The 109,768-nt window shown below is 56.9% G+C and carries 94 protein-coding genes and 1 pseudogene (1 of these 95 cut by a window edge); 44 read left to right on the top strand and 51 right to left on the bottom strand.

Going from position 1 to position 109,768, the window contains the following annotated elements:
- The 6 genes from GJR98_RS15820 to GJR98_RS15795 all read right to left on the bottom strand — a co-directional run.
- Positions 1 to 359: cation:proton antiporter subunit C (locus tag GJR98_RS15820; RefSeq protein WP_151139693.1), on the bottom strand; the 359-nt coding region annotated here is incomplete at its 3' end.
- Complete coding sequence (locus GJR98_RS15815) at positions 352 to 795, bottom strand: MnhB domain-containing protein (RefSeq protein WP_151139692.1); 444 nt, start codon at positions 793 to 795, stop codon at positions 352 to 354. The genes GJR98_RS15820 and GJR98_RS15815, both read right to left, overlap by 8 nt.
- Positions 792 to 1,484, bottom strand: coding sequence for a hydrogen gas-evolving membrane-bound hydrogenase subunit E (mbhE, locus tag GJR98_RS17735; protein ID WP_225316444.1), 693 nt, complete (start codon positions 1,482 to 1,484; stop codon positions 792 to 794). The genes GJR98_RS15815 and mbhE overlap by 4 nt, the downstream gene beginning before the upstream one ends.
- A 1-nt stretch (position 1,485) precedes the next feature.
- Complete coding sequence (gene mnhG, locus GJR98_RS15805) at positions 1,486 to 1,845, bottom strand: monovalent cation/H(+) antiporter subunit G (RefSeq protein ID WP_151139691.1); 360 nt, start codon at positions 1,843 to 1,845, stop codon at positions 1,486 to 1,488.
- Positions 1,842 to 2,123, bottom strand: coding sequence for a monovalent cation/H+ antiporter complex subunit F (locus tag GJR98_RS15800; RefSeq protein WP_151139690.1), 282 nt, complete (start codon positions 2,121 to 2,123; stop codon positions 1,842 to 1,844). Before GJR98_RS15800 ends, mnhG begins: the two co-directional genes overlap by 4 nt.
- The gene (locus GJR98_RS15795; RefSeq protein WP_191965511.1) at positions 2,120 to 2,710 is read right to left on the bottom strand and encodes a Na+/H+ antiporter subunit E; all 591 of its coding nucleotides are present in this window, start codon (positions 2,708 to 2,710) and stop codon (positions 2,120 to 2,122) included. Before GJR98_RS15795 ends, GJR98_RS15800 begins: the two co-directional genes overlap by 4 nt.
- Before the next feature lie 215 nt (positions 2,711 to 2,925).
- On the opposite strand from GJR98_RS15795, the gene GJR98_RS15790 reads away from it, so the two are divergent.
- From GJR98_RS15790 to GJR98_RS15780, 3 genes are all read left to right on the top strand, one after another.
- Positions 2,926 to 3,249, top strand: a complete 324-nt coding sequence (locus GJR98_RS15790; RefSeq protein ID WP_151139688.1) for a hypothetical protein — start codon at positions 2,926 to 2,928, stop codon at positions 3,247 to 3,249.
- Entirely contained in the window at positions 3,246 to 4,175 is a 930-nt protein-coding gene (locus GJR98_RS15785) for a formate/nitrite transporter family protein (RefSeq protein ID WP_151139687.1), read from the top strand. The genes GJR98_RS15790 and GJR98_RS15785 overlap by 4 nt, the downstream gene beginning before the upstream one ends.
- Before the next feature lie 105 nt (positions 4,176 to 4,280).
- Positions 4,281 to 4,652: a hypothetical protein gene (locus tag GJR98_RS15780; protein ID WP_151139686.1), complete on the top strand. Its 372-nt coding sequence runs from the start codon at positions 4,281 to 4,283 to the stop codon at positions 4,650 to 4,652.
- 9 nt (positions 4,653 to 4,661) lie between these two features.
- On the opposite strand, the gene GJR98_RS15775 is transcribed toward GJR98_RS15780, so the two are convergent.
- Positions 4,662 to 5,639 (bottom strand): AIR synthase family protein, encoded by a 978-nt coding sequence (locus GJR98_RS15775; RefSeq protein WP_151139685.1) that lies wholly within the window; start codon positions 5,637 to 5,639, stop codon positions 4,662 to 4,664.
- A 98-nt stretch (positions 5,640 to 5,737) separates the two neighbouring features.
- Here GJR98_RS15775 and GJR98_RS15770 point away from each other — a divergent pair, with 98 nt between their 5' ends.
- A complete protein-coding gene (locus tag GJR98_RS15770) occupies positions 5,738 to 6,790 on the top strand; it encodes a pyridoxal-phosphate-dependent aminotransferase family protein (protein ID WP_151139684.1) in 1,053 nt (350 codons plus the stop codon).
- A 131-nt stretch (positions 6,791 to 6,921) separates the two neighbouring features.
- Here the strand turns inward: GJR98_RS15770 and GJR98_RS15765 are convergent, their stop codons facing one another.
- Positions 6,922 to 7,998 (bottom strand): 2,3-butanediol dehydrogenase, encoded by a 1,077-nt coding sequence (locus GJR98_RS15765; protein ID WP_151139683.1) that lies wholly within the window; start codon positions 7,996 to 7,998, stop codon positions 6,922 to 6,924.
- A gap of 802 nt (positions 7,999 to 8,800) precedes the next feature.
- On the opposite strand from GJR98_RS15765, the gene GJR98_RS15760 reads away from it, so the two are divergent.
- On the top strand, positions 8,801 to 10,093 hold the full coding sequence (locus tag GJR98_RS15760; RefSeq protein WP_151139682.1) for an amidase: 1,293 nt from the start codon (positions 8,801 to 8,803) through the stop codon (positions 10,091 to 10,093).
- Between the two features lie 97 nt (positions 10,094 to 10,190).
- Here the strand turns inward: GJR98_RS15760 and GJR98_RS15755 are convergent, their stop codons facing one another.
- Positions 10,191 to 11,066 carry an NAD-dependent epimerase/dehydratase family protein gene (locus GJR98_RS15755; RefSeq protein ID WP_151139681.1) on the bottom strand — a complete coding sequence of 292 codons (876 nt, stop codon included), beginning with the start codon at positions 11,064 to 11,066 and terminating at the stop codon, positions 10,191 to 10,193.
- A 272-nt stretch (positions 11,067 to 11,338) separates the two neighbouring features.
- On the opposite strand from GJR98_RS15755, the gene GJR98_RS15750 reads away from it, so the two are divergent.
- The 10 genes from GJR98_RS15750 to GJR98_RS15705 all read left to right on the top strand — a co-directional run bounded on the left by GJR98_RS15750 (position 11,339) and on the right by GJR98_RS15705 (position 22,406).
- Entirely contained in the window at positions 11,339 to 11,995 is a 657-nt protein-coding gene (locus tag GJR98_RS15750) for a helix-turn-helix domain-containing protein (protein WP_151139680.1), read from the top strand.
- Between the two features lie 68 nt (positions 11,996 to 12,063).
- Positions 12,064 to 12,426: a DUF7344 domain-containing protein gene (locus GJR98_RS15745; protein WP_449271771.1), complete on the top strand. Its 363-nt coding sequence runs from the start codon at positions 12,064 to 12,066 to the stop codon at positions 12,424 to 12,426.
- A 263-nt stretch (positions 12,427 to 12,689) separates the two neighbouring features.
- Positions 12,690 to 13,151: a hypothetical protein gene (locus GJR98_RS15740; RefSeq protein WP_151139678.1), complete on the top strand. Its 462-nt coding sequence runs from the start codon at positions 12,690 to 12,692 to the stop codon at positions 13,149 to 13,151.
- 1,858 nt (positions 13,152 to 15,009) lie between these two features.
- Positions 15,010 to 15,642, top strand: a complete 633-nt coding sequence (locus GJR98_RS15735) for a helix-turn-helix domain-containing protein (RefSeq protein WP_151139677.1) — start codon at positions 15,010 to 15,012, stop codon at positions 15,640 to 15,642.
- A gap of 157 nt (positions 15,643 to 15,799) precedes the next feature.
- Positions 15,800 to 17,134: an ABC transporter substrate-binding protein gene (locus GJR98_RS15730; protein WP_151139676.1), complete on the top strand. Its 1,335-nt coding sequence runs from the start codon at positions 15,800 to 15,802 to the stop codon at positions 17,132 to 17,134.
- The gene (locus tag GJR98_RS15725) at positions 17,131 to 18,060 is read left to right on the top strand and encodes a carbohydrate ABC transporter permease (RefSeq protein WP_151139675.1); all 930 of its coding nucleotides are present in this window, start codon (positions 17,131 to 17,133) and stop codon (positions 18,058 to 18,060) included. The genes GJR98_RS15730 and GJR98_RS15725 overlap by 4 nt, the downstream gene beginning before the upstream one ends.
- 1 nt (position 18,061) lies before the next feature.
- Entirely contained in the window at positions 18,062 to 18,934 is an 873-nt protein-coding gene (locus tag GJR98_RS15720) for a carbohydrate ABC transporter permease (protein ID WP_151139674.1), read from the top strand.
- The gene (locus GJR98_RS15715) at positions 18,934 to 20,079 is read left to right on the top strand and encodes an ABC transporter ATP-binding protein (RefSeq protein ID WP_151139673.1); all 1,146 of its coding nucleotides are present in this window, start codon (positions 18,934 to 18,936) and stop codon (positions 20,077 to 20,079) included. Before GJR98_RS15720 ends, GJR98_RS15715 begins: the two co-directional genes overlap by 1 nt.
- Complete coding sequence (locus GJR98_RS15710; RefSeq protein ID WP_151139672.1) at positions 20,079 to 21,317, top strand: CaiB/BaiF CoA transferase family protein; 1,239 nt, start codon at positions 20,079 to 20,081, stop codon at positions 21,315 to 21,317. The genes GJR98_RS15715 and GJR98_RS15710 overlap by 1 nt, the downstream gene beginning before the upstream one ends.
- Positions 21,318 to 22,406 carry a LeuA family protein gene (locus tag GJR98_RS15705; protein WP_151139671.1) on the top strand — a complete coding sequence of 363 codons (1,089 nt, stop codon included), beginning with the start codon at positions 21,318 to 21,320 and terminating at the stop codon, positions 22,404 to 22,406.
- Positions 22,407 to 22,431: 25 nt separating this feature from the next.
- Here the strand turns inward: GJR98_RS15705 and GJR98_RS15700 are convergent, their stop codons facing one another.
- From GJR98_RS15700 to GJR98_RS15690, 3 genes are all read right to left on the bottom strand, one after another.
- Positions 22,432 to 23,082: a ribonuclease HI family protein gene (locus GJR98_RS15700; RefSeq protein ID WP_151139670.1), complete on the bottom strand. Its 651-nt coding sequence runs from the start codon at positions 23,080 to 23,082 to the stop codon at positions 22,432 to 22,434.
- Positions 23,083 to 23,136: 54 nt separating this feature from the next.
- Positions 23,137 to 23,457: an ASCH domain-containing protein gene (locus tag GJR98_RS15695; RefSeq protein WP_151139669.1), complete on the bottom strand. Its 321-nt coding sequence runs from the start codon at positions 23,455 to 23,457 to the stop codon at positions 23,137 to 23,139.
- A 138-nt stretch (positions 23,458 to 23,595) separates the two neighbouring features.
- Positions 23,596 to 24,324: an MBL fold metallo-hydrolase gene (locus GJR98_RS15690; RefSeq protein ID WP_151139668.1), complete on the bottom strand. Its 729-nt coding sequence runs from the start codon at positions 24,322 to 24,324 to the stop codon at positions 23,596 to 23,598.
- A 378-nt stretch (positions 24,325 to 24,702) separates the two neighbouring features.
- Here GJR98_RS15690 and GJR98_RS15685 point away from each other — a divergent pair, with 378 nt between their 5' ends.
- The 4 genes from GJR98_RS15685 to GJR98_RS18145 all read left to right on the top strand — a co-directional run bounded on the left by GJR98_RS15685 (position 24,703) and on the right by GJR98_RS18145 (position 29,255).
- Entirely contained in the window at positions 24,703 to 26,064 is a 1,362-nt protein-coding gene (locus GJR98_RS15685) for a glycosyltransferase (RefSeq protein WP_151139667.1), read from the top strand.
- Positions 26,065 to 26,162: 98 nt separating this feature from the next.
- A complete protein-coding gene (locus tag GJR98_RS15680; protein ID WP_151139666.1) occupies positions 26,163 to 26,573 on the top strand; it encodes a GlcG/HbpS family heme-binding protein in 411 nt (136 codons plus the stop codon).
- Between the two features lie 1,853 nt (positions 26,574 to 28,426).
- Positions 28,427 to 29,062 carry a rhomboid family intramembrane serine protease gene (locus GJR98_RS15675; RefSeq protein WP_151139665.1) on the top strand — a complete coding sequence of 212 codons (636 nt, stop codon included), beginning with the start codon at positions 28,427 to 28,429 and terminating at the stop codon, positions 29,060 to 29,062.
- Positions 29,022 to 29,255, top strand: a complete 234-nt coding sequence (locus GJR98_RS18145; protein WP_151139664.1) for a type II toxin-antitoxin system HicB family antitoxin — start codon at positions 29,022 to 29,024, stop codon at positions 29,253 to 29,255. Before GJR98_RS15675 ends, GJR98_RS18145 begins: the two co-directional genes overlap by 41 nt.
- A gap of 222 nt (positions 29,256 to 29,477) precedes the next feature.
- Here the strand turns inward: GJR98_RS18145 and GJR98_RS15665 are convergent, their stop codons facing one another.
- Positions 29,478 to 30,155, bottom strand: a complete 678-nt coding sequence (locus tag GJR98_RS15665) for a peptidylprolyl isomerase (RefSeq protein WP_151139663.1) — start codon at positions 30,153 to 30,155, stop codon at positions 29,478 to 29,480.
- A 561-nt stretch (positions 30,156 to 30,716) separates the two neighbouring features.
- On the opposite strand from GJR98_RS15665, the gene GJR98_RS15660 reads away from it, so the two are divergent.
- Positions 30,717 to 32,894: an amino acid permease gene (locus tag GJR98_RS15660; protein ID WP_151139662.1), complete on the top strand. Its 2,178-nt coding sequence runs from the start codon at positions 30,717 to 30,719 to the stop codon at positions 32,892 to 32,894.
- Between the two features lie 208 nt (positions 32,895 to 33,102).
- Here the strand turns inward: GJR98_RS15660 and GJR98_RS15650 are convergent, their stop codons facing one another.
- Positions 33,103 to 33,294, bottom strand: coding sequence for a hypothetical protein (locus tag GJR98_RS15650; RefSeq protein WP_394349876.1), 192 nt, complete (start codon positions 33,292 to 33,294; stop codon positions 33,103 to 33,105).
- 96 nt (positions 33,295 to 33,390) lie between these two features.
- On the opposite strand from GJR98_RS15650, the gene GJR98_RS15645 reads away from it, so the two are divergent.
- From GJR98_RS15645 to GJR98_RS15635, 3 genes are all read left to right on the top strand, one after another.
- Positions 33,391 to 34,914, top strand: a complete 1,524-nt coding sequence (locus GJR98_RS15645; RefSeq protein WP_151139661.1) for an SLC13 family permease — start codon at positions 33,391 to 33,393, stop codon at positions 34,912 to 34,914.
- 681 nt (positions 34,915 to 35,595) lie between these two features.
- Positions 35,596 to 35,928 carry a DUF5789 family protein gene (locus tag GJR98_RS15640; protein WP_151139660.1) on the top strand — a complete coding sequence of 111 codons (333 nt, stop codon included), beginning with the start codon at positions 35,596 to 35,598 and terminating at the stop codon, positions 35,926 to 35,928.
- 152 nt (positions 35,929 to 36,080) lie between these two features.
- Positions 36,081 to 36,338: a DUF5789 family protein gene (locus tag GJR98_RS15635; RefSeq protein ID WP_151139659.1), complete on the top strand. Its 258-nt coding sequence runs from the start codon at positions 36,081 to 36,083 to the stop codon at positions 36,336 to 36,338.
- A gap of 259 nt (positions 36,339 to 36,597) precedes the next feature.
- Here the strand turns inward: GJR98_RS15635 and GJR98_RS15630 are convergent, their stop codons facing one another.
- The 4 genes from GJR98_RS15630 to GJR98_RS15615 all read right to left on the bottom strand — a co-directional run bounded on the left by GJR98_RS15630 (position 36,598) and on the right by GJR98_RS15615 (position 41,644).
- On the bottom strand, positions 36,598 to 37,074 hold the full coding sequence (locus GJR98_RS15630) for a hypothetical protein (protein ID WP_151139658.1): 477 nt from the start codon (positions 37,072 to 37,074) through the stop codon (positions 36,598 to 36,600).
- 206 nt (positions 37,075 to 37,280) lie between these two features.
- Positions 37,281 to 38,858 (bottom strand): acetolactate synthase large subunit, encoded by a 1,578-nt coding sequence (locus tag GJR98_RS15625; RefSeq protein ID WP_151139657.1) that lies wholly within the window; start codon positions 38,856 to 38,858, stop codon positions 37,281 to 37,283.
- Entirely contained in the window at positions 38,858 to 40,219 is a 1,362-nt protein-coding gene (locus GJR98_RS15620) for an NAD-dependent succinate-semialdehyde dehydrogenase (protein ID WP_151139656.1), read from the bottom strand. Before GJR98_RS15620 ends, GJR98_RS15625 begins: the two co-directional genes overlap by 1 nt.
- A 216-nt stretch (positions 40,220 to 40,435) precedes the next feature.
- On the bottom strand, positions 40,436 to 41,644 hold the full coding sequence (locus tag GJR98_RS15615) for a CBS domain-containing protein (RefSeq protein ID WP_151139655.1): 1,209 nt from the start codon (positions 41,642 to 41,644) through the stop codon (positions 40,436 to 40,438).
- Positions 41,645 to 42,035: 391 nt separating this feature from the next.
- On the opposite strand from GJR98_RS15615, the gene GJR98_RS15610 reads away from it, so the two are divergent.
- Both GJR98_RS15610 and GJR98_RS15605 read left to right on the top strand, forming a co-directional pair.
- Complete coding sequence (locus GJR98_RS15610; RefSeq protein ID WP_151139654.1) at positions 42,036 to 44,009, top strand: SLC13 family permease; 1,974 nt, start codon at positions 42,036 to 42,038, stop codon at positions 44,007 to 44,009.
- A 143-nt stretch (positions 44,010 to 44,152) separates the two neighbouring features.
- Positions 44,153 to 44,471, top strand: a pseudogene (locus GJR98_RS15605) (IS5/IS1182 family transposase); the annotation flags it as partial.
- A gap of 358 nt (positions 44,472 to 44,829) precedes the next feature.
- Here GJR98_RS15605 and mobA read toward each other — a convergent pair.
- Positions 44,830 to 45,114 carry a molybdenum cofactor guanylyltransferase gene (mobA, locus tag GJR98_RS15600; protein WP_151139653.1) on the bottom strand — a complete coding sequence of 95 codons (285 nt, stop codon included), beginning with the start codon at positions 45,112 to 45,114 and terminating at the stop codon, positions 44,830 to 44,832.
- Positions 45,111 to 45,542 carry a molybdopterin-dependent oxidoreductase gene (locus tag GJR98_RS15595; RefSeq protein ID WP_151139652.1) on the bottom strand — a complete coding sequence of 144 codons (432 nt, stop codon included), beginning with the start codon at positions 45,540 to 45,542 and terminating at the stop codon, positions 45,111 to 45,113. Before GJR98_RS15595 ends, mobA begins: the two co-directional genes overlap by 4 nt.
- A gap of 713 nt (positions 45,543 to 46,255) precedes the next feature.
- Here GJR98_RS15595 and GJR98_RS15590 point away from each other — a divergent pair.
- Positions 46,256 to 48,499 carry a glycoside hydrolase family 16 protein gene (locus GJR98_RS15590; protein WP_151139651.1) on the top strand — a complete coding sequence of 748 codons (2,244 nt, stop codon included), beginning with the start codon at positions 46,256 to 46,258 and terminating at the stop codon, positions 48,497 to 48,499.
- 74 nt (positions 48,500 to 48,573) lie between these two features.
- Here the strand turns inward: GJR98_RS15590 and GJR98_RS15585 are convergent, their stop codons facing one another.
- The 5 genes from GJR98_RS15585 to GJR98_RS15565 all read right to left on the bottom strand — a co-directional run bounded on the left by GJR98_RS15585 (position 48,574) and on the right by GJR98_RS15565 (position 54,168).
- On the bottom strand, positions 48,574 to 49,278 hold the full coding sequence (locus GJR98_RS15585) for a glycoside hydrolase family 16 protein (protein ID WP_191965510.1): 705 nt from the start codon (positions 49,276 to 49,278) through the stop codon (positions 48,574 to 48,576).
- Between the two features lie 195 nt (positions 49,279 to 49,473).
- A complete protein-coding gene (locus tag GJR98_RS15580) occupies positions 49,474 to 50,664 on the bottom strand; it encodes a glycosyltransferase family 4 protein (protein WP_151139649.1) in 1,191 nt (396 codons plus the stop codon).
- A gap of 2 nt (positions 50,665 to 50,666) precedes the next feature.
- A complete protein-coding gene (locus tag GJR98_RS15575) occupies positions 50,667 to 51,734 on the bottom strand; it encodes a GNAT family N-acetyltransferase (RefSeq protein ID WP_151139648.1) in 1,068 nt (355 codons plus the stop codon).
- Between the two features lie 13 nt (positions 51,735 to 51,747).
- The gene (locus tag GJR98_RS15570) at positions 51,748 to 52,674 is read right to left on the bottom strand and encodes a polysaccharide deacetylase family protein (RefSeq protein ID WP_225316441.1); all 927 of its coding nucleotides are present in this window, start codon (positions 52,672 to 52,674) and stop codon (positions 51,748 to 51,750) included.
- 174 nt (positions 52,675 to 52,848) lie between these two features.
- Entirely contained in the window at positions 52,849 to 54,168 is a 1,320-nt protein-coding gene (locus GJR98_RS15565) for a glycosyltransferase family 2 protein (RefSeq protein ID WP_151139646.1), read from the bottom strand.
- A 582-nt stretch (positions 54,169 to 54,750) separates the two neighbouring features.
- Between GJR98_RS15565 and GJR98_RS15560 the strand changes: the two genes are divergently transcribed.
- Positions 54,751 to 56,187: an oligosaccharide flippase family protein gene (locus GJR98_RS15560; protein ID WP_151139645.1), complete on the top strand. Its 1,437-nt coding sequence runs from the start codon at positions 54,751 to 54,753 to the stop codon at positions 56,185 to 56,187.
- Between the two features lie 96 nt (positions 56,188 to 56,283).
- Here GJR98_RS15560 and GJR98_RS15555 read toward each other — a convergent pair whose 3' ends face one another.
- The 4 genes from GJR98_RS15555 to GJR98_RS15540 all read right to left on the bottom strand — a co-directional run bounded on the left by GJR98_RS15555 (position 56,284) and on the right by GJR98_RS15540 (position 63,560).
- On the bottom strand, positions 56,284 to 57,294 hold the full coding sequence (locus tag GJR98_RS15555; RefSeq protein ID WP_151139644.1) for a glycosyltransferase family 2 protein: 1,011 nt from the start codon (positions 57,292 to 57,294) through the stop codon (positions 56,284 to 56,286).
- Positions 57,295 to 57,374: 80 nt separating this feature from the next.
- Positions 57,375 to 59,141: a DUF2206 domain-containing protein gene (locus GJR98_RS15550; protein ID WP_191965509.1), complete on the bottom strand. Its 1,767-nt coding sequence runs from the start codon at positions 59,139 to 59,141 to the stop codon at positions 57,375 to 57,377.
- A 2,072-nt stretch (positions 59,142 to 61,213) separates the two neighbouring features.
- Positions 61,214 to 61,987: an IclR family transcriptional regulator gene (locus GJR98_RS15545; RefSeq protein WP_151139642.1), complete on the bottom strand. Its 774-nt coding sequence runs from the start codon at positions 61,985 to 61,987 to the stop codon at positions 61,214 to 61,216.
- A gap of 367 nt (positions 61,988 to 62,354) precedes the next feature.
- Positions 62,355 to 63,560, bottom strand: coding sequence for an acyl-CoA dehydrogenase family protein (locus tag GJR98_RS15540; RefSeq protein ID WP_151139641.1), 1,206 nt, complete (start codon positions 63,558 to 63,560; stop codon positions 62,355 to 62,357).
- A gap of 232 nt (positions 63,561 to 63,792) precedes the next feature.
- Between GJR98_RS15540 and GJR98_RS15535 the strand changes: the two genes are divergently transcribed.
- From GJR98_RS15535 to capA, 5 genes are all read left to right on the top strand, one after another.
- On the top strand, positions 63,793 to 65,259 hold the full coding sequence (locus tag GJR98_RS15535) for an acetyl-CoA hydrolase/transferase C-terminal domain-containing protein (RefSeq protein ID WP_151139640.1): 1,467 nt from the start codon (positions 63,793 to 63,795) through the stop codon (positions 65,257 to 65,259).
- 85 nt (positions 65,260 to 65,344) lie between these two features.
- Positions 65,345 to 65,902 (top strand): MaoC family dehydratase, encoded by a 558-nt coding sequence (locus GJR98_RS15530; RefSeq protein WP_151139639.1) that lies wholly within the window; start codon positions 65,345 to 65,347, stop codon positions 65,900 to 65,902.
- Between the two features lie 177 nt (positions 65,903 to 66,079).
- Positions 66,080 to 66,835, top strand: coding sequence for an aspartate/glutamate racemase family protein (locus GJR98_RS15525; RefSeq protein WP_151139638.1), 756 nt, complete (start codon positions 66,080 to 66,082; stop codon positions 66,833 to 66,835).
- A gap of 62 nt (positions 66,836 to 66,897) precedes the next feature.
- Entirely contained in the window at positions 66,898 to 68,685 is a 1,788-nt protein-coding gene (gene capB / locus GJR98_RS15520; protein WP_225316440.1) for a caprolactamase subunit beta, read from the top strand.
- Positions 68,685 to 70,748 (top strand): caprolactamase subunit alpha, encoded by a 2,064-nt coding sequence (capA, locus tag GJR98_RS15515; RefSeq protein WP_151139637.1) that lies wholly within the window; start codon positions 68,685 to 68,687, stop codon positions 70,746 to 70,748. The genes capB and capA overlap by 1 nt, the downstream gene beginning before the upstream one ends.
- A 55-nt stretch (positions 70,749 to 70,803) precedes the next feature.
- Here capA and GJR98_RS15510 read toward each other — a convergent pair whose 3' ends face one another.
- The gene (locus GJR98_RS15510; RefSeq protein ID WP_225316439.1) at positions 70,804 to 71,739 is read right to left on the bottom strand and encodes an ABC transporter permease; all 936 of its coding nucleotides are present in this window, start codon (positions 71,737 to 71,739) and stop codon (positions 70,804 to 70,806) included.
- Between the two features lie 39 nt (positions 71,740 to 71,778).
- Complete coding sequence (locus tag GJR98_RS15505; protein WP_191965508.1) at positions 71,779 to 73,206, bottom strand: substrate-binding domain-containing protein; 1,428 nt, start codon at positions 73,204 to 73,206, stop codon at positions 71,779 to 71,781.
- 167 nt (positions 73,207 to 73,373) lie between these two features.
- Between GJR98_RS15505 and GJR98_RS15500 the strand changes: the two genes are divergently transcribed.
- Genes GJR98_RS15500 through GJR98_RS15490 form a run of 3 tightly spaced genes read left to right on the top strand, consistent with a single transcriptional unit; the run spans position 73,374 to position 75,592 of the window.
- Positions 73,374 to 74,348 carry an asparaginase gene (locus tag GJR98_RS15500; RefSeq protein ID WP_151139636.1) on the top strand — a complete coding sequence of 325 codons (975 nt, stop codon included), beginning with the start codon at positions 73,374 to 73,376 and terminating at the stop codon, positions 74,346 to 74,348.
- 60 nt (positions 74,349 to 74,408) lie between these two features.
- On the top strand, positions 74,409 to 75,176 hold the full coding sequence (locus GJR98_RS15495; RefSeq protein WP_151139635.1) for an SDR family NAD(P)-dependent oxidoreductase: 768 nt from the start codon (positions 74,409 to 74,411) through the stop codon (positions 75,174 to 75,176).
- Between the two features lie 5 nt (positions 75,177 to 75,181).
- Positions 75,182 to 75,592, top strand: coding sequence for a DUF3830 family protein (locus tag GJR98_RS15490; protein ID WP_151139634.1), 411 nt, complete (start codon positions 75,182 to 75,184; stop codon positions 75,590 to 75,592).
- Positions 75,593 to 75,630: 38 nt separating this feature from the next.
- Here GJR98_RS15490 and GJR98_RS15485 read toward each other — a convergent pair whose 3' ends face one another.
- The gene (locus GJR98_RS15485) at positions 75,631 to 76,476 is read right to left on the bottom strand and encodes an ABC transporter permease (protein ID WP_151139633.1); all 846 of its coding nucleotides are present in this window, start codon (positions 76,474 to 76,476) and stop codon (positions 75,631 to 75,633) included.
- 67 nt (positions 76,477 to 76,543) lie between these two features.
- Positions 76,544 to 77,299, bottom strand: a complete 756-nt coding sequence (locus tag GJR98_RS15480; protein ID WP_151139632.1) for an SDR family NAD(P)-dependent oxidoreductase — start codon at positions 77,297 to 77,299, stop codon at positions 76,544 to 76,546.
- A gap of 110 nt (positions 77,300 to 77,409) precedes the next feature.
- On the opposite strand from GJR98_RS15480, the gene GJR98_RS15475 reads away from it, so the two are divergent.
- Positions 77,410 to 78,039 carry an isochorismatase family protein gene (locus tag GJR98_RS15475; RefSeq protein ID WP_151139631.1) on the top strand — a complete coding sequence of 210 codons (630 nt, stop codon included), beginning with the start codon at positions 77,410 to 77,412 and terminating at the stop codon, positions 78,037 to 78,039.
- 24 nt (positions 78,040 to 78,063) lie between these two features.
- On the opposite strand, the gene GJR98_RS15470 is transcribed toward GJR98_RS15475, so the two are convergent.
- The 7 genes from GJR98_RS15470 to GJR98_RS15440 form a co-directional block, all read right to left on the bottom strand.
- The gene (locus tag GJR98_RS15470) at positions 78,064 to 79,104 is read right to left on the bottom strand and encodes an LLM class flavin-dependent oxidoreductase (RefSeq protein WP_151139630.1); all 1,041 of its coding nucleotides are present in this window, start codon (positions 79,102 to 79,104) and stop codon (positions 78,064 to 78,066) included.
- Positions 79,101 to 80,342 carry a Zn-dependent hydrolase gene (locus GJR98_RS15465; protein ID WP_151139629.1) on the bottom strand — a complete coding sequence of 414 codons (1,242 nt, stop codon included), beginning with the start codon at positions 80,340 to 80,342 and terminating at the stop codon, positions 79,101 to 79,103. The genes GJR98_RS15470 and GJR98_RS15465 overlap by 4 nt, the downstream gene beginning before the upstream one ends.
- 122 nt (positions 80,343 to 80,464) lie before the next feature.
- Entirely contained in the window at positions 80,465 to 81,661 is a 1,197-nt protein-coding gene (locus GJR98_RS15460) for an ABC transporter ATP-binding protein (protein WP_151139628.1), read from the bottom strand.
- A 2-nt stretch (positions 81,662 to 81,663) separates the two neighbouring features.
- Complete coding sequence (locus GJR98_RS15455; protein WP_228717200.1) at positions 81,664 to 82,812, bottom strand: ABC transporter ATP-binding protein; 1,149 nt, start codon at positions 82,810 to 82,812, stop codon at positions 81,664 to 81,666.
- 143 nt (positions 82,813 to 82,955) lie between these two features.
- On the bottom strand, positions 82,956 to 83,390 hold the full coding sequence (locus tag GJR98_RS15450; RefSeq protein ID WP_151139626.1) for a universal stress protein: 435 nt from the start codon (positions 83,388 to 83,390) through the stop codon (positions 82,956 to 82,958).
- A 99-nt stretch (positions 83,391 to 83,489) separates the two neighbouring features.
- Positions 83,490 to 83,921 (bottom strand): GNAT family N-acetyltransferase, encoded by a 432-nt coding sequence (locus GJR98_RS15445; RefSeq protein ID WP_151139625.1) that lies wholly within the window; start codon positions 83,919 to 83,921, stop codon positions 83,490 to 83,492.
- An 87-nt stretch (positions 83,922 to 84,008) separates the two neighbouring features.
- On the bottom strand, positions 84,009 to 84,632 hold the full coding sequence (locus tag GJR98_RS15440) for an SHOCT domain-containing protein (RefSeq protein ID WP_225316438.1): 624 nt from the start codon (positions 84,630 to 84,632) through the stop codon (positions 84,009 to 84,011).
- Positions 84,633 to 84,766: 134 nt separating this feature from the next.
- Between GJR98_RS15440 and GJR98_RS15435 the strand changes: the two genes are divergently transcribed.
- From GJR98_RS15435 to GJR98_RS15425, 3 genes are all read left to right on the top strand, one after another.
- Positions 84,767 to 86,863 carry a hydantoinase/oxoprolinase family protein gene (locus tag GJR98_RS15435; protein WP_151139623.1) on the top strand — a complete coding sequence of 699 codons (2,097 nt, stop codon included), beginning with the start codon at positions 84,767 to 84,769 and terminating at the stop codon, positions 86,861 to 86,863.
- A 1-nt stretch (position 86,864) separates the two neighbouring features.
- Positions 86,865 to 88,682, top strand: coding sequence for a hydantoinase B/oxoprolinase family protein (locus GJR98_RS15430; RefSeq protein ID WP_151139622.1), 1,818 nt, complete (start codon positions 86,865 to 86,867; stop codon positions 88,680 to 88,682).
- A 231-nt stretch (positions 88,683 to 88,913) separates the two neighbouring features.
- A complete protein-coding gene (locus tag GJR98_RS15425) occupies positions 88,914 to 90,278 on the top strand; it encodes an MmgE/PrpD family protein (protein WP_151139621.1) in 1,365 nt (454 codons plus the stop codon).
- A gap of 59 nt (positions 90,279 to 90,337) precedes the next feature.
- Here the strand turns inward: GJR98_RS15425 and GJR98_RS15420 are convergent, their stop codons facing one another.
- The 6 genes from GJR98_RS15420 to GJR98_RS15395 all read right to left on the bottom strand — a co-directional run bounded on the left by GJR98_RS15420 (position 90,338) and on the right by GJR98_RS15395 (position 98,159).
- On the bottom strand, positions 90,338 to 91,099 hold the full coding sequence (locus GJR98_RS15420; protein ID WP_151139620.1) for a polysaccharide deacetylase family protein: 762 nt from the start codon (positions 91,097 to 91,099) through the stop codon (positions 90,338 to 90,340).
- A 192-nt stretch (positions 91,100 to 91,291) separates the two neighbouring features.
- Positions 91,292 to 93,079, bottom strand: coding sequence for a TCP-1/cpn60 chaperonin family protein (locus GJR98_RS15415; RefSeq protein WP_151139619.1), 1,788 nt, complete (start codon positions 93,077 to 93,079; stop codon positions 91,292 to 91,294).
- 87 nt (positions 93,080 to 93,166) lie between these two features.
- Positions 93,167 to 94,546, bottom strand: a complete 1,380-nt coding sequence (locus GJR98_RS15410; protein ID WP_151139618.1) for a dihydroorotase — start codon at positions 94,544 to 94,546, stop codon at positions 93,167 to 93,169.
- Between the two features lie 55 nt (positions 94,547 to 94,601).
- Positions 94,602 to 96,038: an amidase gene (locus GJR98_RS15405; protein WP_151139617.1), complete on the bottom strand. Its 1,437-nt coding sequence runs from the start codon at positions 96,036 to 96,038 to the stop codon at positions 94,602 to 94,604.
- Positions 96,039 to 96,227: 189 nt separating this feature from the next.
- Entirely contained in the window at positions 96,228 to 96,743 is a 516-nt protein-coding gene (locus GJR98_RS15400) for an Lrp/AsnC family transcriptional regulator (protein WP_151139616.1), read from the bottom strand.
- A gap of 66 nt (positions 96,744 to 96,809) precedes the next feature.
- Entirely contained in the window at positions 96,810 to 98,159 is a 1,350-nt protein-coding gene (locus GJR98_RS15395) for an aminotransferase family protein (protein ID WP_151139615.1), read from the bottom strand.
- A gap of 170 nt (positions 98,160 to 98,329) precedes the next feature.
- On the opposite strand from GJR98_RS15395, the gene GJR98_RS15390 reads away from it, so the two are divergent.
- Positions 98,330 to 99,817: a CoA-acylating methylmalonate-semialdehyde dehydrogenase gene (locus tag GJR98_RS15390; RefSeq protein WP_151139614.1), complete on the top strand. Its 1,488-nt coding sequence runs from the start codon at positions 98,330 to 98,332 to the stop codon at positions 99,815 to 99,817.
- A gap of 32 nt (positions 99,818 to 99,849) precedes the next feature.
- Here GJR98_RS15390 and GJR98_RS15385 read toward each other — a convergent pair whose 3' ends face one another.
- From GJR98_RS15385 to GJR98_RS15375, 3 genes are all read right to left on the bottom strand, one after another.
- Complete coding sequence (locus GJR98_RS15385; RefSeq protein ID WP_151139613.1) at positions 99,850 to 100,095, bottom strand: acetyl-CoA carboxylase; 246 nt, start codon at positions 100,093 to 100,095, stop codon at positions 99,850 to 99,852.
- 149 nt (positions 100,096 to 100,244) lie between these two features.
- Positions 100,245 to 101,216: a 5-oxoprolinase subunit C family protein gene (locus tag GJR98_RS15380; RefSeq protein WP_151139612.1), complete on the bottom strand. Its 972-nt coding sequence runs from the start codon at positions 101,214 to 101,216 to the stop codon at positions 100,245 to 100,247.
- Positions 101,216 to 102,115, bottom strand: a complete 900-nt coding sequence (locus tag GJR98_RS15375) for a 5-oxoprolinase subunit B family protein (RefSeq protein WP_151139611.1) — start codon at positions 102,113 to 102,115, stop codon at positions 101,216 to 101,218. The genes GJR98_RS15380 and GJR98_RS15375 overlap by 1 nt, the downstream gene beginning before the upstream one ends.
- A gap of 546 nt (positions 102,116 to 102,661) precedes the next feature.
- Here GJR98_RS15375 and GJR98_RS15370 point away from each other — a divergent pair.
- Positions 102,662 to 104,020 (top strand): acetyl-CoA carboxylase biotin carboxylase subunit, encoded by a 1,359-nt coding sequence (locus tag GJR98_RS15370; RefSeq protein ID WP_151139610.1) that lies wholly within the window; start codon positions 102,662 to 102,664, stop codon positions 104,018 to 104,020.
- A 27-nt stretch (positions 104,021 to 104,047) separates the two neighbouring features.
- On the opposite strand, the gene GJR98_RS15365 is transcribed toward GJR98_RS15370, so the two are convergent.
- Together GJR98_RS15365 and GJR98_RS15360 are read right to left on the bottom strand one after the other, a co-directional pair.
- Positions 104,048 to 104,539 carry an Lrp/AsnC family transcriptional regulator gene (locus GJR98_RS15365; protein WP_151139609.1) on the bottom strand — a complete coding sequence of 164 codons (492 nt, stop codon included), beginning with the start codon at positions 104,537 to 104,539 and terminating at the stop codon, positions 104,048 to 104,050.
- 119 nt (positions 104,540 to 104,658) lie between these two features.
- The gene (locus tag GJR98_RS15360) at positions 104,659 to 105,420 is read right to left on the bottom strand and encodes a LamB/YcsF family protein (RefSeq protein WP_151139608.1); all 762 of its coding nucleotides are present in this window, start codon (positions 105,418 to 105,420) and stop codon (positions 104,659 to 104,661) included.
- A gap of 172 nt (positions 105,421 to 105,592) precedes the next feature.
- On the opposite strand from GJR98_RS15360, the gene GJR98_RS15355 reads away from it, so the two are divergent.
- The 3 genes from GJR98_RS15355 to GJR98_RS15345 all read left to right on the top strand — a co-directional run.
- Positions 105,593 to 106,960: an aspartate aminotransferase family protein gene (locus GJR98_RS15355; protein ID WP_151139607.1), complete on the top strand. Its 1,368-nt coding sequence runs from the start codon at positions 105,593 to 105,595 to the stop codon at positions 106,958 to 106,960.
- Positions 106,961 to 107,661: 701 nt separating this feature from the next.
- Complete coding sequence (rdfA, locus tag GJR98_RS15350) at positions 107,662 to 108,288, top strand: rod-determining factor RdfA (protein WP_151139606.1); 627 nt, start codon at positions 107,662 to 107,664, stop codon at positions 108,286 to 108,288.
- Positions 108,289 to 108,369: 81 nt separating this feature from the next.
- Positions 108,370 to 109,768, top strand: the 5' portion of a protein-coding gene (locus tag GJR98_RS15345; protein WP_151139605.1) for an archaea-specific SMC-related protein. The gene runs 554 nt beyond the window's last position; the window shows 1,399 of its 1,953 coding nt (coding positions 1-1,399); it begins with the start codon at positions 108,370 to 108,372; its stop codon lies beyond the right edge, outside the window.

Here is a 109,768-nt window from a genome sequence, read left to right as displayed (position 1 = left end):
GACTGGTGAGCCTCCTCGAGAACGCTCTCGTCGAGGGTTTCGTACTCGTTGTACACCCGGACGAGGAGCGCCAGCGCGACCGCCGTGACACTCACACCGACGACGATGGCCGTCAGGATGAGGACGTGTGGGAGGGGGTTGACTACCGGACCAGTTCCCGAAAGGAGTGGCGCACTCCCATCGCTACGGTACGCACTCGTGATGAAAAACAAGAACACGCCCGTCTGGAAGAGATTCAGCCCGACGACCTTCTTCAGGAGGTTGTCGGAGTCGACGAGGACGAACACACCGACGCCGACCAGTAGAACGAACGCGACGTATGCGACCCGAGAGCTAAATATCATGACGAGGTCAGTCATTGTCGACACCCCCGGATAGGCGGACGAACAGGCTGATGACGACACCAGCGACAGTCGCTCCGATCCCGAGTTCGATGAACTCCGTCGCGTAGACTGAAGGTTTGGGGATGGGAAGCACGTCGAACTGGAGGAACGACCCGCCCGCGAGGATGCCACTAAACGCGACCAGTACGAACGCGAGGGGGCCCGCAGCGACGAGTATGAGAAGCCAGCGCGGTGAGAGCCACGCGGTGGTCTTCTCAATCCCGACTCCGAAGGCGAGGATGATGACGGCGGCCGCAGCGATGACTCCGCCCTGGAATCCGCCACCGACAGACGACGTGCCGTGAAACAGGGTAAACAGAGCGAACGTTAGAACGAACGTCGCGATGAATCGGACAGTCACCGTCACGACTGGACTGTCCGTCGTCATCGTCGTCGCCGTCCGGTTCGTCATTCCGCTCCTCCCTGTCGCAGGACCGCGACAACAGCGACGACTGCGGTGAACACCACCGCGATTTCACCGAACGTGTCGAACCCACGGTAGACGACGAGAATCGCGGTAACGACGTTGTCGATGTCACGTGCGGCAGAGTCGGCAAGATAGTACTCAGTCACCGCCCCGAAACCGGGAGTGTCCGCTGCTCCGACGACGGGGAGGGCGGGAACCGTCAGGAGTAACCCACCGGTTACGATGCCCGCCACCACAACCGATAGACGTCCGACATTCCTGACTCGAGACACCACTGTCGCTCCACGGGTCAGGTTTCGTGGACCACTCGAATCACGTGCGCCAGTTGCAGTCTCCGAAGTATCGACCGCAACTCGGGAATCTACGTCGTTTGCATCACTGTAATTATCTGAATAATTCTCCCCGCCTATGGGTTGCGAAGGAGATAGGGTTGGACCAAACCCAACGGTTCGAGCGACGACGACGAGGAACAGCGCAGTCGTCACACCCGCGCCGACGGCAGCTTCGGTGAGTGCAACGTCGGGGGCACGGAAGACGAGCCACACGACGGACAGGCCGAGGCTGTAGGCTCCGAACGCCGCGAGAGTCGTGAGAATACCCCGTGCGAGTGCAGCAACGACTGCGGCAACGACGACGAGCGAGAGGAGTACGGTGGCGATTAACTCAGTGGTCATCTCACTTCTCACCTCCCGTTGCGGTGTGGGTGGATGCTCTCGTCTTTTCGCTGGATGAATCAGTCCGAGACCACGGTTTCTCACCCGAACGCACCGCAGCGCGAACGATTGCGTGGGCGGCAGTCGGCCCTGTCACGAGGACGAACAGTGCGAGAACACCCACCTTGAGGGTCGCCTGTCCATCGTCGAGCGCGAGTGCTGCAGCGCCAAGCCCCAACAATGCACCCAACGTCTCTGCCTTCGATGCGGCGTGTGCTCGGGCGAACACATCCGGAAGTCGGACGAACCCGACGAGCGTGATGAGAGAGAACGCGACGCTCCCTGCGACGAGTGTGAGGACGAACACGTCGAAGGGCGTCACCGCGTCTCACCGCCATCGAGAGAGAGCCGTGCGAGGCCAAGCGAGAGGAGGAAGTTCAACAGTCCGTAGACGAGTGCGACGTCGAGGAACCCGACCTCTCCAAGGGCCACACCGAGCAGTGCGATGATAACGACGACGCTCGTCCCGATGACGTTCACGGCGATGACGCGGTCCGCAGTCGTCGGACCAACGACGACACGCCAGAGGAGGGCGATACTCACGAGCCCGAGGGCTGCTGCGCCGACGAGCAACCCGTTCGAAAGAAGGACAGACGTCATCGCGCCCGCTCCTGCGTCTGTGAGGGAGAGACGTCGAGGGCTGCGTTCTCTGCCTCTACAGTGCCGTGGCCGACGACGAAGTTGACAGCACGTACGAGTTCGCCTGTGAGGAGTTCCTCACGAGTCTCGTGAGTAAGTGTGTGGACGACGAGGGAGTCACCGTCGATGTCGACGGTGAGCGTTCCCGGTGTCAGTGTGATGCTGTTCGCCAAGAGGGCCGTCGCGAGCCGTCCCTCCGGTGCGGGAAGACGGACGACGGTCGGGTCGATTGGGAGCCGTGGGTCCAAAAGCACGGCAGCGAGTGAGAGATTTGCCCGCACGACTGCGAACAGCAAGTAGGGAAGGAACACCAGTGCGCGAGCAATCGTTCCTAGCGTTTGGACTGTCGGTGGTCGCTCGAAGACGACGCGTCCCATGACGATGGCGACGACAACAGCACTGATGGCACCGGTCACTATATCGAACCAATCTGTTGGGTCGCCGAGAAAGATGTAGAAGGCGAATGCGACGAGTGCTGTCGCGATTCGGGAGCCGATAGCTGCGTTCCCGAGTCCACTCGGTGCAGTGGGCTGGAAGAGCGAACTCACGGCCTGCCACCCTTCCTGCAGTTTTCGACCAGATACCGAACGTACACCTCCATTTCAATCACATATTGGTACTATCTCGGCAGTATATTACCATACCGGTAAAAAATAGTACTAGTTTATGCTCACTCGGGAACAGAGTACGGCTATGGATACGACCGACCGTCTACCCATCAACGCCACGAAACGCCACCTACCCGGTCCGGTGGGGTGAACTCATGGTAGGAAAACGAATCGAAGACGACCGGGTCTGGGCACTCGCCTTCGGTCTCACTCTCGTGACGATGCCCGCGGTGACACTGATACTCGCCTTCGCCGTCCTGAGTGCGACCCAAAGTGCTATCGTCGAACAACTCACCCCGCTCGAACTCGTGGAGTTGTACGTCGTCGAACTCGTCGCGTTCGCGCTGTTCAGCTACATCCTCTACCGACTCGCGCAGTACGCGTGGGCGCGACACGATGAACTGACGACCGAGCGTGAGGCAGTCGAATCGGAGACGGTGACGAGCGCAGAATCGGTCAACCGGGAGGGCAGTGGATGAGTCTTCCTCCGCAGCAGTCGGCGAACGGCACCGACGGTGGGACACGACCCGACCGAGCACGGAGTGGCGCGCCTGCTGCCGGTGAGGCAGTCGGTGACCGGTTTTCGACAGACGAAATCTTCCAGCGCGTCGTCGCGACGGCGGACGAAGAAGTCGAGTCTGAAACGCTCAAGCTGTATCTGAGTGGTCTCGCTGCGGGGTTCGCGATTACGCTCACGTTCTTCCTGTACGCGACCGGGAGAGCAGCGTTCCCGAACGATGCGACCGGACTCCTCGCACCCCTTCTCTACCCGCTCGGATTCGTCTACATCATCATGGGTCGCTACCAGCTCTACACAGAAAACACGCTGACCCCGGTGACGCTCGTGTTGACTCGCGTCGCGAGCATTCCGTCGTTGCTCCGAGTGTGGGTGAGTGTGCTCGCTGGGAACCTCACTGGTGCGCTCATCGGGACGTTCGTCCTCGCCTCGACGGGCGTGTTCTCACCCGCCGCTGCCGACGCAGCTGTTGGAATCGGAATTCAGGGTATCGAGACGCCGTGGTGGGACCTCGTGTTCAAAGCGATGTTCGCGGGGTGGCTCGTCGCTGGTCTCGTCTGGCTCGAACACGCCGTTCGGGACTCCATCTCTCGGGTGGTGCTCATCTATCTCGTCATCTACGCGATTCCAGCATCCGGGCTCTACCACATCGTCGTGAGCTCTGCCGACGTGTTCTACCTCGTGTTTACGGGAAACGTCGCGCTCACGACCGGGCTATGGGAGTTTGCCGTTCCGGTTCTGCTCGGAAACACGATTGGTGGCGTGTTCCTCGTCACCCTCATCAACTACGGTCAAACCGAGAATCGCTTCCCAGACGGGGAAGGCCCACGTCGCCGCCTCGACCTCTCCGACTGGCTGTTCAGACAGCGCATCAGTAAGCCACGGTAACATACGGTCCGTGGGTCAGACTTCGGACGAGAGCCCAGCAATCCACACAACTACGCTGATATATCTCTTCTCAGTCCCACAGACACGGTAGGAGAACACACCACCATGCAATGCGACCTCGTCGAACAGTTCACTGGCCTCGTCGTCGAGAGCCTCTACGTCACGCAAGATTTTGGGACAGCAACGGTTGGGTGTCGCCAGTGTCCTGATACCACGCTGGTGTCAGGTGATCGCGTGACGGTTGCACTGTCGTGTTACGAGGACTTTAGCTGGGAGATAGAGGGCGTCTACTGTGCGTCCCACGGCATCGACTCGGTCGAATCGGTGATGGATATCCGTGCCGAGCAACAGGCTGTCGTCAGTGCAGTGTTGGAAGCGTCGGGCTACTACCCGCCACGAGGGCGCTTCCAACCAGACGCGTTGACCCTCGGTGAGGTCGGTCTTCTCGATTTTAGTCCAACTGAAGCGGGGTACTGAACGGCAGAATCACTCCCAGAGGTCGTACATGTCGTCGCGAACGCCGCCCGTGTAGAACTGTCCATCGTAGACGACACCTGCGTCGTCTTCGTCTGCCACTTCGTCGACTGTCGCGACGACCGTCGCGTCGATATCCTCTGCGTCGAGTGCCGCCAGTATCTCTTCGGCTTCGTCGGCGGGAACCGTTGCGAGCAGCGCACCCGACCCGAGAACCCGAAGTGGGTCCACACCCATCGCGTCACAAAGCGTGCGTGTCTCGGGACGTATCGGTACATCGGTTCTCTCGACGTCGATGCGAACGCCTGAGGCGCAGGCGAGTTCGACGAGTCCGTTGAGAACGCCACCTTCGGTCGGGTCGTGCATCGCAGTTGCGACCGGGCCGAGGACGGCGGACTCTGGGAGGACACTGATGTCCTCGAAGAAATCCGTCGCACGGTCGACCATCTCAGAATCGACGCCGGCCTCGTCGAGGTCGTCGCTGAAGTCGGTTGCGAGGACGGCAGTCCCTTCGATACCCGCGCCTTTCGTGAGAATCACGGCGTCACCGGGTTCAGCGCCCGAGGTTGGGATGTACCGGTCGGTTGGCCCCATACAGGTGAGTGAGAGCAGTGGTCGCGAGAGGCCAGCGACGGTTTCGGTGTGACCGCCAACGATGGTGATTCCTAACCGTCTCGCTTCAGCGTCGAGCTGGGCGGTGATGTCGTCGAGGAGGTCGACGTCAGGCTCGGGCATGAGGATGGTGCTCACGAGCCACTTGGGGATACCGCCACAGGTGGCGACGTCGTTGCTCGCAATTGCGACGCCGAGTGTTCCGATGCGTTCGGCGGCGAGTGAGATGGGGTCGGTACTGACGACCATCGTTCCTTCGTCGGTCGCGACGGCAGCGGCGTCCTCGCCGTACCCTGCGCCGACGAGCAGGTCGTCGTTGGCCGCACCCGTCCGCGAGAAGATGTAGCGGTCGAGGTCCGCGGGCGAGAGTTTGCTCATGTGCTCAACTGTGTGGAGTGGCTTTTGTGTCTTCCCGTTCTGAAGCGACTGCCACCGAATCCCCTACGGATAAATCGTTTCCCTCGAAACGGACTCCTATGCAAATGACACCCGGCCCGACGGCAGTTCCGTCACGGGTCCGTGACCGCCTGAGCGACCCGATGCCGAACCCAGACGTCGAACAAGCGTTCTTCGACATGTACGCCGACGTCTGTTCGAAACTCCAGCGCGTCTACGACACCGACGACGACGTAATCGTCATGGGTGGCGAGGGAATTCTCGGCCTCGAAGCCGCCATCGCTTCGACAGTCGCGCCAGGGGACGACGTGCTCTGCATCTCGAACGGCCTCTACGGCGACGGCTTCGCCGACTTCGTAGAAAACTACGGCGGCGAGCCGACGCTCATCGGTGCCGACTACACCGACTCACTCGACGTAGACAGTGTCGAAGCCGCACTCGACGAGGGCGACTACAAGGTCGCAACGATGGTTCACTGTGAGACACCAACGGGGACGCTCAACGACATCGCACCGGTGCTCGAACTCCTCCACGACCACGACGTACTGACAGTCGTCGACGCCGTCTCCTCACTCGGTGGGACACCCGTCCCGAGCGAACACATCGACATCAATCTGGGTGCTTCACAGAAGGCGTTCAGCTCACCCCCGGGACTGACGACTGTCGCCGTCAGCGACCGTGCCTGGGAGGTTGCCGAAGAGCGTGACCCGAACTCACTCTACACGAACCTCCTCCCGTGGCGTGACACGAGTGAGATGTTCCCGTACACGCATCTCGTGGCCAACGTCGCTGCGCTCGACGAGTCACTGTCGATGCTTCTCGAAGAGGGAATCGACTCGGTCTACGAACGCCACGAGACGGCCGCTGCGCACTGCCGTGAACGCGGTTCGGCGTTGGGTCTTGACCTGTACCCCGACGTCGAACGAAGTTCACCCACGGTGACTGCATTCCACATGCCCGGTGAGGCGAAGGCGGTCCAGCAAGAACTCGAGGAAGACCACGACATCGTCCTCTCGACTGGCCTTGCTGACCTCGCCGACGATATCCTCCGTGTGGGTCACATGGGTTACAATGCTAAAGTCGAGAAAGTCGACCACGTGATGGATGCGTTGGCAACCGTTCTAGAGTCGTAGAAAGCCACGTCCGACGTACCGGAGTCATCGTTTCGGTTTTCAGACTGCTTCACTCTCATTCGAAGAAGCCACACGAAAGTGGGCTGAAGCGTGAGTTCGACACTCTCAGCCCCAGCGTCTGCTGACCCAGACTACTCGTTCGGTTTGACGAGAATCTTGACGTGGTCACTCTCCGGGTTGAGGAGTTGCTCGAATCCGTTGTCGACGATTTCTTCGAGACCGATTCGACCGGTGATGAACGGGTCGGGGTCGAGTCGACCGTTTGCGAGCATCTCTATCACCATCCCGTACTCTTCGTCAGAGCGTGGTCCACCGAGATACGCGAGCGTGCCGGTAACCGTTCGTTCGCCCAGCACCAGATTGTTCGGGTGGGTGCTCACTTCCTCTTCCCAGATGCTCACGACAGTCGTCGTTCCACTGGGTCTCGTACTCTGAATCGCGTCGTTCAACGACGCTTCGACGCCTGCAACTTCGAACGTCACGTCTGCACCGCCATCGGCAGCAGACGTGATGTACTCGACCGCATCCGTCGTCGTCGGGTCGATTAGTTCGTCAGCGCCACAGTCGGCGGCGCGTTCGCGACGTGCCTTTCGTGGTTCAGACACGTAGATTGTCCCTGCACCTGCTGCTCGGGCACACTGAATCACTGACAATCCAATTGGACCGCTACCGAAGACTGCAACTGAGTCACCCGCCTGTAACCCAGACCGGCGGACTGCGTGCAATCCAACGGCCAGTGGCTCGACTAACGCACCGTATTCGAGTGGCACGTCGTCACCCAGCGGGACGGCGTGTACCTCATCGACGACGACGCTCTCTGCAAATCCACCATTTCCTCCGGAGAGTCCGAGGAACCCGATCGAATCGCAGATGTGGTAGTTCCCCTCGCGGCACTGTCGGCACTCACCACAGCTCAGAATGGGATTGATGGCGACTGCATCGCCCACGCTGACGCTGGTAACCGAGTCACCGACCTCCGAGACAGTTCCACTGAACTCGTGGCCCATCCGGATGGGTGCTGTCTCCTGGGACAGTGGGTGCGGGTCGCCAACGGGCACGAAAATCGGACCGGCTGTGTACTCGTGGAGGTCGGAGCCACAGATTCCACACGAGTCGACGTCGACTCGTACTTGTCCATCGCCGACGGTCCCTTCGTCGATCTCTTCGACACGGATATCTTTTCGGTCGTGGTATAACGCTGCTCTCATAGCAACCACTAGACGATTGACACTGTGTTAAGTGTACAGTGCAATTCTCATTCTCTCCAGCGGTGAAATATCTGTCAATAAATAACCAACATTGAGTTGACAATATTGCGAGGGCTTCTGATACGACGTGACGAGTTCGAATATCTGTGTGAGTGATATCTATACTCATTTAGGCTCGCTCTGAGAGGGTACGCGCATGAATCGGTGGTCCCTCCTCGCCTCGCTCGGCGCGACGGCAGCGTCCTTCACTGCCGGATGCCTCTCATCTGTCAAAGAGTCTCTCGACCGACGACCAGACTCGGGTGGTTTGGCGTACACAACACCGACACCGACCCACACCAATTCGACCTGCGGGTGGAGCGAGACGGGTCAGAGGTACACTACTCATCTCACGACGTTCGCGGGAGGGACGGGTGTCTCAACCATGGTGCGGTTGCAGACTGCACTTGGGGAAGTACCCCCGGCCAGTACGAATTGGGTGTCCGAGTCGATGGTGGTGACTGGGTAGCGCGGTCCGTCACACCGAACGAAGCAAGAGAGGCGGATTGTGTCGTTGCAGATGCTGAGTATGTGAACAACAACAACTTCTCCCGGTACGTCGATGGATACAGCCTCGATATCTTTATTCGCGAAGACAGCTGTCACAGAGGCTACGTTGGGAAGTGCCCGTTCGTGACTCGATAGACCCCGGAAGAACCTGACTCAGAGTTCGGTGTGTTCCTCCAGAGCCCGTCCTCGATATCCAACACGCCGAAATTGTCACTACCACGTGGCTCGAATACCGAGGAAACAGTGACTGATTATGGTATACTCCGAACCCCTTGGAAACGCAATTACTGAGCTCAGATATGGCCAACTAACTGTCGCAGACTACGTCGAGAGACTCAGGAAACGGTTCGACGAGTTGGAACCCCAGATCGAGTCGTTCGTCCCGGAAGACGGACGCTGGGAACGGGTCCTGAGTGATGCAGACGAACTCGAAGCGCGATTTCCGAACCCTGCAGACCGACCACCATTGTACGGCGTCCCAATCGGTGTGAAGGATATATTCCACGTCGATGGACTGCCGACTCATGCGGGGTCGGCACTCCCGCCCGATGTCTTGACCGGCCAACAGGGCGAAGCAGTCCAGCGCATGCGAGACGCCGGAGCACTCGTACTCGGCAAGACGGTCACGACGGAGTTTGCGTACTTCGAACCGGGACCAACTCGAAACCCACACGACACAGCGCACACACCCGGTGGGTCGAGCAGTGGTTCCGCTGCTGCAGTTGCAGCGGGACTCTGTCCGTTCGCATTCGGGACACAGACAGTTGGGTCTGTCATCAGGCCTGCAGCGTTCTGTGGCGTCGTCGGATACAAACCAAGTTATGGCCGTATTCCAATCTCTGGTGTCATTCCATTCTCAGAGTCAGTCGACCACGTCGGATTCTTTACGCAGGATACTGAGGGCGCCGAACTCGCAGCAGCGTGTCTCTGTGATAACTGGCGTCAGTTACCCTCTCAGCGTGAAAAACCAGTTCTTGGCGTCCCTGAAGGGGCGTATCTCGACCAGGCCAGTGACGAGGGCCGCCAGGGCTTCGAAACACACCTCGAACTGCTTCGAGACGCTGGCTTCGACGTGGTCGATGTCCCAATCCTCGAGGACATCGAGTCGATAAACGAGCGTCACGAACGGCTGAACGCCGCCGAACTGGCGCTTGCACACGAAGCGTGGTACGAAGCGTATGGTGACGAGTACTCAGAGACGACACGGAAACTCATCGAGGAGGGTCGAACGATTCCAACGAAAGCGCTCGCACGTGGTCGCCAGAGCAGGCTCGAGCTGCGCGAACGCTTCGAAACAGCGATGAACGACGCTGGGGTCGACCTCTGGATTGCTCCCTCGGCACCGGGTCCTGCGCCAACGGGAATCGATTCGACTGGTGACCCTGTGATGAATCTCCCGTGGACACACTCTGGACTTCCAACTATCGCACTCCCCGGTACCACGTCCGCGGATGGGCTCCCACTCGGCGTTCAGTGTGCAGCGCCGTTTGGCGCTGACGAGCGACTTCTCGATTGGTCACACGCATTGGCTTCGGCGCTCACGTAACTCTCTCCCAATTTTGACAGCCTCCACTTCGAATCCCGACCGCTGACGTGAACTGTTTCGGTGAGACCGGAAAATCCCCGACGCAATGGCGGCGAGGTCAGACCTGTGGTGTCGGGACGGTCTCGGTCGCGGCAGTTCGCCACGACCGTGTCGGCTCCCAGTCGAGGAGTTTGCTGGCTTTTGTGGTATCGTACGCCGACGCGTCACCCTCGACAGCGCAGTTCTCCGGGACAGTCCCGTAGAACTCAGTCATCAGTTCACGGAGCGGGCGACCGAGTGCGTTGTCCGGGGCGACGCAGTTGAACGCTTCGTGCCCGGTCAGGTCGCTCGTGAGTGCGGCTTCGACCATATCGGCAACATCTCGCACGTCTACGTACGACCAGTAGTTTCCAGCACCAGCAGCGAGGTTCGACGTGTACTCGTCGTCTCGGCACGGGTACTCACCTGGGATCTGAATCCACGATGGCCGGATTGACGCCACTGAGACATCGTCGCGTCGTGCAATCGTCTTGCCAATCTCTTCGGTCACGATTTTCGAGAGCCCGTAGTCGTCTTCTGGGCGGAGTGCGTGAGACTCGCTGATTGGGAGTTCGTCCGGAACTGGTGTCTCGTCGGCGAAGAAGAACCCGTACGCCCCGTCCGAGGAGGCCTGTACGACACGCGCCCCGATACGACCGGCAGCGGTCAGAACACTGTGTGCTGCCAGTGTGTTGTTTCGGTAGGTGTCTACACCAGGTCTGATTCCGGCGGCGGGTATCGCGGCCCAGTGGACGACAGCGTCCGGTTCGAGGTCGGTGAGGACGTCGAAGACACTGCCTTGGTCTGTGAGGTCCACCGCTCGATAGTCGACTTCTGGGTGCCCATCATTCCCGGGGTGGTCCCGGTCGAAGCACGTAACGGTGTGGTCTTCGACGAGTCGGTCGACGACCCAGCGCCCGGTTTGACCACGGCCGCCCGTGACTGCAATCTTCATGGTGGAGGGTTTGGGAGACGAGTGATAACACTCGCGGACTCACCCGAGGTGAGCAGACAATCCGTGAGTTGTAATCGGTGTGGAAACTGGCGCCGTGGAGTGTAAAAATGTAGATTCGCGTTATTGTACTCCTCAATCAGTGATCGGGTTCTGAGACCGTGCTGAACGCAGGGCGCGAGTCGGTCATTCGAACACTTTGGACACAGAGGAACCACGAGAATAGTAGTTGTTCAGTGGCAAATCTTTACAGTTGGAAGTCCACGGAACATACGATGGCTACCGAGGCTACGTTTACGATTCCGTCAGACCAGTTCCCCTTAGGGACAGTGTTCAATCAACTGCCGAACGTGACAGTCGAGCTGGAACGAATTATCCCCGCTCGGGACGTGGTGATTCCCTACTTCTGGGTACGGGGAACCGAAGTCAACGACATCGAGAGTGCATTCACCGAACACCCGGGCGTGAAGGATATTCGTCTCGTTGACTCTGTTGACGACGAGTACCTGTTACGCGTTGAGTGGACGTTGGAGTACGAAGACGTGCTAACCATATTGACGGAGATAGAGGTGCCGCTCATCGAGGCCATTGGCACAAAACAGCAATGGACGTTCGAGATTCGCGGCGACCAACAAAGCGACATCGCAGACTTTCAACGACGCTGTCGAGAACTGGACATTCCTATCACGCTGACGGCGTTGCACGCGCTCACACCGGTTGAGACGGCGACTGAATCCGTCCTTACTGACACCCAGCTAGAGGCACTAGTCCTCGCCTACGAGCGTGGCTACTTCGAGTCTCCGCGGGAGGTCACGATGGCAGAGCTCGGCGAGGAACTCGGTATCTCACAGCAGGCTGTCGCCTCCCGCCTCCGACGCGGAATCAAGCATGTCCTCGGGAATACGCTCTCCGCCATCACAGTCCAACCCTGACCAATCGGTTAAAAACGTTTTGTATACTAAAACCCTATTGTGAAGTCAGACCGGGACCTTCACTCGGCATGATGACTGAGCACCCGATTGCCTTCGACTCGGTACTTGGCCTGTGTCAACACCAATATCGTCGAATCGTGCTTGCGGTGCTCACAGAAGAACAGCGGTCGTTGACGCTGGATGACCTCGCTGAGACCGTCCACAAGTACAATCATCAGGCGACCAGTACTGAGGCGCCTGAGGACGTGATAACAAAGGTTCGCCTCTCGTTACATCACATCCACCTCCCAAAGTTGGCCTCGGGAGGGGTCATAAACTATGATCCAGAGCGACAGTTCGTGGAACCAACCGAACAACTCGAACAGGTGCAACCAACCCTGTCTACGATCCTCGGTGCCGACCCCTCACTCAATACACCAATGGAACTATAGTGCCGACCAACTGCTCTCCATTCTGGCTCAGCATGAGGTCGTTCCATCGAGAAAACGAAGACGACGAACAAGACACAGTCGTTCAACGTGGCCGATTCAGTGCAGAGTGGTCAATTCAACTGATAGAGAATTGTTGAATATCCTCTGAGTCGGTCGCGGCTTCCTGACAGAAGCTGAGTAGTTAGAACGAGCCGTGCTGAATACAAGGCGCAAGTCGGTCAGGCGATGGAAAAATTCACACTCAGTAGACAATACCGAACAATATGAACCGCCGCGCCTTCCTTGGAACTGCTTCCGTAGCCGGGATATCATCTTTTGCTGGGTGTAACACCTTCGAAAAGTTGGAAGAACCCTTCGTCAAATACCAACTAGACGGTATCTTCACAGACAACGCCGTAGACGAAGCAATTGAGTTCACAGTAGAGATACTGGATGGAACTGAACCGATATACGAAACAACCGTTTCACTCAGTGCGCTAGACGCTGACGACGGCGACTCCTCAAAGGTGGTTGAAGAACCGTGGATGGATGAAAAAGCACGGTACGGGATTCGAGTTACATCGGCAGACGGTGAACAGGTCGCTCTGACGCTGGACGACGTGTTAAATCTCAGAACAAAAGAAGTCCATGACAAGCCTTACATCGAATACACAGTCACCTACACCGGATTTTACAGACTCTCTGTGAATTTCTACGACGAACCCCGACTGACAACGGTAGAGTAGAGGGGAAAATCAGGGAACTATTCGCTATCTGTAACCAAGGTCGAGACCTTCGCTTGCTGAACTCACTCTCTGAGTGTTGCACGTCGCTTCTGACAGTCCTCAGGTAGGTTTCTGTGGCCTTGCTGCATACAGGGCGCGAGTCGGTCACTCGACTCTGCCGGTATCGATGTTTGGAATAGAAGCACTACCGAACGCTACTGTGGCTGTCTTCCGAATTTTTTTGTCCCCGAAGTTACACCAGAGTCGTATGCGTCGACGTGCCCTCCTTGCCTCCCTCGGTGCGACAGCTACGCTTAGTGCAGGATGTCTCACGACGGTCACTGACCGACTCGACGAGTCGGTTCAACTCGGTTGGTTCGGGGCTCACAATCTCGATAGCGACGTGCATCAATTCGAACTACGAGTAGAACGAGGCGACACACAAGTCCACGATTCGACTCATGTAATCCAACCAAAAGAGGACAATCACGTCCACGGAGCGGTCGCCGAGTGTACTTGGGGGAGTAAGTCGGGTGACTACACCGTTCTCGCCCGAGTTGACGACAACGATTGGGTTGAAGAGTCCCTCACCGAATTTGCTGCGTCATGGAACTCGGACGTCGACTGTGTAACTGCAGATGCGATGTATCATGGAGAGGGCGACCTTGGGATATCTCTCGGAAACGGCTGTGACCGACACTACGACGGAATGTGTTCAGTCACCGACCGATAGGTTCGCACACCTACCTCACTGGTGTTTCGCCGTTGGGGTTGTGAAACAAACAACATCCGTTTGCGGAACACACCCTCTCTATTCAGCACGCGATTTCTGTCAAAACCTGAGAGATTTCAACAGAGCCTGTAGGTTAATCAGGACTGGTCAGGTTTCTCGTCTCTGTTGAGGTTCTTTCCTTGAAACCAGTCGAACCTGTCCTATCACCGTTCGAATCCGTTCTGTACACCCGTGGAATCTCCCGCAACATCTGTGCGATATTAACGGCGTAAACTGAGATATTCGAACTCTGCTGAGTACCACACAACCTGGACGTGGCTCTGCCAACACCAACATCATGTCGAGAACAGACTCGAGAGGTATGTGAGCGATTGATAACACGAAAAAGCCGGGTTGTCGAACAAGTACTGTGAGTAGTCGTCAAACCGCCCTCAACCGGCTCTCAGTAGCATTCCTAATCGGCCGATACACCCCACTAACGGCAGGGTGTACTGGGTATTAGCAATATCTTCTGGCCGTGAGTTCGCCGTATTGAACCCCCCAACAGGCATCTCAATTGTGGATCAACATGTGGAGTTCTGCACATTGGAGTGTTCTCTGGGCTGTTTTCGAGCAAATCGAATCGATTGTCAATGGAAAACGAGTGCTCAAATGGGACTCGCGTACACCCCCGAGCAGTTGCAACCGAGTACACCCTTGCGGGGAACCGGCATGGGTGTACACCCCCGTAGACCAAGGGTGTAGGGGTTGAGATATGATATCTCCACGATTTCAGGGGTGTAGAATAGTACCGAATTTTGTCACGGGTGTATCGGTCGTCATCCGACTGTAGTCCGGTTGTCCGAGGTTGTAGACAAGCCACTTCGAAGGGAACGAGGGTACCTTACGTTGAGATCAACGTTTACCCCCACGATGAGAGGGTATTTGTATGCTCTTCGTGGCGACGATGAGGGCGTGTTGACTCACCCAACCATGGCTGTCCAAGGTGGCACAAACTGGCTTTGCCATCGCCCAAGTACCATCGCCTGCCGTGTCAGGAGTAGTCCCAAGAGATACGCCTATTATAGAGTAAACATACTGAACCGGTAATCGTGGTCCAACGCGAACTTCCCAACCGAGATATCACACAGGGGGGTCAATAGAACAGTGCTTCGAGCCACAATTGTATTGGAACTAGACGAGGACTACATCCTCTCCCACGTGAGTGAACACGCTAATGAACCATTCGTCGTGACAAACTGCGAGGTTCTCGGGGAGACAGATATTCGGTTCGTCATAGACGCTGGAGCAGAGCGTAACGAGATGGCAGAGACGTTGAATGCAAGTGACGTCGTGCGCGACGTCGAACGTGTTGGGGACGACCAATTACTGATTACGAAACGTTCGTCTGGCGCGCTTCCGATAATTCGTGAGAATCACGGCATGCTCCAGAAGATGAGCCAGTTCTACGGGAGAACACGTGTCTTCGACGTCGTCGTCTTTCGGCGGGCGGACCTCAAAGCCATTATCAACGGCCTTCGGTCTCTCGGGTCTGTCGAACTTCGGAAATTGAAGCCGTTCTCTGGGCCATCAACACGACTCTCGAAGCGGCAGGCAGAAGTCGTGGGCTATGCGCTTGAGCAGGGGTACTACGATTGGCCACGAGGAATCAGTGTCGAGATGATCGCCGCTGAATTTGATTTAAGCCGTCCAACGGTGTTAGAACACCTCCGAAGAGCCGAAAAGAAACTGCTCACAGATGCGCTAGCTGACGCTTCCACTCCGACGAATCCCAGTTAGAAACCACTGGGTGCGACACGATTTGTCTGCACAGATTACCTATATTCCTTAAATTCTGCATATACCTTGAGTGAGTATGTAATCTCTATTTAAAGAGCCAACAGGGGTAGGCACCATTGCCGTCACCAATAGGAGAGTAGATGTGTTCGCAATTACCATGAACGATGAGAAACAATCGCAAGGTGGTCGGACGGAGAAGGGTCGAGGGTCGTCGCGTCGTGGATTCCTAACGGCTGTTGGGAGTGCTGCAGCAGTTGCAACAGCAGGCTGCCTCGGTGGGGGAGATTCTGGTGGTTCGAACAAACCGATTCGATACCTGACGGACCGCGGTGACTCCAAGGAGGTCATGGACGAAATCATCGCCGAATTCGAAGAAGAGACCGGATACACAGTCGAGATGATTTACACAGCGAAGGGTACCTCATCCGACGCAGAGATGCAGAAGATGGTCGCAGCAGGCAACCCCCCGGACCTTCTGTTCGACACCTCGACAGACGCATACCGGCTCCAACGAGACGGAGTCCTCGCTCCTGTCACGAGTGCAGTCCAGGATAACGACCTTCCAGATCCGGTTAACGTCGGTGGCGATTCGTATTTCGCAGCCGCAATGGTCGAGCCACTGATGGCATGGTACCGAAACGACATCTACACTGAGCGACCGTCTTCGTGGAGTGAATGGGTTGAGGCTGCGGGTGATGTGTCTTCGAACGAGTCGATGGAGGGGTACGTCATCCAGTCTGGACAGACGAACAACGCAGACACCCAGATGACGCAGTATCTCTGGCAGAACGATGTCGATATCTACAGTGGTCCGTCCGATGGAATCGAGGTTACACTCGACGGCGACGGAAATCGAGAGGCTGCAATCGAGACGTTCGAGTGGGTACAGGCGATGGCAGAGCATTCTCCAAACGGCTCTGGATGGGGATGGGGAGATGCTATTGGAGCCCTTCAGCAGGAAAACGCCGCAGCCATAGCCAGTGTTGGTGGGCTTCCAATCTTGACGATCGAGGGGAACCGACCGGACCTCGTGGAAAAACTCAGTCCTATGGGGTTCCCGGTGCCAGAAGGTGGCGACCAAGACAAGTGGTGGGCATACATGGAAGGCCACCTCGTTCGAAACGATGGACAGAACACTGAAGGTGCACAGGCGTTCGTCGACTTCTTCACGCAGTCGTCTCGATTCTACGACTTCGTCCTGTCGGCACCATTGTTCCAGTTCCCGCCGACGAGAGAGCAACTCGACGCACCCGAAGTGACCGAAAACGAGGTCATCCAGCAGTACCCAGAAGTGATCGAGCTTGTCCGAAACAACTGGGACGCGTTCACGACCGTTCTTGCCACCGGTGACGACGGTGCTCCAAACATCGTTGCGGCTGACGCGTACGGTGAACAACTCTTCGGACAGGCGGCAGACCAACTTCTCGTGGGCGGACTCACACCCGAAGAGACCGTCGATTGGTTGGCCGAGCAACTTCGCGGACTGCAATGAGTACGGCGCTCAAATCACGGGTGGCAGCAGCCCAACGTGCGCTTCGTGAGCATGAACTCGACGGCACGACACTCCTACTAGCGGCGTGTTTCGTCCCGATGCTCGTCTTCTTCCTCGTCGTGTGGGTGATCCCAATCGTTTACGCGCTGGGGATGAGCCTGTTCACGTCGCCGGTTCGAAACCCAGAGTTCGTCGGCCTCGGGAACTACATCTCGCTTCTCGGGAGCGGCGAGTTCTGGGGCTTCCTCTGGAACAGCATCGTTTACGCAGTCTCGACAACGGCCCTGAGTCTCGTCATTGGGCTCGGACTTGCGCTCGTCATCAACCAGCGCATCCGTGGTGGCGACGCGCTGCGGACGTTGATGATCTTCCCATACCTGCTACCCACGCTCGTTGTCATCTTCATGTGGAAGTTCATCTTGGATCCAAACATCGGGATTCTGAACCAGTTCCTCGTCGAAGCAGGTCTAATCGACAAACCCATCGCGTTCTTTTCGACGCTCGAGTTTGCGATGCCTGCCGTCGTCATCACGAGTGTCTGGAAGTTCGCGAGTTTCGCGTTTTTCATCTTGCTCGCTCGACTGCAAGCAATCGACCCTGACCTCTATGAACGGGCACGAGTCGAAGGGGCAACCACGTGGCAAGCGTTTCGCGACATCACGTTCCCACATCTCCGTGGAGCGATCTTAATCATCCTCCTCGTTCGAGGGATCTGGATGTTCAACAAGTTCGACATCATCTACCTATCGACCCACGGAGGCCCACTCAAACAGACGACCACACTCCCGATTCGCGTCTACCAAATCGCGTTCAGTGAGGTTAACTTCGGTATGGCGACAGCCCTCGCCGGAATCATGTTCTTCCTCCTCGCGGTCGTTGCAGTGGTCTACTTCCGCGCGTTCGCCCCCGAAAAGGAGGTCGCATAACATGGCAACATCGAAATCAAAATCCAACAGCCTCGTCTCGCACGAGACCCAGAAGCGACTCCAGCGAATCGCCGTCTACCTGACGGCACTGCTCATCTCGGTATTCACCATCATTCCAGTGTACATTATGGTGGTTATCGCAATTCAGTCACCTGCGTCGACGTTCGCCGGTGGACGGGTGAACCTGCTGCCGACACAGCCATCGCTCCGTAACTTCGTCGTGCTATTAGGGACGACCGACACAGTCCGATACTTCGTCAATAGTCTCATCGTCACACTCGGGTCGACAATCCTGTCGACCTCGATCGCAGTTGCCGCAGGCTATGGATTAACTCGATTCGACTTCACTGGAAAATCAATCGCAGCACGGGCGGTGCTGTTCTCGTACATGTTCAGCCCAATTGTGCTCGCGATTCCGCTGTACGTCGTGTTCTCGACGCTCGGACTTCTCAACAGTCACTTCGCGCTTACACTCGCATTGACTGCGATCTCTGCCCCATTCTGCATCTGGCTGATGTGGCAGTATTTCCAGACAGTCCCTATCGCACTCGAAGAGTCTGCCTGGGTTCGTGGCGCGAGCAGATGGCGCACGGTCAAGGACGTCGTCTTGCCCGTCGCTCGCCCAGGGTACATCTCCGCTGCAATCTTCGCGTTTGCTGTCGCGTGGAACGACTTCACCATGGCCCGCGTCGTGATGAGTCGAGATGAGATGTACACAATCACCGTCGGTGCGTCGCTGTTCTTAGACCGCGTCAGCATCGGCTGGGGTGAGACGATGGCCGTCTCGCTTCTTATCGCTCTCCCGCCGTTCCTCATCGCATTGTTCCTGCAACGATATCTCCTCCAAGGCTTCAGCGTTGGAGGCCTCGAATAATGGCAACTAGCATTCACTTAGACACCGTCAGAAAGGAGTTTCGCACCCTCGGAAACACTCACGTCGCCGTTGACGACCTCTCGCTCGACATCCCTGAAGGCTCGTTTACCACCTTCGTCGGGCCATCGGGTTGTGGTAAGACGACGACACTCCGCATGTTAGCAGGGTTGGAGACGCCGACATCCGGCACTGTGTCTTTCGGTGAGGAGGATGTGACCGACCTCCCGCCACAAGAACGCAACGTGTCGATGGTGTTCCAGTCAATCGCGCTCTATCCGCATATGTCCGTCCGCGAGAACATCGGATACGGCCTGAAGATACACGGCGTTCCCAAATCCGAGCGCGACGAGCGAATTGATGAGGCAGCAGAGGTCCTCCAAATCGAACAGCAACTGGAGAAGATGCCATCAGAACTCTCTGGCGGTCAGCAACAGCGTGTTGCGCTCGGCGGTGCGTTTGTGCAAGATCCAGACGTACTCCTCTTAGACGAGCCGATGTCAGACCTCGACGCGAAACTCAAATCCGACCTTCGCGTTGAAATTCAGCGACTCCATCAAGAACTCGACACGACGGTCGTCTACGTCACGCACGACCAGACCGAAGCGATGACGATGAGCGACCAAGTCGTCCTCCTTCGAGAAGGTGAACTTGCACAAGTCGACCCACCCAAACGGTTGTTCGACTACCCCAACTCAGAGTACGTTGCACAGTTCATCGGCATGCCATCGACGAACGTCGTCGAATGTACAGTCACCCAGCAAGACGGTGTGACCTCGCTCGAGGGGCCCGGAATGACGGTTCCACTCCCTGCGAGTGTCGACACCCCTGCCTCGAGTTACGTCAGACTAGGTATTCGACCCCAGTATCTCGACGTTGGAACGTCGGGTCCGTGTACGCTCACAGTCGATGTCGAAGTCATCGAGACGCTCGGGACAGAGTCCGTTGTCCACGGTCGACTTGCCGACGGAACCAACTTCGACGTCGTTAGCGACGCAGTCGACGACGTCGCTGCTGGTGACCAACTCAACGTCTCGTTCGACATCTCAGATGCGTTTGTCTTTGGTGACGACGGAAAGACGATTCTCTTCGGGACAGAGCATGCCGATGACACGTCAGTCTCTCGGTCGACGGGAGGAGTCGTCTAATGAGTGGTGTCGACGAAGAAACGGCCCAATCTTCGTCTGAGACGACGGATACGGCAGCACAAAATCTCCCGCTCGATGGAGTTCGAGTGCTCGAACTTGGGCACATCATCGCCGGACCATTCTGTTCGATGATTCTCGCCGACCTTGGTGCAGACGTCATCAAAGTCGAACACCCGAACGGTGGTGACCTCATCCGTGGTTCATCACCCGTCGGAAACAGTTCGTTCAATTACGTCAACCGAGACAAACGCAGCCTCACACTCAATCTCAAATCAGACGCAGCGTTGGAGGCGTTCTTTGACCTGCTCGAAGAGACGGACGTCATCGTCGAGAACTATGCACCGGGGACCGCAGAGCGCCTCGGAATCGGGTACGAAAGCCTCAAGCAAACGTATCCTGGACTCGTCTACTGCTCAATTAAGGGATTCAATCCGGGGCCATACGAGTCGTATCCTGCGCTCGACCCAATCGCTGAGGCACTTTCGGGGATGATGAGCGTCACCGGTCACGAAGGCATGCCACCAGTTCGCTCTGGGACGAGTATCGCTGATATGGCAGCGTCGCTCTACGGCGCAATTGCCGTTCTCGGAGCACTGTATCGCCGAAATAAGACTGGTGTCGGGTCGAAGGTGACAGCACCGCTGTTCGAATCGACGGTTTCGCTGATGGGCTATTGGCTCGCGTACACCGAGGCCTACGACGATATCCCTGGCCCAATGGGCGCATCGCATCCGAACTGGGCACCGTACGACGTGTTCAAGACTGGTGACGATGAGTGGGTTTTCATCGGTCCATCCGGTGAACAACAGTGGGAAGCCCTGTGCAACGCACTGAACCTCGACCTTCACACCGACGACCGATTCGAGACACTCGTCGATAGACGAGAAAACCTCGACGAACTCATGGACATCCTGAAAGCAGAGTGTCGGTCGTACACGTCCGCCGACCTCGTTGCATCGCTCCGAGAAGCAGGTGTCCCCGTCGCGAAGGTCAATTCGATGGACGAAGTGGTGGATGACCCACACCTCCAGGCGACAGACTTCTTCACCGAAGTCAGTACGGCAGAAGGGACAACCCGTTCGGTCAACGTTCCCCGTTTCCCGGTCGTTTCGAGCGGGTTCGACCGTCTCAAATCGAGCGGCCCACCAAAACTTGGTGAACACACGGAGGCAATCCTCTCGTCGATTGGCTACGACGAGTCTGATATCGACAACCTTCGGCGCGAAGGTGGGGTGTGAATGGCTGAGAATCGCCCGGTCTTACTCGATGTGACGTGCCGTGAGGGAGAACAGCGACCTGGGTGCTCGTACGCCACCGAGCAGAAGGCCGAAGCTGTCCGTGCTCTCGACAGACTCGGCGTAGAGTACGTTCAAGTGGGATTCCCGATTGCGGGACCACAGACAGACGATGTCTGCAATGCCGTTGCGGTGGATACGAAACTTACGGGCATCGCTCGTGCTGTACCACGAGATATCGATGCTGCTGTCGACGCAGGTGTCGACGTCATCGATGTCTTCGCACCGACGAGCGAACGGCAACGAACAGAACTGCTGGGCAAAGACGAGGATGAACTTCGGTCGCTCGTCGGTGAAACAGTAGACACCGCCCGTGAGACTGGACTCGAAGTCCACTTCACAGCCATGGATGGGTTCAGGACCGACCCGGGCGTCCTCGACCGCTTGTTTAATTCGATAACTGCGGAGTACCTCACGATTGCAGATACCGTTGGCGCCAAAACACCGTTCGAGGTCTCTTCATACCTTGACGAACTCACGACTGACCCTTCCCAACTGGGCGTCCATTTCCACGACGACCTCGGTGTCGCTACCGCGAACGCGCTCACAGCAGTGACACAGGGAGTTCAGAAGGTAGACGTCTCAGTAGCTGGTATCGGTGAGCGGGCGGGGAACGTCCCTCTCGAAGAGTTCGTTGTCTCGATCGCGACGAGCGATGCTGTGAGCCCACCCGCTATCGACCAGTCAACTCTCATCCCTCGAGCGAACGATGTCTTGGATTCACTCGACGAATCCGTTCCGGGAGAGAAATCGATTCTTGGTGAGGACGTGTTCTCTCACGAGTCTGGCCTTCACACTGCAGCGATGCTCGACGACCCTTCGACGTTCGAGCCGTTCGACCCATCGATGTTCGGTGGGTCGCGCACGCTATACTTTGGTCACCAGAGTGGTGCCGGTGCTGCCCGACGATTATTAATCCGAGCCGGTATCGATCCAACAGACAACAGTGTAGACCGCCTTCTCGAGGAGCTCCACAATCTCGACGAACCGGTTCCGACGGAAGAAGCACTCGACATCGCACAGAGACTCTGAGGTCCCTACTTGCGCGAGTACATCATCAGGGGCCGAACGCTGCGATGTCGGCACCGACTGTCGCCAGTGCATCGGCGGGGTTCGGGTCACTGTCTGCCAGGTGCGTGTACCGGTGGTTCGGAATGGTTGCCAATGCAATTTCGATAGCTTCGCTATACGCCTCGACGCCTAGCTCTGTCGGGTCGTCGCCCTGCCAGACGTCACGGATGACCGTCATCGAGTCGATGCGAACCTCTACGTCACGTGGTTCGTAGCGAGCCAGCAGTTCCGACAGGCCGAGTTGGAGAGCGACGTACTCTGCCATGTTATTTCCACTCCGAGACCCGACGGGACGACCGAGACGAGCGAGTTCGTTTTCCTCGGCGTCCATGATGACAGCACCTGCACCCGCGGGGCCGGGATTGCCGCGCGAACTCCCATCGACGTAGAGAACAAACGAATCGCCTGTCGGTTCGGGGACGGGTGGCCGAGAGAGTTCTGATGCCAGGAGAGATTCGAGTGCTTGCCGCAACTCTGTCGACGTAGTCGCAGGGTCGAACAGGCCGCCGTAACCGGGGACAGCGTCGTCGATGACCTCGGTGGCAGTTGCCACCTCGTACCCCACGCGTGCGAGTACCTCGTCGACGAGCGTGGCGAGCGGTGAGAGGTATTCAGCGGGGAGTGGTTCGTTAGTCACGTTATCTCCCGCTTCGTCCTTCGCTGTCGAAGTTCACACTCACGCTCACGAGTGTCATCGCCGCTCGAATCTGTAGGTGACGACCTCGTCGCTGTCGTCCCACTCGAACGAACCGGGATGGACGCGTTCCATCCGCTGTTTGTAGGCTTCGAGGGATGGCGACCCTTCTCTGCGGGCGTCGGCGTCAGTGAAGTCACCGAGTGTCCGTTCGGTAACGCTGACGATATCGAACGTCTCACCGTCGAGTTCGAACGTATCACCTTCGTCAGCGTAGCGGTTCGACGCGCCGCGAGTGAGCTGTGTGACGTTTCCAGCAGACACCGATTGTTTCACGCGGTCGTTCGGGAGAAGGTCGTCGACGTCGATTTCAGACATTAGTGAAGAGTATGGGGCGATGGCTGAAAAACCTCATCGGGGCGAGCCACTCAGCGGTGTTGGCTGGGTGTGCTTCGTCTCGGGGAGCACCGAGGACCACAGACGTGAGAACGAAGTTATGCCGGTGCGTCAGCCGCGTTATAGCGTAACTAGTTCGCCGTCTTTTGGGATGTGGACGTTCTCTGTGTTCGCTCGTAACTCGTCGCGCGTGAGCAGACAGTGATTGATGGCCTCCATGTGAACGGCGAGGATCTGGGCGTCGGTCGCCTCTCGAACGGCAGTGACATCCGACACACCCATCGTTATCGGGTCTCCGTAGTTGAATCGTGCTTCGCCGGCGTTGAGAACGACGGTATCGGGGTCGAACCGGTCGAGTGTCTCTTCGATTGCATCGTACCAGATGGTGTCACCTGCAATGTAGAGTGTCTCGTCGGTTTCGAGGACGAACCCCGAAACGGGTGCCATCTTCTCGGCGAGTTCGCCATGTCCGTGCTGGCCAGGTGTTCGATGGATGGTGATACCGTTGAATACCGCTGTCTCGTCGACTGGATGGACATTCGTGAAGCCGTCTTCGACGAACGCTTCCTCATCTGCCGGTTGACAAAACAACGGGACGTCGCTGTCGAGCGCCGCCTTCGCAGCCTCGTCGAAATGGTCAGTGTGTCGGTGCGTGACCACGACAGCATCGTACGTCAGTTCGACGTCTGGCATCGAAACCAGTGGGTTGTCGCGTTGGTTCGGTGTATCCTGTATCGGTGGGTTGTCGCCGGGAGACGCGAACATCGGATCAACGAGCAGTGTGGTATCCTCGACTGTCACGAGAAGAGTGGCGTGTCGTACGAGGCGAATACTGGAGTTCGTCGACATACGGAGTCTCTCCGTGTTGCATCGGGTTGAGAGTTACTTCGAAAACCCTTCGCGCTCTTTGTAGAGTAGTTCGAGAGGATATGACCGGTCGGATGGCCTCTGATCTGTCTTTTTTCGAGGGCGAGAATTTTGCCCTCTAGACAGTGTGTGAAGCCGACACTTCTTCCACAGTCGCCGTCGGTTTCAGGCTAAATACTCAACGACTGTGACCCTTTTCGAAATATCTCTCGTAACCGTTCACGCCTGAACGTCTCACTTGAAAGACAATCTGTCTGCGATGAATCATCATTTCACAGATAAGTATATGGTAGGTTCTCACCTGCCTTCGGTAGAGACGATTGGGGGCTCCAGTGGGTGTCGAAGGTCTCGGGAGATAGAATGAAGCGAATCACTCAGGTCGGTATAAGCGGGGTATTGCTTGCGGCAGGGTTCACGTTGGCCGTCGAACTCGGCGTTCTCACGCTTCCGCCAGAAGCGACCCGTACCTTCGAACTCGTCGCACAGGCCTGGGCTTTTGTCCGCGAATCACCCGAGATGGTGATGACGCTCGTCCTCTGGCAACTCGTTCTCCTGTACACCCTCCCTGTCAGCTTCTGGCTCTACGAGGTTGCGCTCTACTGTTGGCATCGCTCCCGGCAGCGTTCCCGTCCTCGCACGGAGGACGAAGTCATATGGCCACTCGACCACGTCCAAGCCCGCATCCTCACCATCGACAATCAGGCAGTGGTCCAGGAAACAGTCGACGCGCTCCCGCCCGAGTTGACCGACGTCCTCGTCGTAGCGGAGGTCCCCATTGAAATCGACGGAGCGGAGGTACTCGTCGTGCCTGAGTCGTTCACGTGTCACGCTCGTCACAAAGGCCGAGCGGTCGAATACGCTCGCTTGCACCATCCGACTACCAAGGAGTACGTGCTGTATCTCGACGAGGACACTCAGGCCACCACACTCGATGGAATCCCGTCCAACGCAGATATCGTGCAGTTTCGCGAGCGTCCCGTTCGGACAGGAGGGTTGCTTCCCTATCTAGCAGAGATCCACCGCATCGGGTTCAACATCGAACAGAAGGCGTTCCAGTTTCAGAAAGTCCCGTTCTACGCGTGGGGCGGTGGTATCGCCATCCGACGGACACTCGAAGACCGAGTCACTTGGGACGAAGCCACCATCGTCGAGGATTCCGTCTTCACCTGGCGGGCAGTCCTCGTGGAGGGTGCGACCTTCGAGGTCGTCGACGTGTTCTTCGAGAACCAGGCCCCGCCCTCGATCGAGGCGATGGTCACACAGCGACGACGGTGGTTGACGGGTACGCGCTCGAAATCCTCGTTGCTCCCGCTGGATTACCGAGTCCTCTATCACTTCCGCGATATCGGGTGGGCAATCTCAGTCTTCGGCCCGACGCTCTGGGCCATATCCCTCCTCACGTATCTCGGGATTCCTCTTCTCTCGCTGCAAATCGTGTTTTACCCGAAGATTTATTTCGCGCTGTCCTCCCTCCTGCTCGGGCTAGTCTACCTGTGGTCGATCCTGGGCTTGGCGTTCTACAGAGAGCAACCTGTCATCTGGCTCGTGCTGTTGGTGTTGACCCCAATTGTGGTCTTGGTCCACTCCCTGGGCGCTCTCTTTGGGCTATTCGTCCCGGCGGAAGAGTTCGCGGTTACCACCAAAGTCGCAGACTTCGTGACCCCCGATGACGACTTGGAGGTCGTAATCGAGGAGGTCACAGAGACACACCCGAACGACTGACTTCTCGACCGAATTTCAATCTGCAGATGACGCTGTGTTCTGGCAGGCCACATAAAACATTAAATCGTTATGGATTGTATTTGACACAGTATCCCAACATGACTGACGTAACACTTGAAGTCGCGAAACAACTCGTAGACGCTGCCGAAGAGAAAGCAGCGGAGATCGACGTACCGATGTGTATCGCAGTAATGGACGACGCTGCAAACCTCGTTGCATTCCATCGGATGGACGATGCACTCCTCGCCAGTATCGACATTGCACAGGACAAAGCCTACACCGCAGTGTCCCTCAAATTAGACACTGAGACAGTGTGGGAAGTCTCACAGCCCGGTGAGTCTCTGTATGGACTCGGGAATACGAACGACGGCCGAATCATCACGTTCGGCGGGGGGATTCCACTCGAAGTCGATGGAACTGTCGTCGGCGGCATCGGCGTCTCTGGTGGGAGTGCCGAAGAAGACGTCACTGTTGCGTCTGCGGCCGTCGAAGCATTCGAGTCCTCGTAGGTCTCTCCGGCTCGCAGTGCCCCACAAGTCGTGCCGCTCTGAACGTCTACTGTTTTCCACAGTTCAGGTGGACAAGCCTCTGATGACGCTGCGTGGTACTGAGAAATCAGAGAATAGTGTATAGCGGTCGTATTATAATTAGAGCTGTACGCGACAACCGTCGCATTCGACGTGATGCGAGCAAATCGAGACGCTGTTTGAGAGTGGGGATTGGTTCGATGGACGCCAATGAGAAGTGCCACTCTGGGTAACTCACACGAATTCAGCGGAGAGTAACCCGCCCGCTGTGTGTTTGGGTAATTCTGAGTGTAGGGTTCTGATTAGTTAACGACAATTCTACAGTCAATTAATATGTTAGCTTGTGCAGGAGTGCGCCATACACAACGCCAATTAGTAAGATTAGGCCAGTAAGATGCCAAATGCCTGTATATCGTATATCGCAATACAAAATTTGATTCGGTATCGGCCCCACAGTTCGGAGGGTAGCAGTGTTGCATGCCTCGGGTTGCGGATTTATTTACAGTCAAGAATACCGTCAACTACTATAGAGGATAAATGTTGCAGGGACACGTAATTGACATTGTATCTGGCGCTGGATACCAAGGCGTCGTATACGATCAATGGGTATATCTCCGAGTAGGAGTCAAATCCCGTGTATCATAGTCGACTTTCTATGATATCACAGACATTCCCATATGGCGTCGCAAAAGAGACGCATGGTTGGTGATTCGAACTCCAATTCTACGCCGTGGTTATCAACGCTTTCCACGGTAGAAATAAATTGATTAGCGCCAGTACTCGGCAACGCCCATGATTGTACAGAGTACGACGAGGAAGAGAATCGAGATCGAGATTGAAAGACTCGCGAAGCACAGCTCGATAGAAGAGAGGAGCGGGATAAAACATCAGAAACGAGGGTGAATTCTGATTTTTTGGGATTTCGCCTGGAAGATTAGTATACCGTGTTTGCGGCATTCTACACCCATGAAATTCCCCGCAAGGTACCCCGTAAATCGATGGTCAAACGATGTCAATCTCCATTGGCCGACAAAAACCAACGTCTCCATCCCAGACAGACAACCGTCGTTTCATGTCGAAATCTGCCCCAATACGAGCTCACGAGCATCAAAACGCAGAAAGAGGAATTGTGGAAATGAACACTTTGAACAGCCATTGAGTCACCCAAACTAGGCAATGTCGAAATTCGAAATCAGTGGATACACCCCACCAACGTCGGGGTGTACTGGGGAATCGGCGATGTTAGAAGAGCAATCCAGGAGCCTTTCGAGGTCACTCCCACCTTCGATGGACGCCATCCGAAGAGTGGGTTCACAGGGTAGCAGGCCTCTCGTGCCCGTCAGTGAGCGAATTGAATGCACAAATTATCGAGCATGGGGGAGAAATAGAGATTCGAATACGCCCCTTGTTTGAGACCTATTCGAGTACACCCGTGCGGGAAAAGTGCGTGAGAGTACACCCCTGTGGACCAAGGGTGTAGAATCCGAGAACCCCAAGTATATCTGTGAATTCAGGGGAGTGGAGTCACCTTATTTCGGTCAAGGGTGTACTGGTCAAATCAACCACGAGTCTTACATAAAATACCTCGGTGCACCAGTATCGAGATTCAGTGGTAGTTTGCCAAGGGTGTGTTGACGAATTATCAAACTGGAATCTGAGCAACTGCGTCAAGCGTGGATACTCCTTCGAGTAGCATGTGTTCTAAGAAAGTATCGTAGTAGTTGGTAAGCCGAAGAGAGTCAACCTCTCAAGAGTCTAAGCAAGCTGAATGAACGTGGATAATCGAGGGCGCCACTGGAGTCACACTTATTCAAAACTGGCTGGAACTCACTACAATGGCAGACGAGTACAGTTCCGTTGTGGAAGAAGCCCATCCAAGGGCCGACGAGACACTTACAAGGGCGATTGTGTGGAATCCCGTCGTGCAGACACTCACGCTGATGGTCATCGTCTCGATGGCAACGTGGGCAACTGCGTTCGTGGGTTACGGTCGTGACCTGTTTGTCCTCACCGCACCGTTAGGTGCACACCCCTGGACGCTCGTCACGAGTGTGTATGCACACATCGGCCCGGGACACCTCCTCAGTAACGCAGTAGTGCTCGTCGTTGCTGGGGGATTGGTAGCGATGTCGACATCGTGGCTTCGCTTCCACCTCTACTTCATCGCGACCGGGGCAACAGCTGGGGCGGTTCAGGTCCTCGCACTATCTCTGATTGGTCTCCCAATCGGCGTCCTCGGTGCAAGTGGTGCTGTGTTCGCACTCGTCGGCTACGTCGTGACTTCGAACATCCTCTCGAGAGTCATCCTCGACCGACTGAGCGTCCCCCAGTGGGCTGTCGTGCTGGCAATCGTAGGGGTGGCCCTCGTGCTCACACTGCAATACAGCGCGCCAGGGAGTGCACTCCTCGCCCACTTCACAGGAGCGTTGATTGGTCTGGCCGCTGGGCGGTTCAGACTGTTGCACGTGTGATCGACTCACCACCTGCAGTGTAGGTACTCATGTAAATTATAACGCCAGCGTTGAGTTCATCCACGTGGATCATAGGCGAGTCGCCGCAAAGGACATCGAGACAGGTGTCGCCTCCTTCGGTCATGACCGTGCTGAGACACTGCGGATGCCTGCTGGTGAACTCGATGTCTACCACCGGAAGGGTGAACCGTAGACGAGCACTCTCTCACAGAAACTCTCTCATACTTTTCCCGGGGGAGCCAATCAAAATTATGAGCCTCTCGGTTGGGCAAGCGGGGAAGTTTGTACTTCCTCTGTCGAGTGAACCAACTAACTCCACTGAACTTGATCTCCTGAACCGTAGCAATCGAGAATCAAGGACCGAACGGAGTGATCGAGTGGGGAGGGGAAGTTAGCTCATCGACACGATGGCGAATCAAGCGGTCTCGACTGTCACCGACTCCAAGATTACGTCGTTGACCGGCCGGTCAGCGCTGTCAGTTTCGACCGCACCAATCGCTTCGACGACGCCCATCCCCTCAATTACCTGTCCGAAGACGGCGTGTCGGCCGTCGAGATGCGGCTGTGCGTCAAGCGTGATAAAGAACTGCGAGCCGTTCGTGTCGGGACCTGCATTGGCCATCGAAACCACACCGGGGCCATCGTGCCGGAGTTCTTCATGGAATTCGTCGTCGAATTGGTAGCCTGGGCCGCCACGGCCGGTCCCGGTCGGGTCGCCGGTCTGGATCATGAAATCGTCGATGACCCGGTGGAAAAGGACGTCCTCGTAGAGCGGTTCACCATCGACCGACTCACCGGTTTGGGGGTCGACCCACGTTTTCGAACCGGTAGCGAGGCCGACGAAGTTCTCGACCGTTCGGGGTGCGCGGTCACCGTAGAGCTCGACCACGATGTCACCTTTCGTCGTCCGCAACGTCGCAATCAGCTGCCCGCTCGGGCGAGTTGACTCCGTGGATTCGGACGCCTCGTTTTCTATGGGCTCCTCTATGGGCACCTCATTGTCTGTGGACTCCTGACTCGAAGTGCAACCAGCGAGGGTTCCGCCGACTCCAGCGGCGGCTAGCGCAAGAAGAGAGCGTCGTCGTAGTGCCATTGACGCTGCTTGATGACAGAAAATGATGAACGTAGCGGTCCAGGACAGCGATTCAGACGAAGCGCCATCTGCGCTGGAATGCTCTTCTCGCAGCGGCCGATGACGTCAGTGTTACCCTGAGTTCTGATGGTGAGCGAAACCCAAAGCAACCACTCTTCACGGAGAGCACGGCCATTCGGCCGACGCTTGAACTCTGCACGGACCATTGAGTCATCAGGGACGCCCCTGAAGGCTACTGCAGTCACGTGGTGAGCAGATCGACACATTGAGTGTACAATTGACTCAGCCCGTGGGGCCGCCCCGCTCGTACGAATCAACGAACAACATGTCGATATCCTAATTATTTTGATAATCCGTGAAATAGTTAGTACGATTCGAACATACTGGTATTTATTTACGCAATTATATAACAGACCGGTCCTATTTGAGATGTAGCACCCCAGTTATTGACAGAACATCCACTGGGGCACCCAATCTGATTATGACGTACATGATGACACGAGAATGCGGTGGCATACCAGATGGCCCACCGATGAACCGAACCACGGTGCGAGAAGAGACATGAAAGAATTAGAGCGAGACCTCGGTCTGCCGTCAGTGCTCGCAATTAGCACCGGTGCGATGATAGGAAGTGGCATCTTCATCTTGCCCGCTCTTGCCCTCGAAATTGCAGGACCCGCGGTCATCGTCGCGTATGCGCTCGCTGGATTGCTGGTCGTCCCTGCAGCGCTCTCGAAATCTGAAATGGCAACCGCCATGCCGGAAGCCGGTGGCACGTACATCTACATCGAACGTGGAATGGGACCCTTACTCGGAACCATCGCGGGTGTGGGTACGTGGTTTTCATTGTCGTTCAAGGGTGCGCTCGCACTCGTTGGGGGCGTTCCGTACCTGCTGTTGTTGTTTGACCTTCCGTTGAAGCCAGTCGCGCTGGGACTCGCGGCACTCTTGATTATCGTCAACGTCATCGGGGCGAAACAGACAGGGCGACTCCAAATTGCCATCGTTGTCGTGATGCTTGCTGCACTCGGTTGGTTCGCAGCCTGGAGCGCCCCAAGCGCCCAGTCAGCGAATTACGCGAATTTCTTTGACGCCGGTCTCTCCGGCCTGCTCGCTGCCACTGGTCTCGTATTCGTCTCCTATGCAGGTGTCACAAAAGTGGCGAGCGTCGCAGAAGAGGTCGAATCCCCCGGTCGGAACATCCCGCTTGGAATCCTCGGGTCGCTCGTCTTCACCACGCTGCTGTACATCACGATTGTGGCAGTCCTCGTCGGCGTGACGGAGCCAGGGTCAGTCGCCGGTTCACTGACACCAGTCGCCGTCGCTGCAGAGTCCACCCTCGGACAGGCCGGCGTCGTCGCGGTCATCCTCGCTGCAGTGCTCGCACTGATCTCCACAGCGAACGCCGGAATCCTCTCTTCGTCTCGATACCCGCTCGCGATGAGTCGTGATTTGCTCGCACCACCGTCGCTCTCGAAAGTGAGCGACCGCTTTGGGACGCCCGTCCCCGCAATCACACTGACGGGCGCCGTGTTGCTCCTGCTCATCGCGTTCATCCCAATCTTGGAGATTGCGAAATTGGCGAGCGCCTTCCAGATTCTCGTGTTCTCGCTCATCAACGTGGCTGTCGTGGCGTTCCGCGAGGGAAGCACGGAGTACAATCCCGAATTTACCTCGCCGTTCTATCCGTGGGTGCAGGTGTTCGGTGCTGTAACTGGTGTGTTGTTGTTGACCCAGATGGGCCCCGTCGCGCTTGTCGGTGCCTTCGTAATCGTGGTCGGGAGCGTCGCTTGGTACTTCGCGTACGCTCGTTCACGCGTGAACCGCTCGGGTGTCGCGACGAACGCGATTCGCCGTCAAGTGAACAAGAACGCCGTAACAAACGTCGTGTCGGCAACCGACGAACACACGAAAGAAGTGCTCGTTGCATTCACGAAAGACGTCGGACCCGAACGCGAACGAGCGCTCGTGGACTTCGCCGCTGATCTCGTCGCTCGTGACGGTGGCCGGATTGTCGCCGTGCGGTTTGACGAAGTCCCAGACCAGGTTCCACTGACAGACGACGTCACAGTCCAGTCTCCGTCTGACCTTTCTTTCGAGGCCCGAATGTCGGCCTTCGCAGACGACGCTGCGGTTGCTATCGAGGCAGACGAGATTGTCAGTCACGATACGAAACACGCGGTGGTCAACTTCGCCGACAAACGCGGTGTCGACACCATCGTCGCCGAACACGAACCGCTTCGACTCCAGTCGCGGTTGTTCGGCGACCCCATCGATTGGGTCGTCCGGCACGCCCCCTGTGATGTTATCCTCGTCGACAACCTCGGCTACGACGAACCGAAGCGGGTGACGCTCACCGGCGCTACCAGCTCGTACTCTCCACTCGCGGTCAGCATCGCCGAACGCATCGCGGCGGCAAATCGAGGGACGATTTCGATTCAGCACACGACCGAGGAATCCGACGAATCCGACCAGTGGGAGGTCATAAACGAGTACCGTACCGACCTCGCCGACGTGTTGTCTGTCCCAGTTCGGACAGAGGCACTCTTCACCGACGGTGGTCGGCGTGTCTATCCCGACATCGTCGTGCAACCAAGCCCCGACCGTCGAATCAGAACCGCGCTCCTCGGAACGTTGTCGTCGACGCCGAGCCACAACTGCACGAGGCTGACAGTGTACTCGCATGCATCTCGTCGACCTTCAGTGGGCGAGCGATTGCTCGAACGTCTCGCATTCTGAACCGGACGAGGAAGCGATTCGAGGCGACTGCGAAAGGCCAAGAGTCCATTGAGGGTCTCGATGATCTCGTCGATGGTCTGGAGCAGAGCATCAACGTTAACGTCGGTGTGCTCTCGGTCGTTCCAATTGGCTACAAAGACACGCGGAATGAACAGATAATTCCTCGAGGCTTGTACCCGGGGCCGGGACTGAATCTATTGTAGACGAATTAGCGCTGTCCGTCCAAGACTGCAACGACGTTATCGACGGTGAACAACCGCACGTCATCACGCTCTGCGGCCACTTCTTCGACCGATTGCTTGAACCCACTCCGCGAAAAGAGGGCGTAGGTTTCCTCACGGGGTCCACCGTTGTCCGGTGTCCTGCGGAGTTCCTCGGTCCGATCGACGAACCAATCCATATCTGCTCCTCGGTGCGCTATCGGTGAAAATATTTGAACACTAATTGAATTACAGACACGTACAGACCATTGTCATCGAAGAAATTTGTCCGGCTCATGATGATTGCTGCAGCCGTGATAGTCACGGCGGTTGTCGCAACAGTCCCAACGACGGACTCACTTACTGTTGCTGGACAGTACGCAATTGCGACGATGGTTTTTGCGGCAATACTCTGGGTTACGGGAGCGCTTCCGCTCCCGCTCACTGCCTTGCTTATCCCGATTGTCCTGACAGTGTTCGGCGTTTATCCAGACTTTGGCGATGCAGTCGCAGGTTTTGCCAACCCAGTGATTTTTCTGCTTCTCGCTGGTTTCATGCTTGCAGAGGCGTTCCAGGCGCACGATATCGACCGACGGATTGCCTATTCGATACTCATCCGGTTTGGAACGACAGCGAGAGGACTGGTCTTGGGCGTCATGGTCGCAACAGCGCTTCTCTCGATGCTCATCTCCAACACTGCAACGGTTGCGATGATGGTCCCAATCGTACTCGGAATCGTCGAGAGCGTCACGGACCTCACGAGACTAGACGAGGGTAGGACCTCGTCACGCGCTTCGAACCTCCAGATTGGGATGTTGCTTGGCACCGCATACGCAGCGAGTCTGGGAGGTGTGGGAACACTGATTGGAACACCACCAAACGTGATCGTCGTCGGTCAGATAAGCGAACTACTTGGCTACGAAATTACCTTCGTCGATTGGTTGGCAATCGGTCTCCCCATGGTAATCGTCACACTTCCGGTCGCGTGGGTGCTTCTGACGTATGTCGTGTATCCCCCCGAACAGTTCGACGTGAGCTATGCACGGACGCGCGCCCGGAGTGAGCTTCAATCGATGGGCTCCCTCTCGAATCAGGGCCGCCGAACCGTCGCAATCTTCGCTGTAACCGCGTCCTTGTGGCTTCTCGGGGGATTCGGGTTTCTGTTTGCTGATGTGCTACCTCGCCCATGGTATGTCACACTGTTCGGTGGTGCAGAGACCAACGTCTTCGGAACAATCGGCCACGAGGGACTCTTGTTTTACGTCCTCGTCGGGCTGCTTGCTGTACCCACACTGGTCATCAGTGGTGCGACAACGTGGGATGACCTGATCGATATCGACTGGGGAACGCTGTTGCTTCTGGGTGGTGGTATCTCGTTGGCAAACGCGTTGGCCGACACGAATGCCACTGCGTGGCTCGCTGAGGTGACACTCGGGTCACTGGAAGGCACACCAATTGTCGTGGTACTTCTCGTGATGATTACGATGGTCGTCGTCGTCGGTGAGTTGGCGTCGAATACCGCGATGGCAGCCATCATCGCCCCGCTTTTGATCAACATCGGTCCGATGTATGCCGAAGCACTCGGTACGTCGACGGAACTCGCGTCAGTTCTGTTGGCGGTGACCGGTGCCATCGCTGCCAGCTATGGATTCGCGTTACCGGTTGCAACGCCGCCCAACGCGATTGTTTTCGGAACGGGATACATAGAGCGCGACCATATGCTCCGTGCGGGTGCGTTGCTCGATGGTGTCGTTATCCTCCTCACGACAGGTATTGCATACCTCCTCATTCGGTTTCTCTGGCCGCTCGTCCTCGGTTGACGACGTAACCGATGTTGAACCAACCGACGATGGGCTCAATTTCATTCTCAGTGACCCCGGTATCGACTACGAGCCAACGGACGCCGGTTCAGAAGGGGTGACGACGGTGGACTAGACCGTGTTACTCTCGCCGAGACGGACACTGATGATGTGGCCGTATACGACTCCCCTCACGATGTGCCCGATGAGAAAGACGAGACGGGGTTGTTCGGCCGCATTCGGAGTCTGCTGAGATAACTACTAATTGAATAGAATCCATTCTGAATACAGCGTGTGACCTACTTGTTGGAATAACCGCTGGTATTTGAACTTCACACCCCACTGTTTCCGGAGAACTATTGGTTCCTCTTCGACGTCATTGAGCAATTTTCGGGTTGGGCATAGATTTAACCAACAAATTGGACAGTGAGCCCCAGTTGGTCTTTTCAAGTCACAACGAGACAGCGGTGTCGGACAGGCCCGACACTTACCACCATCGAACTCGTCGAGAGAGGCTCAGTTGCATTTCTCCTGAAAATAACACCGTTCAGTGAAAAGGCACGCAACACTTCCATCCACCGAAGTTGTGCGGGTCACAGAATCAGCGTTTGAATCCGGCTCTTCAAAAAGTATGTTGTACCCGAGGCGGTCACACAGACAAGCGTCCACACAGTTATCCGAATTGAGCTCCTATTTTAAAAGATGTCAGGTGACATACGTGGCCGAGACGAGAACCCAGAGGACGAACAGCGACAACAGCCAGAGCGGAAGCGAGAAGAAGTACGTGACCGAGCTCGTGAAGACCGAGCGATAAGCGGCGATTCTGATGGGCGCCTTGGTGGCCTCGATGAGGTACTCGAAGCCCAGGACTATCCAATCACGACGGATGAATTGGTCGAGGCCTATGGCGACTACGAAATAGAAACCCAGGGTGGGACGGAATCCCTCGAAGAAGTGCTTGCTCCAACCGATAACCAAACGTACGACTCCGCCGATGACGTTCGAAGCCGATTACTGGGATTGATACATCGCTAACCCTGGAGTCTCGATATCGTTTTTCAAGGCGAGAATCTCCGTCGAGTACGGAGATTTCACCGATCAAAAGCACTGCCGAGAATCTCAATCACCGGAGAATGTTCGTCACACCAGTTACGGCACTTATCTCCTTTCCGGACGTAGCTGCGAGTATGGCTCGCGAAATTAAGTTCAGTGATATTTCGACCGTGCTCGATGAAATCGGGTATCCCATCGGACGGTCTACAGCATCGGAGGAACTCTCTGATGTCAGGTTGATATTGGCCGACGGTGATACAAACCTGGGCAAATTGGTTTCTGAGACGTCACTTGAGTCGTTCGAATCGGCTGCTGATATTGAGTCCGCACTCCACAACGTACTTCCACGGAAAGCGGTCGGGGAACCGTATCAGTCTGAGGGAGACGCGTAACCCATCGGACACTCGCTGTCTTCGATGGAACGGAGATGGTGAGATTCCGACGGAGATGTACGAGGCGTTCACGGTGGAGTACGAACGTGAGAAAGAGCGGCTTCGAACAGTCATTCCAAGACTTCTCGCTGCGAACCCGGAAGTTGGGCGCGAAGAGTTCATGATGGGCGAGCGACGCGTCTTGCAGGAGGAGAAAAGTGCCGTGCTCGATTTGATTCGAACCGGTGCCGACAGCGGTGAGGTCGGTGAGATACGCCGATCACTCCTCACGGGACTCGTACGTGTTTTCGGATATGTCGTCGGCGAAGAAGCCGAACGTCTCGTCGTCACGCAGGAGGTAGTCGTTTTCGAGTACTTCTGAGACCGTCCGGCCGAGGGTGTCGAGTTCCAACTCGATATCGTCCACGACTTCGGTGTCGAGCACGTCACGAGCCGCTTGCGGGAGCGTCGGTGACTGGTAGCCGACCTCGTCCGTCTGGGCGTCCCAGTAGAAGTCGAACTCGTCGATAAGGTTGTACTCGACGACCACCTCGAAGGTAGCTGTGGTCAGCCCAGTCTGGGCCGCCCACTCCTCGAAGGCATCGTTCCACGCGCCGTTCGTCAGGATTGTCTCGATCTCTTCCCGGCGATAGTCGTCCTCTGGGTCCTTGACTGGATTATCAATCGCTTCGTACTCACCCCTGGGCTGTGGCCCGTGGAGAGACGGAGGATTCGGGGTCGGAACGTCGAGAGTCATACTAAAATATTGGCTATGCAATAGCAAATACACTCTGCCTCTCGCGATGGTTGACAGGAGGAAACAGCCAGTCTGACTGTCGTACACCACTGTTCGTCGGCGTATTCTGCGCGTAGTTCGCCTCGTGCATCCTCGTCCGGTTGCCGAATCTCTACCGCTCTCTCGTCATAGCCGTCGAGAGGGAGGGAGCAGAATAGACCTCCGTGTTACCCAAGCGTGATCTCGACCAGGGACATCTCGTTCGCAGGAACGACACTTTCGAGGACGGTCTCCACCTCGGACCATGTCTCTGGCCGGTAGCTATCGATCCCGAAGCTCTCGGCGAATCGTTCGAAGTTGGGGTTCGTCAGTTCGGTTCCGAAGTGTTCACCGGTGTGTGCGAGCTGGTTCTCCGAGATGAGGCCGTAGTTGTCGTCGTTGTACACGACAATCGTATAACCGAGGTCGAGGCGGGTGGCCGTCTCTATCTCAGCTGCATTCATCAGAAACCCACCATCACCGGTCGCGACGACGACGTTCGCATCGGTCGCGAGATCGGCAGCGATTCCGCCGGGGACGGCAATTCCCATACTTGCCAACCCGTTCGAGATGATGCACGTGTTGGGTTCGTAGGTAGGGAAATTCTGTGCGATTGCCATCTTGTGACTCCCAACGTCGGAGAGCAGAATGTCTTCGTCGGCCATCACTTCCCGGAGGAACGGCAGCGTCCGTTTCACCGAGAATGTGTCGTCTGACTCGGGTTTTCGTTGCACGTCCGCGACGATTCGCTCGCGCAGTTCCTGGCACCACTCCGGCCCAGGCGCTGATTCGAGATGCATCCGTAGCTCTCGGAGGACCGTCGAGATGTCCGCGACAATTTCCACGTCAGGATTGTAGTGTCGGTATACTTCTGCAGGCTCGTGATCGACGTGGATGATGGCCTTATCGAGGTCGGCGTTCCACGAGCGAGGGTCGTGCTCAGCGATGTCGTAGCCGACTGCGAGTACACAATCGGCCCGGGAGATTGCCGTGGACGCCTCGGACTGCGGTCCAGAACCGAGTGTCATAAGCGAATTATCGAGACGATCCGAGACCGCTCCCTTTCCCATATACGTCGAAACGACGGGCATCCCAGCGTGGTCGACAAGTTCGCGCAACCGGTTCGATGTTGACGTTCGGACGGCACCGTTACCGGCTAACACCAGCGGGGTGTCTGCGTTCTCGAGGAGTTCGACGGCGTGGTCGAGTGACCGTTCGTCGGGGGCAGCCCGTCGCACACGTGGCCGAGTTGGAAGAGGCTCTGCGTCGAGTTCTTGTGCTGCAACGTCCTCGGGGAACTCGAGGTGGGTCGCACCGGGTTTCTCGTACTCGGCGAGCTTGAACGCCTTGCGTACTGACTCCGGGATGATCTCGGCATCGGTGATCTGTGTGTTCCACTTCACGACCGGCTCGAACATGTGGACGATATCGAGGGCCTGGTGGCTCTCCTGATGGAGGCGCTCGAGCCCCCCTTGTCCCGTAATCGCGACAAGTGGGGACTTGTCCAGATGGGCGTCCGCGACGCCCGTGAGAAGATTCGTGGCACCCGGCCCCAACGTGGAGAGGCAGACACCAGCTTCGCCTGTCAACCGACCGTGGACGTCGGCCATGAACGCCGCACCCTGTTCGTGTCGAACTGGGATGAACTGGATGTCCGAATCTCGAAGTGAGAACAGCAGGCCCTCGAGTTCTTCTCCCGGGAGCCCGAACACGTACTCGACACCCTCTGTTTCGAGGCATCTGACGAGGAGGTCGGACGCCTTCATTATTCCACCCAGACGGTCTTGCGATTGACGAACTCCATGATGCCCGCATTCGAGAGTTCTCGGCCGTAGCCAGATTCCTTGACCCCACCGAACGGGACCCGTGGATCGGACTTCACTAGCTGATTCACGTACACGTTACCGGCGTCGATCTGTCGAGCGAGTCGCTCGCCGCGCTCACGGTCTTCGGTCCAGATGCTCGCACCCAGACCGAACTCGGTATCGTTGGCTTTCTCGATCGCCGTGGTCTCGTCTGGGACTTCGTAGACAGCGGCGACGGGCCCGAACGTCTCCTCGCTGTCGGCCGGGCAGCCCTCAGGGATATCGGCAAGGATTGTCGGGGAGTAGTACGCACCCTGCCGGTCGAGGGGTTCACCACCTGTGACGACTCGTGCGCCCGCCTCGACACTCGCCTCTACCTGTCCGTGGAGGGACTCCAGGAGGTCTTGACGGGCCTGTGGACCGACGTCGGTCTCCTCGTCCATCGGATCGCCAACCGTGAGTGACGAGACCACCTCGGTGAACCGGTCGAGGAACGCCTGATACACGTCCGTGTGAACGATGAATCGTTTGGCTGCGATACAGGACTGCCCACCGTTCTGGTTTCGCGCCCACGCGCCGGTCTCCGCGGCGGCCGAAATATCAGCGTCGTCGAGAACGATGAACGGGTCGCTTCCACCGAGTTCCAGAACTGTCTTCTTGAGGTGCTCGCCCGCTGTCGACGCGACGGCCCTCCCAGCCGGTCCACTTCCGGTCAGTGTCGCGGCCCGGACGCGTTCGTCCGCGAGGATTTCGTCGACGAACTCCGACGGGACCAACAGTGATTGGAAGACTCCCTCGGGGTAACCAGCCTCGCGAAACACCTCCTCGATTGCCATCGAACAGCCGGGGACGTTGGAGGCGTGTTTCAGCAGACCGACGTTCCCCGCCGTCAGCGACGGGGCGGCGAATCTGAACACCTGCCAGAACGGGAAGTTCCACGGCATAACTGCGAGGACTGGTCCCAGTGGCTCGTAGACGGTTTCGACCGCCGCTCCCGGTGGACTGGGGTGTCCCTCGGGTTCCAGGTACGCACTCGCATGTTCCGCGTAGTGATCACAGCCCCACGCACACTTTTCGACCTCTGCGAGAGCTTGTGAGAGCGGTTTTCCCATCTCACGAGTCATCGTTTCGGCGTACTTGCGTTTGTTCTCGCGTAGGACCTCACCGGCAGCTGCAAGCAGTTCTTCGCGTTCCCGAACTGGCCGGAGGCGCCAGTCTTCGAACGCTGCATTCGCCCGATCGAGCGCTTTTTCGACCCCCGATTGGGTGTGTTCCGCGTACGATTCGATTCGCTCGCCAGTCGACGGGTCAACTACGTCCATGCCCGTGTGAATTAGGTGTGCAAGAGGTTAACTCACAGGGGCGCCGTCGACTCCTGTCCGTCGGCGGGCGGAGTGCACGGCACCGAGATGCCAACCACATCGAGCACCAAGGGTGCGTTCAGGTTACCAACGACTGAAGTGGCTGGCTTTCTCCTTGCATCTCTGTGAATGTGTCAGCCAGAACGGGTACTCATCTGGTTGTAGACATCGATCCGATTACCCGCCAAGCCACCAGCCGTAGAGCTGTGCCTGCTCGTCAGTGTCGGGATGCTTCTTCGAGTCGCCGTAGGTCTTCCCCTTGAGCAGTTGACGTTCGACCGCGTTCGCGGCGAGTCGGAGAGCGTGAGAGGCACCGTATCCCTCCCCATCGGCCGTGAAGTAGCCGCGGTCGGTGACCAGCCGAATTCGTGCGAGCACCAGCGGCACACCCCGATTTTGTTCCTTGTGCTCCTGCAGTTCGATGCTGGCCTTGATCACGCTCATCTCAGCGTACTTCGAGGTCATACTTTCGATCAGGTTGGCGACGTCGTCGTAGTCCATCCCCTCAAGCAGGTCGAGACCGAACACCTGGACGGCGTTCCGGTCGTCGCGCTCCCAGGTGAGCGCCTCGATGACGTCCGTTTTTGTGATGATACCGATCGGCTCGTCGGTGTCGTCGGCCGTGACGACGAGAGAAGAGACCTCCCGCTCGAACATCGTCTCGACGACTGCCTCAAGCGTCGCGCTCCGCTCGACCGTCGCGACTGCATCGGACATCAGATTCCGCACTGGCAGGTCGAGCATCCGGTCGGCATCGCCTTCGCGCGCCCCGAACCCACCACGATTTTGTCCGCCACCGCCGCGGCCACCGAATCCACTCGACGAACCGCCCTGGCTCTTGCTTCCGCCTCGTGTCGTGAACTCGATGACGTCGTACAGGCTCAGCAGACCCACGAGGTCGCCCTCGTCGACGACCGGGAGATGGGCGATTCCGGCTTCCCGAAGCATATTGAGTGCTTCCCCAATCGTGGTGTCAGGGGTCGCACTGATCAACTCCGTTGTGTAGGCATCATCGACAGTCACCGCGTCGAGAAACGGACGGACAGCCTCGAGCACGGCATCGCCAGTCACCACACCGATAACACGGTCGCCGTCTAGTATGGGGAGCGTTTTGGCGTCGCTACCGATCATGAGCCGTGCGACCTCACGGACGTCCTCGGTGGGGTCGACCGTCGGGACGTGCTGTACCTGTGAGCCGACCTTTGCCGAGGGCTGGTTGGACGAAGAAGCTAGCTGTCGGCGGCTGACGACTCCACAGTACTCGTCACCGTCTGTTACCATGACCGAATCGAGTTCCTGATTCTCGAACGCTCCGGCGACCTTCGAGAGCGGTGTACCGATATCGAACTCCGTAAATTTTGGGGAGAGTATCTCAGAGATATCCATTGTGACTCTCTAGTCAGAGGGTCGCTGGACGGTTATGCTTGTTCCACTCCCCATTCATTCTGTACGAGTCTGTCTAAGTGACAATCTCCTGATTTGGAACTACCTGAATTTGTATAAGTTGGTCTGTTCAGGTTACAACGAGACACCCGCGACAGACCATTCATCCTGTCGAAACCGACCGCTCCGGTAGAAGACCTTGTTGTCGTATTCCAGCTGTAAAGACCAATGAATCGTTCATGTCACTACCGGCCGCTACGGCGAGCAGTCACAAAGCAGTTCTCACGGCACGCACCTTGCCGGTGGCCGACGGACGCCACCTGCGTTCGGCGACGGAGCGATGAGAGCCGTACTACTATGTAGACTCCACTGGTACCCATACATAGTTGATTCTGTGACGAACGGACTGCACACTCTCGCACTGGCGACGCCAACACTCCTCCAGCAGACCCCGGTAGCGTTGCCAGTCTCGATTGACGTGGTCGTCGTGCTCGCCGTCGTCACCGTCGCGCTCGTCCTGTTCGTCCTCCAGCCAGTCTCGATCGATACGACTGCCATCGCGCTGATGGTCGCGCTCATCCTCCTCGGTCCGTGGACGGGCGTCTCCCCAGAGGAGGGCGTCTCGGGTTTCTCGAACCCCGCGACGCTCACTGTGCTGGCGATGTTCATCCTCAGCGAGGGGGTGAGACAGACCGGCGTCATCCAGATCCTCACACAGAAGATAGAGTCGTTCGCGGGCGACAGTGAATTTCGACAGCTCCTCGCGACGGTCGGACTGGCCGGCCCGTCAGCGGGCTTCGTCAACAACACGCCCATCGTCGCAGTATTCATCCCCGTCGTCACGAACCTCGCCAAGAAGACCGGAACCTCACCGTCGAAGCTGCTGATTCCCCTCTCCTATGCCTCGATGCTCGGCGGGACTCTTACCGTCATCGGGACGTCGACGAACCTGCTCGCGAGCGCCATCTGGGCGCAGATTGGGCCGACCGGTGAGCCGTTCTCGCTGTTCGAGTTCACACAACTGGGGGCCGTCGTACTGGCCGTCGGTACCGTCTATCTGCTGACCGTCGGGCGGTATCTCACACCTGCCCGAATCACCGCCGAAGGGTCCCCCACAGACCAGTTCGGGATGGCTGACTACCTGACCGACGTCGTCGTCCACGAGGACTCCGACCTCGTCGGGTCGCAGGTGCGAGAGCTGCGGCGCGGCGACCTCGACCTAGACGTGTTCGAGATCGTGCGCAACGGCCGCAGCATCGTCCGAGGCCTCCCGAGCGAGCGGATCCACGCCGGAGACGTCCTTTCCGTAAGAGCGAGCCAGGAGACGCTCGAACAGGTCATCGGGGACGACCACCTCGACTTCCTGCCGGAACTCCTCGACGCCGCAGAGGATGGGTACGAACCGCTCCCCGAAGGATTCGTGCCCGAACACCACGCGTGGAGCCGACCGTCGGCGACACCCGACCCGAACACGAACGACGACGAGAGCACGGAGAGAACGGAGGAAGCCGAAGATGAAGTTTCGCTCATGGAGATTGTGTTGCTCCCCGGGGCGTGGTTGAACAGACGGAACGGCGTTGCTGGATTCGAGCGCGACTACGACGCGACCGTGCTTGCCGTCCGCCGGGGGAACGAAGTGATTCGCCAGCGCCTCCGGAACGTGCGTCTGCAGGGCGGTGACGTATTGCTCATCCAGACGACCGAGGACGTTCTGGACCGACTCCAAGCAGACAACAAGATCGTCGTCTTCAGTGACAGACGCTGGGAGGAGTTCGACCGGACACAGATCCCCATCGCACTGGGCATCGTCGCCGGCGTCGTCGGACTGGCCGCCCTCGAGGTCCTCCCCATCATGGTCAGCGCCCTCGCCGGTGTCGTGGCGATGCTCTTCTCCGGTATTCTCCGCCCCGCGGACGCCTATGAGGCCGTCGACTGGGATGTCATCTTCCTGATCGCGGGCGTCATCCCCTTGGGCATCGCATTTGAGGCGTCCGGGACCGCGGATCTGATCGCGACGGGTATCGTAGCCGGGAGTACCGTCCTCACACCGATAGCGATGCTCGCGACGTTTTACCTCGGCACCGCGATCATCACGGAGATGGTGAGCAACAACGCGAGCGTCGTGTTGATGCTTCCAATCGCTGTCGAGGTGGCAGGTCAACTCGACGTCAACGCCTTCGCGTTCGCCCTCGCGGTGACGTTCGCCGCCAGCACGCCGCTACTCAGCCCGGTCGGCTACCAAACGAACCTCATGGTCTATGGACCTGGCGGCTACAAGTTCACCGACTTCGCGCGCGTCGGTGCACCGCTCCAGCTCATCCTGACTGTCGTCACGACGGCCGGCATCGTGTTCTTCTGGGGAGTGTGACGCGACAAAATCACGACTGCAGTGTGCAAGGCGGCGAAACAGCAGCCTCCCCCCACGAGACACCACACTTAGAACGGAAACGGGGAGAAGTGGCTCTGTTGAAATCCTCAGAGAGTTACAGGTTCGGCCGTTAGTGTAGCGGAATGCAGGCCCTCCCAAAGTCCCGGTTGCTCCAGTTCGTTGAGCAAGCAATTCAGTTGGCTTGTCGAGCCGTTGCACGATACTCTTCGAAGTTCTCGAAACGGCGGTACATACTCTGTCAGCACATCGTCTTGCTCTGTCTCAAAAGGACGGAAGAATACGACGTACCGGATGCTTCTTGACGACCTCATCGAAATGCCTCGTATTCGAAGAGTAATCGGTCTTGAGGAGCTCCCGTACCCCTCAACGTTGTGTAAAGCGTTCGACCGACTCGATATGGCCGTGTGGCGTGTCCTTCTCAGCCTCTCGGTCACACACTTGTATAATGACTCACACTGGCCAACAGACAAGGATTCAGTAAGAGTAGAGCACGGTCATTAACGAACAGTTGTGGATGGGAACGGTCGTTATCTAAATTATCGCGACAGCGATCGCGTTGGCGACATTCCGGGAATCACAGGAGGCATAAAACACCATCTCATCTCAGAATAACCGCTGGTATTTGAACTTCACACCCCACTATTTACGGAGAAACGAAGTCAGTGTGAAGATGACTTGTCATCAGGTTTGGTTCAAGTTCAAAGTGGTCGTCGAGAAGTCACGAACCACTTCATCCCCCGAAGTTGTAACTGGGTGACTGTTTTCGATTGTCTTCTACGATCGTCTGAAGTGAGGCGGACTATTTTAGCAAGAGATAGCACGACAACTTGGGAGAGTCACTCTCGGGCGCATCCGGAATCGATGGGAGTTTCGGGAGTACGTCTGAGAGCATCGTTGCCCGGTCGTCGGTCCGTGCCGCGAGTATCGGCGGTTCCCCCGTCGCTGCGTGGAGAACCGACGTGACGTGGGAGACGAGTGGTTTTCCGGCGAACTGTGCGAGTGCTTTGTCGCTGTCGCCGAACCGCGTACTGTCACCTCCCGCGAGAACGACGCCACAGACCTCACGTGGTGAAATCCCCGTCATGAGTCAGTGTCCTCGACTTTCGGGTGCCGTTCGAGTGCAGTGGGGTCTGTCCCCGAGTCCAGACTCACTGCTTCGATTGCAACGACGTCTTTGACAGATCGCATCCCATCGATGTCTGGGACGACCAGCCGAGGTGCTTCCAACGGCTTTCCATCCTGTTCGACTGCAAGGAGTCCAGAAAGCGCATCTCGGATGGCGACGTAGACGTGACAATCATCGGCACTCGTTACGGCAATGTGAGTCGTCTCGGGGGGTGCATCGGCGAATTCGAGGACCGCACCCAGTGGAAAACCAGACCACTTGGACTCGTGTCTGAGTCCCGATGCACAGGAGATAGCTATCTTCTCTGTCTCTCGTGGGAGGTCAGCCAACACCTCTCGGTCGATCGGCACTGCTTCGTGCCCACGAACGAGTATCGGCGTGGTCATCGTCGAACGCTTCGGGGGCGCTTCGTATTAAGCTACAGTCGATTCTCAACGAGCTGTAAAGCGGAATTCTAACCAACGAATTAACGCTCTCGTGGCGACCCGTGAAGTTCGTTCGAAGTCTCAGATTCTGACTCCGTAAATCCAATGCTGTGTGTGGAGGAGAAAACAGCGCTTTCATGAAATGAGTTTCCTATGGAACTGCCCCAAACGGGTTCTTTTGCGCCCCAGAATGTCAACTACCCAACTGGATGAGTACACTAGACGGTATGACAGTACACATCGGGCAAAGTTTCTGAATTGTCAAGACTGCAGAATGGTGTTAAGACGGACTTAACATTAATTTCTTTGAAAATGTAATGATTCTTAATATATTAATAAAGCAATTCAGTGCGTGAAGAAAGAATGTATAAATTCCAAATACTAAATCGAGGGTTCAGATTTACAACATATGAAACTAACCGACTAAATAGCGGTACAATATGTTCTCAACATAATACAAAGCTATTCAAAATTCGACGATAGTAAATAGTTTAATTCATCTTATAAACATATAGATAGTAAATTAAACATATAATTAAATTGGTGTTTAAAATAGCAACTTTCGTTTTGTTATAATCCTAGACATACAATGTTTGTTCAATTAAGTTCCTGTTATCTACAATTTCATTCAAAAAAGATACTTATGTGTCCCTCTCATTCAGGAATCTGTGACAATGAGAGACGACGATCGTCCGAACGTCCCCGACGAAGAAACGAACGGTAGCTCCCTCCAACTAGGCCGCCGGCGCCTCCTCAAAATGTCCGGTGTCGGTGCAATGACGGTACTCGGTGCAGGAAGTTTCGGTGTGGGTTCCGCTGTAGTCGATGAAGGTGGTCCGCAGAATCAAGCAGATTGGAATCTCGCACTCGAAGACAACTTCGACTCTGGAACGCTCGACTCCAACAACTGGGGTATCGGTTTCGGTTGGGGAAGAGAGACGAACGGGTCGCCTGAGCGGATCGTAGATGAGAACGTCGAAATACGGAACAATCAACTACATCTGACGGGAACCCACGACGGCAACGACATCAAAGCAGGAGGCGTTCACTCACGCGGAAAACAGTACTTTGGTCCGGGAAGCTATTGGGAAGCCAAAATCAAGATGCCCGACCGTGTAGGGTTCCTCCCAGCATTCTGGGCGAAGCCAAACGACGAGTCTTGGCCGCCTGAGATCGACTTCGTCGAACTCTTCCAAACTGGTGACTCTTACGGCGACACCCACGTCTCGCACCACCACATCCACTACTCGTCGTCGGGAGTCAAAGGAGACTCCTCGACACACGAAGACGAGCCCGCGTCGTACGACGTTGGAGAGGACCTCTCACAAGACTTCCACATATACGGCTGCCAGTGGATGGAAGACCGTGTTGTCCACTACGTCGACGGTATCAAAGTCGCAGAGACAACCGACCCGACGATAATGACGTCTCTGAACAACGGAGCACCATTCTATATGATGCTCAACATTCACATCGACCGTATCGGTACTACCGACCGGTCTGAATCGTGGGGCGAATCCATGGTTGTCGATTGGGTCCGTGTGTGGGAGTACGCCCCTGGAAGCGGAACGACCGACAGCACCCAGACGACCACCGATTCGACGAGCACTACCAGTTCGACCGACACCGAACACTACATCTGGGTTCGCTCTGCCGACGGAAGCGAGGCCACCTACGAGTTCCACACGACGGGTGGGGAGATTCGCATCGACCCGAACGAGCAATCCAGCGGTGAGTCCGACGAGTGGATCTCTGCAGACGGTACTTCCGCAGGTGGCTCTGTCAGTGGTGGCTCCCTCAACGGCGACGGATTCTACTTCTTCGGAGAAGTCAACGACCTCGCCTACACCGGGCCCTTCGAAGTCTATATCGACGACCAACCCGTCGACGCTGACTCGCTCGTCACCGGTACGCAAACGAACGACACGTCGAGTGGTTCGACTTCGGACTCGACCACTGATACGACGACCGACAGCACCACCAGTACCGACTCCACGTCGGACTCCACGAGTTCCACGTCCGATTCCACTAGCTCAACGTCGGATTCAACCAGCACTGATTCCACGTCGGATACGTCTGGAAGCACGACGAGTACGGAACACTACGTGTGGGTTCGCTCGGGAGATGGCAGTGAAGTGACCTACGCCTTCGAGGTGAGCGGTGGCGACATCTCGATCGACCCGAACGAGCAATCCAGCGGTGAATCCGACGAATGGATCTCCGCAGACGGAACGATTGCTGGGGGAACCGTCAGCGGTGGCTCACTCAACGGCGACGGCTTCTGGTTCCGTGGAGAAATCATCGACCTGCAGTACACCGGACCACTCCAAGTGTACGTCGACGACAGCGCGGTCGACCCACAGAACCTCGTCGATGCTGGCCGTACTGGCCCGGTGAACCCAGACAACGAACCGGAGCCGCTTCCGAACGTGATCACGATCGATGGGAGCACATCCACGTCGCCCACGGCGTATTCTGTCTCGGTGAGTGACGCCATCCAATCGACCGACTCACTCGAAAGCACCGACTCCATCGACGGAGCAACCGCTACGGGAGAGGTCGACGGCGACCAAGACCAATACCGCTTCAGCGGGACGGTCGAGTCGCTCACTGCTGACGCAAACCTCGACGTCACGATAAACGGAACCGACGTGAATCTGCTCGTCGTGGAGCGTTCGCCAGACAGCAGCGGAACGGTCAACTACATTATCGAGACTGACGCTGAGCTCCTCGCTGCAGAGGTCGGGAGCGCGAACGTGAACACTGCAGACGACTACCAGAACGGGAAGGCATTCGGCTCTGTTAGTTCGGGAGCAGACGCCTACTGGGTAATCGGTGGTAGCGTCGTCGACGTGTCTACCTTCGGTGGCAGCGTCGTAACCACCTACGACGGGACTGAGACCGACTTTACGAACTAACGTTCGTCGTCGGCTGAGCCCTTTTTGAGAGGCGATACGAGCTACTGAGGAGTATTTTCTGAGCAGACAGGTAGCTATCGTTGCCACACACGAAGGTAGTCAATCTGCATCACTTCTGGCAGGTCCTCGTCTCTCGGGGTCCCGAGGAACGATGCGTCGATGCCGAAGTTGAAGATGAGATGCATCTCGTCTTGTGTGACTCTCGGGCCCGTGAATCTAAACTGCTCTTGACCGTCGATGTACCAGACGATTTTTTCGGGGGCCCAGTCGACTGCATACGTGTGAAAGTTTGAACTAGGATTAGGGACCGCCGCTGCTCCGTTAGCCTTCTTCTTCAGGCCCAAGAGGTCATTATAGTGATACGTCATGTGAGCCCTCGGGTCGTCCCCGAAAAATTCGAAAATGTCGATTTCTGGAGGCCACGCATCGACTGGCGTCATCCAAAATGCCGGCCAGAACCCAGTCGCAATTGGTGGAACCTTGACACTCGCCTCGAAGAATCCGTACGAGAAATCCCTTCGCGGAGACGCGACACCAGTCGTATACGTCTTGCCGTTCTGTGGTTTCTTCTCCGCTTTGATCACGAGCGTGTCCATGGATATGTAGACATTATTGGGGTCTGCGTACCCGTTGTAGTTGTGGACCCGTGACTTCCACGGATACTCTGTCCCCCACAGAGACTCGTCTAACGAGTCATCTTCAAAGGTATCTTCGAACGCAAGCGTCATCTGGGAAGTATCGACCGCGCCGTATTGCGGACCAACGTCACTGTGGTCCACCGAGACATCCGGTAGAGTGGACGCTTCGCTCTGTTCAATCGTACTTCTTAGAGGGGAGCCTACGCATCCTGCGGTCAGGACTGTTCCCCCCACCGCGAGTCCTCGAAGTACATCACGCTTGGTCAACTGATTCTCTGTCATTATCTGTTTGAGGTCGGTGAGTCAGACCTCCTGACGCCGAACTACGTACACCATCTACGTACTCACAGGATAAATACGCTTTTCCGATGACTGGTTGTCGATTATTTGCCGATACACGTCCAGATACTGCTTCGCGACATTTTCCCAAGAGAGTCGGTCAGCCATTTCGAGACTCCGTTTCGACATCTCTTCTCTCGCTTCGTCGTCTTTCAGTACGCCAATTATGGCAGTCGCGAGTTTGTGTGGGTCGTCCGGCGGAACGACAACACCCGCACCTGACTCACCAACGAGTTCGGGGAATTCGCTCGCAGTTGACGCGACGATTGGTTTCCCGAACGAGAATGCGGTGGCAACGACGCCACTGTGACCTTTCGTTCCCTGCTGGCTCCGATAGGGGGTGGTAACGACTTCTGCACGCGAGAACAGTTCGTTCACTTTGTCGTTTTCGATGAACCTGTTGTGAACTTCGAAGTTCTTCTCGTAGTTGTCGATGATTCGCTGTGAGTCGCTCGATATCTTTCCGTCTCCTGCGATAATCAGTTTCACGTCCGGAATCTCACGTGCAACCTGTGGAATCGCCTTGACTAGTGTATTGAGCCCCTTCGGAGGAACGATATTCCCGAAGAAGAGCAGGGTGTTCGGTTCAGGTTCAGCGACGTTCTCCTGAGCACTCCCGAATACAGAGTACACACCGTGAGGGATGACGCGTACGAGCTCTTGTGGGTACCCCCGGTTTACCAACACCTCCTTTTGTCTCTTCGTGTGAACGATCGATTGCTGTTCGTCCAGATTTGGAATCAAGAGGTCGACTACACTCTCGACGAATACTGGTGGCCGTGAGAGCGAAAATGGATTCGGCGGGACTTCGTGACGCGTCGTGACGAACGGGTACTGTTTGTCGATTCCGTGGATTTTTATGAAGAATTTCATCTGCGGAAACAGTCCCGTTGGGTCGTGGACGAGGTCGGCATCGAGGTCCCGAATGATCTCGATGTTATCGTAGGAGGAGAGACCTCGATAGACCTTACGTGGATCGAGGTCGAGTTTGTATATCTCGGGCATCGATATCGAGATTGGCTCGAAGACAGACAAAACGTCGACTTCCTCAGCGAACAGGTCATCGGCCGAAGTCACAGACGGTTTCAGCACTGTGACGTCGGCGTGCTCCGTCATCGCATTCGCTAACTCTGCTGCGTAGTGAGGCAATCCCCCACTACTCTGCCCGATTACGTATACTACATGCATTATTAGAGACAGATCTGCTTCCGGAACGTTGGCCCGACGAAGCTCGTGACAGGAAGTGGGAGTCGCTTCCAGATTTCTTTTAGTTGGTCGTACGAGTCGTCATCTGGGTCCGGGAGAGCAACCCGTTCGTTGGGGAAGTAGTGGTAATCGTCGTACCAGACTTTGTTCCCACCGAATCGTTTTTTGAACATGTAGACACCTGTCCCTTCGCGTGTCCGACCAAGTTCGTACGACCGGTATCCGTTTTCAGCACCCCACTCCATGGACTTCCAATGGAGTAAGCTGCCTCCGTTGAGCGACCGATGTTCGTAGTCTGAGACGACACCCCACTGGTAGATGGTGTCCCCAAGGCAGAAGTCGAGTACGCCGTTGATGAGGTCACCATCCTTGCGGATGAGCCTGAGTTTCAGATTGCCATCGTCGAAGAACCGTTCCCAGACGAGGCGGTAGAACGCGAACGAGTGTGGTGGCGTTCCATGCCCTCGCATCGTCTCGAGGTTCAACTGGTAGTACTCTCGGAGGTCAGAGAGAGAGTCGGCTTCTTCGTACACGATCGATTCATCTTGCGCTTGGAGAATACCGCGTTGGCGATTCTCGTCCATTCTCTCCCAGACTGCATCCGGACCCCCTTCGAGAGAGATATCGAAGGTCACGAACCGTCGCTCGTGGTCGAATCCGTCCGGGTCGCCGAGGTCAGACCCACGGAGACTAACGTAGTCTACACCCAGTTCCTGTGCGAGGCTCTTGGTCTGTTCGAGGAGTGCGTCGCGAACTCGCTCGGTGCTGTGTCCCGAAGTGAGTATCGACCCACGTTCCGCATAGGGTGGGGAGACGAGCTTGGACCCGAACAGCCGACTTTGAATGTACACGAGCGGAAGTACCCCTGCTATCTCGCCATCTTCGCGTGCAACGAGGTAATGTCGGTCGTGTCCGTACTGTGTACTCGCATCTCCCCACCCCCACAGCGCGTACGGGGAGCCATTGTGTTGTTCGACAAATCTGTCCCACTCGGCCGGAGAGTCGCACCATTCGACCGTAATCTGAGATTGTTGAGTTTGTGTTTTGCTCATAGTTTCGTTTGAGTTAGTGTACCTGCGTCGTCGACGTTCTGTCCGTGGTCTCGGTGAGTTCAGGAGACAGTACAGACTGCACTGTGTCGAATTCGAACTCGTGCAGAAGATTGTCGAGTTTCTGAATCGCCTTGTCCATTCCGTAGTAGCTCACGAGTCGCTTGTGGATAGGGAGCCCCTCGATCTGTACCTGCTCGTTGAACTCCCACGGGTGGAAATACAGATTTACTGGCCGGCCCTGTCGATTTACTTGGCGGACGAACCGTCGCAGAAGCATCGAAGGGAGTACACGGGCGTAGAATCCACCCGAAAACGGAATCCTCGTTGGGAACCCATATCCAGAGAACCGTTCGAGTGGTGTCTCGACGACAGAGATAGGGAACTCGACGATTCCACTCCCACTGTAAGCCATCCCAACGTCGAACGGGGACAGCGAAGACGACACCACGTAGGGCGCAGTTGGTGCATCCGAAACACCATACAGTGGTGTCTTCACGGGGAACACACTGGAATCGTATCTGTACTCGCTGGCATTTAACACGTCGAACGCCCACGCTGTCTTCGGTGTTATGGAGAAGTTCGGGGCTCGAAAACCGATTGGGTCGACTCCTGTCGCCTGACGAATCGCGTTCGCAGACTGTTCGAGTTCTTCTGCGAACTCTGCTTTCGTGAGTTCGAATAGCGGTGTGTGTGTATGACCGTGTGAGGCAACTTCGTGGCCCTTCTGCACGAGCGATCGAACGAGTGAGGGATACTCAGCAGCGACTTGACCGACGACGAAAAAAGTCGCTGAGACGTCGTGCTTGTCGAGAAGTTCGAGGACGATCTCTGTAGAGCGTTCGATGTGGTCTTCTGGCTCGGTAGTATCGTCAGCGACGAGTGTCGCAGAGTACCAGTGTTCGAGGTCGAAACTAAGTGCGTTCACCGGTTGGGGCTCCATCACAGGTTGAGAATGTATTTTAGATGTCATTGTTACAAGCGGGTTAAACGTCATCCTTCACGGTAACCGTGTGACACCAACTCAGTCCATCTATCTGTATTGAGAGTGTCACTCGGAAAGGCCGAGTCAGCCAGTCGCCAACGTCTTCGAACGAATAGTCTGCGTGCTGTCCAATCATCTCTGAGAAACAGTACCGACGTTTGGTTCGAGAACACGATTCATCGAGTGGAGAATGATGCCGGTGAAGCACGCAAACATCCCGGCCAACGTGAACAACGCACACAACACGGCGATTCCGACAGGAAGTTGGCCATTCGTTAGATACTGGACCACGAATAAATACCCGAACATTACCCCAACGACCGTCGCAAGGAAGCCAGGAACACCGAGAGCGGTCATTGGTCGTTCGCGTTCGACGGTCCGCAGAATGTTCGATACGAGGTTCCACCCGTGTGAGATTGGGTTCGCGCTGTTCGCGTCTTCTACGTCGTACTCCACTCTGATTGGTATCTCTTCGATTCGGTAATTGTAGTGATGGGCATGATAGAGGATGTCCGTGCTCGCACTCATCTGGTCGCCAATCGTGTTATCTGCTGCAAGGGACTGGATTGCTTGCCTGTCGTATGCTCGAAAACCACTTTGAGTGTCAGACACCCACGACTCAGAGCGGACGACACCCATGCTCAGATTCGTGAGCACGTTGATTACTTTGATTCCGAACCGCCGATATAGGGGAGCGTTGCACGTGGCCCCATCGACGAACCGGCTCCCAACGACAATCGATGCGTCGGTCTCCCGTTGATGTTCAACTAATGCAGGGATGTCAGCAGCATTATGCTGTCCATCAGCGTCTAACGTCACGAGCGTCGTCGCACCGCGTTCGTCAGCCTCACGAAACGCGGTGTTGAGCGCGCCCCCGTATCCTCGGTTTCGTTCGTGCTCGATGACTGTCGCACCCGCCGCGCGCGCGACAGCAGGGGTTTCGTCACTACTTCCATCGTCGATGACGAGGACTTCGTCGACGTACGCGACCGCATCGCGGACGACCTCACCGACGGTTTTTTCTTCGTTGTGTGCTGGGATTGCAGCAATCGTCTTCTCTTCGTTCCGTAACGACTCGTTATTCGTTCGAATGGTAGCGTTGTTTGCATTCCCCATCCGCAACGAGTCACTCTCGATGTCGTTGGAATCAAATTGGGAGTCATCGACGTGATAGACGAACAATCGTGACCCCTTCTCCGATGCAGCATCGACGAGCCTCAGATATGGGGGACCCCGTTCGTCCGCAGACGGCACAAGCGACACGAGTTGCGGATCTAACTTCACGACGAACTCCAGCTCACGATCACTGATCGTCGAGTCGGGCGTAACCAGAACTTGATACCCCTCGCTCGTCGCGTCGACGATGCTCTGTGTGAGTTTCGCAAGGTTCGCTGACGTTGCGACGAACCCGATGACTGCCTTGTTATGTTTTTTCGATGTAGACTTTGACATTGTAGACTATTACCCATCACCAATTGGACGTCTGGGTGCCAGTGAACCGAGTTTGCGTTTTTAGCCGCATGGCTGTTGGTGCCAGTTACGTGTCATCGGCACCATCAGTTTGCGAACACCAACGCCTGCCAGCGGTGGGTTACTGTGGTGTAGTTAGAGGATTGTCAATACACTAATTATATCTTTTTCATAGATTGGTAGAATGTCACGACTGATTGACGTAATATCAACTAGTTCAGTCATTTCGATACAGAACTGCAATGGGATATGTTCTGTCCAGTCGAGTGGTCTCGTCTGTACGTCGAGCTTCGTTCGGACAGTGTTCTCGAATCTGCCCCGAAACGACCGTGAATTTCGACGTACTGCGACGAGATTCACCAGTGGCAGTCTCCACACGTGTCTATCTATCTATCTATGGCCATTGTGAGGTTGTTCGACACTCTCGGCTGAAAGTCAATTCGTCTCTTGACCGGGTCGCATATTCAGGTCCACCACTCAGACGTACAGATTCAGGCCGATTTTGCGACAAAAAAATGTCGCTCAGTGCGCAGATGTTTTACCCTTTGTCGTTGTTCTGTGAGTATGGATCTCGGGGAGTCTACATTCAGGCTTTTCATCGCGAAAGTGGGAAAAGCCGTTCTCATGTTTGCCGCAATTACGTATTTTGCCCGCGTACTTGGGGCGTCGCAGCTGGGGTCGTTCTTCCTCTTCTTCGCTGCACAAGGGCTCTTATCGATTCCTGCCGATATGGGCATGCGAGGTGCCTTAGAAAAGCGTCTCAGCGAAGGCGAGAACTTCGGAGAAAAGCTCAGTTCGGCTCTCCTCTTCAAACTCGTACTGTTGGTCTTCGTCTCGATCGGAATCTACCTCGCACGAGATTGGCTGAATGGCTACTTCGGTGCAAATCTCGCGATGTTGCTCATCGTCGCGGTGGTTGGTCGAGAACTCTCCTTGTTGTACATCCAAGCTGTCCGCGGTGAGCTTCGTGTCGCAGAGACAGCACCGATCGAACTCGGTCGACGATTGGTGTGGGTCGTCATCGGTTCGGTTCTCATCTCGAACGGATACGGTGTCGAGGGAGTCATCTACGGGTTGATCATCAGTTCCGCTGTCGCGCTGGTGTGGGCGTACGCGAAATGTTCGATTCGGTTGGAACGTCCGTCGCTGGAACAGATGCGGTCACTCCTCGCCTATTCGAAGTTCGACATCGTGACGTCTGTCGGTGGACGAGTGTATCAGTTCATGGACACTGCGATTATCGGCTTCTTCCTCGCACAGCAGTTCGTCGGCGCGTACGAAGTGGCTTGGCAAGTCACGCTCCTCGTCTTGATGCTGAGCAGTTCGATTTCACTCACCATATTCCCACAGATTAGCAGATGGAGCTCTGATTCGGCGGTGGACCAAATCGGCTCGACCATTACTACAGCCCTCGCCTTCTCTGTCTTCGCTTCTGTTCCTGCACTCGTCGGCGCGATTATTTACTCTGAAGAGATACTCCAGTATATCTTTGGACCAGAGTACGTCATCGCCTCACTCGTTCTCATCGTACTGATGTTCGAGAAGTTGGTGCAGTCGGTCAACGACATCGTCGGAATCTCCGTGCGAGCAATCAATCGTCCAGACTTGGCCGCAAAGGCGACTGTCATCTCCATCGGAATCAACCTCCTTCTGAGCCCCATACTCATACTCACAGTTGGGTTCGTCGGCGCTGCCATTGCGACCGGTTTCTCCTGGCTCGTGAACACCGCACTTCACACTCGATATCTCCGACAGTCCGTTACGTTCGAGTTCCCCGTACGGCTGTTTGGGTGGTACACGTTCGCATCGGTTATCATGGGCGTGTCGCTCCTCGCCATCAAGTCTGCAGTCCCAGTTACTGGAATTGCCATACTTGTTATTCAGGTCGCAATCGGTGCAGTCCTCTACGTCGCTGTTTCCCTCGTCGTCCCCGACATCCGAAGACAGATTATCTCGCCAGCGTTGTCCATGCTTAGTTCGCGTTTCACCGGCACTGCGTGAGACGGTTACTCACCGGACGTAACCTCCGCTGGGCGTTTCTCGTGGGGGAGACTGTCTTCGAACGGGCACTCACGTTCGAAACTACCGGTGGCAGTGCTAGATGTTCTCTGCTTCCCAGAAGAGTCGACGTGGGTCTGCATTCGGTCCGACGATCCGTCCCGGGTGGGGCCCGTACCACCAACCGTACAGCATCGTCTTTCGCGATTTGATGCGCTCTATGGTCTCTCCATCGATGACCTGTCGCTCGTTGAGTAACTCGTCTCTATCGTCGTACAGACGACCAACGATTCTCCACAGCGACGAGAGTCGCTTGGTCAACACGAGCGAGTACGCCGACCAGATGAGCGTCGTAAAGAAGACGTACCGCCACGGCAGATTCCGGAAAGCGAGTTTGATTCGGTTGCCAACGAGTCTCTCTTGTGTCTCTCTATCCGGTCGTCGACCTTCTGGAGACTTCTTGTGGTGGACGACGACGGATGGTGTGTACAGAATGTCGTAGCCGTTGTCGAGGGTTCGAAACGAGAGGTCCATCTCCTCGAATCCGTAGACGAAGCTCGCTGGATACCCTCCAGTTTTCTCCAATGTGGACCGTCGAATCGCATTTCCAACGCCGATGAAGAACGCGGTCCGAAACTCGTCTGTGGCGTCCATACCCAACGTTGGCGGGTCTGGAATCTCTTTCCGATTGATCTCGTCGGTGAAGTAGTTTCGAGACTGAAACGCGAGGATACCGATGTCCGGATTGTCTTCGAATTTCGAGACGATTGTGTCGGTCGCGTTGGGGTTTTTGAGGACAGCATCGTCGTCGATCGAGACGAGTATCTCTCCAGATGCACGGTCGAACCCAACGTTTCGTGCTTCCGGGACACCCATTCGTCCAGGTAGGTTGTAGTGTTTGACACAGTCCAAGTCGAACCGGCCTCCGCGACTAAACAACTCCGCTGTCTCGTCTGTCGAGTTACTGATTACGACAACTTCGATGGGGCGGTACTCTTGTCTGAGAATCGAATCAATCGCTTCGGTCAAGTCATCAGGCCGGTTGTACGTCGCGACGACGTACGACACAAGTGGAGAATGTGTTTCGGATTTCACGGCTAGTATCGACATGATAGACAATCGGGGATGAGGAAAATATAACGGAATATTCACATGTTCGTGAATAACTGCGTGACTACATCACCAATCCGCTACTCTCCTGGCCTCTGGTCGATCTCGACGATGGTCACATCCTCGTTTTCGAAGATTATCGTCCCCGAGTCAGTGATGGCAGAGACGTCTTCTGGAGAGAGCTGTGAAATCGGGAGAACCTCTCCACTCGAATCCTCCGCGATGCTACGCTTTCGGATGAACACGTACCCCTCCTCCAGTCTGCTCTCGTCGAACTCTGGTTCCCACGGACTTCGGAGTCGTTCGACACGAACGTCGTAGTAGTCTTCCGGCATGACGCTTCTGAACAGTTGGTACGTCACAGAGTCGGTGTAGACCGTAACTGTACTCTCAGATTCCACAGCACCAGGTCTGTACGCCCCCTCGTCAGAGAAGCCAACGTGTTGTTTGAGCCAGAATGCGCCTGCTCGCTCTTCGTCGGTGAACGAGTAATCGTTTGACGACGAATCGAACGTGGACGTATTAGCGTCCCCGGCAGCAGCGAAGGCGGCCCCCGAGTTCAACACGAGGAGGACGCTGAGAACGACGGCGAACAGTGCCCACAGCGGGCGAGGATGTATCGAGCTACCGAGCCGTTTGAGTACCGAGCCGAAGACGACGAACAAGAAGTGGAATCCAAGCGCCGCGAGTGGCGCGAGGAAGACCAACACCATCTGGTAGACTCGGTCAGCCCAGAGGTTGGCGATGATGACGAACGACGCTGCGAGGAACAAGAACATCGGTATCGCCACCGCAGTGTACTCAGGATAGATCGTTCGCCCGTCGCGTCTGATGTCGGCCGCGTTCTTCCCGACGCGCCATACGAGTCCGAGACCCAGTAACGCCGTCAACGTGAGATAGACCAGCACATTGAGGACTCTGAGAACGCCCATCTGTTGTTGAACGTAACTCGCGCCACTCCCTACGACGGGGTCCTGCAACAGGGTCGCTACTTGCTGGATGATCGAGAGCGGGATTTGTGCGATCGACTCTACCAATGCTGTCGTCGTGATGCTGTACCAAACAGTCCCCAGTGTGAGAACTGCCACAGGATACGCCAGAGAGAGTTCGTGGTCGAAGTCGTCGACTATCAGTGAGACGACTGTGAGCAGAAGGAACCCAGCGAGGAGCGAACCGCCGAGCACGTACGTCGAGCCGTAGTGCGAGTGTATGAGTCCAACAGTGAAGAGTAGTCCTGCAACTTTCCCACCGGACGTCGAAAGACGGCCCGTCACGAACAACAGGACGAGGAGGATGAGGAAGACTTCTGAGAACAGTTGCTTTCCGGGGGTGAAATAGAACGTTCCGTGATAGAACACGAAAAACAGACTTCCGAACAGTCCTTCGTTGGTACCAAACACCTTTCGTCCCACGAAATAGATTCCAACAGGAACGAGAGAAAACACACCGACGTAGACGACTTTGAACACGGTCGCGACCGACAAGCCCGTGAATATCGAGATGATGGCAGGGACTGAACTGACCATTGGTAATGCCATGAGCGGACCACTAGCGATCGGTGACCACGCCTGTGTCTCGATAATTCGTTGGGCAATGAAATACTGGAGTTGGATGTCCGCACCGACGACTCCGCTAGTGAGAAGGTTCCTATGCAGGAAGGTTCCGAGCGCGATAAGGAAAACAGTCGCAGGATACAGATTCGAAGAGACGAATCTCGTCGGTAGCAAGAGAACAGCAGCAACCACGAGAATCACGAACAGATACATCAACAGTGGATTACCAAGTTCGTTCATCGCACCTGCGGCGGCAACAGCGACGATCGGGATTGCCGCGTAGAACACAATCACTGGCGAATACGCACGCCAATCGAAATGAATCGGTTGGTACTCAGACTGCGATTGTGCCACCAGAAGTACGACCAGCACGGCCGTGAAAAGGAGTGCGATTGGTTGCAGCGAAAACGGCGCTGTGACACCCAAGATCGGTAAGGCGGTCCCGACAACGACCGAAAGGACCGAAACAATCGAGAGACTCAAACCGACGACGAGTAGCAGAATCTCACTGAGACGGTCGACTTCGAGATCGAGTAGCCGCACCAACAAGACACCTGGAACGAGCAGTAAGAGTACGAGACCACTCACCAGGCGTGCACCCGCTGCAAGGGCGCCGGATGTTCTAAACTCAAAACTTGCCAGGAATATCGAGAGTAACGCCACTACTGTGACTTGTATCAATACGGTTTGTGCACGAGACGGGAGAACCATCCGGTTTAATCTGGATGACATGGTTACACTTCAGCTTGAAATTCGGCGTTTCTAACTGTAAATATCACTCAACCAATATAAGTAGTCGGTTGGTTATTCGATACTGTTGGATGGGGGTGTAATTCGCCGTTTGTTATACTTCTAGATTCAGCCGCCGTGGTGAATCGTGTTGCTCTTGGGTCGAGTAGCTCACACAGCGCAACTCTGTTGCTAGTGGCGACATCAGAAACGGTGTGACAGAACTGGTGACCGCAACCGAGTGAGCGCGTCGTAACACTGGTAAGTCGAGACCCAGCGCGAAGAATGCGTACTTGTGAGCAGTTGTGGAAGACCTCCTCAGGCGCCACTTTAGCAAGCACTTCGGTTCCAGTGGGCGACCAGCGTCCCAATTTTCGTGACGTGTTTATGCGTGCTGAGGAGTGTACGTTGAGGAAACTGTTCACCTGCCAAGTTCGTATTCCACGGTTTCGCACGTTCAGCCCGTGGTGTCCGTCGATGGGAGCACGATTCACCACGGCAGTCCCACCAACGATTGGTCGACGTCCGCTCGAAACGCTACGAAATCGACTAGAGTTCCTATCTCGCAGTTGATGGCCGTTCGCCAGAAATATCGTACAGTCAATGATATTTGAACTCTACTTTGCTAGAGAAGTACGGTCGTTCGTACTGTAACTCGTTCTGGACGGTTAGGTGATGTATACAGATAGTAGGGAATGCATATGACATACTCAATCAGGAGACTAGAAGCTATTCAGTGTCCACCACCACAGTAGTTGATTTAGGATGAAATTACATGCGTACAATCGTAATGTTTTGCAGTTCATCGCTGCGGATTACGAGAAAACTAATAGTGACACATTTCATATGAATCGGGCGAACTTCCGGTGACAGACTCGACACAGAATATTTAGACCACAAATCGGAATCGTCGAAATTCCCAAACAGCCGGTTAGAGAAAGAGACGTGAGGAATCTAATTCGTTCAGCTTGATCGAGTAGCCTCGATGCTAGAGAGCTAGAAGCACTTGAACGACACCACCACGAGGTGGGTGTCATACCAGAGGTTCGTGGTGGCCACCAATGTGTGAAATATACAATATCAATAGTAGCATGGTCGAGACCCAACGTCAAGTTAGTTGGACGAGATACTACCGGCCCAGTGATTTCGTTCACAGAAATATCTGTGTACCACACGATTGGACAGCACTACAGTTCGTGAATTTACATCCAGAATCCAACCATAGTCGCACTAATAAACCTGAGCAGTCCTGTTGGCTATACAGATTGCGCATTACAGACAATTAGCTGATTCGGCGAAAAGCCGTGCCGAGCATTCTACCAACTCAGAAGATAGCCAGTCGGTCGAACACCCAACGATATTGTATATTGTATATTATATACACATCTACTGACTCCACGGAGTACAACTCTCACTCGACGGAGAAGGTCGATGTGGAAGCTACTCAGTCAGCGATGGGCGTCATTCGATAGGCTCGCTTTGTTGACCACGAACGATTACAGCCCTACTGTTGTAATCCGATTCCGGTGCTTCATTTTGAGGGGACACCACGACACTGTTCAGAGATCTCATTGACTCTGTGATACCATTTACAGACCTATTACTGTAATTTGAGGGGCGCCTGTCTCCGGTCCAGGTCACTGCGGGTACGCCAGATTCAACTCGATCTCGTTCGCGAGGCCGAGCATGAAGTCTGGAATCTCGGATTCCAGTTGCGCACCCTTGAGGCGGAACGATGGACCAGAGACACTCAACGCCCCCAGCACCGTTCCATCAGCGCCCTTCACGTGCACGCCAACGGCGTTGAGTCCAGCGAGGTTTTCCTCTCTGTTGAAGGCGTACCCACGCTCACGAATTTCGTCGAGCTCTTCGTACAACTCCTCTTCATCGGTAATCGTGTGCTCGGTCACTGAACCGAGGCCGTGTCGTTCGATGATCTCTTGCACCTCCTCGCGGGGCATGTGCGCGAGGATTGCTTTCCCGGCAGCAGTCGAATGAAGCGGAATGTGCTTGCCAACCCCAGAGTCGGTCATCACCGCACGGCTCCCAGTCTTCCTGTAGATGTACACACCCTTTCCTTCCTCCTCGACGATGAACTGGGCTCGCTCTTCGAACCGTTCGGCCAACGCTTCGACGTGGTCGACCAAGATTCTGTACTCAGGTTGGAGATTTCGTACCTCTTCGCCGAGTTCGAGGAACCGCAAACTCAACCGATACGCGTTGTCTTCTTTGACGACGTACCCCAGGTTGGTGAGCGTCGTGAGGTGACTGTGTATCGTACTCTTTGCCAGGTCGGTTTCAGCCGTAAGTTCGGCAAGGGTCGTCTTCCCACGTCCTCGAAGCTGTTCAATGATGCCGAACGAAAGTTCGACCGAACGCAGGTTTGAATCAGTGTGTGGGATTTCGTCCATATGCAACGTTAGATATTAACTCTCATGTATTAACAGTATCTTCGAGCGAGATTTGGATTCGAACACTGTGCAATTCATCAACTCACTCACCATTCGCCCCTGCCGAACGCTGCTCGACGCGATATCCTGCACACGAGTTCCGTGACAATGTGTGCCAGTTGCCATGTTGTGTTCCAACACATGTGATTTCGCTCGAATACTGCCACGCATGGATTTCAGCGATGAGACCACAATGGTACCACTCAGTGGCCCAGTCCATTCGGCAGGAGTGAACGGTGGAGTGGTGGGGGTCACAGTGGTGCGAGTCGAGAGCGTTCGATTCCACTTCTCGTGTTCGCACGTGGTCGATGATACAGACCATCGATGATTAGTACGAACGGGGGAGACCCAGGACTTTCTCGCCGAGATAGTTCAGCACCAACTCTTGGGTGATGGGAACCAACCGTGTGAGTCGTGCTTCCCTGAAGTACCGCTCGACGTCGTACTCGGTCGCAACGCCGAAGCCACCGTGTGCCTGCACTGCAGCGTCAGCAGCAGCGAAAGCCGCTTCTGCGGCCAAGTACTTCGCCATGTTCGCTTGCGCCCCAACTGCCGCACCAGTGTCTTCGTCGACGACGGCGGCGGCGTTGTACGTCAGCATCTTCGCGGCCTGTAACTCGGCGTACGCTTTCGCCAGCGGGTGCTGAATCGCTTGGTTCTGTCCGATTGGCCGGCCGAAGACGACCCGCTCGTTTGCATAGTCGACACCCCGTTGGATTGCAAGTTCGCCGAGCCCGATGCACTCTGCAGCGATGACGAGACGTTCTTCGTTGAGACCATCCAGCACCTGGTAAAACCCGTTTCCTTCCTCACCGATGAGTCGGTCTGCAGAGAGCCGAAGGTCTTCGAACCAGAGTTCGTACGCGTGGACTGCATTGCTCGCCGATTTGGGGATTGCCTTCATCTCGAGACTCCCCTCGGACACTGCTTCGTCGATATCGACGAGGAACATCGAGATTCCGCGAGTTCGCTTTTCGACTTCCGATTTCGGCGTCGTTCGGGCGACGAGCACGATGTAGTCGCTCGCATCGACACGAGAGGTCCAGATTTTCTGGCCGTTGATAACGTACTCGTCACCCTGTTTTTTGGCAAACGTCTCGATCGATGTCGAGTCGGACCCTGCATTCGGTTCGGTGAGCCCGAACGACTGAATCGCAGTATCGCCGTTCGCCACAGACGGGAGGAGTTCTTCTTTCATCTCCTCGCTCCCGTAGCGGACGATGGGGACCGAGTTGTAGATTCCACCGTGAATTGCCTGTGCAGCAGAGAATCCACCTCCTGCTGCAGCAATCTCTTCCATCATCACCACAACTTCGGGCGTGCCCATACCGGCACCACCGTACTCTTCAGGAATCAGCACACCGAACCAACCGTGCGCTCCGAGTTCGTCGACGAATTCCGAAGGATACTCGCCGTCTTTGTCTTTTTGCCGCCAGTACTCGTGGTCGAAATCATCGCAGATATCCCGGATACTATCTCTGACGAGACGCTGTTGTGCTGATAGCTCTACGCTATCGGAAGTTACCGTCTTCATCGGTCCCCGTTGGAGTGAGGTTTGAATAAACCTATGGGCTCGTTAGGTCTCGCCGACATGAACTCGGGCGGTCGTGTCTCTGGAGAGTGGTGGACCGAAACGTGTTGCTGGAATCTGTACACAACGTTTATTCTATTTTCCGTCAGACCTGTACTGTGATTCCGATGAGTGGCACAGAGACACGACACCGTATCTGGATTCCCGCGCGACCAGAGCGGACCCCAGGTGAACGATGAACAGAAACCTCCCAGTCACAGACCGCATCGCCGACGGAGTTCCGACCGGCTCTCCCGAGGAGGCAGCAGCGCTAATCGATGACGACGCCACTCTCGTATTGAGCGGGTTCGGCAGGGCGGGATACCCGAAAGCCGTCCCGCTTGCACTCGCTGCGAGCGACAGAGACCTGTCACTGACCGTCATCAGTGGCGGCAGCGTCGGGGGTGAAGTCGATACCGCCCTGGTCGAAGCCGACGCGATCGAACGACGCTTCCCGTATCAGGCCACACCCACCGCCCGGACCGCAGTCAACGACGGCCACATCGCGTTCCACGACCGCCACATCTCCCGACTCGGCGACGAAGTCGCCTTCGGCCACTACGGCACTCCTAACGTCGCACTCGTCGAAGCAGTCGCCGTCGGTCCCGACTGGCTCATCCCGACCACGTCTGTCGGCCACACGCCGACGTACGTCCATAGCGCATCTCGACTCATCGTCGAAGTCAACGATGCACAACCGCTCGAACTACAACTCCTCCACGACGTCTATTCGCGGGCAACCCCACCGAACCGTGAACCGATTCCACTCAACGCCCCGGGCGACCGAATCGGTTCGCCGCGTATCAGTTTCGAACCCGAAAAACTGGAGATGGTCGTTCGGACTGACCGACCAGACAAATCCTACACGTTCAGAGAACCCACAGAGACCGACGAGAAGATTGCAGCCAACCTCGCGGCGTTTCTCGCGGACGAAGTCGAACGAAACCCGTTGTTCGCTTCGTCGGTGAATCTCCAATTCGGCGTTGGGAGTCTGGGCAACGCCTTGATGGGTGCGTTCAACGACGTCGACTTCGGCGACCGAACAGTCGCGTACTACGGTGAGGTCATTCAGGATGGACTCCTCGACATGATCGACGACGACAAACTCGTCTCGGCCAGTGCGGCCTCACTCGCGCTCTCCAGAGAGGGACAAGAACGCCTGTTCGCCGACATCGAGCGGTACGCTGAGCGCGTCATCGTTCGGAACGCCGATGTCTCCAACAACCCCGCACTCATCGACCGCTTCGGCGTCATCGGCGTCAACAGTGCACTAGAAGTCGACCTCTACGGCCACGTCAACTCGACCCATATCGCCGGGACACACGTCGCCAATGGCATCGGTGGAAGCGGTGACTTCACTCGTAACAGTGGCATCGGCGTCATCGCACTCGGGTCGACCGCCAAAGACGGGGCAATTCCGCGAATCGTGCCGATGGTTCCTCACGTGGACCACACAGAACACGACTTCTCGATTATCGTCACCGAACAGGGCGTCGCCGACCTTCGGGGACTCGCGCCTCGTGAACGCGCCGACGTGATGGTCAGTCAGTGTGCACATCCCTCGTTCCAGGACGACCTTCGCGACTATCTGGAGCGGGCTGACAAGGGTGGCGGACACATTCCTCACGACCTTACCACAGTCTTCGATTGGTACCTCGATTGAGGACCACCTCACCCTCGTCAAACGGTGGAACGCTCAGCGATGCAAACGTTGGTATAGGATGACTGCGTGTTCACGTGTGCCACACATGACCGAAGCGACTGACCACGAACGGCGACTAGCGAATGGCTGGGAAGGACGATACTACGAGGACTTCACTGTCGGAGATATCTACAAGCATCCCTACGGGCGGACTGTGACCGAGACAGACAACGTGTGGTTCACCAACATCACGATGAACCTCAACCCGATGCACTTCAACGAGGCGTACGCGGCCGAGACCGAGTTCGGTGAGCGGCTCGTCGACGGCACGTTCGTCATCGCACTCGCCGTCGGGATGAGCGTCATCGACGTCTCGGCGAATGCGACTGCAAATCTCGGATACGACGATATTCGACACCACGCACCTGTCTACCACGGGGACACCCTCTTCGCCGAGAGCGAGGTTCTGGAGAAACGGGAGAGTTCGTCTCGTCCACACGTCGGCATCGTCACGACCGAACTCAGGACGTACAACCAGGATAACGTCCTCGTGCTGTCGTTGAAACGCACCCCGATGGTCTTGAAACGGGAACACGCACAGCCCACGGCCGCCAAACCAACAGGGTGGCCTGAGGGTATTGGAACACAACCGTCTGACCTCTGAACAGGTAAACACAAGTAGATAGCCAATCAGATATCCAACCGGGAGAAGCCGAGTCACTGCTGTCAGAGGCACCACCCACGTCCCAAACGAGTCGGTTTGATAGTGGCGCGGATTCTCTCCTCCCCTCTCCGACCGCTAACGGCTTTATAATTTGAGCGTGTCGTGCTAGCGAGGAACATGAAAATCAAGGCGATAAATCCGAATACGACCCTCGAGATGACAGAGAACATCGGGCGTGTCGCAGACAGGTACACCCAAGATACGACCGAAATCATCGCCGTGTCACCAGAACGTGGCCCAGTGAGTATCGAGTCCTACTACGACGACTACCTCGCAGTCCCTGGATTGCTCGAAGAGATTCTCACAGCCGAGGACGATATCGACGCGTTCATCGTCGCGTGCTGGGGCGACCCGGGTATCGAAGCGTGTCGAGAAGTGACGGACAAACCGGTCGTTGGCATCGCCGAAGCGTCGATGTACATGGCGAATATGCTCGGTGCGAAGTTCTCAGTTGCGACGATTCTTCCACGTGCGCGTGACTTCATCGAAGCCGCGGTCAAAAAGACGGGGATGGAATCCAACTGTGCGTCAGTTCGGTGTACTGACCTAACCGTCATCGAGACGGAGACGGCACGGGAGGCGACGATCGAAGGGCTTCTTGAGGTTAGCTGGGAAGCCATCGAGGAAGACGGTGCTGAGGTTATCTGTCTCGGGTGTGCGGGCATGGGTGGCCTCGACGAGGCACTCGAAGCAGAACTGCCAGTCCCTGTCATCGACAGTGTGGGTGCAGCCGCCGTTCTCGCAGAGTCGCTCGTCACACTCGGCAAGTCTACGAGTTCAGTGATGACGTACAAGCGCCCCGAGTCGAAACTCCAGCGAGGCTACCCAGACCACTTCCAGTTCAGTGACGAGTCGCCGACGGCCGACGACTGAGACGCCACATTTTCGCCCCTCACGGGCCGCTAGTTATAATATTGGTGTGCGTGTCATTCTCAATGATGACCCGCGAAATCGATCCGATTACCCTGTCGGTCGTCCAGGGTGCACTGGAGACAGCGCAACGCGAGATGACGACCACGATGATGAACACAGCACGGTCGAGTGTTCTCAACATCGCCCGGGACTATTCGAACGCGCTGTTCGATGCAAAAGGGCAGATGCTCATTCAGGGCCAAGACATTCCCATCCACCTCGGGAGCCTCATGCCCGCGACCAAGGCCATAATCGAGCGGTTCGCAGACGACGTCCAACCCGGGGACGTGATGTATCACAACGACCCCGCACACAGCGGGAGTCACATCCTCGATTGTTGTATGTACAAACCGGTCTTCGTCGACGACGAACTCCAGTACTGGACCGTCTCGAAGGGACACGTAACCGACATCGGTGGGCCAGTTCCCAGTGGCTACAACCCCGAAGCGACCGAGATATACGCCGAAGGACTTCGAATTCCGCCGATTAAACTGTGGGACGCTGGTGAGCTGCGTGAGGACGTTCGAGACCTGTTGCTCGCCAACGTGCGATCTGAAGAAGATTGGAAAGGCGATTTGAACGCGCAACACGGTGCGGTTCAAATCGGTGAACGCCACCTGAAACGACTCGTCGAACGCTACGGTATCGACACCGTCAACACCTGTTTCGACCGGCTACTCGACCGGGCAGAAGAGCAGATGCGCGAGGAAATCGAGTCCATCCCGGACGGGACGTACACCGGGACGTCACCACTCGAAGACTCCGGTCACGGCCTCGGAGAGATAGATATCACTGCACACGTCACCATCGAGGGCGACGAGGCACACATCGAACTCGAATCTCCCGAACAGGTCCCGTACTACATCAACTCGTACGAAGCCAACTCCATGAGCGGAGTATACCTTGGCTTCATGATGTTCATGCAGCTCGACCCTCCCTACAACGAAGGGCTGTACCGCCCACTGACTGTCGACGTGGGCGAGCCGGGGACGATGACGAACGCCCAAGAACCGGCACCGCACGTAAACTGCACCACGACACCCAGCGAGACGATTACCGATGCAGTGCGAACTGCCCTGGAAGCGGCCGTCCCAGAGCGTGCTGTCGCCTCGTGGGGACACACGAGCGGTGTCAACGTCGCTGGAACGAAGCCAGAGACAGGGAAGGCGTACACCACGATGGTTCTCGCCTCGATTATCAGCGGGGCGGGGGCCGCCCACAACATGGACGGGTGGCACTCCCGCGGCCCACTCTGCTGTTTCGGTGCGCTCTCCAGCGGCGACGTCGAGATTATGGAACACATGTACCCCTTCATCCTCCACCGGTACTCACTCCGTCCAGATAGCGGCGGAGCGGGCAGACAGCGTGGCGGGTGCGGGACAGTGTGGGAGGTCGAACCGCGAGGCCACGAGATGCAGATAATCATGTGGGGCGAAGGCAGAAAGAACGGGACGCCGAACGCACTTGGGGCGTACAACTCACTCGAACGACCGAAACTCGGCTTCGTCGAACACGAACACGAAGACGGTAGTATCGAAGAGTACCGAGAGAACACAATCTTCGGTGTGAAACCAGGCGAGCGGTGTCGGAACTACAACCCCGGCGGCGGTGGCGTGGGCGACCCACTGACTCGCCCTGTCGAAAACGTCGTCGAGGACGTGAAAAACGGAATCGTCACGCAGGTCGGCGCGTACGAAGAGTACGGCGTCGTCATGCACGACGATGGAACGCTCGACGAAGAAGAGACAGAGAAGGTCCGGCAAGCGAGAAATGCAGGTTCTGAGACTGCCACTGCCGGAGGTGACGCCTGATGTACCGGCTTGGAATCGATAGCGGCGGGACGTTCACCGACTTCGTCCTTTCAGGCGAGGACACGCTCAACGTGTACAAGACCCCATCGACGCCGTCAGACCCATCACAGGCTGTCCGTGATGGTCTGGAACTCGTCGCCGACGACCTCGACACCGACATCGCCGGACTACTCTCGTCTATCGACATCATCATCCACGGGACGACGGTGGCGACGAACGCGATTATCGAGCACACGGGTGCGAAGACCGGCCTCATCTGTACGGCGGGTCACGAGGACTCACTCGAGATTCGTCTCGGGCACAAAGAAGACGGCCACCGATACGACATGGAGTACCCGATGGCAGAGATGCTCGTTCCACGCTACCTGCGGATGCCTGTTCGTGGGCGCATCCTCTCCGATGGGTCCGAGTACGAACCACTCCACGAAGACGACGTCTACAAGGCTATCGAACGGTTCAAACACGAAGGCGTCGAGGCCGTCGCTGTCTCACTGGTCTGGTCGTTCGCGAATCCAGAACACGAACGACGCGTGGTCGAAATCATCGAAGAGGAACTCCCGGACGTGTACACATCGGTCTCGTCGACTGTCCTTCCGCAGGTACGTGAGTACACCCGCACGAGCACGACTGTCGTCAACGCATACGTCAAACCAACGCTCGACAACTACGTCGAACAGGTCGACGAGTATCTCCACGAACACGGATTCGACGGACAGATTCGGTACATCCAGGCGAACGGCGGAATCGGAAGTAGCGAGTCGCTCCGGGCACGGCCGGCTTACGCGATCAACTCCGGGCCAGCAGGTGGTCCGGCCGCAGGCCTTCACCTTGGACGCCAGTTCGGCTCAGAGGACGTCATCACCATCGACATGGGTGGAACGAGTTTCGACGTCAGTCTCACACGAGATGGGTCGACGGAGATTCGCAAGGACTTCGACCTCATGCGGTATCGAATGGGACTTCCGATGCTCCAAGTCGAGACCATCGGTGCAGGTGGCGGCAGCATCGCTCAGTTGGACCGTGGGGTGTTGAAAGTCGGCCCCGAGAGTGCCGGCGCAGACCCGGGTCCGGCCTGTTACGACCGTGGAGGGACGCGTCCAACGACGACAGACGCGCTCGTCGTCCTCGGCTACCTCAACCAGACTGAACTCCTCGGTGGGCGAATGGCTATCGACGCTGACGCCTCGTGGCGTGCCGTCGCGGAACACATCGCCGACGAATCCAACCTCGACACCGAGACTGCTGCCGCTGGGATTCTCGAAATCGTCAACAAGACGATGGTCGACGGAATCCGCCAAGTGAGCATCGAGAAGGGTCACGACCCGCGTGACTTTACGATGGTCTGTGGTGGCGGCGCTGGGCCGGCCCACGCAACAGGGCTCGCCGACGAACTCGGCATCGGGAGAGTTCTCGTCCCGAAGACGGCGAGCGTCCTCTGTGCGTATGGTGAGGTCGTCTCTGATTACAAGCACAACACGCTCGCCTCCTACCCGTCTGCAATCACCGACGTCGACCCCGAAGACCTCGAAGCGGTGTTCGCTTCGCTGGAGGCCGAAGGTGTCGAGCAACTCCGCACAGAAGGAATCAGCGACGAAGACATCAGTCTCAAGCGTGTCTTCGAGATGCGGTACCAGAACCAGATCAAAGAGTGTGAAGTCGAGATGCCGGCCACAGAGATCACCGACGAGTGGCTCTCTGAGCTCCGTGAAGCCTTCGACCGACGCCACGAGGAACTCTACACCTACGCCGAACCAGAGACCGCTGTCGACCTCATCAACATCGAGAGCGTCGCCTACGGGAAGGTCACGCCACCGGACGTGGAGGGCGTTCTCTCGGCCGACAATGAACTGTCGGACGCGAAGTCCGGGACACGCGACGCCTACTTCGAGCGAGCAGGTGGGTTCGTCGAAACGACGGTCTACGATGGGTCACTCGTCCCATCGGGCGCCGAGATAGACGGCCCAGCCATCATCGAAGAAGACACGACGACGATCGTCGTCAACCCGGGATGGCACGCTCGACTCGACGAGGTGGGAGTCTACGAACTCACGACTGGAAACTGAGTTCACTGCGGTATTTTTTCGAAACAGAAGAGGAAGAACAGACGAGGCTCGCCGATCAGCTCTGTGCGATTTTACTGATGTCGACGAACCGCGTCAGGACGTAGACGACAGTGAAGATGATGACGAGGAGCGCAATCGAGAGCGCTGCTGCGTCGGGGTAGTTCAGACCAGTGTTGACAGACAGGTAGATGAGCGTCGTAATCGTTCCTTTCCCTCCCGAGAGGAACTGAGGAATGGTGAAGTCCCCGATAGAGAGAACGAACACGAAGATGACGCCAATGACCACACCTGGCAGACTTAATGGAAGCGTAACATATCTGAACGTATCGATTGGGTCACCGCGAAGCGTCTCGGACGCATCCAGCAGGTCCTCGTCGATCTGTGAGAGCGAGATGAAGATGGGTGCTGCCATGAACACGATGTAGGCCCCGAGGTACCCGACGATTTGTGAGAATGGCGAGAACAGGAGCGCCCCTATCGGCGCGTCGACGAGACCCCATTGGATGAGGAGTTTGTTAACCACGCCGGTCCTTCCGAGAATCGGGTACCAACCGATGGTACGGATGACTGCAGAGGTCCAGAATGGGATGACGAGGAACAGCAACAGTAGGATACCCCCATTCTGGCTGGTGTAGAAGCGCAGGTAGTACGCTAACGGGTATCCGAAGATGAGCGTCACGACGGTGACGGCCACGCCGATGAGCAGCGAGCGGATGAAGACGTCGTAGATAGTCGGTTGGAAGACGGCCTCCCACGCGTCGAGCGTCAGCGTGAACTCGACGTTGAAGCTCGAGTAGGTGAGGAAACTGTAATAGAGAATGACGAGGAGCGGAGCGATCAGGAACAAGAAGAACCACAGTATAGTTGGTCCCACAAGTACCTGAACCTCTCCGAGACGCACCCCTTTCAGTCGCTCGAGGATGCCTTTCTCGGCTTCTGGTTGCTGTTCTGCTTGTTCCGAACTTGCGGTCGGTCTGTAGCTATCTGACATTGTGTGATATCGTATCCAAAAATTTGATTCCGTATTCGTCTAGGCGCTCGTGAAGTCCTTCCACCGTTCGAGCATGTAGTCGGCGTTGCTGGGCCAGATTTGGAAGAACCCGATACGGTCGATACGTTCTTCCACAGGGCCACTGTTGCGCACCTGTCCATCTGAGCTCGGGTCACCTTCCTCCATCGACCACTCGTACTGTTGTGGGTCGAACAGCCCCGGTTCGTCGACGGCTTGGTAGGTCGCCTTGCCTTCGTACGCCCAGTCGTAGTACTCGGGACCCATTCCCTGACCAGAATCATCGGAACCGTCACGGACGAGTTCCTTGTTCGGGAAGTGCGGGACGGAGTAGCCCCAGCCCTGGATGTATCCGGGGAACCACGCGCCGTAGTGGACGTCGTTGATGAGGGTGTGAACCATATCGACGTTGTTGCGGTCCGTTGCACCGGGGTTCAGTGGAGCGATGCCACCGTACCAGTAGCGGTATCCTTGGACACCAGCACTCATGGTCGCGTACGTGCAGGGCGTTCCTGCCCGGCGAACGTCGAGACAGGCTGGTTGCCAGATGTCACCGAGGACTGCTTCTTCACTGGCCATGAGGTTGACCGAATTCCCGTAGGCGACCCAAGTCGACCGGAACTGACCTCTCTCCTTTTCCTTGATGAGGAAGTCGACTGCAGCGTCGAGTTGGTCCGTCGTCGGGTCGTTCAAGTCACCAACGTTCCCTTCGATCATGTCGTTGTCCAACATGTGCATCAGTGCCTCGGGGATGGTGATGGCTGACGTCGCACCCATCGCCACTTTCCCCTCGTACTGTGGGTCGAACAGGGCACTCCACGTGCTGACTGCCGACTCGTCGACCAGTTTCGGATTCAGGCCGATTGCGTCGAAGTTGTACACGTGTGGGGGGAAGAGTAGTTCTGTCTTCCCGTCGTCGGCCCACAGTTCGTCGAGAATCGTGTCGGTCTGTGCTCCGAGATAGCTCACACGTTCTCCGGGGTTCGTGAACAGTTCAGTAATCTTCTCTTCGTCCCACTTGTCGAGGGCGTCTTTCGGAACCGTTAGACTGGCGTTGTTGTCCTTGGTAATCGCACCCGCCCCGGAACTGTCGATAGAGAACGCGTCGAACGTCGCGCGGTCACCACTGAGCAACTTCTGCTGCGTCGTCGGAATGTCAGCAGTCGTCACCTCAATCGGGATGCCGGTCATCTCGGTGAACTTCTCTTTTTGGCCGTCGCGGACGGCCCACGCCGGACCCATCCAGCGCATTGGGCGTTCGCCAGCGGCACCACCCGAGTCACCAGAAGTAGTCGTACTGTCACCGCCACCGCCGCCGCCACCGTTTCCATTACCGCCGCCGGAACCCCCGCCGTTTTCGCCACCACCAGTGCAACCTGCTAGTGCCATCGTTCCTGATGTTGCGCCGAGGCCCAACATGAAGTTACGTCTACTGATACCGCGTGACATGATACCATTTGTGACTGCAACGTACTTATACTTTCACCTATTGTCGCCCAATCGTTGGATAATTTCGGGCATTGATGCCAAAGTTTGAACAATATACGGACAGAAATCTTACAGTTTTCGGGCCGCGGCGGCGAAAGAACTAACGACATCGTTCGTCGATTGGTGGTATGCGACCAGACATCGTCGTTCTCAGCACAGGTGGAACCATTGCGAGTACGTCGGGAGACGGTGGTGCGACACCACAAAAACGCGGTGCTGAACTCGTCGAAGCGGTCCCTGAACTCGAAAACTACGCGAATCTCACTGTCGAAGAAGTCGCCCAGCGGCCGAGTTTCGACATGGACTTCGAGACCATCACTGCCCTTCGTGAGGCAGTGGTCGATGCTGTCGACGCGGGTGCAGCTGGAATCGTCGTCACCCATGGGACGGATACGATGGAAGAATCAGCCTACGCACTCGACCTCACGCTCGACGTCGACGCACCCGTCGTGTTCACGGGAGCACAACGGCGTCCCGACGAGATTAGTTCGGACGGACCCGCAAACCTCCTCACAGCGGTCAGATTCGCGGCACACGAACAACTCACCGGTGTCGACGGCGTCTACATCGCGTTCGACGAGGAACTCCACGCCGCCAGAGACGTGACGAAGCAGCACACCAGTAAATTGGATACGTTCGGTTCGCCTGACAAGGGACCGGTTGCCGTGACGACTCGTGACGGTGTGCGGTTCTTCCGGGCGCCCGGCAGTCGGTCGGTGGACATCCCAGTGACAGAGCCAGCAGCATCCGTCGAGATGGTCAAGTCAGGTGTTGGGGTCGGCGCTGAACAGGTCGAGCGTGCCGTCGATGCAGGCGTCGATGGCCTCGTCGTCGAGGGGACCGGTCTCGGAAACGTCACCTCAGCACTCGGGGATACCATTGCAGACGCTATCGATGCCGGCGTCACCGTCGTCGTGACGTCTCGGTGTGGGGCAGGCTCCGTCAGCGGCGTCTACGGTACTGGCGGGGGTGGAGCGACACTCGCGAAGCACGGGGTCGTGTCTGGTGGAGACTTACCAGCACAGAAAGCACGCTTGAAACTCGTGTACGCACTGAGTGTCGTCGACGACGACGAATCCGTGCGTGAATTCTTCGAAGCGTAGAGCGGAGCCGTATGCCTCCTCGGCGACAGCTATTTGCTGTTTCCTGTGGTGTGTGTTCACATGTCTCGATTGGCGGGCAAAGTCGCTCTCGTGACGGGAGCGAGTTCTGGAATCGGTAATGCAATCGCAGCAACGTTCGGACGAGAAGGAGCGAGTGTCGTCGTCGCTGACGTCAGGCGGGACCCCAAACTCGATACGGAGCGGTCGGTGTTCGACAAACTCGACGAAGTCGGGGCCGACTACACGTTCGTGGAGATGGATGTAACCGACCCCGAGCAGATTCAGTCTGCAATCGACACCACCGTCTCGGAGTTCGGTGGCCTCGATATCCTCGTCAACAACGCGGGTATCTATTACCAGTACACCGTCGACGAGACCCCGCTGGACGAATGGGACGAAATCATGGACGTGAACCTCAGAGGACTGTTCCTCTGCTGTAAGCTGGCACTCCCACACCTCCGGGAGAGCGACAACGGGAAAATTATCAATCTCTCGTCGATTCTGGGCCTCGTCGGAGCTGGAAACAGCGGGGCATACTGTGCGTCGAAGGGTGCAGTATCCAACCTCACACGGCAGATGGCACTCGACTACGCTGCAGAAGAGATCAACGTGAACGCACTGGCCCCCGGTATCATCGAGACCGCCCAGAACGCAGAGTGGCGTGAGAACGACCCCGAGCTACTGGCGGACTGGCAAGCGTCGACCCCGTGGCCACGTTTCGGTCAACCCGAAGACATCGCCGATGCCGCACTCTTCCTCGCGAGCGACGAGAGCAACTTCGTCACCGGTCACATTCTGAGTGTCGACGGCGGGTGGACGGCCCGGTAACCACCATGACGCTCACACTCACCATCGGCGACGAGTCCTACACCATGACGTTGCTCGAAGACGAAGCCCCCGAGTCTGTCCGGGTACTTCGCTCTCTCCTTCCACTCGAGTCGGAGCTAATGCACGTCCGCTGGAGCGGGTACGCGGTCTGGGTGAACATCGACGACGAAGACCTCGGCGATGTTCCTCGAGAGAACCACACAGTCTATCCATCTCGCGGTGACGTACTCCTGTACCCCGGGTATCGGAACGAACAGGAGATACTCATCGCATGTGGGCCCACGTGTTTCAAGAGTCCGGCCGGTGAACTCGCCGGAAATCACGTGGGAATGCTCGATGCCACCCGCGAAGAGCTCGCAGCGCTCGAAGTGCGGACCTTACGCGACGGAGTGCAGAAAATAACCATCACCGAGTGACGGCGATGGAGTGAAAAATCGACTTTTAGCTTGGGAGATTAGCTGTTCCGTCCACGGAAGACGAGAATGCCAGCGATGGCGATGAGAAGCGTCGAGGCAATCGTCGTGATGCTTCCCAGTGCGAACAGGTCGGGGGTTGCCCGAGTCGCCGATGCGATAGAGAAGACCTCCAGCGGCATCGTGTTCTCGTTCCCCAGCAAGAGGAGACTACGCGTCGCTTCGTTGTACGAGAGCGTGAACGCGAACACGGCGGCGCCGAGCACTGTCGGTGCGATTTGTGGAAGGATAATCTGCCGGAGCACCGTGATGTTGTCGGCACCCATCACGCGTGCGGCCTCCTCGTTCTCTGCGAGGTTCGGTGGGAACCCCGCGAGCAAGACGATAACCGCGAACGGAAGCGTCCACACCACGTGCACGGGGACGGCCAACCAGAGACTTTTGCTGAGCCCGAGCAGCTCGTTCAAGAACAGGGTCGCACCGACACCGTAGGTGATTCCCGGCGTAATGATACCGATGATGAGCAGGAACAACAGCCCACGCTGTCCCCAGAAGTCATAGCGGTACGCGAGCGCCGCTGCCGTTCCCAGAATCGTCGTAATGATCATCACCACGACTGCGAGTTGCAGTGACCGTCCAACCGCCTCGACCATCGCGTCCGTCGCTAAGAGTTCAGAGTACCATCTGGTGGTGAACTCGACGAACGGGAACGTGAGCCCCCCAGAGTTGAACGAGAACGCGATGATGGAGATAATCGGGAGGTAGATGTACAGCGCTGCAAGAGCAAAGTACGCGATGAGGACGTGCTTTATGTTGATTCGTTCGACGAACGAAGCGAGGCCAGACCCCTGGGTTGCCTCGCTCGTCCGCGCGGCTTTTGTTGACATCTAACACGGAGAAGACCGTCCACCACTATAAATCCTCAGTTCCAGCAGCCTCGATTCGTGACAATACTTAGTGCATTGCATCACCACCGTCGGGGCTCAGTGTCTGCCCAGTGTAGTACGCACTGTCGTCGCTCGCGAGGAAGACTGCCGTCGGAACGACGTCTTCGACACGACCAAGACGCCCCATCGGGAGTTCGGCCTCTTTCGCAGCACGCCACTCCTCAGAGAGGTCACCGAGCAAGTCCGTCTCGATGGGGCCGGGCGCGATGGCGTTCACCCGTACTGTCGGTGATATCTCACGGGCCAGCGCTCGAGTGAACGTAATGACCCCTCCTTTCGCTGCCGAGTAGTGGACCAGTTCCGTCGCACCCTTGATACCCAGTTGCGATGCGACGTTGACGATGCTTCCTCGCCCGGCGTCGAGCATCCCAGGGAGGAAAAATCGCGTCACGAGAAACACCCCACGTAGGTCCACGGCCATCACTTCGTCCCACATCTCGACCGGCATCTCGGCGAGAGGTGATTGTGTGACGATGCCTGCATTGTTGACGAGTACGTCGGCCGGACCGTGTGCCGACTCGAACGTCTCGACCATCGCTCTGACACTCGCTTCATCGCTCACGTCTCCTTCGAGAGCGAATGCGTCACCTCCCGCCGCACGGATTTCGTCGACGACAGTAGCGGCTTTTTCAGCCTCTGTCGAATTCGGCGGGTGGTTGACCGCGACTGTCGCCCCCGCTTCGGCTAACCCCTTCGCGATACCGCGTCCAATTCCACTGCTTGCTCCCGTCACTACCGCTGTTTTTCCGTCGAGTGACTCCATGCGTGAGAGACACACCCATTTCGCAAAAGTGTTCACTCCCTCTTTCGGCCCCTCACGCATCGTTCGCACCGTTGAAAGAGTTATATCGCCATTCGTTGAACTCTACTGGTATGTCTTCGGACAAGCGTGCGACGTACGAACGGGCGAGTATGGACACCCGAGTCGGATACGGGGCACATCCAGCACTGCTAGTCGTCGATTTGCAGAAGGGGTTCACTGACCCCGAAAATCCACTTGGTGGTGACTTGACTGCGGTTATCGAGCGAACCAACCGATTGCTCGAAGCCGCCCACGACAACGACGTGCCGGTGGTGTTCACACGCATTATCACCAGCCACGAGACTGGTGCCGATTACGGCATCTGGATGAAGAAGATTCCCCGACTCGATACACTTGCAGCCGGAACCAAGTGGGTCGAAATCGACGACAGACTCGACGTCGCCGACACCGACCACATCCTCGACAAGCGGCAAGCAAGCGGCTTCCACGGTACAGAACTCTCGTCGATGCTCGTCGCGTGGGGAGTCGATACACTCGTCGTCACGGGCTGTACGACAAGTGGGTGCATCCGCGCATCTGTCGTCGATGCCTGTGCGAACGGCTACCGGACAATCGTTCCCGAAGAAGCGGTCGGTGACCGAGCGATCGAGCCACACGAGTCGAATTTGTTCGACATGAACGCGAAGTACGCAGACGTTCGTCCCGTCGACGAAGTCGTCTCGTACCTCACTGAACAGTGACAGGGGAACCCCGCTGAGGGGTCGTTATTTAGCAGTCTTGTACGCTGCGAACGTGTCGATGACTTCCTCGACGTTCGGGCCGAGAGAGTACAGAGACGGTTCCGTACAGCCAGCGTCACAGTAATCACTGACTTTCTGCACACAGTCTTCAGGAGTGCCCGCTGCCACGATGTTCGTGACGACTTCGTCCGAAACGAGACGACTCGCCCGTTCGATATCTTCGGCCGAGGCAGGCCAGCCACCGAGTTCTTGTTCGACCTGTTCGCCGATTTCGGGGTCGATGCCACAGTTCTCACGGATGTGTGGTTGTTGGCCGATGTACTGTGTAACCAGCCCACGAGCGTTGTCGATGGCGACGTCTCGGTCTTCGTCCATCGAGACGGCGATTAACTGTGGACGGTCCACGTCGTCGATGTGTCCACCCTGTTTTTCGACACCCTTCGTCAGCGCTTTCATCGCCTGTTCGTTGTGTGATGGCGGAATCAGGTAGTTCATGTAGACGCCGTCGATGACTCCTTTTCCGACGAGTTCGCCAGACATCTTGTTCATCGTCAGCCCCGTCGCGCCGATGTAGATTGGAACCTGTCGTGGTCCCGCGTCCGACCGCACGAGGTCTAATTCGATATCGTCGACCGAGATGAACTGCCCGTCGTACGTGACGTTTTCGAGGTCGAGCAAGCGACGAAGGACCGTACAGTACTCCCACATGTACCGAAGTGGGTTCTGTCGGTCGATGCCGACTTTCGACGCCAACGGGTCCCACCACGCGCCGATACCGAGCATCGCCCGGCCATCGGAGAGTTCGTGCAGGGTCGAGAACGTCTGCGCCATCAGCGCGACGTTACGTGTGTAGCAGTTGGTCACGCCGGGGGCGAACTTGATTCGGTCCGTCACCTGTGAGTAGGCTCCCATGACGGTCATCGCGTCTCGAACGAGACGTGACTCACCCTGCCAGACCGTGTCGAATCCTTTCTCTTCGGCGTACTGTGCGTATCGAATCTCGTCGCGAATGTCTGGCCGTTCCCAGTTCCAGATACCGAGTCGGTCGAATTCGGGGTCGCTCATTGCGCATCACCGCCTGCGAGAGTCACCGCAGCGTTCGCAAGTGTCGACGCCGCCGCGTAGCAGTCGTCCCAACTCGTATATTCGGATTCGTTGTGGCTCTTCCCGTTCTCACTCGGGGCGAACACCATCCCCGTATCACAGACACTGTGCATGTGCGTGGCGTCGTGACCTGCACCGCTGAAGATACGCATGCTGTCTAACTCGAGGGCATCTGCTGCCGATTGGACCGCATCGACACACTGGTCAGCAAATTCGACTGCAGGCGCACGCATCCGCTCTTCCCACTCCCAGTCGATTCCTTCGCGTTCTGCCGCCCATTCCGCCTCCTGAAGGACGCGCTGATACGCCTCTTCGATGACGTCGTCGCTTGGGTCGCGGAATCCCCACGTGAACGTCACCTCGTCGGGGATGATGTTGATGGAGTTCGGCTTCACGTCGACGTAGCCAGTCGTCCCGACGGTCCGCTCACCGAGCGTGCTCGGAATCCGTCGAATCTGGGTGATGACATCCGCAGCCGCGACGAGTGCGTCCTTCCGGTAATGCATCGGCGTCGGGCCTGAGTGGTCGGCCTCCCCGTAGAAGGTTACTGCACCCCACGTGAAGCCGACGATTCCGGTGACGACGCCGACCTCTTTTCCGTTCTCTTCGAGGTACGGCCCCTGTTCGACGTGTAGTTCGAGGTACGCTTCGTACGCTTCTTGTGGCTCTGCTGGGACGTCGCCTCTGTACCCAATTCGGTCCAGTTCCTCTTCGAACACCTTTCCGTCAGCGTCCGTCTTCGCGTACTCTTCTTCCAGCGAGTGGGCTCCTGCCCAGACACCGCTTCCCTGCATCGCCGGTTGGAATCGAGACCCCTCTTCGTTGGTCCAGTTGACGATTTCGACGGGGTGGGTCGTCTCGACGTCTTCGTCGTTGAGAGTCCTGATGAGTTCGAGCGCACCGATGACACCCAGAGCACCGTCGTATATCCCCCCATATGGCTGTGAGTCGAGGTGTGACCCGACGAGAACTGGCTTGGCATCGGGGTCGGTTCCCTCGCGTCGACCGAACATGTTGCCGAATTCGTCGATTCGGATGTCGAGGCCCTCCTCTTCCATCTGCACTGCGAACCAATCACGAATCTCCTTGTCGTCGTCAGACAGGGTGAGGCGGTGAAGGCCGCCACCGTCGGTGGCACCGATTTCGGCCTGCTCTTTCATCGTCGCCACGAACCGCTCTCTATCTAACCGGATTGTCATACTAGACTGTGTCCGAAATGATAGATAAATCTTTGTCTCAGTTTACCACGGGTGTCACTAACAGGCATGAGGTTCAGAAGCAAAAACGGTCGACGAAACGGTGAGCGAACTGGTCCGCGCAGTTACTTCCCGAGGATATCGGTGTCGAGGTCGATGCCATCGACGACACTCGTCCGTTCGAGAATGATAGTGTTCTCGGTGTCCCATCCAACCGTGACGCGGTCTTCGTCGACTTCGAGATAGTCTTCTGACTTCAGTTGAATCTCTTCTTCACCCTCGTCCGTCTCGGCGAACAGGATGACCTGCGTCCCACTGCCGGACTGGTAGATGACGTCTTCGACGCGACATTCGAGCGTGTTATCGGTGTCTCCACCGAGTTTGACGAACTGCGGACGCACCGCAAAGGGCATTCGCTTGCCGACGATGTCGGCGGGTGGCGAGTGAAGATTTGCGGTCGAAACGGTGAACTCGCCGAACGAGGTCTGCACTGTCGCGACCGATTCGTCCTCGGAGAGACCGACGATTTCACCGTCGAACATGTTCGAATCGCCGACGAACGCCGCAACGAAGGCAGTGTTCGGTTCGTTGTAGACCTCTTCGACAGGTGCGCTGTGTTCGATTTTTCCACCGTTCATCACGATGACCTGGTCTGCGAGGCGCATCGCTTGCGTCTGGTCGTGCGTCACGTAGACGAACGTCGTGTCGAGTTCGCGGTGGATGCGAAGGAGTTCGCGCTCCATTCGCTTTTGGAGTTTGTAGTCCATGTCCCCGAGCGGTTCGTCCAGCAACAGGAGTTTCGGCTCTAACACGAGACTCCGTGCCAGTGCGACCCGCTGTTTCTGCCCAGAAGACAGTTCTTTCGGCGGTCGCGCCCGGAGTTCGTGGAGCTGCATCATCTCGAGGACGTTCTCGAGACGTTCGTCGATAACGTCCTTTGGAAGGTCCATCCGCTTGAGCCCGTAGATGATGTTCTCTTCGACCGTCAGGTGGGGGAACAGCTGGAAGTCCTGGAACACGAGACCGATATCACGCTCGTAGGTTGGCGCGTGCGTGATGTCTTTTCCGTCGAGGATGACTTTCCCTTCTGTTGGGGGAATCTTTCCGACGAGTGAGTGCAGCGTCGTCGACTTACCACAACCGGATGGACCGATGATGACACAGAAGTCGCCGGCTTTTATCTGGAAGTCGATATCGTCGACTGCGAGGGTGCCATCGGGGTAGATTTTGGTGAGTCCCTCGACCTTGAGCACGTTCTCTCGGTCGTCGATGGTGGCTTGCTGTTTCGGTTCAGTCTTGTCGTCGAGGTTTGCGTTAGACATGATTACACCTCCATGAGGTCGTCGACAGTCACAGTCTCGACCACACTGAGGGTATCGTAGGCGACGCCCTCGTCTGCGTTCCAGCCAATTCTCGTCCGGTTCCCGAACGCTTCGAGCGGAACGTTCCCACTGACGACGACCTGGAAGTCCTCGGCGTCACCGTCGAGTCTCACTGTGAATTCGGTCCGCTCCCCGGTGTAGGTCCGCCCTTGGACTGTCGCCGGCAGGTCGTTGTCCAGTTCAGCAGTCCCCTGACCGATGGTTATGTCCTCAGGTCTGACGAGTATCATAACTTCCGTCCCCACGTCCGGAGTATCGCCGCGTGGCTTTGCGACGATTTCGCCGACTGGCGTGTCGACACGAACGTTCGCACCGTCGGTACCGACGACCTCGCCTAAAAGCGGGTCTGAGTCACCGATGAATCGACCGACGAACGCTGTCGCAGGGTTCTGATACACCTCGTCTGGTGTCCCAATCTGCTCGATCATTCCCTGATTGATGACCACGAGTTTGTCGGCGAGTTTGAGCGCTTGGTCTTGATTGTGGGTGACGTAAACGAACGTGCTTCCGAGCGTCTCGTGGATTCGTCGAATCTCGAGCTCCATCCGCTTTTGAAGTTTGTAGTCGAGGTCAGCTAGTGGGTCGTCGAGGAGCATGATGTCACACCCACGGACGAGGTTTCGTGCGAGTTCGACCCGTTGTTGCTGCCCACCACTGAGTTCCGAAGGGAGAGTGTCTTTCGTCTCCGTGATGGCGAGCAACTCCAGCGATTCGTCGATCTTCTGCTGGATTGCGTCGTCGCTGAAGTTTTCTTCAGACTGGCGAAGGCCAAACGCGACGTTCTCACCGACGGTCATATGCGGGAACAGACGTTCCTCGAAGTCCTGAAATACGTAGCCGAGGTCTCGCTTTTCGACTGGGATACTACCGACGCTCGCCCCATCAATCAGTACCTCCCCTCTGTCGAAGGAGACGAGACCAGCGATACACTTGAGGAGGGTCGACTTTCCACTCCCACTCGGTCCGACAATGACACAGAGTTCCGAGGGTTCGATCGAGAAATCTACCCCTTTGAGAACTTGTTCGTTGGAAAATGACTTTTCGAGTGAGACGATAGATATGGCATTCTCACTCATGTTTACGGCACCCATGGTAGTCGAATCGATAACAGCGAATTTAATACTTTTGGGGCGATTGCAGCAGTGCTCCAAAAGGGAATTCCGGTACTACACCAACCCTTCCGCCCATTTTCGGCAGTTTAGTTGGTTCTAAGAACAGTTATGTTTGGATTCAGTCACCCCAACTTTAGCACCGTACACGGAACCGACAGGCCAAGGAGAATCTCCTGACTGGTACTTCCCATGAGCGCTTTTCCGGTCGGTGACCGCCTTCGCCCGCCGATGAAGACGTGGTCGATATCGTGTTCCTCCACGTACGAGACCACCTCAGTTCCGGGGTTTCCAACGACACCAGCGATCGTCAACTCGAGACCGGCGTCCCGAACGATATGCGCTGCGTCTCTGACCTGCGAGTTTCGTTTCGCGATGTCAGTGGGGTCTGCGGAGTCGTAACTGAACTCTTCCAGTCGTTTTTCGAACTCACCTTTCGGGTACACACGTAACAAGGTGATGTCAGCGCCAACAGCAGATGCAATTTCCACGGCGTGTTCGGTTACTTCCTCGACGTGCATCCGTTTCTCACCGATTGCAATGAGAATGTGTTCAATCATGTGCTTGCTCAAATTCTTCGACGAACGGTATCATAAGTGTGTGCCCGAAAAATGATGGCAAACACAGGGTGTGCAGAGTGGTACAGCCTCTCGTATGACCTACATCAGGTCTTTCTTGAACGTGTAGCAGTAGCGGTCGTACCCTGTATGTTCCTCGTAGAACCGGTGTGCATCGTCTCTCCAGAGACCCGAGGCGAGTTCGAGGACAGCACAGTCGTGGTCCCTTGCCCAGTCTTCGACGAACGTGAGGAGCCGTCGACCATGTCCCTCCGAACGTCGGTCCTCGCGAGTGACGAGGTCGTACACCCACGCGTGTTTTCCGTGATAGAGGGTAGTCGACATTCGGACGCCAGCGACAGCGAGGATTTCGTCATCCTCGAAGAGAGCGAACAGACGGTAGCCCTCTCCTGCCATCGTCCGAAGATACTGGAGGTACGTCTCCTCGTCGACAGGGCGTAGTTCAGAGAGGACGGGATACGCATCCATCCACTCCGCTTCGTTCGTGAGTTCGGCCACGTGGGTCTCGGACATGTGATTCGCCACACCAACTGACACAGGGGGTAGTAATAAAGAGGACCGCAGAACGACCGTGGTGGTCAGAGTTGGTCGAAGCGGTGGTTAGAGTCGGTCGAGGAGGTCGGCCTTCTTCGACTCGAACTCTTCGTCGGTGAGAGCACCACGGTCACGCAGAGCAGCGAGTCGTTCGAGGGCGTCGAGCACCTCACCAGACTTCCCGACGCGGTCACCACTGGCTGCCGATTCCTCCACCTGCTTTTCTGCAAACTCGACAGCAGCTTTGCATTCTTCGACCGACGTCGCCGACGGGTACGCGACGTAACTGACGCCTGCTGTCTCGACCTGAAGCCGAATGTTCTGGCCGACCGTCTGGATGGTCACCGCACGGATGGTTTCGTACGGTGTGGTTCGTGTGTCGAGTCGGTCAGGATACTGAACGACGAAGTGGACGGCACGGTCTGTGAAGAGCGTGTACGTCGACCCGTCTCGACCCGCCATCTTTCGCGCCGGTTCGTCTCCAGTTACGATGTCGAGCATCGTCCCTTCGAGAAGATACTGTGGGAGTTCGTCCGTGTCGAGAATATCTCTGAGCGTAGTCGAACCCGTACCAGTCACCGCTGCGAGCCCCTCCGGCGTGACCGACGCACCCTCCGCTTGGTCGGCAAGGGTCGACAACTCGTCTCCGTCGTCAGAAAGCGTCCCGTCACGCCGTTCGATGTCGGTCATTGATTCATGAGAGGATACCGACATAGTTGGTTCTTTCGCGTGTGTGAGTCACCGATTGGTTGGGAAATAGACGACTGTGTGTGCCTATTTTGATAGAAACAGATAAATCGTAGAAAGGGAATGATTCCATGGGTATGCATAGCAATAGCAATAGTGGTAATGGAATCCGTGTCGGTGTTGACGTTGGTGGTACGAATACAGACGTCATCCTCGTCGCAGGGGACGACGAATATATTTTCAAGACACCCTCGACCGACGACCCGTCCGTCTCGACCGTCACTGGCATCACTGAAGTATGTAAAATTGCAGATATCGAGCCGTCGGAAGTGGACCAAATTCTCCACGGGACAACCGTGGCAACGAACGCACTCATCGAGAACGAAGGTGCAAAGACAGGTCTATTGACGACGAAAGGATTCCGCGACGTCCTCCACATTGGACGACACCGCAAGCCACACAGTTTCTCTCTCCAGCAGACCATCCCGTGGCAAGAGAATCCAATCGTCAAACGACGACACCGGAAGGAAGTAACAGAACGAATCCATCCACCCGGGGAGGTTATCACCCCACTCGACGAGGACGAAGTCCTGCAGGCGACAGAAGAACTCGTAAACGACGGCATCGAATCTATCGCAGTCTGTTATCTTCACTCGTACCTCAACCGTGACCACGAAAACCGAACGAAAGAGCTGATTCTCGAACACTATCCGGACATTCACGTCTCGACGTCGAGCGACGTCGTGGCCCAGTTCCGAGAATTCGAGCGGTTTACGACGACGGCGATCAACGCACGCCTCGAGCCCGTGATGTCTACGTACCTCAACCGTCTCCAAGAACGCCTCGCAGAGGAAGGGTTCGACGCCGAGGTTCTCATTATGCAGTCGAACGGGGGGATGGCGAGTGTACAAAACGTCGCTGAGAAGCCGGTGACGACGCTCGTCTCTGGGCCTGCTGCAGGCGTTCTCTCTGCTGAGTTCGAAGGGAACAACGTCGGTCAACCGAACCTCATTATGTTGGACATGGGCGGAACGAGCGCCGACATCTCAGTTATCCCCGGCCGTGTCCTCGAACGCGACCCCCGTGACAGTACTGTCGGTGGCTACCCAACGATTTCGCCGATGCTCGACATCGCGACGATTGGTGCGGGTGGCGGGTCTATCGCCTGGTTCGACGGTGCAATGGGATTCAACGTCGGTCCGAAGAGTGCCGGCGCAAACCCCGGGCCAGCCTGTTACGCACGAGGGAACGACCAACCGACGACGACCGACGCACAAGTCGTTCTGGGTCGAATCGACCCCCAGACGTTCCTCGGTGGAAACCTTGACCTCGACCCAAGCCTCTCGCGAGACGCGCTTCAGACACAACTCTGCGACCGCGCCGAGCAAGCCCGATTCGAGACACCCGAACGGGCCGCCCTCGCCACACTCGAAGTGGCGAACACGAACATGTATCGCGCCATCCGCGAACAGACTGTCCAACGCGGGTACGACCCACGTGAGTACACGATTGTCGCGTTCGGAGGTGCCGGTCCGATGCACGCCGCAAGCATCGCCGACGAACTCGAAGTCGGTACCGTGCTCATCCCACCATCTCCCGGTATCGCCTCAGCACGAGGACTTCTGACGGGGAACGTCAAGTACGACTACCAACAGACGGTGAGTAGCCCACTCGACGAAGTCGACGGGAACTACATCGACGAGGCATTCGACGAACTGGTCGCTCGTGGTCGTGCCCAACTCGAGCGAGACGAAATCGACGAATCGCAGTGGACGTTCCGTCAGTCTGTCGATTGTCTGTACGAGGGACAGGGCTACGAGTTGAACGTCGACTTCGACGGCACCGATGGCGACTGGCACGCGCGAGTCCGCGAACGATTCGAGGAGAAACACGAGACAGAGTACGGCCACTACTTCGAGAAGGACCCGGTCGAACTTCTCAACCTGCGTGTGACGGCCGTCGGCGACATCCAATCCTACGTCCCGGCGACGCTCGACGAGGGTGACGAAGACCCCTCGGCGGCCCAGACGACCGAGGCGACCGTGTACTTCGGTACGTCCGACGCACCGGCAGAGATGACTGTCTCGAGATTTGACCGCGAACAACTGAAGGTTGGAAACGTAATCTCCGGCCCGGCCATCGTCGACGAGTTCGACAGCACGGTGGTCGTACATCCCGGTTGGACGGCAACTGTGCTGGCCAACGGGTCCATCGAACTGCAGAAGGGAGACTGATATGAGTACTGAAAGCCACGATAGCGACGACAGCACGTACGAACCGAGCGCAGCGGACATCCTCCGCGAGCGAGATATCGACCCGGTGACGATGCAAGTCATCGGCGGAGAACTCGACACCATCGCCCAGGAGATGGCCTACAAACTCATCCGGTCGTCGTACTCCTCGATTATCCGAGAGAGCGAAGACATGGGTGCAGGCATCTTCACGACCGACTGCCGCGAACTCTGTGAGAGTGACTCCACACCGATGCACGTCGGGTCACTCATCGGGTATCTCGACGGGATGTACAAAACGTTCGAAGAGCGCGGCATCGAACGAGAAGACGCAATCAAAGAGGGTGACGTATTCATCCACAACCACCCACACTACGGAGCGAGTCACTCACCCGACATCGCGGTTGCGGTGCCCATCTTCTACAACGGAGAACACATCGCGTGGGCGGCCAACACTGCGCACCACCTCGACATCGGGTCTGCGACACCCGGACTTGCCATCGACCTCGAAGACATGTACGCAGAGGGAAGCCTCTTCCGTGCGACCAAAGTGTACGACGAGGGCGAGCGGGTAGACGAGATATGGAACTTCATCCAAGACAACGTTCGAACGCCACGTGAGGTCATCGGCGACCTCCAAGCCCAGATTTCCTCGTGTAACGTCGGAAAAGACCGATATCTCGCACTCGTCGAGAAGTACGGTCTCGAAGAGATTCAGCAGGCGGGCGAGGCGCTCATGGACTACGCCGAGGCGCTCCTCCGCAACGAGATTCGGAAGATTCCCGACGGAACGTACTACGCAGAAGACTACCTCGACGACGACGGCCGCAACCGTGGGAAGCGTCTGAAAATCGCAGTCGAGGTGACCGTCGATGGGAGCGACATCACCGTCGACATGAGCAAGTCGGCCGACCAGACGCCAACCGGATACAACATCCCGTTCCACGGGTCGACAGACGTCTGTATCTACTTCACGATTCGGTCGATACTGATGGATACGTTCGTCCGCGACGAGTATCTCCCACAGAACTCCGGGACGTTCGAACCGGTACACCCGAAAGCGAGACCGGGCTGTATGTTCAACCCGACGCCACCAACGTCGGCGTTCGCTCGCATCAACCAAGTGGACAAGATGAGTGACCTCATCATCCAGGCGCTCGCCGAAGCGATTCCCGACAAAGTGTGCGCCGGCACGTGCGGACAGGTGTACTTCGTCAGTTACGGTGGAACGAACGACGAAGGCGAGTACTGGGTGTACCTCGAAGTGAACGAAGGGTCGTACGGCGGACGACCGGCCGCCGACGGACTCGACGCCGTCGATGCACTCGTCCACAACACGAAGAACCGGCCAGTCGAAGACATCGAACTCTCACATCCGATGCGTGTCGAGCACTACAGTCTCCGAGAGGACGGCCACGGCGCCGGCAGACACCGTGGAGGACACGGTATCGTCCGTGAGTCGACCTTCCTGACGAACGCGGTGATGACGATGGAAGGAGACGGAAACACCTACCGTCCACACGGTCTGTTCGGCGGTGGCGAGGGGACACACGGTGACCTCAAGCACATCAAAGCAAACGGAGAAGTCATCGACCTCAACTCGAAAGAGTCCGGGTACAAATTCGAAGCAGGCGACAGAGTTCTCATCAAAACGGCGAGTGGCGGTGGCTACGGTGACCCACACGAACGACCCTCTGAACAGGTCTACGAAGACTACCTCGATGGACTCGTCTCTGTCGAAGAAGCCCGAGAAAACTACGGTGTCGTCATCGAAGACGGTGAACTCGACGTGGGAGCAACCGCAGAGCTCCGGTCTGCCTGAACCGTCGATTCCGTCGGTACTCATCGCTCGCTTCGACCGGTAGCCCCACCATGTGAATATTTGACACAATCTTTTTGTTAACTGCTAGCACACCTACTGTTGCGTCGAACTCGCAGTACCAACGACGCGTCCCAACGAATCGCGATACAACCAGCGACGCCCGGCCTCGCGCCGGGCACCGTGCCACAGAAGCACACAACGTTTTATCGACTCACTCCGAACTGAGTTCGTATGTCATCTCCGCCGAGAGTACACGCAGAGCAACCAGAGCGAACGCTCGCCGCGTTCGTTGCAGACCTGACGTTCGACGACGTTCCACCCGACGCTGTCGAGACAATCGAACGGGCATTCGTCGACACAGTGGGCGTCACATTGGCTGGGGTTCGTGCCGACGCAGGAGTCCGCGCCGCCAGCGTTGCCACGTCACTCACCCCGACTGCTGACGGAGTGTCTGTGCTCGGGACGGGTGAGACGGCATCACTCACCGATGCCACACTCGCAAACGGCACCGCTGGTCACGCACTCGACTTCGACGACCTCTCGTGGGCCATGGACGGACACCCGAGTGTCCCACTCGTCGCCCCAATTCTCGCATTGGCTGAGCATCTCGACTCCTCTGGGGAGGACGTCATCACTGCCTTCGCCGCTGGGTTCGAGACCGAGTGTTACGTCGCCGAACCGGTCAGTCCGACCCACTACGAACGCGGGTGGCACCCGACAGCGACGTTCGGGACGTTTGGTGCGACAGCGGCAGCCGCGACGCTGCTCGACCTGGACGTCGGTGAGACCCAAGTCGCACTCGGCATCGCCGCATCGATGCCGTCTGGGCTAAAGCGGAACTTCGGGACGATGACGAAACCACTCCACGCTGGACTCGCCGGTCGGTCAGGCATCACAGCGGCGCTCCTCGCCGCAGAGGGGTTCACTGCCGAAGAGACTGCCATTAGCGGCCCTCGTGGGTTTTGGGACCTCTACGCGGACGGAGCAGAACGGCGTGCAGACCCACCGGGCGACCCGTGGCGACTCGTCGAGACGGGCATCAGCATCAAGGCGTATCCGTGCTGTTATTTCACGCATACCTCCATCGCTGCCGTCGAAACGCTCGTCGAAGCACACAGTATCTCTCACGAGGACATCGACCGAATCGAGGTGGTCACGTCACGAGGCGCGGGCGACGCGCTCGTCTATCCAGAACCGAAGAGTGGGCTCGAAGGGAAGTTCTCGATGGAGTACGCCGTCGCGTGTGCCGCCACTCGTGACAGGGTCGACCTCGACGCGTTCACCGACGACGCCCTCGACGACGCGGCAGTCCAACGCGTTCGTGCGCTGGTGTCGTTCGAGGTGGACGAATCGCTCCCCTACAAATCGAATCGAACGAACGTTCGTCTCACCACGACTGACGGAACGACGGTCGAAGAGACACAGTCGATTCCACCGGGAACGCCGGAGACGCCGCTCTCGGAAGCAGAACTCAGAGCGAAGTTCGTCGACTGTGCGACCCGTTCTGTCTCGACGTCGGTGGCGGAGACGACGTTCGAACGGTTGTTGTCACTTCGTGACGAGGAGAGCGTTCGAGACGTACTCGCACCGCTCTGAACGGGGAGACTGCAAAGAATTGAATGCTCGGTCGGCGGTTCTCGTCGTCGTGTCCGTGCTCAGTTGCTGTCGCGGAACTCGTTGGCGACATCGTCCATCAACTTGAACTCGACGTCGGGTTTCGTCATCATGTGCTGAATCAACTTTTCGAGTCGCATGATGCGGTGGGCCTGTCCGATGACTTGTGGGTGCATCGTCAGGATGAACACGCCGTTGTCGACGTTTTCGTACATCCAGTCGAACTGGTCGTACCACCGCTGGAAGATCGAGTCTTCACTGACGTAGCCCATGCGGTGCGGGCGCGCCCAGGTGAACGTAAACGGTGGCCAGTCGTCGCGCTGCCAGGAGACGGGGAGTTCGACGATATCAGTTGGTTCACCGCGGTCGTATGGTCCGTCTTCTGGGGCACTCCACCCGCCGTACGCCCAATGCGGCGTGAAGTCGGATGCCATCTTACTGGAGTCCCACTGGATACCGATGTCCTGGAGGATATCCAGTGTGTGCTCCGAAAAGTCCCAGGCCGGGGAGCGGTAGCCGGTCGGCTTTCGACCAGTTAGGTCGACGATACAGTCGACAGCGCGTTCGACGTCTGCTCGCTCGTCTTCTTCACTCTCGAACGTCGCAGGACCCGTGTGACTCCACCCGTGGTGTTGGATGTCGTAGCCACGGTCCCACACCTCAGCAGAAATCTCCGGGAAGCTGTCGATCGTGTGCCCGGGAACGAACCAGGTCGCGGGGACGTCGTACTTGTCGTGTAAATCGAGGAGGCGCGGGGCGCCGACTTCTGCGCCGTACACACCACGAGAGTGTCTCGTTGGCATGTCCCACGAACCATAGGACCACAACCACGTCGATACTGCGTCGAAATCGTACGATAGACATACGGTAGCCTGTGCCATAGTACAAATACTACTCCCACTGTGACTGCTTAAGTGTTTTCTGAGTTGTCAGATTTGGAGAGAATATGCCGTACTGCGGAGGGATAGTTCGAGCAGAACGGACAGACAACGAACCTATTTGTCCCAGCGTGTGCCGGGATTCTCTTCGAGGTAATCCAGATGTTTCTCAGCTCGGTCGTCGTAAATCACGTCGTCCGGCCCGAGGGGTTCTTTGGTGAATGTGGCGTCGATGGCATCGTCGACACGGAGGATGAGGTTCGCCACTTCGCTTGCACTGACGAGCATTCGGTGTTTGTACGCCACTGGGTCGAAGACACCAGCGTCCGTCGCACTGGAAACCTCACCTGCTGGAAGGACGAACCCAGCATCCATCTCGCCGCCGACCTGTGCAGCACGCAGGTCAGCGAGGACGGTGAGCGCGTCGAAGCCAGCATTCCGAACGAGCGCGGCGACGACCTCCTGTAAGGCGTCCGCAAATGCGAAGACGGCGAGTTGGGCACGTGAGTCGAGTTGGGTCGCACGGTCACGGACTGCTTCGGCCATCTGGAGTTCGATTGCCCCCGCCCCCGGCACCACACCCGGTCGTGCGGACCCGAGTCCTCTACTCGCTGCCACCGCGGCCGCTGCCTTCCGAACTTCTGTCGCTGCCTGGTCTGCGAGTTGTCCCGAGACGCCGTGGACGGCCATCGTAACAGAGTTCGCCCCGTCACACTCGTCGAACACGGTCATGTAGCGGTTCTTCCGGCGACCCCGCCGAGGAGACGTTCGTTCGATAGAAACGACACCGGCGTGGCCAAGGTCACTGGCTTCGACGTCAGTCGGATTCTGAACGAGGCTCGCACCGGTCGCGAGTGCAACTTGCTTCATCTCGAGCGGACTGACAGAACGAATCCCGAGAATGCCGGCGTCAACCAGCAGTCGTTGGTACTCACCGTTTATCCCGAGGCGAGTGACGACCACGTCGATGCCGAGCGAGACGTAGTGGTCGACCAGCGCTCGGCGACGAGACGCGTAGAGCTCGCGGACTTCTTTCAACTGTTCAGGAGACTGCAGGTCGAAGACAGCATCCTCCTCCCACTTGGGGTCGATAAGCCCACCAGTCGTGTGACCGTCGAGAAGGAGCACTGTCGCGTCTTCGACCCGTCTGGGCATCTCGTCGTTCGCCCGAGTGTTCCTGTCGAGGATTGCCCCACGAACGAGTCTCGACGAAGTCAGTTCACCGTCGCCGAGACACCGGACGACGAAGGATTTCTCTGTGGGACGGCCAATGTCGTCGACCGCATCGACTGCAAGCCCTGCCCACGTCTCAGCGAGGTCGCCGATATCGTTTCCCGTCATCGCCGAGCGTGCGACTGCCCGCTCGACGTCTCGTTGGTCGTCGAACGACGAGAGCAGGCGTGTCTGAGCGGAGAGAACGTCTAACGCTGTTTCGACGGCGACTGCGTAGCCTTCTCTGACATCGTGGGGGTGAAGCCCTTTGTCGATGAGGTTCTCTGCCTCGTCGAGAAGCGCCCCCGTCAGTACGACGGCCGAAGTGACACCATCGGGGATGTCTTGCCCTTCGATGTCCGTGTCACCGGGCCGTTCTGGCCCGAGGATGCGACGGACGATAGGCGCAATCGGGTGTTCGACTGGGAGTTTTTCGAGGAGTGTTGCACCGTCTCCTGTCACCGTGAAGTCGTCGACAGGTGCATCTCCTCGGTTCACCGGTTCTGTCTGGCTCGCGAGTTGATTGACGACGAGTTTATCGTGAGAGCGAGGGCCGAGAGAACTACCGAGAACGTTCGCCATCGCCCGAACGGCGATACAGTTCGCGTGAGGGAACCGTGGAACTGGTTCGTCTTCGGTAGCGCTCGCCGGTGAAACGGCTACGGGTCTACCGTTCTGGTGAAGACTACTCATCTATCGCTACCTGTCTCTCAGAGAGTAAAAGTTTGTTCCTCGGTAACACGTATCGATTACTGACAAAAATCGGTGTCGCCAGCGCGTTCAGAAGTCCCAGTCGGGGAGCGTGCGCTCGACGAACTTTCCGTGGCCGGGTGTTCCAACGATTTCACCGTCTTTCGCGATGAGTTCGCCACGCACGAAGGTTTGCTTGACGCGGCCAGTAACCTCACGGCCTTCGTAGATGGAGAAGTCGGCTTCAGACGCGTTGTCCGCTGCAGTGATGGTGTACGTCTCGTTCGGGTCGAACAACACGACGTCGGCGTCCGCCCCGGGGTTGAGTGTTCCTTTGTTCGGCAGGCCGAAGATTTTCGCTGGGTTCGTGCTCATGACGCGGACGAGGAATGGGTAGGAAAAGCCACGGTGGTTGACCGCTTCGTCGTGAACGACTGGCAGGCTCGCTTGTAACCCGTTCGCGCCGAACGTGCTCTCCCACCAGTTATCGACGTTCTTGCTCTCGAGTTTGTAGCCACAGTGGTCGGTCGAAACGACGTCGAGCGACCCGTTGCGGAGGTGTTCGAACATCGCTTCGTTGTCGTCTGGTTTGCGGATTGGCGGTGCAATCATCGCTTGGTTCCCGAGTTCTCCGTAGATCGAGTCGTCCAGCACGAGGTAGTGCGTACAGGTCTCGGCACGGACCATCGACCCGTCGCCACGGAAGTCGGCGAGTACGTCGGCAGCCTTTCGGTTGCTCGTGTGGATGCCGTAGTACTTCGCACCCGCTTCTTGTGCCATCCGGACGGCGTCCTCAGCAGACATCGCTTCTGCATAGTCGGGGCGCGACTGCGGGTACCACGTTGGGTCACCCTTCCCCTCCTCTTGGAACAGGGCCGTCAGTTCGTCACAAATCGAGGCGTCTTCCGTGTGGAAGACACCGACTGCGTCGAGTTCTGCGATGCGCTCCAGAACACGATTCATGAAGCCATTTCCGAGCCCAATCTCGTACGCCGTGAACATCTTGAACGACGTGACACCCGCGTCGACGACGTCCGCTAATTCGTCGAGTACCTCGGGGTCCTCTCGCGTGATTGCACCGTGGAGACTGTAGTCGATGAGCGCAGTCTCGCCTTTCTTCTGTTTTCGACGGACGCCTTCGAGAAGGGTTCCCTCGGCATCGAAGGGACTCAGGTCACCAAGCCATGCCTGCCAGGCGAAGTCGATGTACGTCGTTACCCCTCCAAGTGCCGCAGCACTCGTTCCAGTCTCGTAGGAGTCGACCGAGAACTGGTCGTCGATGTGGACGTGTGGGTCGATGATACCGGGCATGACCAACAGGCCGGTCGCGTCGACAACCTCGTCGGCCTCCGGCATCGAGTCGGCATCGCCCACCGCGACGATTTTTCCGTCGTTCATCGCCACACTCGCCTCGAACATCGCCGAGTCAGTGACAACTGTCCCACCGTTAATCACGGTATCTATTGCCATAGTACATGACAACACTTGCCTAATACAAAAGCGTTCACACTATGACGGCGAAGACTCAGTCAGCGACGCGCTCCAGTGAACGGGCGACCTGAAGTGCACGGCTATCTTCGAATTGCGGGGCGATTGCCTGCGCGCTTACTGGATGGCCGTCGAGCGTCGTCACCGGAACCGAAACTGCTGGAGTGCCAGCGATGTTGAACGGCGCAGTGTTACCCAAGAGCGGGATGAAGTCGTCTCGGGTCGTCGTCTCCCCCAGTCCGGGGGGGAGCGAACGGAGCGTGGGCGTGACGATGGCGTCAACCTGTTCGAACACGGTTGCGAGTCGCTCGCCAAACGCGATTCCCTCGCGACGCGCTGACGCGTACACCGCCCCACCAGTCGTCGCATCGAGGAACGCAGGCGGGAGAATTCGTCTCGCCACGTGTTCTCCGAGGCCTTCGTTCCGGGCCCGTTCGAACGCGTCTCGGAGTTCTTCACTGTAGCCGGTTCCCTGTCCTCTGACGACGCCGTTTCCAGCGAGTAACCAAGAGAACTCTGCAGACCCAATGCTGAGGTAGGCAAACTCTGTCTCGCCAAGGTCGAGTTCGACAGGTTCGACGGTGATGCCGAGGTCTTCGAGTCGGTCGACGACTTCGCGGACCGCGTCTGCGACCCTCTCGTCCGACCGGTCGAACGGTGTGTCTGGGACACCGACAGTCAACCCCTCGGGTGAGTCGAGCGTCTCGTCGACAGCATCGGGGTCCATAGGTCGATTCGCAGCGGTCGGGTCGCGTGGGTCGGGACCCGCCATCGTCGCAAGCGCCTTCGCGCCTGTCTGTACGTCAGTGCTAATGGGACCGATGGTGTCGAGGGACGGAGCAAAGTCGACGAAGCCGTACCGTGGAACGAGTCGGTGGCTAGGTTTGACACCGACGACGCCACAACAGGCAGCAGGGATTCGAATGCTCCCACCAGTGTCAGTTCCGAGAGCGACGTCGACAGTCCCAGCCGCAACGGCAGCAGCACTCCCACTCGAAGAACCGCCTGCAACACGGTCGGGGTCTAGCGGGTTCGTCACGTGACCGAAGTCACTGAACTCACCGGTCGGGCCCATCGCGAACGGTTCCATGTTTGCCTTTCCGACGAGTGTCGCCCCCTCGTCTAATAGGCGGCTGACCGCTGGTGCGTCGAACGATGGAACGAGAGCGTACGCCGCTGAGCCACACGTCATCTCCAGGTCGGCGACAGCGATGTTGTCCTTGACCGCGACCGTCACGCCGGCGAGGATGCCAGAATCGGTGTGAACACGCGGTTCGTCGTAGACTGCAAGAAGGGCATTTTCAGCGTCGTCCGCGACGTGACCACGGTCGGTTCCACTGCTCACAGTCGCCTCGAAGTCACTGTCCGAGTCGGACTGAGTCGACTCGGCGATTTCGGTGAGCAGTTCGTCCGGCAGGCTGAACCCCAGACGCTCGGCCTGGGTGCGCATCTCGTCGAGCAGTGTTTTGGTCACGGGTACTCACCCCACTGCTGTCGGAGGCGTCGTACCCGTGTCGTCGGAGAGGCGTCTCCCCGAGAGGGGACGCGTCGCTGTGGCGTGTCTTGACTTGCCATGGATACGAGTCCAAGTCAACCCTCTTAACTTCGCCGACGGAATCGACCGAATCCCCGACTGCGACGGGTCGCTACGACACCCCAGTCATCAGTATTCGAGGAGTTTCGCACGCATCGCCGAAGAGAGGTTCGAAAAGACACCCGTGTCGGTGGTCAGTTCTTTCATAACGAACCGTGAGGACGTCTCGTCGACGCCTTTGATGCTGACGACCTCGTCGATGAGGTTGTTCATCTGGTCGCGGTTTTGGAGACGTGAGATGACGACGAAGTCTGCATCACCCATCGTGTAGTACACTTGCTGGACCCCAGGAAGCGCTTTGAGTTGCTCGCCGATTTCGTCGGCATACCCCTTCTCGTGTGCGACCGATACCTCGGTTATCATGACCATGTCGAGTCCGAATGCGACGGGGTCGAGTTCGGCGACGGTTCGCCGAATGACTCCTGATTCACGGAGTTTCGTCAGTCGGTAGTGCACCGTCGATTTGGAGATGCCGAGTTCGTTCGAGAGTGTCTCGAGACTGACGTCGAAGTCAGACTCGATGCGTTCGAGCAACGCGAGGTTCGTCTCGTCGAACAGCAAGCGCTCTTCGATACTGCCTGACATGGCATACGTTAGCTCTGGAGTAAAAAATACCTAACCCCTGGTGTGAGCGGTGGTGACGCCGCCGCGTCAGGCCACCATCGCGTCGTCCGAGATACGAAGTGCCTCGTCGAGGATTGCAACCGCTTCGTCCACTTCGTCGGGTTCGATGACGAGTGGAGGTGCGATGATGAGGGTGTTGATCATATTGGCGACGTACAGCCCTTCGCTCCAGGCGTGGCCCGATACCTCGTCGACGACGGTCTTGCCGGGCGAAATCTTGTCCTTTCGGACGCCGAACGGGACGCGCTTTTCGGAGTCCTTCGTGAGTTCGATACCTCGGAACAGTCCGACACCGCGAACCTCGCCAACGCTCGGGTGGTCTTCCGCAAGCTCTTCGAGACGCTCTCCAAGGTAGTCGCCGACCTCTCGTGCGTGGTCGATGAGGTTGTCTTCGATGTACATCTCGACAGCGGCACGGCCGGCCGCAACTGCGACAGGGTGTCCAGAGTACGTGTGACCGTGGCAGAACATCGTATCTTCGAAGAACGATGCAATCTCGTCGGTGACGATCGTCGCCCCAAGTGGCGCGTAGGCTCCGGTGAGTCCTTTCGCCATCGTCATGATGTCAGGCGTGACGTCGAAAAGGTCACTTCCGAACCACTCACCCGTGCGCCCGAACCCGGACATGACCTCGTCGCAGATGAGGAGTGCACCGTGTTCGTGTGCAATCTCCTTCAGCCGTGGGAGGTACTCGTCCGGTGGCACGAGGATGCCGTTCGACCCGACGACGGGTTCGACGAGAACCGCTGCGACTGTGTCGCCTTCGAGCATCAGCATCTCCTCGATGTAGTCGAGACTCTGCATCGGGTCGAGTGTCGACCCGTACGCGTACGGGTCGGGTGCTTTGATGGTGCCGGGGATTCCCGGTTCGGCAGGGAGTCGTCGAGGGTCTCCCGTCACGCTAATCGACCCATAGGTCGAACCGTGGTACGACCGGTATCGTGAGACGATTTTGTACTTGCCGGTGTACATTCGTGCAATCTTGATTGCCGCCTCTATCGCTTCAGTTCCCGACGTGGAAAAGAAGGTCTTCGAGAGGTTCCCGGGCGTGACTTCGGCGAGAAGTTTGCCCAGTTTGGCGCGGTTCTCGGTCGTGTTCCCCGGTGCAAAGTACGCACCCTTGCGGGCCTGTTCTGCCATCGCGTCAGCGACACGGTCAGCCGAGTGACCGAGGTTCGAGCACATCAACTGTCCCGAAAAGTCGAGGCGTCGGTTCCCATGGGCATCTCGGAAGTACACACCGTCGGCGTCGACGATTTCCGTCGGGCTCACTTCGTTTTGGTATGACCACGTTCCGAAGACGTACTGTTTGTCCATCCGTTCGATTTCGTTCAGGCCATCCCCAGGGTCGACCCGTTGCGATTCTTCTCTCGACATGAGATACACCGAGATATACCGAGCCCCCTGATTAATCTTTGGGACACGAGAACGAATAAGATAAAACGTCCGTCTTATTCGTCGTGGAATTAGACAACGTTCGAAAACCGAGTAGGAATTCGAATTTTATTCGCCGTAAGTTTATGTTCGGGTAGAGTGTTTGGCGAGACATGGCAGTAGTAGAATCACTCACGGCAGATGGGACCGTCCAGAACTACGTCAATGGAGGGTGGCGACCATCGGACAGCGAAGATGGACAGGACGTTGTCAACCCTGCAACGGGCGAAACACTCGCATACGTCCCATTCAGCACTGAATCAGAGATTAACGAAGCTATCGAGGCAGCACACACGGCGTTTCAGACGTGGCGGTCGACGCCCGTCGAAGAGCGTATCCAGCCGTTGTTCCGGTTCAAGATGCTGCTCGAAGAACACCAAGACGACCTAGCAGAAATCCTCGTCCAAGAACACGGGAAGACGTTCGCAGAGGCGAAGGGTGAACTGCGCCGTGGCATAGAGAACGTCGAAGTCGCCTGTGGCATCCCGTCGATGATGCAGTCTGGGTCACTGCTCAACGCCGCACCGAACATCGACGAGAGTGCTGTCCGTCGGCCACTCGGTGTGTTCGTCGCAATTACTCCGTTCAACTTCCCAGGGATGATTCCACTGTGGTTCCTCCCGTATGCGGTCGCAACGGGCAACTCGTTCGTCCTGAAACCGAGTGAACGCGACCCGCTCGTCGCCCAGCGTCTGTTCGAACTCGTCGACGAAGCAGGCTTCCCAGATGGTGTCGTCAGCCTCGTCAACGGTGGCGCGGACACTGTCAACGCGCTCATTCAACACGAAGACGTCGCCGGAATCTCGTTCGTCGGCAGCACGCCAGTCGCCAGACACGTGTACGAATCCGCTGCGGCCGCTGGAAAGCGGGTCCAGGCACAAGGTGGTGCAAAGAACCACGTTATCGTCAGCGACAGCGCGAACCTCGATTTCGCTGCCAAAAAGACGCTGTCGTCGGCCTGTGCCTGTGCTGGTGAACGCTGTCTCGCGAACGACGTCGTCTTAGTACACGATGACGTCTACGACGAGTTCGCCGACAAACTGGTCGAGGCAGCCGACGCGTTCCAAGTCGGCTACGGTCTCGACGAAGGCGTAGACATGGGGGCGCTCATCACGCCAGAACACGAACAACGCGTCCGAGAGTTCATCCAGACGGGTATCGACGAGGGGGCGACACTCCTGCGCGACGGGAGAGAACTCACTGTCGAGGGCTACGAAGACGGCAACTTCATGGGGCCGACTGTCTTCGGCGACGTGACGCCGGACATGGTCATCGCTCGTGAGGAGATTTTCGGGCCCGTTGTCGGTCTCGCCCGAGTCGCTGACTTCGACGAGGCAATCGAGACACTCAACGCGAGTAAGTTCGGGAACGCCGCGAGCCTGTTCACCGAGCGGGGCAGTGAAGCCCGGCGCTTCCGTCACGAAGCGGAGGCGGGGAACCTCGCGGTCAACGCAGGGACGGCCGCGCCGATGGCGTTCTTCCACTTCGGCGGGCAGAAGGACTCGTTCTTCGGAGACCTTCACGCGCAGGGCGAGGACATGATTCACTTCTACACGGACAAGGCCATCTACATCGAGCGCTGGCCAGACGAGTCGATGTGAAGAGTGTCGAAGAAGAAAAATTCGAGTTCGGCCTAGTCGAGTTCGAGTTCGACTAGGTCGTCACCGGCTTCGATCGCTGCTTCGTTTTCGACGAGAATTTTGGAGACCGTTCCACTCGCGTCGGATTTGATGTCTTGGAAGCTCTTCATCACGCCGACGACACCGATTACGTCGCCCTCCTCGACGTGGTCACCTTCCTCCACGAAGACGGGGTCGTCTGGGTCTGGTCGGCGGTAGAATACACCTGGCATCGGGGCTTTGATTGTGGTCGTTGTCATGTGGATAGCTGTTGAGTGTGTGCGTTCAGTTTTCTGGGTCGTCTGTCTGTTGGTACGATATTCTTGGTGGCTGATTACTTAGCTGTTCGTTGCCTCGGTATCGAGTTGTGGGTGCACGGTCGTGTGTGCGGTTCTGTGATGTAGTCTGGTCACGGGGTCAGCGAGTTGCGGATGGACTCGAGCGTTTCCGTCCGAGCTTTCCGAGCGGCGAGCGCCTCTTCGAGCGTCACCGACTGGAAGTACACCGGTTGGTGTGTTCGCCGTTGCGACAGGAGGTCACGGTCTGTACTGATGACCGTCCCGACCGTCGCGTAGCCACCGCCTGTGACGGCGTCCCGCATCAGGACGATGGGCTTTTGCGGCACCTGAATCGACCCGACGGGATAGCCAAGGTCGACGACGTTGGACGGGTCGGTCCCAGCACCGAACGGTTGTTCACGTGGCTTGAACTCGATTTCGGGCCCTTCGAGTCGGTATCCGACACGGTCGGCCTCGGGTGTAACTGTCCACTCAGCGTCACACAGTTCTTCTTTACTCTCGTCGGTCAGGCGGTAATCACAGAGCCCGAGGACGATTCTGATGTGGTCTTCGTCGTCGTAGTTCGGGATGTGTTCGTCGGCGACGCTGTTGCCGACGAGGCTACTGCGGTCGGCACCTGCGTCACCAATCGTAAGCGTGTCACCGTCTTCGAGCGTTCGGCCGTCGTAGCCCCCGATACCGACGAGCGTGTACGTCGAGCGACTCTCCATGACTGGTGTGACGTCGATACCACCGGCGACAGCGAGGTACGTTCGTGCACCGTTCGTCGCAAACTGGAGCGAGAGAACGTCTCCATCAGAGACGGCGAGTGTCTCCCACATCGAGACGGGTTCTCCATTGAGTTCGGGAGCCATCTCGGCACCCGTGATGGCGATGACCGTATCTTCGGTGAATTTGAAGTCGCTTCCCTGGTACGTCATCTCGACGGTGGCAGCACCCTTGTCGTTGCCAACCAGATAGTTCGCGACTGTGTGTGCGAACTGGTCCATCGCCCCCGACGGCGGCATTCCGATGTGGTAGTGACCGTAGCGTCCTGCATCCTGAATCGTCGTCGAGAGACCTGCTTCGAGTACTTTAATCATTAGTCTAGCACCTCCACGAGCTGCGCGTTGTACTCGTGTGGATTCTCGAAGAACTCCTCGGGCGAGAACTCGACCGCTTCGATGGTGTACTCGTACGTTCCGTCTTCGATCTCCTCACGAATCGCGTCGTACTCCTCGCGGTCGATTCGTCTGAAGTTCAAGATGTCACCCGGTTTGGGGAACACCATGGAGTCTTTGAACGAGGGGAGTTGTTGGTCGACGTCCAGAACCTCCAGCGGCGTCCGACCGAACAACTGGTAGCCACCTGCGCCCTGTACCGGGTAGATTGCAGTAAACGCTCCACCGAACCCAACGGCCCGCGAAGGCGTGTCTGTGCGGGGTTGAAGATATTTCGGAACCTCGATTTGTTCTTCACGGGGAACCATCTGGAAACACCACGGAAGGCCGGGAACGAACCCAACCATCGTGACCATATGCGGTGCGCCAGCGTGCGCGTCGATGAATTCGTCCGCGCTGTCGAAACCGTTGATTCGGGCGGAGTACTCTAAGTCGGTCGCGTCGGGGTCTTGGTGGTTCTCGCGGAACTGCATGAGCGTCTCGTGCGTCCACGGGTCGTCGTAGAGAACCGGGAAGTCGATAATTCGAGTATCCCACTGGTACTCAGACAAGTCCGTCTCCTGTTCGAGTTGTTTCAACTCGTCCACGAGGTCGGTTGGGGCGAGTACGTCTGGGTCGAAGTGAATCATGTACGAGGCGTTCGCTGGGCAGATTTCGATAATTCCGGGGAGGTCACGCTCCCGTATCTGCTGTGTAATCGCCATCGCTTCGAAGTTGGCGTCGAAACTCATCTCTTGGTCGAGTTCGACGAAGACGTAGTCGTCACCACCATACTCGTATCGAGGAGAGAGTGACTCTTTCCGCTCAATTCTTGCAGTCATGTATTGTGTTACCATATTCCATTCTCTGAACCTATATCTACCGATTCAGTTCATCTAACTAGCCTGTTAGAGGGACGTGAGACAAGTCACCGAGTGTATCTCGCACTCAGTCCAACGAGTGTGCCGTTCACAGGCACTGTATTCTTCTCCGTGGGACATCGCAGGACCCGGAACGAGGCGCGTGTGTTTCACGATATCGACACAATATTGGAAAAGGCAGCCAGTTTACCGAACAGAATCCGATACGTGCTTCGAATGTTAAACCTCCTCCGAGACTGGATAAGGTTTTTACCCCCTTGTGGGGATTGTGAACACGTCTACATGCACAGACATGGAGACGCTCACCATCGACGTCACTCGGGAACTGCTCGGTTGCCAGCAGGTACCGACGCGTCGAGAGAGCGTCTCAGCACCACGTTGTCTAACGATTCGACAGAGTTCGCCTCGTGGAGGGGCCACGATTCGTGGACCAAACCATGCAGCACACGTTCGAACCCGTTAGTCACCCGATGAAATACGAACCAACACCTACCACCGCACCTACATATGTTCGATAAAATTCTCGTTGCAAACCGTGGCGAAATCGCCGTCCGAGTGATACAGGCGTGTAAAGAACTCGGCATCCACTCTGTCGCAGTCTACAGCGACGCAGACGCGGACGCCAAGCACGTTCGACACGCAGACGAATCGTACAATATCGGCTCTCCTGTCGCCGCGAAGAGCTATCTCGACCAGGAAAAGCTCCTCGACGTCGCCCGAGACGCAGGCGTCGACGCGATTCACCCAGGGTATGGGTTCCTCGCAGAGAATGCAAGCTTCGCCGAGCGAATCGAAAACTCCGAGTTCGAGTGGATTGGCCCCCCGAGCGATGTCATGCGTGCCCTCGGCGAGAAGACCGGGGCCAGACGAATCATGCAGGAAGCCAACGTACCCATCGTCCCGGGAACGACGGAACCCGCGAACGGACCAGAAGACATCCACGCGTTCGCCGAGGACCACGGGTACCCGGTTGCCATCAAGGCAGACGGTGGTGGAGGCGGTCGAGGACTGAAAGTCGTCACCAGAGCAGAAGACGTCGAGGAGCTATTCAAGAACGCAAAACGAGAAGGGGAGGCGTACTTCGACAACGCCGACGTCTACGTCGAACGGTTCCTCGAAAACCCACGGCACATCGAAGTGCAGGTTCTGGCCGACCACCACGGCAACGTCCGACACTTGTGGGAACGCGATTGCAGTATCCAGCGACGACAACAGAAGCTAATCGAGGAGACACCATCGCCATCACTCGACCACGACGTACGCGTCGAACTGTGTGAGGCGGCCCGGAGGGGTGTCGAGGAAGCAGGATACGTGAACGCAGGGACGGTCGAGTTCCTCTACGAGGACGGTGAGTTCTACTTCCTCGAAGTCAACACGAGGATTCAGGTCGAACACACGATTACGGAGGCAGTGACGGGCATCGACCTCGTCAAGTGGCAGATTCGTATCGCCGCAGGTGAGCCCATCTCGTTCGAACAAGACGAGGTTGTCCAGTCGCAAGCGGCGATGGAGTTCCGAATCAATGCGGAGGACCCGTTCGCAGATTTCGCTCCGATGCCGGGGACGTTGGACGTGTACCGACCACCGCGAGGTATCGGCGTCCGCATAGACGATGGCGTCGACGAGGGTGATAGCATCGCACCGTTCTACGACTCGATGTTCGCCAAGTTCGTCGTCATCGCCGAAGACCGAGACGAGGTCATCCAGCGGGGGAAGCGTGCCCTCGACGAGGCAGACATCGAGGGAATTCCGACGACGATTCCCTTCCACCAACACGTCCTCTCTGACGAGGTATTCCTGACGAACGGTCACACCACGAAGTACGTCGACGAGCAGGTGACGCTCGGAGAAGGCGAAGGAGAGTAACTGACCGACGACCGGCCCGGTACCGACTCATTCGTCGGAGAGGATGCTCTCCCTGAGCGTCTCCAACGTAAAGTCCCGAAGTGGGTGTGGTTCGTTCTTGATCGTCGAGATGACGAACTTGGAACTGGTTCGTTCGACACCCTCGATTACCTCGTACTGCTCGATGAGTTCCTCCACTTTATCTCGACTCGGAAGGTGTGCGATGACGATGAAGTCAGTGTCACCCATCGTGAAGTAGACCTGATTGACCCCCTCGATAGTGCTGAGTGCGTTCCCGACATCCTTGTGGTAGCCTTCTCGGTACTGTGCATCGACCTCGGTGATGATGGTCAAGTCGAGGTTGATCTTCTCGAGGTCGACGGCGAACAGGTCGTTCTTGATAATCCCGTCTTCACGGAGTTTCTTGAGGCGATAGTGAACGGTCGATTTCGGAATTCCAGTCACGTCTCCGACCTCTTTCGGACTCGGGTCCTCTAGTTCGAAAACCGCGTTCAGAATTTCGATATCTCGGTCATCCATTGATTCGGTTCCTTACGTGTGGGAGGTGTCTCATCGGTACCTCCCGAAGGGTGTCGATTTTCCCGACTCGGTGGATACGGTACATCGGGTGGGGAAGCTGGATCCGTCTCGATTCCCCGTCACACAACCTCTGTGAGTGGCGCGATTTCGATACCATGTTCCTCCACACGGTCGTGAATCGTCTCCAGAAGTTCGACTGCGTTCGGACCGTCGCCGTGGATACAGATACTCTGTGCGGGGACTTCGATTTCGTCCCCGTTCGCGGCCTCGACGACTCCGTCAGTAACGATGCTCACGAACCGGTCGGCGACCGCTTCAGGGTCTTTCGGCACGACTTCCTTCTCGACGATGAGACTTCGGTCGGTGTCGTATCGGATGTCGACGTACCCTTCGAAGACGGCACGAAGGTCGTCGTACTCCTGTGCGACCTCGTAGATGTTCATATCTGTGGCGAGATAGATGAGGTCTGAATCTACGGCGAGCATTCCCTCCATGACCGCACGTGCGTGGTCCGGACTCTCAGAGAGCATCGAATACATCGCACCGTGTGGCTTGACGTGCTGGAGAGACCCGCCATGTTGGTCCGCGAACGCGCTGAGTGCGCCGAGTTGGTAGGTCACGTAATCTCGCAGCTCCTGTGGCGTCGCGTCCATCTTCCTGCGTCCGAACCCCATCTTGTCCGGCAGGCCGGGGTGAACACCGATTCCCACGTCGTGTTCGACGGCCAGTTCGACCGTCTCACGCATGACGTGTGGGTCACCTGCGTGGAATCCGCCGGCGATGTTCGCAGACGTGATGTACGGCATCACCTCAGCGTCACGCCCCATCGTCCAGTTGCCGAAGCTCTCTCCCATGTCACAGTTAATGTCGACTGTTACCATGCGTATACTCGATAGCAACTTTCGGCAATATAGATTGTGCCTCTTTTTGCGGCAGAGCACTTCAACCGGATTTAGTGCAATATGGAAGTAGAAGTCTGGACAGCATCCCAGTATCCTCTGTGAGTTGGGATGTTACATAATCTATTTAAACAGAACTCACAAGTGGTAACGTATGCCTGAGGGACCACCAATATCCGAACTACACTTCGACGACGCCCCGTCAGTAGACAAGGTACCGGGTCCAAAGTCGAAGCGTCTTCTCGAAAAACAACAGCACATCGACAGCGGCGCAGTCGCGTATCCGAACTACATCCCAATCGCGATGCACGAAGCAAAGGGAGCGACACTCCGTGACGTCGACGGAAACACGTTCATCGACTTCTTCGCAGGAATCGGTGTTCTCAACGTCGGACACTCGAACCCGTACGTGCTCGAGGCAGTCGAAGAACAGACGCGTAAACTCGTCCACACGATCGACTTCCCGACCGAAGCACGACTCGAACTCATCGAGAAGCTCAACGAAATCGCACCGGGAGAACTTCCTGACTCGAACCGCGTCGTGTTCGGCGGACCTACTGGAAGTGACGCGATCGAAGCGACCATCAAACTCGCGAAGTACAACACCGGAGGAGATGGCCTCATCGCCTTCCGTGGTGCGTACCACGGTGGTTCCTCTGGAGCACTCAGCCTCACCGGCGGGAAACAGTACAAAGAGGCGTACACGCCGCTTCTGTCGGACGTCCACCACGCTCCGTATCCGTACCCGCTCCAGCAAGGGCTCTCCGAGGAGGAGGCCGTCGAACGTGCCATCGAAAACGTTCGAGAACTCATCGAAGACCCGTACAGTGGGTTCGCAAACCCAGCAGGTATCTGGGTCGAACCGATTCAGGGTGAAGGCGGCATCGTCGTCCCACCGGCAGACTTCCTCCCGCAGCTCAGAGAGATTGCCACCGAAAACGACATTCCGCTCATCATCGACGAGATTCAAACCGGAATCGGACGGACTGGGAAGTGGTTCGCATCGGAGTGGACCGATGTGACTCCAGACGTGATGCCGATGGCGAAAGCGCTCGGTGGTATTGGGTTGCCGCTCTCGGCGACGATGTACCACGAAGACCTAGACACGTGGGGTCCGGGTGGGCACGTGGGGACGTGGCGCGGAAACACTCCCGCCATGCGCGCAGGGACGCGAGCAATCGAGTACATCCAAGCGCACGACCTTCTCGAACACTCCCGTGAACTCGGCTCGTACATGCGAGACCGTCTCCGTGAAGTTGCCGCAGAGACGCCGCAAATCGGAGAGGTTCGTGGAAAAGGTCTGTTCACCGGTGTCGAGTTCCTCGACGAGGACGGCAACCCGGACAAAGACGTCGTGAAGCACATCCGAACCTACTGTTACAAACACGGTGTCTTGGTCTGGAGTGCTGGTCGCTACGGAAACGTCCTCCGTCTCATGCCACCACTCGTCATCACGCAGGAACTGATGACGACAGGGATGGACATCGTCGTCGACGCGATCGAGGAGAACACGTCGCACTAGTTCACCAAGAGAGCGTCACCAGTTTTTCGATTTTCGCACAGAGAGACGACGGGTTCGACACCTACCTACGTCCGTTCCAGACGATTTTTTCCAGTGAAGGAGACAACAGTCCGGAACCGTGGCGAAGTCGTCGACCGACAACGCCTGTCGGACAGCATCCTGCGTCGCACACAACCGGTAGTATTCTCTTCTTGGCATACTCTTCACAGCGACCAGTAAGTTCGTATATTAGCAATACTAGTTCGCCACATACTGTGATATTGGTAAATCTCTTAGTTGATTTTGAGAAATCATGCGTATTTCGAAACGTATAATCAATTTATTTATATTAATAAAATAAACCATACTGAACTGAACTAAAGTGAATCGAGTGTAGGCGGTCTATTTTCGTATTCTCCGATAAAGTAGTCGAATATTCGGTTGAGTAGATATTTATGGTCAAATATAGTTAGTTGTTAGCTTTCTCATGTAAGATTAGTTAGTAAAAAATGAGTATACAATCATTGCTGACTACAGGCCACATCGATCGTGTCTGCAACTACGATTGAAACGGTGTCGACTACCAGTGTTGATAGTGGTAGGATAGATTGAGTAATTTATTTCTTTTGATTAAGGTGAGAATCACACAACATCACAGAGACCTCCGAATCGCTGGTTCTCAAACCTGAACATATTTGACCCCAGTGTGTGACTATCTGGTAATGACTGCTGAGCAAGGGAGTAGTCGGCGGCAATCCAAGATTGAACGGGTGATCGAACAGTACGATCTAAACGGGTTTGGAGAGACGTTGGCCCGTCGGTGGACCGCTCCTGAAGACAGTGATAGCCTCCGAGATTTAGCGGACTTGATGAACCAAGAAGTTCTCAATGCTGCGTTGCACGAAGTGGACGCAGACGTCCTCGAAGGAGAAGTTGAGAACATGTACACACTGCTTACTGACGACGAGACAACGGAGGGGATGCGAGTTCAAGCAAAGAACACGCTTCGATCGAAGGGAGTGGACGTCGACCAACTACTCTCTGATTTCATCTCGCATCAGGCAGTGTACACGTATCTCACCGACATCCGAGGCGTGTCGAAGGAAACAAAATCGACGAACCGTGTCGACAGCGTAATCCAATCGGTTCAGAAGCTTCGCGGTCGGTTGGTTGCTGTAATCGAGAGAAGTCTCGACTCGCTCCAGAATACAGACAAACTTCGGCTCGGTGATTTCGACGTCCTCGTCGACACACAGGTGTTCTGTAGAGACTGCGGGACCCAGTACGAAGTCGTTCAGTTACTGCAGCGAGGTGGGTGCGACTGTGGTACAGAGACCAGGACAGAGTGAGATACATTACGCAACTAGTTCTGTAATTCCAAGGGAGAGTACCCCTGTGGATTTATATCGTAGTACTCACCATACAGTCGTATGAGTTCAGAACAGATATCCGAATCCAAAGTCCACCTTTCGGTCGAAAACATCGGTGGCATCGACCAGCTCTCCACATCGTTCGACCCAGGCGTAACTGTCCTGGCCGGGCGAAATGCAACGAACCGAACGTCACTACTGCGGTCGATAATGGCTGCTCACGGAAGCGACGACGTGGCGCTGAAAGGCGACGCAGACGAAGGTGTCGTGGAACTCACGATCGACGACGAGACGTACACGCGAACCCTCGAACGAAGAGGAGACTCCGTGATTGCTGGAGGGGAGCCAGTTCTCGAAGATACAGAGCTTGCAGACCTATTCGCGTTCTTATTAGAAACGAACGAAGCTCGCCGCGCGGTCGCCACCGAGGGGAACCTCCGTGACCTGATTATGCGACCGGTCGACGTCGAATCGATCAACGAGGAGATCACCACGCTCCAGCAACAGAAGCGAGAGATATCAGACGAACTGTCCTCCCTCGGGACGCTCTCGAAGAAGCTTCCACAACTCGAACAGCGGCGGACGAAGCTCCAAGACCAGATCGACGAGAAAGAGACGGAACTCTCCGAGAAAGAACGCGAAGTAGAGGAGTACGACGCGAGTGTGAGCGACCAGCAGGAGACGGAAAGTGAACTCGAGTCGAAACTCGGGGAGCTTCGAGACACGCGTCGCGAGATCGACGACGTCGACCGTCGAATTCAGACTGAAAAACAGAGTCTCAACGCACTGGAGTCCGAAGAGGACGAGTTACAGGAAGATATCGAATCACTTCCAGACGTCGCTGGTGGCCAAGTGAGTGAAATCGATTCCGAAATCGACCGACTTCGCACTCGTCGACAAGCGGTTCAGTCGACAGTCAACGAACTGCAGAGTGTCATCCAGTTCAACGAAGAGATGCTCTCTGGGACGTCCTCTGACGTCGTCGATGCACTCCGAGGCTCGGAGTCGAGCGGCGATGAAAGCCTCACTGACCAACTGCTCGCAGACGAACAGGTCGTCTGCTGGACCTGTGGGTCAGAAGTCGACCAAGAAAAGATCGAATCGACGCTCGACCGACTTCGGACTCTCCGCGAAGAGAAACTGGAAGAGAACCGCTCGTACCGCGAGAAGCTCTCTTCGCTTCAAGACGAGAAGTCGACCTACGAACAGCGTCAGCGTGAACGCGACCGCATCGAGCGGCGACTCTCGGAAATCGAAAGTGAGCAGGCCACTCGTGAGGAGCGCATCGAGGACCTGAAATCGCGCCGCGACGACCTCGAAGACGAGATCGGCTCACTCGAACAGACTGTCGACGAATTGGAGAACGAAGAACACGGCGAGTTGCTCGACCTCCACCGTGAGGCGAATCAGATCGAGTACGAACTTGGCCGACTTCGCTCGGATTTGGACAGCGTCGAGG

The sequence above is a fragment of the Haloferax marinisediminis genome (assembly GCF_009674585.1).
GTDB lineage: Archaea > Halobacteriota > Halobacteria > Halobacteriales > Haloferacaceae > Haloferax > Haloferax marinisediminis.
This window is presented reverse-complemented; position numbering and strand designations above follow the sequence as displayed.

What these genes read in the sequence shown, in the direction of transcription:
- capB (WP_225316440.1), top strand. Translation starts at nt 66,898, where the DNA reads ATGATGACCCGCGAAATCGATCCGATTACCCTGTCGGTCGTCCAGGGT.
- mobA (WP_151139653.1), bottom strand. Translation starts at nt 45,114, where the DNA reads ATGACGGGGATTTCACCACGTGAGGTCTGTGGCGTCGTTCTCGCGGGA.
- GJR98_RS15545 (WP_151139642.1), bottom strand. Translation starts at nt 61,987, where the DNA reads ATGGACGAAATCCCACACACTGATTCAAACCTGCGTTCGGTCGAACTT.
- GJR98_RS15450 (WP_151139626.1), bottom strand. Translation starts at nt 83,390, where the DNA reads ATGATTGAACACATTCTCATTGCAATCGGTGAGAAACGGATGCACGTC.
- GJR98_RS15420 (WP_151139620.1), bottom strand. Translation starts at nt 91,099, where the DNA reads ATGCCAACGAGACACTCTCGTGGTGTGTACGGCGCAGAAGTCGGCGCC.
- GJR98_RS15380 (WP_151139612.1), bottom strand. Translation starts at nt 101,216, where the DNA reads ATGATTAAAGTACTCGAAGCAGGTCTCTCGACGACGATTCAGGATGCA.
- GJR98_RS15360 (WP_151139608.1), bottom strand. Translation starts at nt 105,420, where the DNA reads ATGGTAACAGTCGACATTAACTGTGACATGGGAGAGAGCTTCGGCAAC.
- GJR98_RS15630 (WP_151139658.1), bottom strand. Translation starts at nt 37,074, where the DNA reads ATGACTCTCGACGTTCCGACCCCGAATCCTCCGTCTCTCCACGGGCCA.
- GJR98_RS15790 (WP_151139688.1), top strand. Translation starts at nt 2,926, where the DNA reads ATGGTAGGAAAACGAATCGAAGACGACCGGGTCTGGGCACTCGCCTTC.
- GJR98_RS15430 (WP_151139622.1), top strand. Translation starts at nt 86,865, where the DNA reads ATGAGTACTGAAAGCCACGATAGCGACGACAGCACGTACGAACCGAGC.
- GJR98_RS15435 (WP_151139623.1), top strand. Translation starts at nt 84,767, where the DNA reads ATGCATAGCAATAGCAATAGTGGTAATGGAATCCGTGTCGGTGTTGAC.
- GJR98_RS15370 (WP_151139610.1), top strand. Translation starts at nt 102,662, where the DNA reads ATGTTCGATAAAATTCTCGTTGCAAACCGTGGCGAAATCGCCGTCCGA.
- GJR98_RS15715 (WP_151139673.1), top strand. Translation starts at nt 18,934, where the DNA reads ATGGCAACTAGCATTCACTTAGACACCGTCAGAAAGGAGTTTCGCACC.
- GJR98_RS15785 (WP_151139687.1), top strand. Translation starts at nt 3,246, where the DNA reads ATGAGTCTTCCTCCGCAGCAGTCGGCGAACGGCACCGACGGTGGGACA.
- GJR98_RS15685 (WP_151139667.1), top strand. Translation starts at nt 24,703, where the DNA reads ATGAAGCGAATCACTCAGGTCGGTATAAGCGGGGTATTGCTTGCGGCA.
- capA (WP_151139637.1), top strand. Translation starts at nt 68,685, where the DNA reads ATGTACCGGCTTGGAATCGATAGCGGCGGGACGTTCACCGACTTCGTC.
- GJR98_RS15475 (WP_151139631.1), top strand. Translation starts at nt 77,410, where the DNA reads ATGTCTTCGGACAAGCGTGCGACGTACGAACGGGCGAGTATGGACACC.
- GJR98_RS15775 (WP_151139685.1), bottom strand. Translation starts at nt 5,639, where the DNA reads ATGAGCAAACTCTCGCCCGCGGACCTCGACCGCTACATCTTCTCGCGG.
- GJR98_RS15510 (WP_225316439.1), bottom strand. Translation starts at nt 71,739, where the DNA reads ATGTCAGATAGCTACAGACCGACCGCAAGTTCGGAACAAGCAGAACAG.
- GJR98_RS15780 (WP_151139686.1), top strand. Translation starts at nt 4,281, where the DNA reads ATGCAATGCGACCTCGTCGAACAGTTCACTGGCCTCGTCGTCGAGAGC.
- GJR98_RS15620 (WP_151139656.1), bottom strand. Translation starts at nt 40,219, where the DNA reads ATGGACGTAGTTGACCCGTCGACTGGCGAGCGAATCGAATCGTACGCG.
- GJR98_RS15745 (WP_449271771.1), top strand. Translation starts at nt 12,064, where the DNA reads ATGATGACTGAGCACCCGATTGCCTTCGACTCGGTACTTGGCCTGTGT.
- GJR98_RS15595 (WP_151139652.1), bottom strand. Translation starts at nt 45,542, where the DNA reads ATGACCACGCCGATACTCGTTCGTGGGCACGAAGCAGTGCCGATCGAC.
- GJR98_RS15635 (WP_151139659.1), top strand. Translation starts at nt 36,081, where the DNA reads ATGGCTCGCGAAATTAAGTTCAGTGATATTTCGACCGTGCTCGATGAA.
- GJR98_RS15660 (WP_151139662.1), top strand. Translation starts at nt 30,717, where the DNA reads ATGAAAGAATTAGAGCGAGACCTCGGTCTGCCGTCAGTGCTCGCAATT.
- GJR98_RS15525 (WP_151139638.1), top strand. Translation starts at nt 66,080, where the DNA reads ATGAAAATCAAGGCGATAAATCCGAATACGACCCTCGAGATGACAGAG.
- GJR98_RS15590 (WP_151139651.1), top strand. Translation starts at nt 46,256, where the DNA reads ATGAGAGACGACGATCGTCCGAACGTCCCCGACGAAGAAACGAACGGT.
- GJR98_RS15440 (WP_225316438.1), bottom strand. Translation starts at nt 84,632, where the DNA reads ATGACCGACATCGAACGGCGTGACGGGACGCTTTCTGACGACGGAGAC.
- GJR98_RS15455 (WP_228717200.1), bottom strand. Translation starts at nt 82,812, where the DNA reads ATGGGTGCCGTAAACATGAGTGAGAATGCCATATCTATCGTCTCACTC.
- GJR98_RS15650 (WP_394349876.1), bottom strand. Translation starts at nt 33,294, where the DNA reads ATGGATTGGTTCGTCGATCGGACCGAGGAACTCCGCAGGACACCGGAC.
- GJR98_RS15500 (WP_151139636.1), top strand. Translation starts at nt 73,374, where the DNA reads ATGCGACCAGACATCGTCGTTCTCAGCACAGGTGGAACCATTGCGAGT.
- mbhE (WP_225316444.1), bottom strand. Translation starts at nt 1,484, where the DNA reads ATGACCACTGAGTTAATCGCCACCGTACTCCTCTCGCTCGTCGTCGTT.
- GJR98_RS15530 (WP_151139639.1), top strand. Translation starts at nt 65,345, where the DNA reads ATGACCGAAGCGACTGACCACGAACGGCGACTAGCGAATGGCTGGGAA.
- GJR98_RS15465 (WP_151139629.1), bottom strand. Translation starts at nt 80,342, where the DNA reads ATGACAATCCGGTTAGATAGAGAGCGGTTCGTGGCGACGATGAAAGAG.
- GJR98_RS15665 (WP_151139663.1), bottom strand. Translation starts at nt 30,155, where the DNA reads ATGGCACTACGACGACGCTCTCTTCTTGCGCTAGCCGCCGCTGGAGTC.
- GJR98_RS15390 (WP_151139614.1), top strand. Translation starts at nt 98,330, where the DNA reads ATGGCAGTAGTAGAATCACTCACGGCAGATGGGACCGTCCAGAACTAC.
- GJR98_RS15680 (WP_151139666.1), top strand. Translation starts at nt 26,163, where the DNA reads ATGACTGACGTAACACTTGAAGTCGCGAAACAACTCGTAGACGCTGCC.
- GJR98_RS15625 (WP_151139657.1), bottom strand. Translation starts at nt 38,858, where the DNA reads ATGAAGGCGTCCGACCTCCTCGTCAGATGCCTCGAAACAGAGGGTGTC.
- GJR98_RS15740 (WP_151139678.1), top strand. Translation starts at nt 12,690, where the DNA reads ATGAACCGCCGCGCCTTCCTTGGAACTGCTTCCGTAGCCGGGATATCA.
- GJR98_RS15535 (WP_151139640.1), top strand. Translation starts at nt 63,793, where the DNA reads ATGAACAGAAACCTCCCAGTCACAGACCGCATCGCCGACGGAGTTCCG.
- GJR98_RS15460 (WP_151139628.1), bottom strand. Translation starts at nt 81,661, where the DNA reads ATGTCTAACGCAAACCTCGACGACAAGACTGAACCGAAACAGCAAGCC.
- GJR98_RS15560 (WP_151139645.1), top strand. Translation starts at nt 54,751, where the DNA reads ATGGATCTCGGGGAGTCTACATTCAGGCTTTTCATCGCGAAAGTGGGA.
- GJR98_RS15800 (WP_151139690.1), bottom strand. Translation starts at nt 2,123, where the DNA reads ATGACGTCTGTCCTTCTTTCGAACGGGTTGCTCGTCGGCGCAGCAGCC.
- GJR98_RS15555 (WP_151139644.1), bottom strand. Translation starts at nt 57,294, where the DNA reads ATGTCGATACTAGCCGTGAAATCCGAAACACATTCTCCACTTGTGTCG.
- GJR98_RS15615 (WP_151139655.1), bottom strand. Translation starts at nt 41,644, where the DNA reads ATGGATATCTCTGAGATACTCTCCCCAAAATTTACGGAGTTCGATATC.
- GJR98_RS15720 (WP_151139674.1), top strand. Translation starts at nt 18,062, where the DNA reads ATGGCAACATCGAAATCAAAATCCAACAGCCTCGTCTCGCACGAGACC.
- GJR98_RS15755 (WP_151139681.1), bottom strand. Translation starts at nt 11,066, where the DNA reads ATGAAGATTGCAGTCACGGGCGGCCGTGGTCAAACCGGGCGCTGGGTC.
- GJR98_RS15760 (WP_151139682.1), top strand. Translation starts at nt 8,801, where the DNA reads ATGGTATACTCCGAACCCCTTGGAAACGCAATTACTGAGCTCAGATAT.
- GJR98_RS15400 (WP_151139616.1), bottom strand. Translation starts at nt 96,743, where the DNA reads ATGTCAGGCAGTATCGAAGAGCGCTTGCTGTTCGACGAGACGAACCTC.
- GJR98_RS15470 (WP_151139630.1), bottom strand. Translation starts at nt 79,104, where the DNA reads ATGAGCGACCCCGAATTCGACCGACTCGGTATCTGGAACTGGGAACGG.
- GJR98_RS15395 (WP_151139615.1), bottom strand. Translation starts at nt 98,159, where the DNA reads ATGTCGAGAGAAGAATCGCAACGGGTCGACCCTGGGGATGGCCTGAAC.
- GJR98_RS15480 (WP_151139632.1), bottom strand. Translation starts at nt 77,299, where the DNA reads ATGGAGTCACTCGACGGAAAAACAGCGGTAGTGACGGGAGCAAGCAGT.
- GJR98_RS15675 (WP_151139665.1), top strand. Translation starts at nt 28,427, where the DNA reads ATGGCAGACGAGTACAGTTCCGTTGTGGAAGAAGCCCATCCAAGGGCC.
- rdfA (WP_151139606.1), top strand. Translation starts at nt 107,662, where the DNA reads ATGACTGCTGAGCAAGGGAGTAGTCGGCGGCAATCCAAGATTGAACGG.
- GJR98_RS15375 (WP_151139611.1), bottom strand. Translation starts at nt 102,115, where the DNA reads ATGACTGCAAGAATTGAGCGGAAAGAGTCACTCTCTCCTCGATACGAG.
- GJR98_RS15765 (WP_151139683.1), bottom strand. Translation starts at nt 7,998, where the DNA reads ATGAGAGCAGCGTTATACCACGACCGAAAAGATATCCGTGTCGAAGAG.
- GJR98_RS15415 (WP_151139619.1), bottom strand. Translation starts at nt 93,079, where the DNA reads ATGAGTAGTCTTCACCAGAACGGTAGACCCGTAGCCGTTTCACCGGCG.
- GJR98_RS15640 (WP_151139660.1), top strand. Translation starts at nt 35,596, where the DNA reads ATGTCAGGTGACATACGTGGCCGAGACGAGAACCCAGAGGACGAACAG.
- GJR98_RS15690 (WP_151139668.1), bottom strand. Translation starts at nt 24,324, where the DNA reads ATGTCGACGAACTCCAGTATTCGCCTCGTACGACACGCCACTCTTCTC.
- GJR98_RS15750 (WP_151139680.1), top strand. Translation starts at nt 11,339, where the DNA reads ATGGCTACCGAGGCTACGTTTACGATTCCGTCAGACCAGTTCCCCTTA.
- GJR98_RS15770 (WP_151139684.1), top strand. Translation starts at nt 5,738, where the DNA reads ATGCAAATGACACCCGGCCCGACGGCAGTTCCGTCACGGGTCCGTGAC.
- GJR98_RS15445 (WP_151139625.1), bottom strand. Translation starts at nt 83,921, where the DNA reads ATGTCCGAGACCCACGTGGCCGAACTCACGAACGAAGCGGAGTGGATG.
- GJR98_RS15490 (WP_151139634.1), top strand. Translation starts at nt 75,182, where the DNA reads ATGACGCTCACACTCACCATCGGCGACGAGTCCTACACCATGACGTTG.
- GJR98_RS15495 (WP_151139635.1), top strand. Translation starts at nt 74,409, where the DNA reads ATGTCTCGATTGGCGGGCAAAGTCGCTCTCGTGACGGGAGCGAGTTCT.
- GJR98_RS15645 (WP_151139661.1), top strand. Translation starts at nt 33,391, where the DNA reads ATGATGATTGCTGCAGCCGTGATAGTCACGGCGGTTGTCGCAACAGTC.
- GJR98_RS15385 (WP_151139613.1), bottom strand. Translation starts at nt 100,095, where the DNA reads ATGACAACGACCACAATCAAAGCCCCGATGCCAGGTGTATTCTACCGC.
- GJR98_RS15575 (WP_151139648.1), bottom strand. Translation starts at nt 51,734, where the DNA reads ATGAGCAAAACACAAACTCAACAATCTCAGATTACGGTCGAATGGTGC.
- GJR98_RS15815 (WP_151139692.1), bottom strand. Translation starts at nt 795, where the DNA reads ATGACGAACCGGACGGCGACGACGATGACGACGGACAGTCCAGTCGTG.
- GJR98_RS15705 (WP_151139671.1), top strand. Translation starts at nt 21,318, where the DNA reads ATGGCTGAGAATCGCCCGGTCTTACTCGATGTGACGTGCCGTGAGGGA.
- GJR98_RS15580 (WP_151139649.1), bottom strand. Translation starts at nt 50,664, where the DNA reads ATGCATGTAGTATACGTAATCGGGCAGAGTAGTGGGGGATTGCCTCAC.
- GJR98_RS15540 (WP_151139641.1), bottom strand. Translation starts at nt 63,560, where the DNA reads ATGAAGACGGTAACTTCCGATAGCGTAGAGCTATCAGCACAACAGCGT.
- GJR98_RS15710 (WP_151139672.1), top strand. Translation starts at nt 20,079, where the DNA reads ATGAGTGGTGTCGACGAAGAAACGGCCCAATCTTCGTCTGAGACGACG.
- GJR98_RS15730 (WP_151139676.1), top strand. Translation starts at nt 15,800, where the DNA reads ATGAACGATGAGAAACAATCGCAAGGTGGTCGGACGGAGAAGGGTCGA.
- GJR98_RS15570 (WP_225316441.1), bottom strand. Translation starts at nt 52,674, where the DNA reads ATGGAGCCCCAACCGGTGAACGCACTTAGTTTCGACCTCGAACACTGG.
- GJR98_RS15565 (WP_151139646.1), bottom strand. Translation starts at nt 54,168, where the DNA reads ATGTCAAAGTCTACATCGAAAAAACATAACAAGGCAGTCATCGGGTTC.
- GJR98_RS15725 (WP_151139675.1), top strand. Translation starts at nt 17,131, where the DNA reads ATGAGTACGGCGCTCAAATCACGGGTGGCAGCAGCCCAACGTGCGCTT.
- GJR98_RS15695 (WP_151139669.1), bottom strand. Translation starts at nt 23,457, where the DNA reads ATGTCTGAAATCGACGTCGACGACCTTCTCCCGAACGACCGCGTGAAA.
- GJR98_RS15505 (WP_191965508.1), bottom strand. Translation starts at nt 73,206, where the DNA reads ATGTCACGCGGTATCAGTAGACGTAACTTCATGTTGGGCCTCGGCGCA.
- GJR98_RS15365 (WP_151139609.1), bottom strand. Translation starts at nt 104,539, where the DNA reads ATGGATGACCGAGATATCGAAATTCTGAACGCGGTTTTCGAACTAGAG.
- GJR98_RS15410 (WP_151139618.1), bottom strand. Translation starts at nt 94,546, where the DNA reads ATGGCAATAGATACCGTGATTAACGGTGGGACAGTTGTCACTGACTCG.
- GJR98_RS15425 (WP_151139621.1), top strand. Translation starts at nt 88,914, where the DNA reads ATGTCATCTCCGCCGAGAGTACACGCAGAGCAACCAGAGCGAACGCTC.
- GJR98_RS15485 (WP_151139633.1), bottom strand. Translation starts at nt 76,476, where the DNA reads ATGTCAACAAAAGCCGCGCGGACGAGCGAGGCAACCCAGGGGTCTGGC.
- GJR98_RS15355 (WP_151139607.1), top strand. Translation starts at nt 105,593, where the DNA reads ATGCCTGAGGGACCACCAATATCCGAACTACACTTCGACGACGCCCCG.